Here is a 110,659-nt window from a genome sequence, read left to right on the forward strand (position 1 = left end):
ACTCCTCGATCGGATACCTCACACCGATCCAAGCCGAGAACGCGTACTACCGTGAGATCAACTCCCAGCCTCAGCCGATGCTGGGAGAACTCGCCCTCCACTGAACCCGGGGCGATTCACTCCGCTCGTCTGGTTCATCACGATCGCGGTCACGATCGCATTCTTCGTCTACGAGTTCTTCGCGCACGTGCGCAAGCCGCACGAGCCGAGCATCGCCGAATCGGCTCGCTGGTCGGCGTTCTACATCGGCCTCGCGCTGGTGTTCGGCGTCGGCGTCGGGATGGTGTCGGGCTGGGTGTACGGCGGCGAGTACTTCGCCGGCTACCTCACCGAGAAGGCGCTGTCGATCGACAACCTGTTCGTCTTCCTCATCGTGATGACGAGCTTCGCCGTGCCGAGGATCTACCAGCAGAAGGTGCTGATGATCGGCATCGTGATCGCGCTCATCATGCGCGGCATCTTCATCGCGGTCGGAGCTGCGCTCATCGAGAACTTCTCCTGGGTGTTCTACGCGTTCGGCGCGCTGCTGCTCTTCCTCGCCTACCGCCAGGCGTTCGCGCACGGCGACTCCAACCCCGCGGACGGCAGGTTCATGCGAGCCGTGCGCCGTGTGCTGCCGGTGAGTGACGACTACCACGGCGACAGGCTGTCCGTCGTGAAGGATGGGCGGCGCTTCGTCACGCCGATGCTGCTCGTGATCGTCGCGATCGGGTTCGTCGACCTCATCTTCGCGGTCGACTCGATCCCGGCGATCTACGGCCTCACGAGCGAGGCGTACATCGTCTTCACCGCGAACGCCTTCGCCCTGATGGGTCTGCGCCAGCTGTTCTTCCTCATCGGAGGGCTGCTCGAGCGCCTCGTCTACCTCGCGCAGGGACTCGCGGTCATCCTCGCCTTCATCGGCGTGAAGCTGCTCATCCACGCGCTGCACAAGAACGAGCTGCCGTTCATCAACGGCGGCGACCCGATCACGGTGATCCCGGAGATCCCGATCTGGCTGTCGCTGCTGTTCATCGCGGGCACGATCGCGGCGGCCACCGTCGCGAGCCTGCTCAAGACCCGCGGCGACCGCCGGCGAGAGCCCGACGAGCTCGGCGTCGAGGTCGCCCGCTCGCACGACCCCCGCTAACGGGACACCGTCAGCGCACGACTACCGTGGTCGCGGCGAGTCGTACGAGGACCTGCTCGCTGACGGAGCCGAGGAGGAAGCGGGCGACCCGACCACGGCCGTGCGAACCGATGACGGTGAGCCGCGCCCCCGCGGCGAGCCGGTTGATCACCGTGCCCGGTCTCTGCGCGCGCTCCACCACGCGCCGCACGTGCAGGTCGGAGTACAGCTGCGACAGGCCGGCGACGGATATCCCGAGAGCCTCCTCGGTCAGCTGCTGCAGGTTCCGCAAGTAGTCCTCCGGATAGGCCCGCATGTGACGCGGGAGCACGATGGGAGCCCAGGTGCTGACCGCCGTGAGCGGCTCGCCGAGCCGATCCGCTTCGGCGGCGGCGAATGCGATCGCGCGCTCGGAGGGCTCTGAGCCGTCGACACCGACGATCACCCCGCTCCGGCCGGTGAGGTCGAAGTCGGGAACGACGGCGACCGGGCAGTGCGCGCCGGCGATGATGCGGATCCCATGCGTGCCCCAGGCCGGTCCCGACCCCGGGCCGCGGTAGTCGCTGCCGATCACCAGCAGCACGGCGCTGCCGGAGGCTTCGCTGAGCCGCTCGACCGGCTTGCCACGGCCGACCCGTGCCTCGACGGGGACGCCGAGCGCGCGCACGCGTTCGGCTTCGCGATCCAGCATGCCCTGCGTCGTCTCCACCGCGTGGTCGCCGACGTCACCCTCGCCGAGGTCACCGCCGACGATCGCGAGCAGCTCGAGCCCGTCGCCGCGACCGGCCGCCCTGTCGGCAGCCCAGTCCACAGCTCGCCGCGACGCAGCCGCATCCGTCACGCCGACGATCACCTTCTCGTGCATCTCGTGCTCCCGTCGGGGTCGTCCGGCACAGCGCGGGGCGGTCGTGGCGATCTCCTGCATGCCCTGCACCATCCCGCGGCGGGCGCGGCTGCGGCAGGGCCGGAGGTCCCGCGGCGGGACCATCGCACCCACCGTCACGCTCTCGCTCGCCTTCGCCTACGCCTACGAGCCGATCCTCTCAGGCACACCGGGGACCGCGTCGTCTGGATCCTCCCCTTCGAGGCGATCGAGGCGATCGCGCGGCACGTGCCTAGTCGACGAGGAGCGCTGGCTCCTCGAGGATCGACGCCACGTCGGCCACGAAGCGGCTGATGACGTCGCCGTCGACCGCGCGGTGGTCGAACGAGCCGCCGACGGTCGTGACCCAACGCGGCCGCACCTCGCCGTCGACGACCCACGGCTTCTGCCGGATCGCGCCGAGCGCGATGATGCCCGACTCGCCCGGGTTGAGGATCGGCGTGCCGGTGTCCATGCCGAAGACGCCGATGTTCGTGATCGTGAAGGTGCCGTGCTGCATGTCGGCCGGGGCCGTGCGACCCTCGCGCGCCGTGAGCGTGAGCCGCTCGAGCGCGCGCGCGAGGTCGACGAGCGAGAGCTCCTGCGCGTCCTTGATGTTGGGCACGAGCAGCCCGCGCGGCGTCGCGGCGGCGATGCCGAGGTTCACGTAGCGGTGCACGACGAGCTCCTCGGGCGTGAACGTCGAGTTCACCTGCGGCGAGCGCTCGATCGCCCACAGGATCGCCTTCGCCATGATGAGCAGCGGGGAGACCTTGACGCCCGCGAAGCCTTCGGAAGCCTTGAGCCGCTTCACGAGCTCCATCGTGCGCGTCGCGTCGACCTCCGTGAACACCGACACGTGCGGCGCCGTGAACGCGGACTGCGCCATCGCCTGCGCGGTCGCCCGCCGCACGCCCTTGACGGGGATGCGCTCCTCGCGGCCGCCCGTCCACGCGGCGCGGGGGGCCGGCGCGGCAGCCGGCGTCGCCGCCTGGGCCGCGCGCTGCACGTCGTCGCGCGTCACGTCCCCGATCAGGCCGGTCGCCGTCACCTGACGCAAGTCGACGCCGAGGTCCTTCGCGAGCTTCCGCACGGGCGGCTTGGCGAGCACGGGAGCGGATGCGTCGCGGGGCGCCGCGGGTCCGTCCGGCACCGCGGCGGCGGGCGCTGGCACCGCCGCGGGACCGGCAGCCGGGGTCGCCGCCGCGGGCGCCGCGTGCGCCGGCGGATCCTGCACCGTGCGCGGCTTCCGGCGGCGAGTCTCGGCACCGCCCCGCACCCCGTAGCCGACGAGCACCGCGCCACCGGACGCATCCGGCTCGACCGACTGCTCGGTCGGCTTGCCCGAGTCGACCGCGTCGGGATCGCCGCCCGCGACGCGGATGATGGGGGTGCCGACCTCGACGGTCTGGCCCTCCTCGACGAGCAGCGCCTCGACCGTGCCCTCGAAGGGGCTCGGGAGCTCGACGAGCGACTTCGCCGTCTCGACCTCGAGCAGCACGTCGTTGACGGCGACGGTGTCGCCGGGGCGCACGCGCCACCGGACGATCTCGGCCTCGGTGAGACCCTCGCCCGGGTCGGGGAGCCTGAACTCCTGCATGGGAGGTCCTTCCGTCAGTGGGCCAGCGCGCGGTCGACGGCCGCGAGCACCCGGTCGGCGTCGGGCAGGTAGACGTCCTCGAGCTGCGCGGGCGGGAACGGGGTGTCGAAGCCCGACACCCGCTGCACGGGCGCCTCGAGCGAGTAGAACGCGCGCTCGGCGATCGTCGCGGCGATCTCGGAGCCGACCGACGCGTGGCCGGGCGCCTCCTGCGCGACGACGACGCGACCGGTGCGCTCCGCTGAGGCGACGAGCGGCGCCCAGTCGATCGGCGAGAGCGAGCGGACGTCGACGACCTCGCAGCTCGTGCCCTCGCCGGCGGCGATCTCGGCGGCCTGCAGCAGCACGTGCACCATCGCGCCGTGGCCGATGAGCGTCACGTCGGTGCCCTCTCGCGCGACGACCGCGTCGTGGAGCGCCGCGGTCGGCGCGTCGATCACCTCGCCCTTCGTCCAGTACTTCGCCTTCGGTTCGAGGAAGATCACCGGGTCGTCGCTCTCGATCGCCTGCCGCAGCATCCAGTGCGCGTCGTTCGCGGTCGAGGGGCTCACGACCCGCAGGCCCGCGGTGTGCGCGAAGTACGCCTCCGGGCTCTCCTGGTGGTGCTCGACGGCGCCGATGTGGCCGCCGTAGGGGATGCGGATGACGACCGGCATCGAGACGGCGCCGCGGTGGCGGGCGCGCATCTTCGCGAGCTGCGAGACGATCTGGTCGAAGCCGGGGTAGACGAAGCCGTCGAACTGGATCTCGATCACGGGGCGGTAGCCGCGCATCGCGAGCCCGATCGCGGTGCCGATGATGCCCGACTCGGCGAGCGGGGTGTCGAGCACGCGGCGGTCGCCGAACTCGGCGTGCAGCCCCTCGGTGACGCGGAAGACGCCGCCGAGGGGGCCGATGTCCTCCCCCATGAGCAGCACCTTGTCGTCGGCGCGCATCGCCTCGCGGAGCGCCGAGTTCAGCGCCTTCGCGATCGGCATCGTCTCACCGGCGCTCACGCGTCGCTCCCGAACGATGCCTCGAACGCCGCGAGCGCCGCCTTCTGCTCCGCGACGAGCGGATGCGGCTCGGCGTAGACGTGGTCGAAGATGTCGTCGCTCGCGGCGGCGGGCGCCTCGAGCGTGCGGCGGCGCAAGTCGGCCGCCTCGTCGGCGGCCCGCTCGTCCTGCTCGACGAGTGCCACATCGTCGACGCCGAGCGAGCGGAGATGGGCGGCGAGCCGCGCGATCGGATCGCGCCGCGCCCACGCCTCCTCCTCGTCGCGCGATCGGTAGCGGGTGGGGTCGTCGCTCGTCGTGTGGGCGCCCATGCGGTACGTGTCGGCCTCGACGTAGCCGGGGCGTCCCTGCCTGGCCTCGTCGAGCATCCGCCTCGACACCGCGAACGACGCGAGCGGATCGTTGCCGTCGACCCACGCGGACTCGAGGCCGAAGCCGCGGGCGCGCTCGTGGAGCGGGAAGCGGCTCTGCCGGGTCGAGGGCACCGAGATCGCCCACTTGTTGTTCTGCACGAAGAAGACGATCGGCGCGTCGTAGCTGGCGGCGAACACGAGCCCCTCGCTCGCATCGCCCTGGCTCGCGGCGCCGTCGCCGTAGAACGCCATCACCGCCTCGTCGGTGGCCGGGTCGCCCGTGCCGCTCGCGCCGTCGAGGCCGATGCCCATCGCGAAGCCGGTCGCGTGCAGCGCGTGCGTCGCGATCACGAGCGAGTAGATGCGCATGCCGGGCAGCTCCGTCGGGTTCCAGCCGCCGTGCGCGGCGCCGCGGAAGATGTCGATGATCTGCAGCATGTCGACGCCCCGGTGGAGCGCGATGAGGTGCTCGCGGTAGCTCGGGAAGAGCGTGTCCTGCGGCCTCGCGGCCCACGCGGCGCCGACCTGCGCGCCCTCCTGCCCGAGCGACGGCACCCAGAGGCCGAGCTTGCCCTGCCGCTGCAGGTGGCCGGCCTCGATGTCGAAGCGACGCGTGCGCAGCATCTCGCCGTGCATCGCGAGCCGGTCGTCGGTCGAGAGCTCGTCGGCGATCGCCCGCCACTGCTCGTTCTCGTCGCTGACGACCGCGTCGCCCGCCTCGTCGAGCAGGCGGATGGGCTGGATGCCGGTCACTGGAGCGCCTGGATCGCCTTCGCCGCCGCGACGACGTGCTCGTCGGCCTCGGGCTCGCCGATCGAGATGCGGGTGCCCTCGGGGAAGACCTTCGCGACGAGGAGGTGGTCGAAGAGGATGTCGTGGATGGCGTCCTCCTGGCCGGGCCGCGACGGCACCCAGAGGAAGTTGCCGTGCGGTCGCGGCACCGGCACGCCCTCGTCGACGAGGCGCTGCCACAGCGCGTCGCGATGCTCGACGACCTGCTGGATGCGGCCGAACGTCTCGTCGCGGTGCTCGAGCGCCGCGAGCGCCGCCGCGGCGCCGAGCGCCGTCTGCGAGAGCGGCACGCCCGTGAGGTCGGCGCCGCGCAGCACGGCGGGGTCGCCGACGGCGTAGCCGACGCGGAGGCCCGCGAGGCCGTACGCCTTGGAGAAGGTGCGCAGCACGACGAGGTTCTCGTGCTCGCGCTGGAGCGCGAGGCCGTCGGGGACCTGCTCGCGCACGAACTCGATGTAGGCCTCGTCGAGCATGACGAGCACGTCCTCGGGCACGCGCTCGAGCAGCGCCTCGAGCTCCGCGGGGCTCACGATCGTGCCGGTCGGGTTGTTCGGGCTGCAGACGATGACGGCGCGCGTGCGCTCGGTGATGGCATCGGCCATCGCGGCGATGTCGTGGCGGTGGTCGGCGTCGACCGGCACCTCGACGGGCGTCGCGCCGCCCGTGCGGACGAACAGCGGGTAGGCGTCGAACGAGCGCCACGCGTAGACGACCTCGTCGCCGGGGCCCGCGACCGCGTGGATGAGCTGCTGCAGGAGCGAGGCGGAGCCGTCGCCGATGAGGATGCGCTCGGCGTCGACGCCGAGCTCCTCGGCGAGCTGCTGCTGGAGCTGCGGCGAGCCGGGGCGCGGGTAGCGGTTGACCCGCTCCGCCTCGCGCTGCACCGCCTCGACGACCGCCGGCAGCGGCGGGAAGGGGTTCTCGTTGCTGGAGAGCTTGAACCCGCCCTCGGGGGCCGGTCGCCCCTGCTGGTACGGCGGGACGGCAGCAATCTCGGGTCGAAGTCGCACGGTCACCGCCTCAGGCTATTGCGAGCGTCGACGCCCCGCTGGGATATGGGTGGAAGAATCGGCCGCATGCGATTCCTGCTGCGCGTCGTCTTCACCGCGATCGCGATCTGGCTCGTCACGCTCTTCGTGCCGGGCATCGAGATCGTGCCCTTTGGCGACGAGTGGTGGCATGTGGCGCTCACGACGCTCGGCGTCGCCCTCGTCTTCGCGGTCATCAACGCGACGATCGGCAACCTCATCCGGATCGTCGCGTTCCCGCTCTACATCCTCACGCTCGGGATCGTCGCGCTGTTCGTGAACGCCTTCCTGCTCATGATCGTCCACTGGATCTCGGAGGCCGTCGGCTTCGGCATCCGGGTCGAGTCGTTCTGGTGGGGGATGCTCGCGGCGGTGTGCATCGCGTTCCTCACGTGGCTCATCACGATCGTCATGCGGCCCGTGGTGGGCAAGGAGCGTCCGCGGGAGAGGTAGGGGCGCCTACCGCGGGACGCCGAGCGCCTCGCGGAACGGCCGCGGCGCCCGGTGCCGCGGCTGCGTCGGCCGCTCGCCCCGCACGACGAGCGGCGCCGTCGGGGCGCTGATCGCCTCGCCGGGCGTGAGCTCGAGCTCGTCGCCGAAGTGCCGCACCGTCACCGGGTCGCCGTCCTCGAGCCGGTAGGTCGACTGCTCGGGCTGGATCTCGATCTTCAGCACGCGGCCGTGCACGCGGATGCCGAAGGCGATCCGGGTGATGCCGGGCGGCAGCCGGGGCGCGAAGGAGAGGCCGTCCTCCCCCTCGCGCATGCCGCCGAACCCCGCCGTGATCGCGAGCCACACGCCCGCGAGCGACGCGAGGTGCACCCCCGCCTCCGCATCGCCCTGCAGGTCGTCGAGGTCGATCGTCGCCGCCTCGGCGAGGTAGTCGGCGGCGAGCTCGAGGTGGCCGAGCTCGGCGGCGAGCACGGCTTGCGGCACGGCGGAGAGCGACGAGTCGCGCACCGTGAGCGCCTCGTAGTAGGCGAAGGCGCGCTGCTTCTCGTCGATCGTGAACGCGTCGTGCGCGAACAGCAGGGCGAGCACGAGGTCGGCTTGCTTCACGACCTGCTTGCGGTAGAGCTCGACGTAGGGGAAGTGCCGCTGCAGCGGGTACTCGTCGGCGCGCGTGCCCTCGAAGTCCCAGCGCGCCTGCTCGGTCCACCGCGCCGCCTGCGGGTGCACGCCGCGGCGCTCGTCGAAGGGCACGACCATCGCCGCGGCGGCCGCCTCCCACGCCGCGATCTCGTCGTCGGCGACGCCGAGCCGCGCGGCGACATCGGGGTGCCGGCGCGCGACGGCCGCCGCGCCCTCGAGGTTCCGCCGCGCCATGAGGTTCGTGTAGACGTTGTCGTCGACGAGCGCCGAGTACTCGTCGGGCCCCGTCACGCCGTCGAGGTGGAAGCCGCCCTCGGGATCGCGGCGGCCGAGCGAGAGCCAGAGCCGCGCGGTCTCGACGAGGATCTCGAGACCCGCCTCGCCCTCGAACCGGGTGTCGCGCGTCGAGCGGACGTAGTGCAGCACCGCGGCCGCGACGTCGGCGTTCACGTGGAACGCGGCCGTGCTCGCCGGCCAGTAGCCCGAGCTCTCGCGCCCGTCGATCGTGCGCCACGCGAAGGTCGCGCCGCCGAGCCGCAAGTGCGCCGCTCGCTCCCTCGCGTGGTCGAGCGTCGCGTGCCGCCACCGGAGCGCTTGCGCGGCCGCCTCTGGCAGGGTCGACGTCAGCACCGGCAGCACGAACGCCTCGAAGTCCCAGAAGGTGTGCCCCTCGTAGCCCTTGCCCGTGAGGCCCTTGCCGGGCACGGAGCGCAGCTCGAGCCGCACCGCCGACTGGAAGACGTGGAAGAGCGCGAAGCGCACGGCCTGCTGCAGCCGCGGGCTGCCGTCGATCTCGACGTCGACGCACGCCCAGTGCTCGTCGAGCCGAGCGCGCTGGCCTGCGGCGAGCCCCGCCCAGCCCTCGCGCAGCGCGTCGTCGACCGCCGCCTCGGCGCGGGCGCGCAGCGTCGCCGGCGCGAGACCGGCCGACCACTCGTGGCCGACGAGCTTGACGACCTCGAGCCGCTCCCCCGGCTGCAGCTCGATGCCGATGGTGGTGCGGGCGAGATCGGCGGATGCGTCGGTCGAGATCGAGGGCGAGGTTGCGCTCGTGCTCCCCACGACGTGGTCCATCGCGACGGCGATGCCGAGCCTGCTCTCGCGCGTGCGGTGCAGGAGCGTCGCGGCCGCGCCGCGGGCGTCGTGCCCGACCGGTTCGAGCGGCCGCTCGAGCGCGTCCTGCACGCGCGGATCGGGGTGCACGTCCTCGAGGCCCTCGTTCGCGAGCAGCTCGGACTGCAGCGTGATGCGAGCGGGGGCGTCGACGGCCTCGACGACGCAGCGCACCGCGGCGATCGAGCGGTGCGTGAAGGAGACGAGCCGCTCGGTGGTGAACCGCACCGCGCGGCCGGCCGGCGAGGTCCACTCGACGTCGCGGCGGAGCGTGCCGGCGCGCAGGTCGAGCCGCTGCTCGTGCCGGGAGAGCGTGCCCGAGCGGACGTCGAAGGGCTCGTCGTCGACGAGGAGCCGCACGAGCTGCCCGTCCGCCACGTTGACGACGCTCTGCCCCACCTCCGGGTAGCCGTAGCCCTCCTCCGCGTACGGCATGGGCCGCTCCTCGAACACCCCGTTCACGTAGCTGCCGGGCTCGCCGCGCGGGTCGCCCTCGTCGAGGTTGCCGCGCCAGCCGATGTGCCCGTTCGAGAGCGCGAAGAGCGACTCCCGGTGCGCGAGCCGGTCGACGTCGACGCCGTGCAGGCCGAGGCTCCACGGCGCGACGTCGAAGCCGAGCGGCCCCGTCACGCCTGCTCCGGGGGCGAGAGCGCTGCTGGGGAGAGCTCTGGGTGCCCGCCGAGTCGCTGCACCGTCGAGCCGGCCGCCCGGGACGCGATCTCGCCGATCCGGCCGGGTTCAGCGTCGAGGAGCAGGCCGGCGACGATGCCCGCCACGAACGCGTCGCCGCCGCCCGTCGGGTCGACGGCCCGTTGCTCGACGTGCGGCAGGAACCGCTCGCCGCCCTGCCAGGAGACGAGGTCGCCGTCATCGGGCACCGAGAGCGCGACCACGCGGGCGCCGCGGCCGAGCAGTCCCCCGGCGGCGCCGCGCGCATCGTCGCGGGTGGCGACCTCGACGCCCGTGAGGATCGCCGCCTCCTCCGCGTCGGCGCGCACGACGTCGGCGACCGAGAGCAGCTCGTCGCGCTCGTCGCCCTCGATCGCCCCGTCGAGCACGATGCGCGCGCCGCCCTCGAACGCGATGCGCGCCGCGCGCACGAGTGCGTCGGCGGGCTGCTGCAGCTGCAGCACGACGACGTCGGCGTCCGCGAGCGCGGCCTCGGCGGCGTCGATGTCGGCGGGCGTCAGCTGCGACTCCGGCGTGACGTGCTCGAGCAGGCGCCGCTCGCCCTCGCCCGTCACGACGTCGACGAGCAGCGCGGTGTCGCCGCGCCGCGCGACGTGCGCGACGTCGATGCCGGCGGCCACCGCCTCGCGCCGGCCGGACTCGCCGGGGGCGTCGTCGCCGAGCACCGCGACGAGCGCGACAGCGGCGCTCGGGTGCAGCTGCCGCACGCCGACGGCGATGTTGGCGCCCTTGCCGCCCAGGCGCTCGATGCGCTCCGCGACGACGGCGCTGCCGCCAGGCTCCGGGAGGGCCTCGGCGCGAAGCACGAGATCGCGAGCGGCGTGCCCGACCACCACGACGCTGGGCTGCCGGGTCTCGGCCTGCCGGGTCTCGGCCTGCTGCCGGCTCTCGGGCGATCGCTGCTCGTCCACGCGTCGACGATAGTGAGCGCGCCCCGATGTCGGCTGGGCACGGGCGCATCATCCCCGCTCAAGCGCGACGTCGTGGGCGGCGACCCCGCGACCGCCCGCGGTGGCCTCGCCCAGGTGCTGCTGCCAGTGCGCCACGACGAAGTCGTCGGTCGTCTTCAGGGTCGTGAGGTACTCGGCGCGCGAGTGGCGGGCGAGGGCGCCCGCACCGTGGCCCCCCGCGCTCTCCAGCAGGACGGTCGTCGGGCCCGCACCGTCGGTGATGCCGTCGCTCGCCGCCACGAGGTCGCCCTCGTGCGCGACGCTCAGCACCGCGACGCCGGGCGGGAGCTCGGCCGTCGCGACCGGTCCGGCGACGAGCAGCGCCGTCTCGACGCGGAAGCGACCGCTCGCCGCGACGTTCGCGACCGCACCCGCGCCCTGCGAGTAGCCGAACACGTCGACGGGGTCGTCGGGACCGATGCCGGCCGCCTCCATCGCCTCGACCACCGCTCGATCCGAGCCGAGCAGCGCGCGGGGCGAGGAGGCGGCGTTCTCGACGTTCGCGAGGTCGTCGAGCCCGACGTCCTGCGTGCCATCGACGAACACCTGGAACCGGCGCGAGCCGTCGGGCATGCGGTGCTCGTGGATCGACACCTGTCCCGGCTGGTCCCGGATGACCCGCATCGCGGCGGCGGGCGTCGAGACCGGCGCGCGGGGCGGCGTCGACGGGGTGAGGGCGGCGACCCGCACGGGTCGCACGCCGCCCCCGACCCGGGTCGCGATCACGGCGCCGCCGACGAGCCCCGCGAGCAGCTCGTCCTGCCCCACGGTCGACTCGATCGCGCGGGCCGTGCCGACCGGCACCCCGAGAAACCCCGCGAGCGCCTCGTCGCTCGACTCGACCGCGAGCGCGAGCGCCGTCACGAACGCGGGGTTCGCGAGCAGCGACTCGCCCGTGCGATCCCAGAACGCGGACGCCTGCGCGAGGAACGGGTCGACGGCTCGGCCGGCGCGCTCCGCGAGCGCGGTGACGGCGGCGGCCTGCGCGGGGTGGAGCGCCGCGAGCCTGGCGGCGAGCGGCACCGCGACGAGGCCGACGAGCAGCGCGCCGCCCATACCGGCCGCGAGCGCCGGGCCCCACAGCCCGACGGTGCCGAGCGCGGCACCGAAGGCCGCGCCGACGAGCGCTCGCGCGCCGACGCCCGCCGCGTAGGCGGCGCCGCCGGCGAGCTCCTCGACCGCGCGCAGCACGGCATCCGAGGCGAGCTCGTACGCGCGGCCGGCGAGCATGGTGTCGTCGTGGAGCCGCTCGAGGTCGACGACGAGCGCCTCCGCCGCGTCGAGCCGGAGCTCGAGCTCCGCCGCGCACGAGCGGAGGGCGGCGACGCTCACGCCCGGCGCCGCCGAGAGCCGCAGATCGGGGGCCGAGCGGAGCGCGAGCGCAGCACCCCGCACGCGCCACTCCGCCTCGCGGAGCCGTGCGCAGGCGACGCCCGTCACCGTGCTGTCCCACGCGACCGGAGCCGAGGCCTTGGTCGCGGTGCCGGCGCTCACAGCGCTCCCTCGATCGACAGCACGAGCATCGCGAGCTCGTGCTCCTCGGCCGCGAGCCGCTCGCGCAGCCGACGGCAGCGCTCGTCGAACGCCTCCCGGGCGGGACCGAGCCAATCGCCCTGCCCGCGCAGCACGACGGTGTCGCCCGCGTCGCGCAGCCGCGCCCGCGCTCGTCGCACCGCGTGCTGCGCGGCCCGTGCCTCGTCGACCGCGCGAGCGCGCATGGCCGCCGCAGCCGCATCCGTCGTCATCGTCATCGCCGCTCCCTCCGCCGTGGGCGGCACGATGGCACCCGCGACCTGCCGCTCGGGCGGCGCGAGCGCTCGCCTGTGGAGAACCGGCGGCGCCCGCGCGGCCGGTGCGCCGCATCCGCCAGAATGGGCGGGTGACGATCGAACGGGAGCTCGCTGATGCGACGCGCTTCCGCGTCTGCTTCGTCTGCACCGGCAACATCTGCCGCTCGCCGATGGCGGCGACGGTCTTCGAGCAGCTCGCGAAGCGGCACGGGCTCGCCGACCGGCTGCTCGTCGCGAGCGCCGGCATCAGCGACTACCACGTCGGCGAGACGGCCGACGCGCGCACGCTCCGCACCCTCGTCGACGCGGGCTACGACGCCCGCGCCCACCGCGCGAAGGAGTTCAGCGCCGACTGGCTCGACACCTTCGACCTCGTGATCGCCTTCGACCGCGGGCAGGAGCGGGCTCTCCGCTCGCTCGCGCGCGACGAGGAGCAGCGCTCGAAGATCCGGCTGCTGCTGTCGTTCGACCCCGACGCGACCGTGCCCGACGTGCCCGACCCCTACTACTCGGAGGATGCCTTCTTCGGCACCGTCCTCCGCCAGATCGAGATCGCGGTCGGCCGGCTGTTCCGCCAGATCCAGCCAGCCCTCCGCGCCTGAAGGAGCCCCATGACGATTCCTGCCCAGCCCCTCTCGCCGCTCGACGGCCGCTACCAGCGGCAGGTCGCGGGACTCTCGGAGCACCTCTCCGAGGCGGGCCTCAACCGCGCGCGCGTGCACGTCGAGGTCGAGTGGCTGCTGTGGGTCGCCGAGCACGGGCTCTTCGGCGCGAGCCCGGTCGACGCGAGCCAGGCGGATGCGCTGCGGCAGTGGGCGGCGGGCTTCGGCCAGGAGGAGATCGACTGGCTCGCCGAGAAGGAAGCCGTCACCCGGCACGACGTCAAGGCGGTCGAGTACCTCGTGCGCGAGCGGCTCGCGCACCTGGGGCTCGAGCGGCTCTCGGAAGCCGTGCACATCGCGTGCACGAGCGAGGACATCAACAACCTCTCCTACGCGCTCACGGTGCGCGCGGCCGTGCACGACGTGTGGCTGCCGGGGCTCCGCGCGGTGATCGATCGGCTGCGCGAGCTCGCGCTCGAGCAGCGCGACCGGCCCATGCTCTCGCTCACGCACGGGCAGCCGGCCACCCCGACGACGCTCGGCAAGGAGCTCGCGGTCGTCGCCTGGCGGCTCGAGCGGCAGGCGACGCGCATCGCGGGCTCCCCGGTGCTCGGCAAGTTCGCGGGCGCGACCGGCACCTTCTCGGCCCACGTCGTGGCCGAGCCCGACGCCGACTGGCCCGCCACGGCATCCGCCTTCGTCGCCTCGCTCGGCCTCACCTGGAACCCGCTCACGACGCAGATCGAGTCGCACGACTGGCAGGCCGAGCTCTTCGGCGCGATCTCGCACGCCGGCCGCATCCTGCACAACCTCGCGACCGACGTGTGGACGTACATCATGCTCGGCGCGTTCACGCAGATCCCCGTCGCGGGCGCGACCGGCTCGTCGACGATGCCGCACAAGATCAACCCCATCCGCTTCGAGAACGCCGAGGCGAACCTCGAGATCGCGTCGGCGCTGCTCGAGTCGCTCTCGGCGACGCTCGTGACGAGCCGGCTGCAGCGCGACCTCACCGACTCGTCGACGCAGCGCAACATCGGCGTCGCGCTCGGCCACTCGCTGCTCGCGCTCGACAACCTGCGGCGCGGGCTCGGCGAGATCGCCGTCTCCGACGCGGCGCTCGACGCCGCGCTCGAGGGCAACTGGGAGGTGCTGGCCGAGGCGATCCAGACGGTGATCCGCGCCGAGGTGCTCGCCGGCCGGTCGCAGATCGACGACCCCTACGCGCAGCTCAAGGAGCTCACGCGAGGCCAGCGCGTCGGGCAGGCGGAGCTCGTCGCGTTCGTCGACGGCCTCGACATCTCCGAGGGCGCGAAGGAGCGGCTGCGCCGCCTCACGCCGCACACCTACACGGGGCTCGCGAGCGAGCTCGTCGACCGGCTGCCGTAGCCAGGCGCACTCAGCCGCGCGTGCCAGGCTGAGGGCATGCGAGCGACGATCCTGCATGCGCCCGGCGACATCCGCGTCGAGGAGTGGGCCGACCCGACGATCGAGCGCCCGACCGACGCGATCGTGCGCGTCGTCGCGGGCTGCGTGTGCGGCTCCGACCTGTGGTCGTACCGCGGCGTCAACGACGTGCCCGAGCCGCGCACGGTCGGCCACGAGGCGATCGGCGTCGTCGAGGCGATCGGCGCCGGAGTCGAGCGCGTGCGCGAGGGCGACTTCGTCATCGTGCCCTTCAACCACTGCTGCGGCCGCTGCGTGCACTGCCGGGCGGGCCAGACCCAGGGATGCGTCGAGCTCGCGATGACGGCGAGCGGCCAGGCCGAGCTCACCCGGGTGACGAACGCCGACGCGACGTGCTTCGTGCTCGACGAGGCGCCCTCGCCCGACCGGCACGCGGCGGTGCTCGCGCTGAGCGACGTGCTGCCGACCGGCTACCACGCGGCCGTCTCGGCCGGCGTGACGCCCGGCTCGACCGCGGTCGTCGTCGGCGACGGCGCCGTGGGGCTCTGCGGCGTGCTCTCCGCCCAGCGGCTCGGCGCCGAGCGCATCATCGCGCTCTCGCGCAATCCCGAGCGGCAGCGGCTCGCGACCGCGTTCGGCGCGACCGACCTCGTCGCGGAGCGCGGCGACGCCGCTGTCGCCGCGGTGCTCGAGCTCACGGACGGCGTCGGGGCGGATGCGGTGCTCGAGTGCGTGGGGACCGAGGAGTCGATGACGACGGCGTTCGAGGCCGCCCGGCCCGGGGCCACGGTCGGCTTCGTCGGCGTCCCGCACGGCGCGGCCGTGCCGTGGCGCGTCGCCTTCCGCGGCAACGTGGGCCTCCGCGGCGGCATGGCCCCCGTGATCCGGTACCTGCCGGAGCTCGTGCCGGCCGTGCTCTCGGGCGAGCTCGACGCATCCGCCGTCTTCGACCTCGAGCTCCCGCTCGACGAGGCCGCCGAGGCCTACCGCGCGATGGACGAGCGCCGCGCGGTGAAGTCGCTGCTGCGCCCCTGAAGCGGCATGCCGACAGACCCGGACCGAACCGGAGGCGGAGCATGACGATCGCGGGCGACCTGCACACGATGGCGAGTGCGCTCGGCCAGCCCGTGACTGACGAGCGAGTGCTGCGGGCGATGACGCTCGTCGGCCTCCCCGTCGAGCGCAGCGAGTTCGACGTCGGCCCCTCGAAGCGCACGTACCTGACGGCCGAGCAGGGGCTCGGCGAGTTCCTCTTCGAGGACGGCGCGCTCGACACCGTCTTCCTCTACACGCAGCCCGCCGAGGGGCGCGGCGCGCACCCCGCCGCCGACTCGCTCATCGAGGGACTCTCGGGCACGGCGACGCGAGCGGAGGTGCTCGAGCGCTTCGGCGAGCCCGAGTGGTCGAACGCGGAGGCCGACCGGTTCGAGATCGACGGCGCGTACTTCGTGCGGTTCGGCTACGCCGACGACCGGGTCGAGGAGGTCACCGTGATGCGGGAGGCGCCGTGAGCGTCACGGGCGAGATCCGCGCCTACCTCGACGCCCTCGGCATGCACCCGAGCGACGAGCGACTCGACGAGGGGTGACGCGCGGGCGTTGCTCGGCGAGCCCATCTGGGAGTCGGAGGACGCCGACCGCTTCCGCGTCGGCGAGGACCACCTGCAGCTGCAGTACCGCGGCGACCGCGTCGAGGTCGTGGTCGCGGCGATCGGCGAGCGCGACTGAGCTCGCGCGCAGCGCGCCAGCTCCCGCCCCTGGTGGGCGGAACGCGCGAGGCCCGCGCCGGTCGGAACCGGCACGGGCCTCGAGCGTGAGCGGCTAGAAGACCGCGGGCGTGCGCACCGGCTCCGACGCGAGCGACGTGCGCGGCTCGGTGATGGGCGTCAGTCCCGCCGCGACGCGCGCGCCGAGGTCGGCGTCGACGTTCGTCCAGTACTGCAGCGCGCGCTCGCGGATCTCCGGCACGCGCGTCTTGCCGACGTGGCCGACGATGTTCGCGACGAGGCGCTCGCGCGCGGGCTCGTCGAGCACCTCGCGGTAGAGGGTGCCGGCCTGACCGAAGTCGTCGTCCTCCGGGTGGAGCGTGATGGCCGAGCGCACGAGCTCGCCGTCGTTCTCCCAGCCGCGGTCGTCGCCGGCGGCGGCGGGGTCGGCCGCCGGGCCGCCGAACGAGTTGGGCGCGTACACGGGCGCGGCGGGCGAGCCGAAGCCGTGGCGCATCGAGCCCTCCTTGTCGTAGGAGTGCACCTCGGTGCGGGCGCGGTTGACCGGCAGCTCGGCGTGGTTGACGCCGATGCGGTAGCGCTGCGCGTCGGCGTAGCTGAAGATGCGCGCCTGCAGCATCTTGTCGGGGCTCGCCGCGATGCCCGGCACGAAGTGCGCGGGGCTGAACGCCGCCTGCTCGATCTCGGCGAAGTAGTTCTCCGGGTTGCGGTTGAGCGTCATCTGCCCGACCTCGATGAGCGGGTAGTCGCCGTGCGGCCACACCTTCGTCAAGTCGAACGGGTTGAAGCGGTAGGTCTCCGCGTCCTCGTAGGGCATGACCTGCACCGAGAGGGTCCACGACGGGAAGTCGCCGTCCTCGATCGCGCCGTAGAGGTCGCGGATGTGGTGGTCGGCGTCGCTGCCCGCGAGCTGGTCGGCCTCGGCCTGCGAGAGGAACTCGTTGCCCTGGTTGGTCTTGAAGTGGTACTTCACCCAGAAGCGCTCCCCGGCGGCGTTGATCCACTGGTAGGTGTGCGAGCCGAAGCCGTCCATGTGGCGCCAGGTCTTCGGCAGTCCGCGATCGCCCATGAGCCACGTCACCTGGTGCGCCGACTCGGGGCTCAGGGTCCAGAAGTCCCACTGCATGTCGTTGTCGCGCAGGTGCGAGCCGGGCAGGCGCTTCTGCGAGCGGATGAAGTCGGGGAACTTGATGCCGTCGCGGATGAAGAAGACGGGCGTGTTGTTGCCGACGAGGTCGTAGTTGCCCTCGCTCGTGTAGAACTTGAGCGCGAAGCCGCGCGGGTCGCGCCACGTGTCGGGGCTGCCCTGCTCACCGGCGACGGTCGAGAAGCGCGCGAGCATCTCGGTCTCGACACCCGGCTGGAAGAGCGCCGCGCGCGTGTACTGCGACACGTCGTGGGTCGTGACGAAGGTGCCGTAGGCGCCGCCACCCTTGGCGTGCACCACGCGCTCCGGCACGCGCTCGCGGTTGAAGTGGGCGAGCTTCTCGACCAGGTAGTGGTCGGTGAGCGCGATCACGCCGTTCGCGCCGGCGCTCTGCGAGTGCGCGTCGCTGCCGATCGGGGTGCCGACGCTGTTGGTGGTGGGCTTCGTCATGCGGTGTTCCGTCCTTCTCGTCCTGCTGGGCCTGGTGGAGATCGTGGGGCGCGCGCGGTCGAGCCGCGCGAGCGGTGGTGGATGGGCTCCGTCGCCCGGGTGCGCGCGTGCCGTCAGGCGACGGCGCTCGAGCCGTCGGTGCCCGTGCACTCGGCGCACAGGCCGACGAACGTGACGTCGGCGGCCTGCACCGTGAACCCGGGCGGCGCGTCGGCGTGGAGGCACGGGGCCTCCCCTACGACGCAGTCGACGTCCTCCACCTTGCCGCAGCGCGAGCACACGGCGTGGTGGTGGTTGTCGTCGATGCGCCGCTCGTAGCGCGCGGGCGAGCGCTCGGGCTCGAAGCGACGCAGCACGCCCGCTCCCGTGAGGTCGCCGAGCACGTTGTGCACCGACTGCACCGAGGTGCCGTGGCCCGCGTCGGCGAGGGCGCGGTGCACGGCCTCCGCGTCGGAGTGCGGCATGCGGCCGAGCACGTCGAGCACCGCGAGCCGGCCCTGCGTCACCCGCAGGCCGCGCTCGCGCAGCAGCTCGACATCCGTCTCGTTCACATCCCCACCGTAGCAGTTATCGTGAATGATTCAAAAGAATACCGCGCGGTCAGGCGCCGGTCGTGATCGGGCGACCCGAGTCGGCACGCCCCCACTCCGCCCACGAGCCGTCGTAGACCGTCGCGTCGCGGCCGACGAGGGTCGCGGCGAGCGCGACGACGGCCGCGGTGACGCCCGAGCCGCAGCTCGCGATGACGCGCTGCTCCCCCGCCGCCTCGCGGAGCCGCGCGGCGAGCTCGGCCTCGGGCAGCAGCCGCCCGCCGGGAGCGAGCGCCGCGTAGTGCAGCGATCGGGCGCCCGGCATGTGGCCCGCGCGCACGTCCGGGCGCGGATCGGGCTCGGCGCCGCGGAAGCGCGCGGGCGATCGCGCGTCGAGCACCGCCGCGTCGCCCTCCGCGAGCGCCGAGGCCGTGGTGTCGGCGTCGACGAAGGCCGACGCATCCCATCGCACCGTCACGTCGCCCATCCGACCGGTGCTGTCGGAGACGGGGATGAGCGGATGCCCTGCCGCGACCCAGGCGGGAAGGCCCCCGTCGAGCACGGCCGCGTCGATGCCCGCGGCGCGGAGCATCCACCACGCGCGAGCGCTCGAGAACATGCCGGCCGCGTCGTAGGCGACCACGCGGTCGCCGTCGCGGATGCCGATCGCCCGGAGCTCTCGCTCGAGGTCGTCGGGCGCGAGCGCGTCGTGCACGCCGACGGGACCGAGCCCATCCGCTTCGTCGTGCCTCGAGAAGCGACCGTCGATGTCGAAGCGCACGGCGCCCGGGATGCCCTCGGTCGGCAGCGCCTCGTCGGTGCCGGGCGGCGCCATGCTCGCGTCGAGGACGATGAGGCCGGGCTCGCCCAGACGCTCGGCCAGCCAGTCGACGTCGACGAGATCGCGCATGACCCCATCGTGGCAGGCGCCGAGCGCTACGGCTGCAGCGGCGCCACCCAGCCGGAGAGCGGGAACGGCACCGAGGGCTCGACCGTGCCCTCACGACGAGCGCGATCCACGCCCAGCCGCCGCAGACCGCGGCGCTACGTCTTCTTCTTGTCCTTCTTCTCGTCGACGATGCCGCCGATGAGCCCGCCGATCGCGCCGCCGAGGGCGCCGCCCGCGGGTCCGCCGATCATGGCGCCGATGCCGGCGCCGATCCCGGCGAGGCTCGAGCCGTAGCTCTGGCGCGCGATCGCGACGGTCGTGGATCCGTCGTCGCCGGGCGAGACCTCGAACGAGCCGACCGCGGCTGAGGCGACGACGAGCGCCACGGGACTCGTCGTGCCGCTCGCGGCCATCCGGTCGTAGATGCTCCTCGACTCGAAGAACGCGCGCTGCGCATCGGCCTTGCCCTCACCGGCCTCGAAGCCGATCCGGTAGAGCTCGAGCAGCGTGCGCGCCTCGTCGCCGTCGATGAGCTCGGCGGCCTGCAGGCGGTCGAGGACCGCCTCGTGGTCGCTGATGAGATCGCCATTCGAGGCCTCCATCACCCGACGGGCCTCCGCCCGCGCCGCATGCATGAGCCCGGCGATGTCGATCATCGTGTGCGGCTGGTGCTCCGTCTTCATCGCGCGCCTCCTCCTCGAGTCGCGATCGTGGTGGCGTCAGTGAAGCACCGCGCGCACGCCGACGGTAGGGGCGAGATCCGCGGCACTCGCAGGCCGCGCGCTCAGCGCTGCTCGTCGGGGAACGCGGTGATGACCTGGCCGGAGCCGAGGCCCACGCCGACGGTCACCATCCACGAGCGGGTCGTCTCGCCGCCGTCGACGTGCTCGACGAGCACGTCGTAGTTGAGGATGTCCTCGCGGTACTCCTCGACGCGCGTCGGCTGCTCGAGGGCGCGGTCGATCGCGAACCACGCGACGTCCTCCCACTCGGCGTCGACGAGCTCGGCGAGCTCGCCGAAGTCGCCGGTGTGGCCGTCGGCGATGTGCCGCCAGCCCGCGCCGTCGGCGTTCCCGCAGCGCATGACCGCGTCGCCGGCCGACACGCCGAGCTCTGGCCATGCCGCGCGGTCGAGCACCGCGAGCGCCTCTCGGCCCCCGCGCCCCTCGCACTCGGCATCCGGGTCGACGTCGTGCGCGACCGGGTCGAAGGCGAGGCCCTCGGCGCGCAGGTGCGGGCCGTCGGCCTGGCCGTCCGCCTGGCCAGCGGCGCTCGGCGGTGCCGCGGGACCGGTCGCGCTGCAGCCCGCGAGCAGGACGACGGCGCTGGAGGTCAGGGCGACGGCGGTCAGCAGCGCCGCGCGGCTCACGCCTCGAAGCCGTCGCGCTTGTCGAGGTCGGCCGAGGCGCGGCCCTTGGGCTTCACGGCGAGCATGAGCGTCGCCGTCAGCAGCAGCGTGAGGATGAAGGCGACACCGCCGAAGATGAGGGCGAGCACGACGTCGCGCACGGTCATGAAGACGATGAGGCCGATGAAGAGGCCGGCGGCGCCCGCGAACGCGAGGTACTCGAAGGGCTTCAGCTGCTGCTTGCGGGTGGGCTGGACGGGCCCGCCGTGCTGCGGACCGGGGTTCAGGGGGTCGCTCATGCGTCGCTCCGCTCGGGTTCGGTGGTGGCGCGCGCAGGTCGTGCCGAGAGCGCCGCGAGCGCGAGGTAGACGCCGACGATCACGGCGTAGGCGCCGATGAGGCCGGTGAGGGTCACGGCGTCGCGCGTGAACGCGAAGACGACGCCGAGGACGAGGGTGAGGACCGCGACCGCGCGCCAGTCGCGCGCGAGCCGGAGCGTGCGCGCAACCGTCGCGTCGCGCATCCGCCACCAGCCGGAGAGCTCGAGCGCGCCGGCCGGGAGCGCCCAGGCCGCGACGGCGAGGCCGAAGGCGGTCTCGGTCGGCAGCGCGACCGCGAGCACCGCTGCGACGACGGCCATCACGGCCGACCAGGCGGCGACGAGGGCGGGCCAGCCGCCCGCGGCGGCGGGGACGAGTCGACGCCCGAGCCAGAGCGCGAGCGCGGTGCCGGCGAGCAGCACCGCGAGCGCGATGAGCCCCACGAGCGCCGAGTGCAGCTGCACGAACGGCAGCGGCAGCCCGACGACGAGCGCGGGGACGGCTCGCATCGCAGGGAGGTGCCAGGGGTGCAGTCCCTGCGAGGGCCCGGAAGTCTCGGTCACGGCTCTCCTCACAGCTGCTCCCATCCTACCGCCGGCCGCCTCGGCGGCACCCGGCGCGACTACGCTGACGCCATGACCCTCGAGCGCCACCGCCCGTTCATCGAAGACCTCTACCGCGAGCTGCACGCGCACCCCGAGCTCTCGAACCGCGAGCACCGCACGGCGGCTCGCATGGCCGAGCTGCTGCGCGAGCTCGGCCTCGAGGTGCACGAGGGCGTCGGCGAGTCGACCGGCGTGGTCGGGATCCTCCGCCGCGGCGAGGGGCCCACGGTGCTGCTGCGCGCCGACATGGACGGCCTGCCGGTCACCGAGGTCGAGCAGGTGCCCTACCGCTCCACCGCGACCGACGAGTGGGAGGGGCAGGTCACGGGCGTCATGCACGCGTGCGGCCACGACACCCACATGGCCTCGCTGCAGGGCGCGCTGCGCGTGCTCGCCGACCAGGACGACTGGTCGGGCACGATCGTCGCCGTCTTCCAGCCCGCCGAGGAGCTCATCAACGGCGCCCGCGGCATGCAGGAGGGCCTCCGGGCGCTGCTGCCCGGCGGCATCGACATCGCGCTCGGCCAGCACGTCATGCCCGGCGCGGCCGGCGAGGTGCGCTTGAGCGGCGGCCCGGTGATGGCCGCGAGCGACCACCTCATCGTCACGGTGCACGGTCGCGGCGGCCACGGCTCGCAGCCCGAGAAGACGATCGACCCGATCGTGCTCGCGGCCTCCATGGTCGTGCGGCTGCAGACGATCGTCGCGCGCGAGGTCGCGCCCTCCGACCGCGCGGTCGTCACGGTCGGCACGTTCCACGCCGGCACGAAGCAGAACATCATCCCCGACTCCGCGCGCTTCGAGATCAACGTGCGCACCTTCGAGGCGCCCGTGCGGCGCCGCGTGCTCGCCGCGATCGAGCGCATCGTGCAGGGCGAGTGCCAGGTCGCGGGCGCCCCGGCCGCGACGATCGAGCACGGCGACGCCGCGCCGCTGACGATCAACGACGAGGATGCGTCGGCCCGGCTCGCCGAGGCGTTCGACGCCGCGTTCGGCGAGGCCCACGCACCCGCCGAGCCGCTGCTCGGCTCCGAGGACTTCAGCGACCTGCCCGCGACGTGGGGCGCGCCGTACGTCTACTGGTTCTACGGCGGCTTCGACCCCGCCCTCGTCGCGCAGGCGCGAGAGCGCGGCACGTTCGACATCGACGTGCCCTCGAACCACTCGCCGAACTTCATCCCGGTGCTGCAGCCGACGCTCGACACGGCCACGACCGCGATGGTCGCCGCCGCGCGCGCGTTCCTCGCCTGACGCCTCGCGGTCGCTCGCCGCGCCCGCCCCGCGAGGGCCGGGAATGCGCATCCGTTCGACCGAGCTGTCTGGACCTGGTGCCCGACGCCGTGCGCCGTGACCATGCCCCGACAGCAAGGAGAGTCATGTCCGCACGCCCCCAGATCGGCATCATCGTCGGCAGCACGCGCCCGGTGCGCGTCGGCCGACCCGTCGCCGACGAGATCGCCGCGCTCATCGAGGGCGCCGGCGCCGACGCCGTCATGCTCGACCTCGCGGAGCTGCGCCTGCCGCTGCTCGACGAGGCCATGCCGCCGGCCTCCGGCGTGCGCTCGAACCCGCACACGATCGCGTGGGCGGAGCGGATCGAGGCGCTCGACGGCGTCGTGTTCGTCACTCCCGACTACAACTCCGGCTACCCCGCCGCGCTGAAGAACGCCATCGACTACCTCAAGCACGAGTGGGCCGGCAAGCCGGCCGGCATCGTCTCGTACGGCTGGGCCGGCGGAGCGGCCGCCGCGGCGCAGCTCTCGGCGGTGCTCACGTACATCGGGCTCGCGCTCGACGAGCAGGGCGTGCAGCTGGCGTTCGAGCAGGGCGACTTCGACGAGTCGATGCGGCTCGCCGACCCGACGGCCTTCGTCGCCCGCTCGATCGAGCCCCTCCGCGCGCTCGTCGAGCGCGTCGTCGCCGCCTCGAGCGCTGCGCTCGTCGACGCCTGAGCCCCAGCGCTCCACGGAGGGCGGATGCTCACCGGTGACGGTCGCGCATCCGCCCTGCTCGATCCGTGCCGGCTCATGCCTAGGCTTGGAGCATGATCGCCGTCATCGCCTCCTTCACCGACGACCCCGCCCGCCTCGAGCTGCGGCCGCGCCACCGCGAGCGGCTCGTCGAGCTGCACGAGCAGGGGCTCGTCATCGCCGCGGGGCCGTTCGGCGACCAGTCGGGCTCGCTCGTGCTGTTCGCGACCGACGACGTCGACGAGGTGCGGGCGGCGATCGACGCCGACCCCTACTACTCGGCGCCGGGCGTGACGGTCGAGACGATCCAGCCGTGGAGCATCATCGCGGGGGCGCTGGGCTGAGCCCGATCGCGGCGGGCGCTCAGCGGCGCACGCCGAGGCGCGAGAGCACGCGGTCGGCGAGCGGCTTGCCGCCCGTCTGGCATGTCGCGCAGTACTCGAAGGTGCTGTCGGCGTAGATGACCTGCCGCACGGTGTCGCCGCAGATCGGGCACGCCTCGCCCTTCCGGCCGTGCACGCGCATCCCCTGCTTCTTCTCCGCCTTGAGCGATGACGCCTCGACGCCTCGCGCGCGCTCGACGGCGTCGCCGAGCACCTGGCGGAGCGCCTCGAAGAGGCGGTGCACGTCCTCCGGCGGCATCGAGGCGGGGTGGAACGGCGACATGCGCGCCGCGTGCAGGATCTCGTCGGAGTAGGCGTTGCCGATGCCCGCGATGCGCTGCTGATCGCGCAGCACGCCCTTGATCGGCGCGCGGCCGGCCTTCGCGAGAATGCCGGCGAAGCGCTCCTCCGTGAAGGAAGGATCGAGCGGCTCGGGGCCGAGCGTCGCGATCGACAGCACTTGCTCGGGGTGCTGGACGACGTGGAGCGCGAGCCGCTTCTGCGTCGCCTGCTCGGTGATGTCGATGCCGTCGCCGTCGGGCTCGAGCTGCACGCGAGCGGCGAGCGGCCCGCGGCCGCGGCCGGCGGTCGGGCGGGGCGCGGTGTCGCGCCAGCGGATCCAGCCGGACCGCGCGAGGTGCAGCACGAGGTGCAGGTCGCGATCGACCGAGATCACGAGGTGCTTGCCGCGCCGGTGCACGTCGGTGACGGTCGCGCCGCGGAGGGCGTCGACGGATGGGTCGTAGGTCTTGAGCGCGGCGATCTCGGTCACGTCGACGCGGCGGATGACGCGCCCGACGAGGCGCTCGGCGAGGTCGGTCGCGAGCGCCTCCACCTCGGGCAGCTCCGGCATGCGACCCAGTCTGCACCCGCGCCGCGGCGTCGTGAGAGGGCTCTCATCCAGCCTTCCCCTCCCCCTCACCGGCGCTCGAGACAGTGGAGGCACAGCGACGGAGACGGGCACACCGCCTCCGCACCCACAGCACGAAGACCAGCAGGAGGACACCATGAACACCAAGTGGATCGCGATCGGCACGCTCAGCACGCTCGGCATCGGGGCCATCGCCGCGAGCGCCGCGGGCGTCGCGAACGCCGTCGAGCTGCGCAGCGCCGACGGTCAGGTCGTCGAGCAGGCAGCGGTCAAGGGCGACCTGCTCGAGCGCGGTCCCGTCGGCATCACGACGAGCGGCGACCACGCCTCGGTCATCTCCGCGCCGACCGCGCCCTCGGCGACCGACGCCCCGTCGGCCGCGTCGGCGACCCAGGCGCCCGCGCCGCAGCCTGCCGCACCGGCAGCCGTGGACTCGGCGCCGTCGCCGGCCTCGGCGCAGAGCCCCGCCTCGGCGCAGTCCCCCGCCTCCGCGCAGAGCCCCGCCTCGGCGCCGTCGCCGGCCTCCGCGCAGTCGCCGGCCTCGCCGATCTCGGTTCCCTCGGCTCCGTCGGCCGCCTCGAACGGCTGACCGGGGCCCGGAACCGCGAAGCGCCCCGCCGATCGGCGGGGCGCTTCGGCGCTCAGCTGCGGCGCAGCCGGAGGAGTCGCGCCTGCCCGTCCTCGCGCACCTCGACGAGCTCGTCGCGCGCGCCGAGGAAGTCGGAGAAGGAGCGGTGGCCGAGCGACTTCTCGTTGAACACCGGATCCATCCGCTTCATCTGCTCCTTGACCACGTTGGCGTGCAGCCACTCCTCGTCGCCCTTCTGCAGCAGGATGCGCAGGGCGCGCTCGAGCAGGCCAGTCGCGGCGTCGCCGCGCTGCTCGGCGGTCGGCTCGACGTCGTCGCGCTCCTGCGCGACCGACTCGCTCGTCGCCCGGCGGCGACGGCGAGCGGGCTTCGACTCGGCGACCTCGACGGCCTCGGCCTCGATCTGCTTCGCCTCCTCGGGCGTGGGCTCCGGCGCGTCGGGCTCGGCCTGCTCCTCGCGGCGCGAGCGCTCGACCGGCACGACGCCGGGCAGCGCGTCGTAGTCGGCGAACTCGTCGCACGCCGCGGCGAGCGACTTCGAGGTCGACCCGGCCACGCCGATCCCGACCATGAAGCGGCCGAGCCGCTTCACGCGCTGCGCGAGCGCGATGTAGTCGCTGTCGCCGGCGACGACCACGACGTGGGTGATGTCGTCGAGCCGGAAGAGGTCCTCGACGACGTCGATCGAGAGTCGGATGTCGGCGCCGTTCTTGAGCGCCCGGGTGGTGGGGAACATCTGCACGAGGTCGACGGCGCGCGCGAGCAGCTGGTCGCGGTAGGCGGCGTGCGCCGGCACCGACCAGTCGGCGTAGGCGCGGCTCAGCACGATCGAGCCGTAGCTCGACGCGTAGTCGATGATCGCGCCGAGGTCGACGGTCGCCTCGGCGAAGCGCGTGCGCGCCTTCGACTCGCGGCCGTCGATCGGCAGCGTGCGGACCTTGTCGCTGTGGAAGGCGCCGCGACCGTGCATCTGGTCGTAGCGGGAGATGAGGATGTTGTCGAAGTCGATGTAGACGGCGACACGCGCCTCGGAGTCGGTGGGCATGCCTCCAGTGTGGCAGGGCCCGTCGCGGACGACCCCCGGATGCTCGCGCGATGACACGCCCGAACCGTTCGCTGGCTTGCGAGCCGGTCGGATCCTCGGCATCGTGGCCCGCTCGCCAACGGAAGGAGCAGCCATGCTCACCTTGACCGAGAACGCCCAGACCGTCATCGGCGGCATCGTCCAGCACGCGGACGCCGCTGCGACCGGTGGCTTGCGCATCGCCCAGGAGCAGGACGGCGCCGGGCTCGGCGTCACCGTCGCGACCGCGCCAGAGGCCGACGACCAGGTGGTCGAGGCCGCCGGCGTGCGCGTCTTCCTCGACCCCTCGGCCGCGACCGCGCTCGACGACAAGGTGCTCGACGCATCCGCCTCGGCCGACGGCCGCGTCGACTTCGCGGTCGGCCAGCAGGACTGAGACCGACCTCGAGGGGCCGACCGCGCGGTCGGGCCCCTCGCCGGCTCAGCCTTCGTAGGGCGGGGGCGGTGCCCCGTAGGGCGCGCCGCCGAAGGGCGTGCCGGCCGGCGGGATCGCCGGGGCTCCCCCGTCGCCCGGACCCATGCCCGGCGCGATGTCGGCGAAGCGCGCGAGGTGTCCGTGGAAGGCGACCGGGATCGTCTTGGTCGGGCCGCCGCGGTGCTTCGCGACGATGATGTCGGCCTCGCCCGGCCGGATGTCGCGGTCGTACGCGTCCTCGCGGTGGAGCAGCATGACGATGTCGGCGTCCTGCTCGATCGAGCCCGACTCTCGCAGGTCGCTGATCGCCGGCTTCTTGTCGCCGCGCTGCTCGGGACCGCGGTTGAGCTGCGAGAGCGCGATGACCGGCACCTGCAGCTCCTTCGCGAGCAGCTTGAGCGAGCGCGAGAACTCGGAGACCTCCTGCTGGCGCGACTCGACCTTCTTGCCGCTCGTCATGAGCTGCAGGTAGTCGATGACGACCATGCGCAAGCCGGCCTGCTGCTTGAGGCGGCGGCACTTCGCGCGGATCTCGACGAGCGTGAGGTTGGGGCTGTCGTCGATGTAGAGGGGTGCGTCGTTGATGCGGCCCCGCACTTGCGCGAGCGTCGTCCAGTCGCGGCCCTCGATCGCGCCCTTGCGCAGCTTCTGAAGCAGGATGCTCGACTCGGCGGAGAGCAGCTTCATCGCGATCTCGGTGCGGCCCATCTCGAGCGAGAAGAAGACCGACGGCAGGTCGCTCTTGATCGAGCACGCGCGCACGAGGTCCATCGCGAGCGTCGACTTGCCGATGCCGGGTCGCGCCGCGATGACGATCATCTGACCCGGGTGCAGGCCGTTCGTGAGCTCGTCGAGCTCGCGGAAGCCGGTCGGCACGCCCGTCATGACGCCGTCGAGGCCCTTCGCGGCCTCGATCTCCTCGATGGCGGCCTCCACGGCCATGCTGAGCGGCACGTAGTCCTCGGCCTGCTCGTCGCCCATGACGGAGTAGATCTCGGCCTGCGCGTGGTTGACGAGGTCGGTGACCTCGCCCTCGGAGGCGTAGCCCATCTGCACGATGCGCGTGCCGGCCTCGACGAGGCGGCGCAGCACGGCCTTCTCCGCGACGATCTCGGCGTAGAAGCCGGCGTTCGCGGCGGTCGGCACCATCGAGGTGAGCGAGTGCAAGTACTGCACCCCGCCGGCGCGCGAGAGCATGCCGGTCTTCGTGAGCTCGTCGCTCACGGTGATGACGTCGGTCGGCTCGCCGCGCGAGTAGAGCGAGAGGATCGCCTCGTAGACGATCTCGTGCTTCGGCTGGTAGAAGTCGCCGCCCCGCACGGTCTCGAGGCAATCGGCGACCGCGTCCTTCGAGAGCAGCATGCCGCCGATGGCGGACTGCTCGGCGAGCAGGTCGTGCGGCGGGGTGCGCTCGCTGTACCGGCTCTCGTCGAGCCCGATCTCTGCCAGGTCGGTCACGCTGCTCCTTCCGGCTCGATCGTCTCGTGGGCTGCCCACACGGACCAGCCAGCGGGAGCCTGCATCAGGCTAGGAGGCCCTCGTCGCCTCAGCGAATCGTGTTGTGGACAACTCTGTGGACGACTGGGGACAACGCCGGGGTTTGACTAGCGCGACACACCGCTTGCCTGTGCACAGTCCTGTGGGATTCCGCGCCGGAAAGCACGCAAACACGACGCTGACCGGGCATTTCTCTTTGCACAGGACGTGGGGAGAAGTGGGGTTGAAGTACACGTTGAGACTTCCAGCGCTTCTTCAGGTTCGCTTGAGAGCCACGTCCCGCATCCGCCCCGTCCGCAGACGACGAGGGCCCGCATCCATGACGGATGCGGGCCCTCGAGCGAAGTGGCGGCCCTACTTGGCTGCGACCACCTTGAGCGAGATCGTCGCGACGATCTCGTCGCGCAGGCGCGCGGTCGCCTGGTGGTCGCCCACCGAGCGGATCGGCGTCGGGATCTCGATGACGCGCTTGTCGATCGAGCCGTGACCGGCTGCCTCGACCGCCTCGGCGATGTCCTTCGTCTGGATGGAGCCGAAGAGGCGGCCCTCGGAGCCGGCCTTCGCCTTCAGCGTGACGACGTTCGCCTCGAGGCGGGCGCGCAGGTCCTGCGCCTCCTCGATCGTGGCGTGCTCGCGAGCGACGCGGGCGGCCTTGATCTGCTCGACCTGCTTCTCGCCGCCGCGCGACCACGCGACAGCCAGGCCCTGGGGCACGAGGTAGTTGCGGGCGAACCCGTTCTTGACCTCGACGACGTCACCAGCGGAGCCGAGGCCGGAGACCTCGTTGGTGAGAATGAGCTTTGCCATGTGTCAGTCCCCTCAGCGTCCGGCGCCCGAGTAGGGCAGGAGCGCCATCTCGCGAGCGTTCTTGATCGCCTTGGCGATCAGGCGCTGCTCCTGCACCGACACGCCGGTGATGCGACGGGCGCGGATCTTGCCGCGCTCCGAGATGAACTTCTTGAGCGTCGCGACGTCCTTCCAGTCGATGACGCCGACCTTGATCGCCTTGGCGGGAGCGAGCGGCTTCCCGCCCTTGCCGCCGCGCGGCTTCCTGTTGTTCTGCGGCTTGCCAGCCATGTGTCCTTCTTTCGTGCTCGGGACTGCCGTCCCGGTGATGCTTGGAGAGAGCCCTTAGAAGGGGGTCTCGTCGTTGTAGGAGGTGCCGGGGGCTCCCCAGACGTCGCCGGTCGACTGCGGCTGCGCGGCCGGCTGGCCCCACGGCTCGTCGGCGACCTGCTGGGGCTGGCCGAAGCCGCCGCCCTGGCCGAACTGCTGCTGCCCGCCGGAGCTGCGGCCAGCGCCGCCGCCCGTCGTGCGCGTCACCTGCGCGGTCGCGTAGCGGAGCGAGGGGCCGATCTCGTCGACCTCGAGCTCGATGACCGTGCGCTTCTCGCCCTGCTGCGTCTCGAACGAGCGCTGCTTCAGCCGGCCCTGCGCGATGACGCGCGAGCCCTTCTGCAGGCTCTGCGAGACGTGCTCGGCGAACTCGCGCCACACCGAGGCGCGGAGGAACAGCGCCTCGCCGTCCTTCCACTCGTTCGCCTGGCGGTCGAACGTGCGGGGGGTCGACGCGATCGTGAAGTTCGCGACCGCGAGGCCGTTCTGCGTGTAGCGCAGCTCCGGGTCGGCAGTCAGGTTGCCGACGACCGTGATGATCGTCTCGCCGGCCATGGCTACTCGGCCTCGACCTCTGCGGGCGCCTCGGCCTTGGCCTCGCGCTTCACGGGCTCCTTGCCGGCGCGGGCCACGGCGACGTCGGCGCGGAGCACCTTCGTGCGCATGACGGCCTCCGACAGCTTCAGCTGGCGGTCGAGCTCGTCGCTCGTCGCCGGCTCGGCCGTGAAGTTCACGACGGCGTAGATGCCCTCGGTGCGCTTGTCGATCTCGTATGCGAGGCGACGACGGCCCCAGATGTCGACGTTGTCGATCGTGCCGCCGTCGTTGCGGACGACACCGAGGAACTTCTCCAGGGACGGGGCGACAGTGCGCTCGTCCACCTCCGGGTCGAGAATCACCATCAGCTCGTACTGCTGCATGCTTCACCCACCTCCTTCGGACTAGAACGGCTGCAGGCGGTCTGCAGCAGGAGGGTATGCATGGTGCGCGGGGCCTCGTGCTCCAGGAAGAGCAGCGCCCGCACAACCTGTCAACTGTACCGCAGGGCTCGCGCCCGCATCAATGGCGGATCGGCAAGACCTGGACGTCGATCAGGCGCCGCGCGCCGCCCACCAGTCGCGGAGCACCTGCTCGGCGCGCTCCTCGCCGAGCGGGCCGTGCTCGAGGCGCTGCTCGAGCAGCATCCGGTACGCCTCGCCCACCTCACGGCCGGGCGGGATGCCGAGCACCTCCTGGATGCGGTTGCCGTCGAGATCCGGGCGGACGGCCTCGAGCTCCTCCTGCTCGGCGAGCTCGGCGATGCGCCGCTCGAGGTCGTCGTAGGCGAAGTCGAGCCGCTCGGCCTTCCGCCGGTTGCGGGTCGTGACGTCGGAGCGGGTGAGGATGTGGAGCCGCTCGAGCAGCGGGCCCGCATCGCGCACGTAGCGACGCACCGCCGAGTCGCTCCACGCCTGGTCGCCGTAGCCGTAGAAGCGCAAGTGCAGCTCGACGAGCCGCGCGACCGCCTTCACCGTGTCGTTGTCGAACCGCAGCGCCTTGAGCCGCTGCTTCGCCAGCCGCGCGCCGACGAGGTCGTGCTGGTGGAACGTCACGGTGCGGCCCTCGATGCGCCGGGTCGCGGGCTTGCCGATGTCGTGGAGCAGGCCCGCGAGACGCGAGACGAGGTCGGGCGCGGCATCCGGGTTCCGCGTCGCCTCGAGGTCGATGCCCTGCTGCAGCACCGTGAGCGAGTGCTCGTACACGTCCTTGTGGTGCGCGTGCTCGTCGGCCTCGAGCCGCAGCGCGGGCACCTCGGGCAGCACGCGGTCGAGGATGCCCGTGTCGGTGAGCAGGCGGATGCCCGGCACCGGCCGGCTCGTCAAGAGCAGCTTCGAGAGCTCGTCGCGCACGCGCTCGGCGGAGATGCCCTGGATGCGGTCGGCGAGCTCCGCCATCGCGGCCCGCACGCGCGGCGCGACCTCGAAGCCGAGCTGGGCCGAGAACCGCGCCGCCCGCATCATGCGCAGCGGGTCGTCGTCGAAGGAGCGCTCCGGCGCTTGCGGGGTGTCGATGACGCGCGCGAGCAGGTGCTCGAGCCCGCCGCCGACGTCGACGAGCTGGGGCACCGCATCCGCCCCACCCGTCTCGCCCCGCGCGGGCGTGACGCGCAGCGCCATCGCGTTGACGGTGAAGTCGCGCCGCACGAGGTCGTCCTCGAGCGACTCGCCGAAGCGCACCGCCGGCTTCCGCGAGACGCCGTCGTACTGGTCGGCGCGGTACGTCGTGATCTCGACATCGGCGCCGCGGATGCGCGCGGCGATCGTGCCGAACTCGCGGCCGACGTCCCACGTCGCGTCGGCGAGCGGCGCGACGAGCCGCAGGATCTCATCGGGGCCCGCGCTCGTCGTGTAGTCGAGGTCGGTGACCGGGCGGTCGAGGAAGGCGTCGCGCACCGGTCCGCCGACGAGGGCGAGCTCGTGGCCGGCGGCGGCGAAGGCCGTCGCGAGGTCGCTCGTCGGCGTCGATCCCACGAGCGCGTGCAGTCGCGCGGTCGCCTCCCCCATGTCGGTCACGAGCGCCCATTCTGCCGCAGTCGGGGTCCATGAGTGCGTTGCCTACACTTGGGCGCATGCTGTCGGCAGGTCGCCTGACGCGGCGGAGCGCGTCAGCGTGCGCCGTCGCGGCTGTCGCGACGGCGCTCCTCGCGGCTCCCCTCGCCGGGGCGCCGGAGGCCGTCGCCGCACTGCCCGCCACGACGCCGGCCGCGGAGGCGCCGACGCTCGAGCTCGCGCCCGTCGACCCGCTGCTGAGCGCCGGCGAGGGGCTCGAGCTCGAGGTCGCGCTCGACAACCGCTCGAGCGCGATCGCGCCGGCGACGAGCGTCGACGTGCTGCTCACCGCCTCGCCGATCGCGACGCGCTACTCCCTCTCGCGGTGGTTCGCGGGCGAGGCGATCGCGGCGAACCGCGTCGTCGCGACGGTCGAGCTGCCCGCCGTCGCCGCGCTCGACGAGCACTCCGTCACCGTCTCGATCGACGCGGATGCGCTGGGTCTCGAGGGCGCGCCGTGGGGCGCGTACGGGCTCGCCGCGACCGCGCCGAGCGTCACGGGCGCGACGAGCGTCGTCGTGCTCGACGAGCCGGGCGAGGCGAGCCCGACGCGGCTCGCGCTCGCCGCGCCGATCGACGCGCCGACGGGTGCGGAGGGGCTGCTCGACGCCGAGCAGCTCGAGGCGGCGACGGGCGTGGACGGCGACGCCCGCGCGGCGCTCGACACGGCGCTCGACGCCGGCGCGACGATCGGCGTCGACCCGGCGATCGGCGCCTCCGCCGCCGCGCTCGGCGACGAGGCACCCGAGGCCGCGATCGACTGGCTCGACCGTGCCGGCGCGCCGGGTGCCTATCCCCTCCTCTACTCGAACGCCGATCCGATCGCGCTCGTGCGGGCCGGCCACTACCCCATCGAGCCGCTCGGCATCCCGCGCGAGGACGGTCCCCCGCTGCCCGCCTCCGCCGGCGAGGTCGGCGCGCGCGAGCCCGTGATCGACGCGACGGCGGTCGTGATCGACGAAGAGGAGCTCGCGGCCCTCGCCGCGATCGGCACGGTCGTCGTGACGACCTCGAGCCTCGACGAGGAGATCGGCGGCCGCACGCCCTCCGCCCACGCCACGGTCGACGAGGTCGACGTGCTCGCCGCCGACGGCGAGCTGCAGCGGCTCGTCACCACGGCGGCCTCGGTCGACCCGCTCGAGGCCGCGCACGCTCGCGCCGAGGTGATGGCGCTGCTCGCGACGATCACGCGCGAACGGCCGAGCGACCCGCGCACGCTCGCGGCGGCCCTGCCGGCGACGACGCAGGGATCGACCGTCGAGCTGCTCGGCGACCTCGCCGAGGCGGGGTTCGTCGAGACGGTCGGCGTCGACGCGGCGCTCGCGCTCGAGCCGAGGGACGCGCGGCTCGCCGAACCGGAGGCCCCGGCCAGCACGGAGGGCGCCGAGCTCGTGCAGGCGGCGCTCGCGCAGGAGGCGGACGCCGCGCGCATCGCCGGCATCGTCAGCGACCCCTCGACCCTGCTCGCATCGCTGCGGCTGTCGCTCCTCACCGCTCTGCCCGACGCAGGCCTGCCCATCACCGACGAGGACCGCGAGGCGATCGAGGGGCTGGGGGGCGAGCTCGCCGACCTGCGCACCGCGGTCGAGATCGTCGGCGGGAGCGAGATCCACGCGGTCGGCGAGAGCGTGCCGATGCCGGTCACGATCGTCAACCGGCTCGAGGTGCCGGCCGAGGTCGTGCTCTCGCTCCGCGCCTCGAACGCGCTCGTGAACGTCTCGCAGCCGTCGACGACGGTCACGCTCGCGCCGGGCAGCCAGCAGCGCGTGCAGGTGCCCGTCGAGATCGTCGGCACCGGCACCGTGCTCGTCATCGCCCAGCTCCACACGCCCGACGGCGTCGCGCTCGGGCAGGTGCAGACGCTGCGTGTCACCGCGCAGCCCACGATCGAGACCGCCGTAGCCTGGGTGCTCGGCAGCGCCATCGCGCTGCTGCTGGTGTTCGGCATCTGGCGGTCGGTGCGCAAGCGGCGCAGGGGCCAGGCGCGCGGCGACCTCGACGCCCCAGGATCCAGCGTCGCGGCGGAGGAGACCGGGTGAGCACAGGCAAGGCCAGCGCGATCATCGCAGCGGGCACGATGGTCTCCCGGGTGCTGGGCTTCGTGAAGATGGTGCTCCTCGCCGTCGCGATCGGGCAGTCGACCTCGAAGGCCGCCGAGGCGTTCGGCATGGCCAACCAGCTGCCGAACAACGTCTACGCGCTCGTCGCGGGCGGCGTCATGAGCGCCGTGCTCGTGCCGCAGATCGTCAAGGCGTCGAAGGGCGCCGACAACGGCGAGTCCTACGTCTCGAAGATCCTCACGCTCGGCGGCACCGTCTTCCTCGTGCTCACGATCGTCGCGACGATCGCCGCTCCCCTGCTCGTCGACATCTACGCCATCTCGGCCGGCGACGACGGTCGCGGCTTCTCCGAGGAGCAGATGGCGCTCGCGGTCGCGCTCGCCTACTGGTGCATGCCGCAGATCCTCTTCTACGCGATCTACACGCTGCTCGGCGAGATCTACAACGCGCGCAGCCAGTTCGGCCCCTACACGTGGGCGCCGGTCGTCAACAACATCGTGTCGATCGCGGGCCTCGGCGCGTTCATCCTGCTGTTCGGCACCGACCGGGTGAACAAGTTCGTCGACGTGTGGGACGCCGACCGCATCACGATGCTCGGGCTCGTGACGACCGGCGGCGTCGCGGTGCAGGCGCTCGTGCTCGTGCTCTTCTTCCGCAAGACAGGGCTCAGGTTCCGGCTCGACTTCGGCTGGCGCGGCGTCGGCCTCGGCGCGACGGGCAAGGCCGCGCTGTGGCTGTTCGGCATCGTCATCATCGGCCAGGTCAAGGGCATCGTGCAGTCGCGCGTCGCCTCGCTCGGCGAGGGCGCGAACATCGCGACGATGCAGAACTCCTGGTACGTCTTCTCACTCCCGCACTCGATCATCGCGGTCTCGATCGCGATCGCCTTCTTCACCCGCATGTCGCACCACGCCGCGCGCGACGATCTCTCCGGCATCCGCCTCGACGTCTCGAGCGCGCTCCGCTCGGTCGGCATGCTCACCACCATCTCGGCGTTCGTGCTCGCCGTCATCGCCGTGCCGTTCTCGCGGATGCTCGAGGGCGGGTTCGATCCGACCCTCGCGATGGCGTTCACCATCTGGGCGTTCCTCGTCTGCCTCGTCGCGTTCAGCGCGGAGTTCGTGCTGCAGCGCGTGTTCTTCGCGCTCGGCGACACCCGGACCGCCTTCCTCTACTCGTGCGTCGGCATGTTCATCACCTTCGCGCTGCTGTGGTGGGCATCGACGCTGCCTGCGGAGTGGGTCATCGCCGGCACCGCCCTGTCCGTCTCGATCGCGAACCTCATCTCGTGCGCCGTCTGGCTCGTGCTCGTGCGGCGCCGCATCGGCCAGTTCGGCTTCAAGCTCATCGGCCTGCGCCACGTGCAGTACCTCGCGTACTCGCTCGTCGCCGCGGCGGCGGGCGTCGCCGTCACGTTCGCGCTCGGCGGCTACCGCGCCGACGGCTTCGGCACCGCGACGGTCGCGAGCGCGGCGATCACGTGCGTCATCGCCGGCGCGGTGATGGGCGCCGTCTACTTCGCCCTGCTGTACCTCACGCGCAACCCCGACTTCCGCATGACCGTCGACCTCGTGCTCGCGCGGTTCCGCCGCGGCCGCGGCCAGTCCGACACCGCCGAGGCCTGATCCGCGGCTCGGGCCGCCCGGCCCCGGGCAAGACGGTGTCGGCCAACCCAGTGCCCGCGCAGATGCGCGCCCTCTAGCATCGGCTCGAACGGCGGTGCGCGCGCACCGCGCGGAAGGGGACGCCATGGCTCGATCGCTCATCCGCCTGGCCGCGCCCATCGTCGCGGGCGCGCTCGCGGCCGCTGGCGCGATCGTCGGGGCATCGCTCACCCGCGAGCGCAAGCAGCAGCGCGAGCTCGAGCCGCCGTCGATGCCGCTCGCGGTCGAGGGATGGTGGTCGTCGGATGCCTCCTCGTCGCTCGCGCACGCGCATCCGGCCGTGCTCATCATCGACGCCGACTCCGGTCGGCTCGTCGACTCGTGGGACCGCCGCTCTCGCTCTCGCGTCGCGAGCCCCGTCGTGCGTCGCACGCCCGAGTGGCCGACCGCGGGCCTCATCGTCGTCGATGCCGCGACCGGCGACCTGCTGACGGTCGTGGGCGAGCCCGATCGCCCGGGAATGCCCGCCACCTAGAATCGGTTGTTCCCCACGCATCCCCCATCGACCTCAGGAGACGCAGTGCACGACGTCATCATCATCGGCTCCGGCCCGGCAGGGTTCACCGCCGCGATCTACGCGGCGCGGGCCAACCTGCGGCCGATCGTGCTCGCGTCGAGCGTCGAGCTGGGCGGCGACCTCATGACGACGACCGAGGTCGAGAACTTCCCCGGTTTCCCGAACGGCGTGCAGGGCCCCGAGCTCATGTTCGCGATGCAGCAGCAGGCCGAGCGCTTCGGCGCCGACGTGCGCATGCAGGACGCGACGGAGCTCGAGCTCGACGGCGAGGTGAAGCGCGTGCACGTGGGCGATGAGGTGCTCGAGGCGCGCACGGTCATCTACGCGACGGGCTCCGCCTACCGCAAGCTCGGCATCGCCGGCGAGGAGCGCCTCTCGGGCCACGGCGTCTCGTGGTGCGCGACGTGCGACGGCTTCTTCTTCAAGCAGAAGCAGCTCATCGTCGTCGGCGGCGGCGACTCGGCGATGGAGGAGGCGACCTTCCTGACGAAGTTCGCCGACAAGGTCACGATCGTGCACCGCTCCGAGAGCTTCCGCGCGAGCCAGGTCATGCTCGACCGCGCCCGCGCCGACGAGAAGATCGAGTTCCTCACGAACGCCACGATCGACGAGATCACCGGCACCGAGTCGAACGGCACCGAGCAGGTCAGCGGCGTGACCCTCCGCGACACGGTCTCTGGCCGCACGTGGAGCATGCCCATCGACGGCGTCTTCGTCGCGATCGGCTCCGACCCCCGCACGCACCTCGTGCACGGCAAGCTCGACCTCACCGATGAGGGCACGATCGCCGTCGAGGGCCGCTCGTCGCGCACGTCGGTGCCGGGCGTCTTCGCCGCGGGCGATGTCACCGACCCGACCTACCGACAGGCGGTCACGGCCGCCGCGTCGGGCACCGTCGCCGCGCTCGACGCGCAGCACTACCTGGCCGCGCACGCCGTGCCGGCATTCGCCACGAGCCCTGAGGAGGCCGCACTGTGAAGGAAGTCACCACCGCATCGTTCGAGCAGGACGTGCTCAACGCCGACAAGCCCGTGCTCGTCGACTTCTGGGCCGCCTGGTGCGGTCCGTGCCGCGCGGTCAGCCCCATCCTGGAGCAGATCGACGGCGAGACCGACAAGCTCGACGTCGTGAAGGTGAACGTCGACCAGGAGCCCGACCTGGCCATGCGCTACAACATCACGTCGATCCCCGCGATGAAGCTCTTCCAGGGCGGCGAGGTCGTCAAGGAGCTCATCGGCGCCCGGCCGAAGCCGGCGATCGAGCAGGAGCTCGCAGCGTTCCTCTGATCGATGCGATGACGAAGCCCCGTGGATGCGTTCCACGGGGCTTCGTCGTCCGTCGCGTCACGCGGTCGGCGCGGCTCCGTCGAAGCCCTGCTCCCCCAGCTCCGCGAGGATGCGGCCCAGGTCGGCGACCGTCGCGAAGTCGATCGTCAGCTGCCCCTTCGAGCGCCCCAGCGCGATCCGAACGCGGGTGTCGAGGCGATCCTCGAGGCGACGGGCGATCTCGTCGAGGCCGTGCTGCACGGCGCCCTTCGTCGGGGTGCGACGCGGGCTGCGGGTCTGCACGAGGCCGGCGGCGGCTTCCGCGGCACGAACTGAGAGATCCTCATTGATTATCTTGGCCGCGAGCTGATCCATCGCCTCCGGCGTCGGGAGCGACAGGATCGCGCGGGCGTGCCCGGCGGAGAGCACCCCGCTCGCGACCCGGCTCTGGATCGACTGCGGCAGCTTCAGCAGGCGGATGGTGTTCGAGATCTGCGGCCGGCTGCGGCCGATGCGCTTCGAGAGCTCCTCCTGCGTGATGGCGAAGTCCTCCATCAGCTGCTGGTAGGCAGAGGCCTCCTCGAGCGGGTTGAGCTGCGCGCGGTGCAGGTTCTCGAGCAGCGCGTCGCGCAGCATCGCGTCGTCCGGCGTCTCCTTGACGACCGCCGGGATCACCTCGAGCCCCGCTCGCTGGCTCGCGCGCCAGCGGCGCTCGCCCATGATGAGCTCGTAGTGGGTGCCGTCCTCCCCCGGCGTGACGGGACGCACGACGATCGGCTGGAGCACGCCGAACTCGCGGATGGAGTGCTCGAGCTCGGCGAGGTCGTCCTCGTCGAAGACGGTCCGCGGCTGGTTCGCGTTAGGCCGGATGTCGGTCGGCGCGATGGCGGCGAGGCTCGCGCCCGGGATCTGCCGCAGCTCGACGTCGTCGTCCTCCTCACCCGAGAAGAACACGTCGACCGGCCGGCTGCCCGGCTTCGCGGGGCGGCGGGTGCGACGCTGCGCGGGCGCGGTGCGGATCGGTGACGCCTCGGCCTCCTCCGCTGTCGCCCGCTCCGCGGGTGCGGGGCCCGTGGGGATGAGCGCGCCGATGCCTCGCCCGAGTCCTGCCTTCTTGCTCATGCGGCTCCTCTGCGTGCGATCTCGGTCGCGGCCTCGCGATACGAGAGCGCGCCCGGAGAGTTGGGGTCGTAGGCGATGACGGTCTGACCGTAGCCCGGTGCCTCCGAGACGCGCACCGAGCGCGGGATGACGGCCTCGAGCGTCTGCTCCGCGAAGTGCGCGCGCACCTCGTCGACGACCTGGCGCGACAGCAGCGTGCGGCCGTCGAACATCGTGAGGAGCACGGTCGAGAGCTCGAGCTTCGGGTTGAGGTGCGCCTGGATGCGGCCGATCGTGTCGAGCAGCTGCGAGACGCCCTCGAGTGCGTAGTACTCGCACTGGATGGGCAGCAGCACCTCGGTCGCGGCGGTGAAGGCATTGATCGTCAGCAGCCCGAGCGATGGCGGGCAGTCGATGAACACGTAGTGCGGCGGCTGCCCGGCGTCGGTCAGGTAGGCGTCGAGCGCCTCGCGCAGACGGTGCTCACGTCGCTCCATGCCGGCGAGCTCCAGATCGGCTCCGGCGAGGTGGATCGTCGACGGCACGACGAGCAGCCGCTCGCTCTGCGGGCTCGTCGCGACGGCGGTCTCGAGCGGCTCGCCGTCGATGAGCACGTCGTACGTGCTCGTGACATCGGCGTGGTGGTCGATGCCGAGCGCTGTGGATGCGTTGCCCTGGGGATCGAGGTCGATCACGAGCACACGAGCCCCGGCGATCGCGAGTGCGGCAGCGAGGTTGACAGCCGTCGTGGTCTTGCCGACGCCGCCCTTCTGGTTGACCACGGTGAAGATGCGCGTGCGAGCCGGCAGCGGCAGTTCGACCGAGGAGAGTGCCTGACGCCTGCGGGCCATCGCCGCCAGCTCGCGTGCGATCGGCGTCGTGTCGAACTTTCCCGTGGTCACGCGTGCCTCTCCTGTCGATGTTTCACGTGGAACATCACCGCTTGCGGGATCCGCGCGCTGTGGTGCAAGCCTCCAGTCTGGCCCGGATGGCACCGGATCGCAAAGTCAGGACCCATTCGGCTCGTGCAAGGTTGCATGGCCCGTTATCCACAGTAATCCACAGTGTGCGTCCGCAACCGGGTCTGTGGCCGCGTCGACGCTGACCGCGGAATCCGTGCGGAGGAGTCGCTGACTTCCCAGTCATAGCGCGGAATGCTGGCCGTCAAGCAGGTTCGCTGCACAGAAACCGAACGGGGTTCATCTCTCATTGTCCACAGTTCTCCACAACCACCACTGTAAGACGCGGGAGTGGTTCCTGGTCGACGCGCCGGCACCAGTCGGCTCGGAGTTTGGCGAATGTTGCACGTGAAACATTCGACGCGCTGTAGGGGCACGCTGCGAGCGGCCTTCAGTCGCCGCAGCGCGTTTCACGTGAAACAGGTCGGTTCGATGATGCTCAGCACGTCCACTCGACCATGCTTCATCGTCGCGTTCCTACCTTCGGGCACAGTGCCGGCCGTACGACTCGGTCGGGAGAGCTTCGTGGCATGAGCGCAGAGCAGGCGCCAGGCGAGGTGGCACTTGCCTAGCGTCATGCATGACCGAGACACGGTCACTTGTGACGCGTTACTGGGCAGCCAGCCCGTGATCCGCCGACTGGAGAGTGTCGGACGAGCGTTGCGTTTCACGTGAAACGCAGCACATAACCGGGGTGCCCGGGACCGGCATGCGAGTGGAGCGTCAATGACCCGCACCTGCGCGCCGCAGGAGGGCAAGCCGTCGCTCCAACTCGCTGCTCGTCGCTGCAGCGCAGAGGCATCGGCGGTGGGCAGCGTCGCGACGTTGCGCGCAGGGGCGAACGGCTGCCGTCTCTTGGCCGCAACCTCCCTCGGCCTGCCGCGTTGCGCTCATCGCGGGTGCCAGCGGCGGATGGATGCACTCATCCCGAGCGAGCGGCTACGAGCTGGCGGTGCGCCAGACCGCCTTGCACGCCATCCGGCACGTGCGACGTCGCGTTTCACGTGAAGCATGGCTCGCAGCGACGCGGGAGCGGGTTCCGGCGGCCCTCAATCCCATGCAATGGAACCCGTTCGGTGCGACGGGTTCGACCCCCGTCGAACCGCACTCGCCAGCGCGCTCAGGCAGCTGCGCAGGGGAGGACGCCCTCACGCCTGCGCTAGGGCGTGCCACGTCGCACGCTCCACAGCGCAGCCGATCGGCCGCCGCGCGTCAGGGGTCGACGACCGCCCGCAGCACGCGGGTCGTCTCGAGTCCGTGATCAGCACCGAGCTCGAGCACAGCGATGTCCTGCAGGAGATGCTTGCGGACCACCTTCTGCGCAGCGGCGAGCTCGTCCGTCACTCGAGCCCCCTTCAGCAGCAGCAGCTCGCCGCCGCTGCGGACGAGCGGTGCGGTGAGGGGGATCAGCGTGCGCAATGCGGACACGGCGCGAGCGGTCACTTGGTCGAGCGGCTTCAGCTCGCCGCTGCCCGGGACGTCTTCAGCGCGCGCACGGAGCACGCGCACGTTCTCTAGGCCCATCCGCTCGACCTCGGAGCGCAGCCAATCGGTCCGTCGCTCCATCGGCTCGATGAGCGTCATCTCCACGTCGGGGCGAGCGATCGCCAGCACGAGCCCGGGCAGTCCGGCTCCCGATCCGACATCACCGACGCGACCGCGGAGCAGGGGAGCGACAAGCGCAGAGTTGAGGATGTGTCGACTCCATAGCTGCGGCAGCTCCCGGGGTCCGATGAGACCCAGCTCTTCGCCCCGTGCTGCGAGCGATGCGACATAGGAGCGCGCCAGCTCGAGCCGGTCGCCGAACAGCGCGGCGGCGGCCGCCGGCTCGGCCTCGAGCACCGGGGGAGGGGAGTCGGTCACGGCGTCAAGCGGGGACGATGACGATGTGCCGCTCGGCGCCCTCGCCCTCTGACTCGCTCTCGAGCCCGTGCTCGCGCACGAGGTCGTGCACGAGCTTGCGCTCGTACGACGACATGGGCTCCAGCGCGACGCGAGGCGCGCCACCCACGATGGCGGCGGCGGCCTCGTCGACGACCGCCTGCAAGGCCTGGGCCCGAGCGTCGCGCGAGCCCGCGACGTCGAGCACGAGCCGCGAGAACCCGCCCGACTGCTGCTGCACCGCGAGGCGCGTGAGGTCCTGGAGCGCCGCCACGACGGTGGGCTCCGCGAGGCCGCCGAGGTCGTCGCCCGCCTCACCCACCTTGATCGTGGTGCGCGCATCTGTCTGCTCGATCTCGATGTCGCCGTCGAAATCGGCGATGTCGAGCAGACCCTCGATGTAGTCGGCGGCGATCTCGCCCTCGTCGATGGTGTCGTCGGCGCCGGTGGTCGGCTGCTCCTCGGTCATCAGCTGCCCTCTCGCTTGGACTTCGGCTTCTTGCCGCGCGGCTGCTGCCGCTGCGTGCGGAGGTCGATCTCGGCGGCCGTCTCGGCCTCCTCCTGGTCGACGGGAGGCAGCCCCATGCGCTGGCGCTTCCGCGCCATGCGCGCCTCGCGGGCGAGCGCGGCCTCGGAGCCCGGCGTCGGCAGCTTGCTGATGATGATGAGCTGCTGCACGAGCGTGTAGATGTTGGAGACGAGCCAGTAGAACATCGTGCCGAGCGGGAACAGCCAGGCCGAGATCAGCAGGAACACCGGGATGATGTAGAGCAGGATGCGCTGCTGCTTGTACATCGGCGACTCCTTCATCGCCGGTGTCTGGTTCTTCGTCATGATCTGCAGCTGCGTGTAGAACTGCGTCGCGCACATGATGAGCGTGAGCAGGATCGCGGTGACGATCACGGGCACGCTGCCGGTCTCGAAGCCGGCCGCCATCGTCATGTGCAGCGGCACGACGCCGAACAGCGTCGACTCGCTGAAGAGGATCGCGAGGTCCTGCGTGAGCAAGCCGACGCCGGGACGCTGGTTGTTCGCGTCGGTGAGCACCTGCACGAGGCCGAGGAAGATCGGCATCTGGATCAGCAGCGGGAGGCACGAGGCGAAGGGGTTCGTGCCGGCCTTGCGGTACGCCTCCATCGTCTCGCGCTGCATCGCCTCGCGCGAGAACTGATCCTTCTTGCCGCGGTACTTCTTCTGGATCCGCTGGATCTCTGGCTGGATCTCGAGCGACTTCCGAGAGGAGACGATCTGCCGCACCGTGAGCGGGATCATCGCGCTGCGGATGACGAGCACGAGGCCGACGATCGACAGCACCCAGGTGAGCCCGGAGCCCGGATCGCCGCCGAGCGCGGTGACGACGGTGTGGAATCCGACGAGGATCGCCTCGATGACCCACTTGATGGGCCACATCAGCAGGGCGAAGATGTCCAAGCTGTCACTGCTCCTTGTGAGCGAGGACGAACCCCGCTCTGTTCGTTGCGAGCCGCTCGCGCGGCTCTGGGATGTCGTCGACCCCACCAGCCGCCCACGGGTGGCAGCGGAGGATGCGCCTCGCGCCCAACCAGATGCCGCGCACGACCCCGTGCTGCTGGATGGCCTGCAGAGTGTAGGCCGAGCAGCTGGGGTAGTAGCGGCACACGTCGCCATAGAGCGGTGAGATCACCGCGCGGTAGGCGACGAGGATCGCGACGCAGATGTTGCGGGGGAGCAGTCCCAGCCTCTTGAGGCTCTGACTCATGACCGTCGCTCCAGCAGCGGCGCGATGCCGGCCCTCAGTGTAGCGAAGTCGACCCTGCCGGCCGCGGGCAGAGCGCGGATGACGATGTCGGCCGGCTCGATCGCGTCGAGCTCGGCACGCACGATCTCGCTCAGGCGCCGCTTCACCCGATTGCGCACTACCGCGTTGCCGACCTGCTTCGACACGATGAACCCGAAGCGGGCGACAGCCGCTTCGGGTCTCGCGCGGTGCACCACCGCGACAGGTCCGCCCGCACGGCGACCGGTGCGAACGATGCGACGGAAGTCGTCGCCGCGCACGATCCGGTTCGCCTTCGCGAGCACCTCGGGCGGTCTACGCCGAGAGCTCGGTGCGGCCCTTGCGACGACGCGCGGCCAGGATGGCGCGGCCCGCGCGAGTGCGCATGCGGAGGCGGAAGCCGTGCTTCTTGGCGCGGCGGCGGTTGTTCGGCTGGAACGTGCGCTTGCTCATGGTGAATCTCCCGTGGTCCGGCGCGATCGCGCCGCAAGTTCGAGGTGGCCGAGCTGCCAGGCTCGACGACGCGCCGCACGACGGATGCGGCAACCTGACAACCATACGCGAGAGACCGCCAGCGGTCAACGAGCACCGCTCCGCCTCGACGCCACGCCGCAGCCAAGACGGCGGGACTTGCACGAGGTGCGCTATGCGTGCAGACTCTTGGAATCCGCGCCGCGGCAGGTGCCCGGGGAGCACCGCAGCGAGCGGACCCTTCATGCACAGCACCTGTGGATAATGGTGTGGAGACGCATCCCCCACCACCCCGCACCGCAGAGGAACCGCATACCGATGGCCCCGGACGCTCGAACCGGACAGCTCTGGTCCGCGGTCCTGGCGACCCTCGCGGGCGACCCTCGGATTCCCCCGTCGTTGCGCGGATTCCTGGACCTCGTCGAGCCGCAGGGCGTGCTCGGGGGCGTGCTCTACCTCGAGGTGCCGAACGACCTCACGCGCGACATGCTCGAGCAGCGGCTGCGCGTGCCGATCGTCGAGGGCCTTGTGGACAACGCTGTGGACATCGCGTCGTTCAAGATCGTCGTGAACCCGCAGCTCGACGACGAGGAGCCGCTCCCGGACGTCGTCGACGACCCGGCCGCAGAGCCGGTCGTCACCCCCGTCCAGAGCTATGAGCGGGATCCCGCCGACGTCCCGTCGCGGCGAGTCGACTCGCGGCTCAACCCGAAGTACACCTTCGACAACTTCGTCATCGGCGGCTCGAACCGCTTCGCGCACGCGGCCGCCCTCGCGGTCGCCGAGACGCCGGCCAAGGCGTACAACCCGCTCTTCATCTACGGCGACTCGGGCCTCGGCAAGACGCACCTGCTGCATGCGATCGGCCACTACGCCGAGGGCATGTACCCGGGGATCCGGGTACGGTACGTCTCGAGCGAGGAGTTCACGAACGACTTCATCAACTCGATCGCGAACAACCTGAACCAGTCGTTCCAGCAGCGCTACCGCGATGTCGACGTGCTGCTCATCGATGACATCCAGTTCCTGAAGGGCAAGGAGTCGACGCAAGAGGCGTTCTTCCACACCTTCAACACGCTGCACGACCACAACAAGCAGGTCGTGATCACCTCCGACGTCGCCCCGAAGCACCTCCAGGGCTTCGAGGAGCGGATGGTGAGCCGCTTCGAGTGGGGCCTCATCACCGACGTGACCGTGCCCGACGTCGAGACGCGCATCGCGATCCTCCGCAAGAAGGCCGAGGCCGAGCGCATCCAGATCCCGCCAGAGGTGCTCTCGGTCATCGCCGACAAGGTGCAGTCGAACATCCGCGAGCTCGAGGGCACGCTCATCCGCGTCACCGCGTTCGCGAGCCTCAACCGGCTGCCGGTCACGATGGAGCTCGCGCAGACGGTGCTCAAGGACCTGTTCAGCTTCGACGAGGAGGCGGTGGTGTCGCCGAGCGACATCATCAGCCACACCGCCGCGTACTTCCGGCTCACGGTCGAGGACCTGCACGGCTCGTCGCGCTCGCAGACCATCGCGCTCGCGCGGCAGATCGCCATGTACCTGTGCCGGGAGATGACCAGCATGTCGCTGCCGAAGATCGGGCAGCTGTTCGGCAACCGCGATCACACCACCGTGATGTACGCGAACAAGAAGATCGAGAAGCTCATGCAGGAGCGCCGCTCGGTCTACACGCAGGTGACCGAGCTCACCTCGCGCATCAGACAGCGCGCGGGCGCGTAGAGCCGAGGCCATTACTGGCCTCGGCGCGCCTGCGCGCCGACGGCCGTCCCGGCCGTCGGTAGCGGCTGAGTCTCGAAGTACCGCCCTGCACGCAACCTCAGCCGCCCCGAGCATCCGCAGAGTGCCGGAACTCTGCCCTCCGGTCGCCGGTTGTGCGCACCCGTAGCACGAGCAAGTCTCAACGCGCACTTCATGTGACTCGGATGTGGACGGACCGGGCGTGCCTGTGGACAACGGCTCGGGGAGCTGTGGACGCGGCCCAGGGAGGCATCCGCCGCTCTCCACGACCGGTGGATGGACGTCAACAGCGGCTCAACATCTTGCACTGCTGTAGTTCCCATGCGGGGAGCGCGAACCACACGATCTGTCCCCAGCTTGCACAGCGGTTATGAATGACAGAGATTCCTGGAGAGAAGATGCAGCTCGTCGCCAACCATGACCGGTCGCCGGCCCAGGGACGCCACGGCTCGGTCGCGTCGCGGCTGTGCCAGAATCGACAGCGCTGTGCACCAGCACGGGCGGCTGACGCCGTGCCCCAGCGCCGCAGCTCGCCCAAGAAGGAGGACGCCCGGTGAAGTTCGTCATCAATCGCGATGTCTTCAGTGATGCCGTCTCGTTCGCCGTGAAGCTGCTGCCGCAGCGGCCGACGATGCCGATCCTGAGCGGCGTGCGCATCGAGTCGACCGCGGATGGCGTGATCTTCTCCTCATTCGACTTCGAGTCGTCGGCGCGCACCGCCGTCAAGGCCGACGTCGAGGGCGAGGGCGTCGTGCTCGTCTCGGGCCGGCTGCTGAGCGACATCGCGGCGAAGCTGCCGCAGCGCGAGGTGCGGGTCGAGGACGACGGCACGAAGGTGCTCGTGCGCTGCGGCAACGCGCAGTTCTCGCTCGCGAAGATGCCGCTCGAGGAGTACCCGACGGTGCCGACTGTGGAGGGACGCACCGGCGTCGTCGAGGGGAAGGCGTTCTCGGAGGCCATCGGCCAGGTCGCGATCTCCGCGTCGCGCGAGGACGTCACGCCCGTCATCACCGGCGTGCAGCTCGAGGCGAGCGACCACACCCTGACCCTCATCGCGACCGACCGCTACCGCGTCTCGGTGCGCAGCATCCCGTGGGACGCCGGCGACGTGACCGAGGCGCTCACCTCGCTCGTGCCTGCGCGCACGCTCGTGGAGGTGGGTCGCACGTTCGGCGGCGCCGATCGCATCGAGATCACCATGAGCGAGGCGGGGGAGCGGCAGCAGATCGCCTTCTCGACCGCCGACCGCACCGTCACGAGCCTGCTCATCAAGGGCAACTACCCGCCCGTGCGTCGGCTGTTCCCCGAGCAGGTCGACCACCACGCGGTCGTGAACACCGCGGAGCTCGTCGACGCGACGCGTCGGGTGCAGCTCGTGCTCGATGCCGAGGCGGCCATCCGCTACACCTTCAGCGAGGGCCAGGTGCAGCTCGAGGCGATCGGCTCCGAGCAGGCGCAGGCCTCCGAGACCATCGACGCCGTGCTCGAGGGCGACGACATCGTGCTGTCGATCAAGCCGCAGCTGCTGATCGACGGCATCCAGGCCACGCACTCGGAGTTCGTGCGCGTCTCGTTCACGCACTCGGAGAACACGAACAAGCCCGGCCCCATGCTCATCCGCGGCCAGACGTCGCGCGACGACACCGAGGCGAGCGACTTCAAGTACCTGCTGCAGCCCAACCTGCTGCTGCGTTGATCAGACCCCGACCCCGAGACGAGGAGCCATCATGACCCACATCGGACTCATCGGGCTCGGACGGATGGGCGGCAACATGCGCACGCGCCTCCGCGCGTCGGGCGTGGAGGTCACCGGCTACGACCACAACCCCGAGGTGACCGACGTCGCGAGCGTCGACGCGCTCATCGAGGCGCTCCCGACGCCGCGCGTCGTGTGGGTGATGGTGCCGGCCGGCGCGATCACGGATGCGGTGATCACCGAGCTCGCGGCGAAGCTCTCCGAGGGCGACCTCGTCATCGACGGCGGCAACACGCGCTTCACCGAGGACGACCGGCACGCGGCGATGCTCGCCGAGCGCGGCATCCGCTTCGTCGACGTCGGCGTCTCCGGCGGGATCTGGGGGCTCGAGAACGGCTACGGCCTCATGGTCGGCGGCGAGCGAGCGGACGTCGAGGAGCTCATGCCGGTGTTCGACGCGCTGCGGCCCGAGGGTCCGCGCGAGGAGGGCTTCGTGCACGCGGGCCCGATCGGCGCCGGCCACTACGTGAAGATGGTGCACAACGGCATCGAGTACGGCCTGATGCAGGCCTACGCCGAGGGCTTCGAGCTGCTCGAGCGCGCCGAGCGCGTGCACGACGTCGCCGGCAGCTTCCGAGCGTGGCAGCGCGGCACCGTCGTGCGCTCGTGGTTGCTCGACCTCATGGTGCGCGCGCTCGACGAGGACGCCGATCTCTCGGAGATCGAGGGCTACGTCGACGACTCGGGCGAGGGCCGCTGGACGGTCGAGGAGGCGATCGCGAACGCGGTGCCGATGCCGGCGATCTCGGCGTCGCTCTTCGCCCGCTTCGAGTCGCGCCAGGACGACAGCCCCGCGATGAAGGCCGTCGCCGCGCTCCGCAACCAGTTCGGCGGCCACTCCATCAAGAAGGCCTAGGTGCGGGTCAGCCGACTCGCCCTCATCGACTTCCGCAACTACCGCGCCGCGGACGTCGAGCTCGTCGACGGCGCGAACCTGCTCGTCGGCCGCAACGGCCAGGGCAAGACCAACATGGTCGAGTCGCTCGTCTGGATCGCGACCGGCTCGAGCCACCGGGTGCCGAACGACTTCGCGCTCATCCGCGCGGGGGAGGAGCGGGCGATCGTGCGCTGCACGGTCACGAACGACGCGCGCAGCTTCCAGCTCGACGTCGAGCTCAACGCGCGCGGCGCCAACCGCGCGCAGGCCAACGGCCAGCCCGTGCGCATCCGCGACCTGCCGCGCTACCTGCAGGCGGTGCTGTTCAGCCCCGAGGACCTGCAGCTCGTGCGCGCCGACCCCGGCGGCCGGCGCCGGTTCCTCGACGAGCTCTCGGTCATGCGCGCGCCTCGCCTCGCGGGCGTGCACAGCGATCTCGACCGCGTGCTCAAGCAGCGCAACTCGCTGCTCAAGAGCGCTCGCGCCGCGCGCTTGCGACCCGACGACCTCACGACGCTCGAGGTGTGGGACGGCCGGCTCGTCGAGCTCGGGCTCGAGGTCATGCGCACGAGGCGCGCCCTCGTCGCCGACCTCGCGCCGCATGTCGACGCCGCCTACCGGCTCGTCGCGGGCGACGAGCACGATGCCCACATCGAGCTGACGACGAACGTGCCCGACTCGGCCGAGGCGTTCCACGCGATCCTCGCCGAGCGACGCCGGGACGAGCTCGATCGCGGCGTGAGCCTCGTCGGGCCCCACCGCGACGACCTCGAGCTGCAGCTCAACGACCTGCTCGCGCGGCACTACGCGAGCCACGGCGAGTCGTGGTCCTTCGCGCTCGCGCTCCGGCTCGGCTCCGCCGAGCTGTTGCGCGACGGCTCGGGCGGCGACCCCGTCATGATCCTCGACGACGTGTTCGCCGAGCTCGATGCCGGTCGTCGGCAGCGGCTCGCCGAGGCCGCGGGCCGGTTCGAGCAAGTGCTCATCACGGCCGCGGTCGAGGAGGACGTGCCCGATGCGCTCCGCCACCACCGCATCCGCATCGATCGCGGGGAGGTGCTGGATGCGTGAGCTCGCCGCGACCGAGTCCGAACGGGTGTGGCTGCGACTCAAGGCCAAGTTCGGCGACCCGGAGAAGGTCACGCGCGACGGACGCCGACGCTCCCGTCGCGACCCCGACGCATCCGTGCCGTTCGGGAAGGGCCGCGATCCGCGCGCCCTCGGCGATGTGCTCGGCGGCTTCGCCGAGGACCGCGGCTGGACGACGACGCTCGCGCGCGCCGACGTCATGGCGCACTGGCCGGAGCTCGTCGGCGCCGAGAACGCCGATCGCACCGAGCCCATCGCGTTCGAGGACGGGGTGCTGACGGTGCGGTGCGCGTCGACCGCGTGGACGCAGCAGATGCGCATCCTGCGCGCGGAGACCACGACGCGCATCATCGCCCGCTTCCCCGAGTGCGGGCTCGAGTCGGTGCGCTTCATCGGCCCCGACCTGCCGAGCTTCAACCGCGGGCGCCGCTCGGTGCCGGGACGCGGGCCGCGCGACACCTGGGGCTGACCGACGGGGTTGGACGAGGGGCGCCGGAAGCGCGGCTAGGGTGTCAGATACCCAGGTCTCGAGGAGGAGCCATGCCCAGGCCATCGCGCACGCACGACGCGGTCGAGCGGCTGCTCGACGCCATCATCGAAGGCCGAGTGACCGCCGGCGAGCAGCTGCCGCCCGAGGGGCAGCTCGCCGTCGAGTTCGGCATCTCGCGCCTGACGATGCGCGAGGCGGTGCGCTTGCTCCAGGCGCAGGGCGTCATCGTGCAGGTGCCCGGCAGCCGGCACCTCATCGCACCGGTGTCGGAGTGGACGGGCATGGATGCCGTGGTGCGGCACGCTCGGAGCGCGGGCCAGCGCAGGCAGTCGTCGCTCGAGCTGCTCGAGGTGCGCATGATGATCGAGACCGGCGCGGCCGAGCTCGCGGCCGAGCGGCGCTCCGACGAGCACCTCTCGGCGCTCGAGGACTCGCTGGCTCGCATGCGGCACCACCACGACGCGACGGACGTCGACGCGTTCGTGCAGGCCGACCTCGAGTTCCACGACGTCGTCATCCGCGCGGCCGACAACCGCATCCTGGTCGCGGCGCTGCGGCCGCTCACGTCGATGCTCGCCGAGACGCGGGGCGAGACGAGCGCGGTCGCCGAGATCCGAGCCCACGCCATCGAGCAGCACCAGGCGGTGCTCGACGCGATCCGCTCGGGCGTGCCGATCGCCGCGCGCGACGCGATGGCGAGCCACATGCGGCAGACGCGCGACGATCTCGTGGCGCTCGTGCGCGACTGATCCCGCGAGATGGGCTTGACAGCCTGACGTGCGTGATCGATGATATCTGACATCAGATTCGTGCGTCGCCTGCGCGGATCCCGCGGACAAGGGAGTTCTCGTGCACCTCGACGGCCTGCTGGCAGCCTTGCCCGCCCCGCTCGACATCTCGGCGGCCGAGGTCGCCGCCGCTCGCATCCGCGATCTCGTCCTCATCGTGCTCGACGACGACCCGACCGGCACGCAGTCCGTCGCCGACCTCCCGGTGCTCACGCGCTGGGAGGCAGAGGACCTCGACTGGGCGCTCTCCCAGGACGCCGCCGCCGTCTACGTGCTCACGAATTCGCGCTCGCTCGACGAGCAGCAGGCCGCCGCTCGCAACCTCGCGGTCGTCGAGGTCGCCCTCGCCGCCGCCGCGCGCGCCGGAAAGCGCGTCTCGTTCGTGAGCCGCGGCGACTCGACGCTGCGCGGCCACTTCCCGCTCGAGACCGATGTGCTGCGCGACGCGATCGCAGCGCGCGGCCAGGCCCCGCGGCTGACGATGCTCATCCCCGCCTTCCCCGACGCGGGCCGGATCACGGTCGACTCGGTGCACTACTGGGTCGTCGACGGCGAGGCGACGCCCGTCGGCGAGACGGCGTTCGCGCGGGACGCGACCTTCGGCTTCCGGTCCTCCGACCTGCGCGACTGGGTCGCGGAGAAGACCGATGGCCGCATCGCGCGCGACGAGGTCGCCGCCCTCACGATCGACGTGATCCGCGCCGGCACGGATGCGGTCACCTCGTTCCTGCGCGAGCTCGCCCCCGGCACGGTCGTCGCCGTCGACGTGGTCGACGAGCACGACATGCGCCAGCTCGCGCTCGCGCTCCACGCGCTCGACCGCGAGGGCATCGACGCGCTCCTGCGCATCGGGCCGCCCTACGTGCGAGCCCACATCGGGCAGGAGATCGCCGTGCCGGTCACCCCCGACGAGATCGCGGTCCGGCACGAGCGCGGCGGCCTCGTCGTCGTCGGCAGCCACGTGCCGCTCACGACCGCGCAGCTCGATTCCCTCCGCGCCGACCGCCCCGACACCGCGACCGTCGAGCTCGACGTGCGCGCGCTCATCGACGACCGGCGCGAGGCGCATCTGACGGAGCAAGCGGATGCGATGGCTCGCGCGATCGCGTCGGGCACCGTCATCGTCCACACGAGCCGCGAGCTCGTCACCGGCCGAGGCGGGGCGGAGAGCCTCGAGATCGCGCGGCGCGTCTCCGCCGGGCTCGTCGAGCTCGTCGCGCGCGTGCTCGAGCTCGCCCCGCCTCGCTTCGTGATCGCGAAGGGCGGCATCACCTCGAGCGACGTCGCGACCGAGGCGCTGCGCATCCGCCGCGCGCTCGTCGTCGGCCCGATGCTCCCGGGCATCGTCTCGCTCTGGCAGCCGCAGTCCGGGCCCGCCGAGGGCATCCCCTTCGTCGTCTTCGCCGGCAACGTCGGCGACACCGACTCCCTCGCGCGCGTCGTCCGCACGCTCGCCGATTGACCCGAGGCTGCGCCGGCGCGAGCCGGCCGGCATCACGCATCCACCCGCACAGATAGGAACAGCCATGACCAGCACCGTCGCCGTCATCGGCCTCGGCGCCATGGGACTCCCCATGGCGACGCGGCTCGCCGCGCGCTTCGACGTCCGCGGATTCGACATCGCGGCCGAGCGCCTGCACCTCGCCGAGCAGCAGGGCGTCGTGCCCGCCGCCTCGGCCGCCGCCGCCGTCGCGGGTGCCGACGCCGTCCTCGTCGCCGTGCGCACCGGCGAGCAGCTGCGCGAGCTGCTCTTCGGTGAGACGGGGCTCGCCGAGCACCTCGCCGACGGCGCCGTCGTCATCCTCACGAGCACGGTCGGCACCGACGGCATCGCCGACATCGCCGATCGGCTCGCCGCCTCCGGCGCCCACCTCGTCGACGCGCCGCTCTCGGGTGGCCCCGTGCGGGCGGGCGAGGGCGACCTCCTCATCGTCGTCGGCGCCGAGCCCGCCGCGCTCGAGACCGCGCGGCCCGTGCTCGAGCAGCTCGCCTCGACCCTCTCGATCGTCGGCGACAAGCCCGGCGACGGGCAGGCGCTCAAGACGGTCAACCAGCTGCTGTGCGGCGTGCACATCGCCGCCGCCGCCGAGGCGCTCGCCCTCGCCGACGCGCTCGGGCTCGACCGCGAGCGCACCCTCGAGGCGCTCTCCGCCGGCGCCGCGAGCTCCTTCATGCTCGGCAACCGCGGCCCGCGCGCGCTGCAGGCCTACGACGAGGACGGCGCCGAGGTGCTCAGCCGGCTCGACATCTTCGTGAAGGACCTCGGCATCGTCGGCGCCGCAGCGCGAGCGCACCACCTCGCGGCCCCCGTCGCCGCCGCCGCCGAGCAGCTCTTCCTGCTCGGCGAGGCGCAGGGCCTCGGCCACCTCGACGACTCCGCGGTCATCCGCGTCGTCGCCCCGACGCTGCGCGGGGAGGCGAGCTGATGGAGTACCCCCTCGGCGTGCTGATCGCCATCGGCCTCGGCGGCATCGGGCTCCTGCTGCTGCTCATCATCCGCTTCAAGGTGCAGGCGTTCTACGCGTTGCTGCTCACCTCGATCGTCGTGGGCATCGTCGCGGGGCTGCCGCTCACGACGATCCCCGCGACCGACGACGCACCCGAGCGGCTCGGCGTCATCCAGGCGATCATCGCCGGCGTCGGCGGCACGCTCGGCTCGGTCGCCGTGCTCGTCGCGCTCGGCTCGATGCTCGGCAAGATCATCGAGATCTCCGGCGGCGCCGAGTCGCTCGCCGGGAAGTTCACGGGCTGGCTCGGCCCCAAGCGAGTGGCCGTGGCGCTCACCGCGGCGGCGGGCGTCCTCGCGATCCCCGTCTTCTTCGACGCGGGCTTCATCATCCTCATCCCGATCATCTACGCCTTCTCGAAGGCGGCGGGGCTCAGCCCGATGAAGTTCGGCCTCCCGATCGCGGGCATCATGCTCGCCGTGCACGTCGCGGTGCCCCCGCACCCCGGCATCGTCGGCGGCGCCACGATCCTCGGCGCCGACATCGGCTGGGTGACGATCCTCTCGCTCGGCATCTCCATCCCGCTCGCCTTCGCCTCCTACGTCGTCGCGAAGCGCATGAACCGGCGCGAGTTCGCGATGCTCCCGGCGACGAAGGCGATGTTCGACTCCTTCGGCACCGAGGCCGACACCGTCGGCGGCGGCAGCTCGCTCGCCGAGGGGGAGAAGGCGCCGAGCGCCTGGACGATCCTCGCGATCATCATCCTGCCGCTCGCGCTCATCATGGTGGGCACGACGATCGCGCCCACGATGGAGGTCGGCAGCTTCTGGCACGGCTTCCTCTCGATGATCGGCCAGCCGATCTTCGCCCTCATGGTCGCGATCGGCGTCGCGATGATCGCGCTCGGCGTGCGCCGCGGCTGGTCGGCGAGCCACCTCGGCGAGGTCATGGAGTCCGCGCTCCCGGCGGCCGCGGTCATCATCCTCGTCACCGGTGCGGGCGGCGCCTTCGGCCGCATCCTCACCGAGACCGGCATCGGCGGCGCGGTCGCCGATGTCATGGCGGCCTCCGGCATGCCGGTGCTCCTGCTCGGCTTCCTCATCTCGCTCATCATGCGCGCCGCGCAGGGCTCGGCGACGGTCGCGATCACGACCGCCTCGGGACTCCTCATCCCTGCCGTCGCGGGGCTCGGGCTCGGCCCGATCCACCTCGCGCTCTTCGCGGTCGCGATCGGCTACGGCGCGCTCGGGCTCAGCCACGTGAACGACTCGGGCTTCTGGATCGTCACGCGCTACCTCGGCCTCTCGGTGAAGGACGGGCTGCGCACGTGGACCGTGCTGACGACCGTCCTCGGCGTGCTCGGCTTCCTCCTCACCGCGGCGCTCTGGATCCTCATCCCCATGGGCTGAGGCTCCACGGCGGATGCCCTTCGGCGGCCCGAGACCGACAGGTCCTGGGCCGCTCCCCCTTTCCAGGCGGGTGTCCACCCCCGTTCGCGACCGGCCCTGCAAGCCCGCTCCGAGCGTCCAGGGCCGCAGAACCCGCTTTCAGGGGACTGTTCTCTCGCGGCGCACCGCGATCGTCCACCAGAGGCGCGCGTTGACGAGCCTTCCTCGCGCATCCGGGGTAGAATCGGAGGGTTGCGCCGCCGCATGGCGGTCGCGCGAGACGGACCGGGAGAAGCATGGCGAACGAGCACGAGACGCAGCCCGACGACCAGACGGCGAAGCCGTCGCAGCCTCCCACCCAGGGCGACTACGGCGCCGATCAGATCCAGATCCTCGAGGGCCTCGAGGCGGTGCGCAAGCGCCCGGGCATGTACATCGGCTCGACGGGCCCGCGCGGCCTCCACCACCTCGTCTACGAGATCGTCGACAACGCGGTCGACGAGGCGCTCGCCGGCCACTGCGACAGCATCGACGTCGTGATCCTGCCCGACGGCGGCGTGCGCGTCACCGACAACGGCCGCGGCATCCCCGTCGATCCCCACTCCTCCGACCCCTCGAAGTCGACCGTCGAGGTCGTGCTCACCGTGCTCCACGCGGGCGGCAAGTTCGGCGGCGGGGGCTACGCGGTCTCGGGCGGCCTGCACGGCGTCGGCTCCTCGGTCGTGAACGCGCTCTCGACGCGCCTCGAGGTCGAGATCAAGCGCCAGGGTCGAGTGCACCGGCAGTCGTTCCGCGTCGGCGAGCCCGAGGGGCCGCTCGTCTCGGGTGAGGCGACCGACGAGACCGGCACGACGCTGACCTTCTGGCCGAGCCCCGACATCTTCGAGACGGTGGAGTTCGACTACGAGACGCTCGCGAAGCGCTTCCAGCAGATGGCGTTCCTCAACAAGGGGCTGCGCATCGCGATCGAGGACCGCCGCCCCGAGGCGCTCATCGAGCCCGACGCCGACGAGGAGGGCACCGAGCCGCGGCAGCGCTCCGACGAGTACCTCTACGAGCAGGGCCTCAAGGACTACGTCGCCTACCTCAACGAGTCGAAGAAGGCCGAGGCGGTGCACCCCGAGATCATCGACTTCGAGTCGGAGGACACCGAGCGGCGCATCTCGGTCGAGATCGCGATGCAGTGGACGACCTCCTACCAGGAGGGCGTCTACACCTACGCGAACACGATCAACACGCACGAGGGCGGCACGCACGAGGAGGGCTTCCGCGCGGCGCTCACCACACTCGTGAACAAGTACGCGCGCCAGTCGAACCTGCTCAAGGAGAAGGACGAGAACCTCTCCGGCGACGACGTGCGCGAGGGGCTCACGGCCATCGTCTCCGTCAAGCTCGGCGAGCCGCAGTTCGAGGGCCAGACGAAGACGAAGCTCGGCAACACCGAGGCGAAGTCGTTCGTGCAGCGCGTCACCGGCGAGGAGCTCGGCCACTGGTTCGAGTCGAACCCGGCGATGGCGAAGGAGATCGTGCGCAAGGCGATCGGCGCCGCGACCGCCCGCATCGCCGCGCGGAAGGCGCGCGAGCAGACCCGCCGCAAGGGGCTCCTCGAGTCGGGCGGCATGCCCGGCAAGCTCAAGGACTGCCAGTCGAAGGACCCGGCGATCTCGGAGATCTTCCTCGTCGAGGGCAACTCAGCAGGCGGCTCGGCCGTGCAGGGCCGCAACCCCTACACGCAAGCGATCCTGCCGCTGCGCGGCAAGGTGCTCAACGTCGAGAAGGCTCGCCTCGACCGCGCGCTCGGCAACGCCGAGATCCAGTCGATGATCACCGCCTTCGGCGCGGGCCTCGGCGAGGACTTCGACCCGGCAAGGGCGAGGTACCACAAGATCGTGCTCATGGCGGATGCCGACGTCGACGGGCAGCACATCACGACGCTGCTGCTCACGCTGCTGTTCCGCTACATGCGGCCGCTCATCGACATGGGCTACGTCTACCTCGCCGCCCCGCCGCTCTACAAGATCAAGTGGACGAACGCCGACCACGAGTACGCGTACAGCGACCGCGAGCGCGACGCGATGATCGCCGACGGGCAGGCGAGCGGCAAGCGCATGCCGAAGGACAACGGCGTGCAGCGCTACAAGGGCCTCGGCGAGATGAACTACAGCGAGCTGTGGGAGACGACGATGGATCCCGAGACGCGCACGCTCAAGCAGGTGACGCTCGACGACGCCGCCGTGGCCGACGCGATCTTCTCGACCCTCATGGGCGAGGACGTCGAGGCCCGCCGATCCTTCATCCAGAAGAACGCGCGCGACGTGCGCTTCCTGGACATTTGAGTCCGAAGCGCTCAATGCGACGCAGTCGTGTTGAGCGCGAAGGACTCAAGGTCGAGTCGCCGGCGAAGCCGGCGTACCGAGACCCGGACCGAGAGAGACGATGACTGACGAGACCACCCCCGCGGAGCCCTTCGACCGCGACGCCCCGAACCACGGCACGATCGAGCAGGTCGACCTCCAGCTCGAGATGCAGCGCTCCTACCTCGACTACGCGATGAGCGTCATCGTCGGGCGAGCCCTCCCGGAGGTGCGCGACGGCCTCAAGCCCGTGCACCGCCGCGTCATCTACGCGATGTACGACGGCGGCTACCGGCCCGACAAGGCGTTCTCGAAGTGCTCGCGCGTCGTCGGCGACGTCATGGGGCAGTACCACCCGCACGGCGACACGGCGATCTACGACACCCTCGTGCGCCTCGTGCAGCCGTGGAGCCTGCGCTACCCGCTCGCGCTCGGCCAGGGCAACTTCGGCTCCGCCGGCGACGACGAGGCGGCCGCCCCGCGGTACACCGAGACGAAGATGTCGCAGCTCGCCATGGAGATGGTGCGCGACATCGACGAGGACACCGTCGACTTCCAGGACAACTACGACGGCCGGACGCAGGAGCCGTCGGTGCTGCCGGCGCGCTTCCCCAACCTGCTCGTCAACGGCTCGGTCGGCATCGCGGTCGGCATGGCCACGAACATCCCGCCGCACAACCTCCGCGAGGTCGCCGACGGCGCGATCTGGCACCTCGAGCACCCGGAGGCGTCGAAGGAGGAGCTGCTCGCGGCCCTCATGGAGCGCATCAAGGGCCCCGACTTCCCGACCGGCGCGCAGATCCTCGGCACGAAGGGCATCGAGGAGGCGTACCGCACCGGTCGCGGGTCGATCACGATGCGGGCGGTCGTCACGGTCGAGGAGATCCAGGGCCGCACGGCCCTCGTCATCACCGAGCTGCCGTACCAGGTGAACCCCGACCGGCTCGCGGTGCGCATCGCCGACCTCGTGAAGGACGGCAAGCTGCAGGGCATCGCGAACATCGAGGACCAGACCTCGGGTCGCACGGGTCAGCGCCTCGTGATCACGCTCAAGCGCGACGCGGTCGCGAAGGTCGTGCTCAACAACCTCTACAAGCAGACGCAGCTGCAGGAGAACTTCGGCGCGAACATGCTCGCGATCGTCGACGGCGTGCCGCGCACGCTCTCGCTCGACGGCTTCATCGGGCACTGGGCCGACCACCAGGTCGAGGTCATCGTCCGCCGCACCCAGTTCCGCCTCGCGCGCGAAGAGGACCGGATGCACATCCTCGAGGGCTACCTCAAGGCCCTCGACGCCCTCGACGAGGTCATCGCGCTCATCCGCCGCTCGCCGACGCCCGACGATGCTCGCACGGGGCTCATGGAGCTGCTCTCGGTCGACGAGAAGCAGGCGAACGCGATCCTCGAGCTCCAGCTGCGCCGGCTCGCGGCGCTCGAGCGGCAGAAGATCCAGGACCAGGCCGAGGAGCTCCGCCGACTCATCGCCGACTACAAGGACATCCTCGCGAAGCCCGACCGCCAGCGGCAGATCATCGTCGACGAGCTGCGCGAGATCGTGGCGCGGCACGGCGACGACCGCCGCACCGAGATCATGCACGGCTACGGCGGCGACGTCTCGATGGAGGACCTCATCCCCGAGGAGCAGGTCGTGATGAGCCTCACGACCGGCGGCTACATCAAGCGCACGCGCATCGACCAGTACCGCGCGCAGCATCGCGGCGGCAAGGGCGTGCGCGGCGCGCAGCTGCGCAGCGACGACATCGTCGAGCACTTCGGCGTCACCTCGACGCACGACTGGCTGCTGTTCTTCACGAACTTCGGCCGCGTCTACCGCATGAAGGCGTACGAGATCGCCGAGGCCGGCCGCGACGCGAAGGGTCAGCACGTCGCGAACCTGCTCGCCTTCCAGCCCGACGAGCGCGTGCAGACCGTGCTGCAGCTGCGCCGCTACGACCAGGCCGACTACCTCGTGCTCGCCACGCAGCAGGGCCAGGTCAAGAAGACGCGGCTCGAGCTGTTCGACACCAACCGCTCCGGCGGCATCATCGCGATCAACCTCGCGCCCGACGACCGGGTCATCTCGGCGATGCTCGCGAACTCCGACGATGAGATCCTCGTGATCAGCAAGCGGGGCCGTGCGGCGCGCTTCGCGGCGACCGATGAGGCGCTGCGCCCCATGGGCCGCGCGACCGGCGGCGTGCGCGGCATCCGCCTCAAGCACGGCGACGAGGCGCTCGCGGCGATGGTCATCGGCGATGACGGCTACGTCTTCGTCGTGACGGAGCAGGGCTTCGGCAAGAAGACGCCGGTCTCCGACTACCCGTCGAAGGGCCGCGGCACGCAGGGCGTGCTCACGTTCTCGTCGGGCGACCACGACCGCGGGGCGCTCGTCGGTGCGACGATCGTGCACGACGGCGACGAGCTGCTGCTCATCCGCAGCTCCGGCAAGGTCATCCGCTCGAGCGTCGACGAGGTCCGCGCGACCGGCCGCACCACGATGGGGGTGCAGTTCGCCGAGAAGTCGACGACCGACCTCGTGATCTCGATCGCGCGCAACGTGGAGGACGCGGTCGAGGAAGCCGTCGAGGAGGCCGCCGCCGAGCCGGCCACGTCACCCGCGCAGGATGCGCAGACCGGCGTCGCCCAGGTCGCGATCGCGGAGGCGGAGGACGCTATCGTTGACGCCACGGACTCGGCCGATGCCGATTCGACCGACGACGAGCCCACCGAGGAGACCGACGCATGAGCATCGCCGAGAAGCTCCAGAGCAAGACGCCTCGGCGCAGCGGCTCGAGCAAGCAGGTGAGGCTGCGCCTCGTGCACATCGACTTCTGGTCCGCCATGAAGGTCTCGGCGGTGCTCGGGCTCGTGCTCGGCATCGTCCAGGTCGTCGTGGTGTTCGTGATGTGGAGCCTGCTGCAGGTCGTCGGGCTGTTCGGCAAGGTCGACGAGGTGATGCGCGACATCCTCGCCGACCCGGAGTTCGCCATCACGTCGCTGCTGTCGCTGCCGCAGGTGATGATGTTCACGCTGCTCGTCGCGGTGCTGAACTTCGTCGTCATCACCGTCCTCGGCGCGGTCATCGCCGTGCTGTACAACCTCTCGGTGCGACTGACGGGCGGCCTGCAGGTCGGCTTCGCCAACCAGTAGGCCGATCCGGCGCCGTGGTCGAGAGCACGCCGGCGCAGGTGGTAGCATCGATGATTGTGCTCGGGGCTATAGCTCAGGCGGTTAGAGCGCTTCGCTGATAACGAAGAGGTCCCTGGTTCGAGTCCAGGTAGCCCCACCACGCACAACTCCCACGGCCGGCCCGCCGGCCACGGGGCCTTAGCTCAGTTGGTAGAGCGCCTGCTTTGCAAGCAGGATGTCGGGAGTTCGATTCTCCCAGGCTCCACCACTGGTCCCCGAGACCGCGCGCGATGAGCGCGCTCGCCACGGACTCCGCGCGCACCGCGACCGACTCCGGCATCGGCCGCGCGACGGCCGTCGCCCTCGCCGAACTCGAACGTCGAGACCGACGCCTGGCGCGGGGGCTGAGCAGCCCCCGGCATCCCTGCCGGCCTCCCGGCGGATGGGAGGATGAGAGGGATGGACGGACGGCAGGACTGGCGGCAGCGCATCGCGCGCGCGATCCGCACCGACCCCGCCTCACGCGCGATGACGGAGGCGCTCCTCACGATCGACGAGGTGCACGCGCGGAAGGTCATCGACCTCGCGATGCGCATCGCCGAGGCGCTCCTGACGGTCGGCGCCTCGGCGAACGACGTGACGCTCGCGACGACGCGCGTCGCCGCCGCGCTCGGCATCCGCCCCGTGCACGTCGACGTGACGTACAACTCGATCGGCGTCTCGTACCACCGGGGCCACGACGACCTGCCCATCACCCTCATCCGGGTCGTGCGGGCGCCCGTGCCGGACCACGCGAAGCTCCAGCGGCTGCAGGCGCTCGTCGTCGAGATCGAGGGCGGGCTCGACCTCGAGCACGCGCGCGCCCGCTTCGACGCCATCCGCCGCACGCCCTTCCTCTACCGGCCGACGTTCGTCGTGCTCGCGCAGGGGATGCTCGCGGTCGGCGTCACCGTGCTCTTCGGCGCTTCGTGGATCATCGGTCTCATCGCCTTCCTCGCGTCGTGCGCGGCGGCGGTCGCGCAGCGCGGCATGGCGAGGCTGCGCCTGCCGTTCTTCTTCTCGCAGATCGTCGGCGCGCTCGTCGTCACGGCGGCCGCGACCGCGACGAGCGCGCTCGCGAGGCTCGAGGTGCCGCTGCTCGCCGACGTGCGGCCCTCGATCATCATCGCCGCCGGCATCGTGCTCATGCTCGCGGGGCTCTCGGTCGTCGGCGCCGCCCAGGACGCGATCGACGGCTTCTCGCTCACCGCTGGTGGACGCATCCTCGACCTCGTGCTCTCGACCCTCGGGGTCGTGATCGGCATCCTCGGCGGGCTCTCGCTCGCCCGCACGCTCGGGCTGGGCTTCGCCGTCACGAGCGAGGTGCCAGCGCTCGGCTCGCTGCCGCTGCAGATGACCGGCGCGGTCATCATCGCGATCTCGGTCGCGATCATGAACGGCGCCCGTCTCCGCACGACGCTCGTGAGCGCCGTGCTCGGCGGGCTCGCCTGGATCGGATTCACGATCGGCTCTGGCGCCGGAGCGGGCACGCCGGTGGCGAGCGGGATCGGCGCGCTCGTCGCGAGCCTCATCGGCATCATCATCGGGCACCGCCTGCACGTCCCGTCCATCGCGGTGACGACCGCCGCGATCGTGCCGCTCGTGCCGGGCTACGCGGTCTTCCGCGGGCTGCTGCAGCTCGTCGAGTCCGACGGCTCGGCCGCGAGCCTCGTGCTCGGGGTCGCGACGCTCATCGGCGCCGGCGCGGTCGGCCTCGCGCTCGCATCGGGCGCCTCGCTCGGGCTCTTCCTCGGTGCCCCGCTGCGCGATTCGGTCGAGAGCAGGATGCGCGGGCGCGCTCGCCCTCGCTGACGCGCGGCCCTCACGTCGCACCCAGCGGGCGGGACTAGCGTTGCGGCGTCACGGACGCGCGTCCCGCGCGTCGACCTGCAGCAGTGGAGGACGCATGGGCGAGCCCGAGACGGTCGGCGCAGGCTCCGGGAGGCGCCCCTGGCAGCCCCGCCGGAAGCCGCTGCATCCCGCGCTCGACGTGCCGCCGCAAGCCGGCGGCGGCCCCGAGCGCCGTCCGATCGACCGCGTCGTGTTCGGCGTCGTCGCGGCGGTCGCCCTCGCGTTCGTGATCTGGGGCGCCGTCGGCACCGAGTCGCTCGCGACGGCGTCCTCCGCCGGCCTCGACTGGGTGGTCGGGAGCACCGGCTGGCTCTTCGCGCTCGCCGCCTCCGGATTCGTCATCTTCGTGATCTGGATCGCCGCGAGCCGCTTCGGGCGCATCCCGCTCGGGGATGACGGCGAGGAGCCGGAGTTCAGCACCGTCTCCTGGATCGCGATGATGTTCTCCGCCGGGATGGGCATCGGGCTGGTCTTCTTCGGCGTCACCGAGCCGGTGAGCCACCTCGTGGCGCCCCCGCCCGGCACCGGCGGCGGCGATGAGGCCCAAGCCGTGCGCACCGCCATGGCCACGACGATGTTCCACTGGTCGCTGCACCCGTGGGCCATCTACTCCGTCGTCGGGCTCGCGCTCGCCTACAGCGTCTTCCGGAAGCGCCGCGCGCTCACGGTCTCCGCGGCCTTCACGAGCCTCCTCGGCTCCCGCACCGTCGAGGGTCCCATCGGTCGCGCGATCGACATCTTCGCGATCTTCGCGACGCTCTTCGGCTCGGCGACGTCGCTCGGCCTCGGCGCGCTCCAGATCGGCTCGGGGATCGAGATCGTCGCGGGACTCGGCGAAGTGGGCAACGGGCTGCTCGTCGCCGTGATCGCGGTGCTGACGCTCGCCTTCGTCCTCTCCGCCGTCTCGGGCATCTCCCGCGGCATCAAGTGGCTCTCGAACACCAACATGGTGCTCGCGGGGATCCTCGCGCTCTTCGTCTTCGTCGTCGGACCCACCGTCTTCATCCTCAACCTGCTGCCGACCACGATCGGCGGCTACGCCGAGCAGCTCGCGGTCATGTCGGCGCGCACCGAGGCGGCCGGCGGCGCGGAGGTCGCGGCCTGGCTCTCGGGCTGGACGATCTTCTACTGGGCATGGTGGGTCAGCTGGACGCCGTTCGTCGGCATGTTCATCGCGCGCATCTCGCGCGGCCGCACGATCCGCCAGTTCGTCACCGGCGTGCTCGTCGCGCCCACGCTCGTCTCGCTCGTCTGGTTCGCGATCTTCGGCGGGCTCGGCATCGACCTCGAGCTCGACGGCACCGACCTCGGCAGCAGCGGCACGCCGGAGTCGACGCTGTTCCAGGCGCTCGCGGAGCTGCCGCTCGCGCAGATCTCGTCGATCGTCGTCATGGTGCTCGTGGCGATCTTCTTCATCTCCGGCGCCGATGCCGCCTCGGTCGTGATGGGCACGCTCTCGCACCGCGGCTCGCTGCAGCCCTCGCGCGCGACCGTCATCTTCTGGGGGATCGCGACGGGCGCCGTCGCGGCGATCATGCTGCTGCTGGGCGGCGAGGACGCCCTCACGGGCCTCCAGCAGGTCACGGTCATCGCCGCCCTCCCGTTCGTCGTCGTGATGATCGGGCTCGCGGCGGCGCTCGCGAAGGACCTCGCGCTCGATCCCATGGTCGTGCGGCGCCGGTATGCCGTCGCGGCGGTCGAGCAGGCGATCGTCGCGGGCGTCACGGAGCACGGCGACGACTTCCAGCTCACCGTCGAGCAGACCGCGCCGGGGGAGGGCGTCGGCGAGCTCGTCCCGACGCAGTCCGTCGACCCGACGCTCGCTCCCGCCGACGAGCACCGGCCCGACGAGCACTGGCGCCAGCTCCCGGCGAGCGACGGCGACGGCGAGGAGCGGCCGCCGGCGCGCTGAGGATCCGCCGGGAGAGGCACCGTAGGATGGCCGGATGCGCATGCGAGTGGCCGCCTACGCCCTGATCACGAGGGGCGACGGTGACGAGCGCGAGATCCTGCTGCCGCACTGGAACGAGGGCGACATGGCCGGGTGGACGCTGCCGGGAGGCGGTGTGGAGCCCGGCGAGCATCCCGCGGACGGCGCCGTCCGCGAGGTGCGCGAGGAGACCGGCTACGAGGTGCGGCTCACGAGCCTGCTCGGCGTCGACTCCGCCGTCCTCCCCACGACCGCGCGCGGCGACGAGATGCAGGCCTTGCGCATCCTCTACCGCGCCGAGATTACCGGCGGCGAGCTCGCGATCGAGGTCGACGGCACGACCGACGACGTCGCGTGGCACCGGCTCGCCGACGTGCCGGCGCTGCGCCACGTGCACGCGGTCGACTGGGCGATCCGGCACATCGACGACCACGGCTCGCCGCTCCGCTGACCCATGCATCCCCTCATCGTCCTCGGCATCGGCCTCATGGTCGTCTCGTGCGTCATCAGCGGCATCGACTCCGTGCGCACCATGCGCCAGGGTCGCGAGCCCGAGCGACGCATCCGCTCGTTCATGCTCGCGGCCGGCATGCTCGTGCTCGGTGGCATCCTCGTCGCGATCGGTGCCGCGCTGTCCTGACCGGCATGACCGAGGCCTGCTCCGCGCACGACGAAGGGCCCCCGCGGACGGGGGCCCTTCGCTCGGGGCTCAGACGGCTCAGGCCTGGGGGGCGCCGGCCTCGGGGCCGTCGGCGATCCCGCCGGACGGCTGGTCGAACGGACGCGCGGGCGCGTCGACCGCGGTGTCCTCGGCGTCGGGGATCCACAGGTCGTCGTCGGCACGCAGGGTCTGCCACGCGGCGTACGCGGCGCTCACGACGGCGACCGAGCCGACGCCGATGAGGATCCACTGCCAGGCGTTCGGGCCCGACTTCGCGGGCTGCGGGGCGAGGTCGGGCACGGTCGCGTAGCGGCGGACGTTCTCGATCGCGCTCTGCACGCGCTCGTCCTTGCCGACGGATGCGAGGGCGGCGACGGAGCCGAGCCCGGTCGCGAGGGCGGGCACGACGCTCGCGTTCCAGCCGCGGGCGGCCTTCGAGAGCCGGTCGAGGCCGGCCTCCTTGCCGCGGTGCACGACGCGCTCGGCGGCGGGGCGGAGCGTCTCGGCGCCGTAGGCGCGAGCCTGCTCGCGAGCCTCGCGGGCGAGCGCTGCCGCGTGGTAGTTCACCGCGCGCTGCTCGGCCATGAGCTTGTCGGCCTGCTTGCGGAGCTTCTTGACCTGCTTCGCGCGCTTGCGCGTCAGTTCGAGCGACATGTCTGTCCTTCCGTCGTGGAGCCTGCGCGTCATCCTTGCAGGTTTTCCTGGACGCGTCACCCACGCTGCGACGGTTTCGCTGTCGCCGAAATCGAGGCCGGCCGAGCGCTCCCGCCAAGCCCGCTGTGGGAGGATCGGGCCATGGCTCATCACACCGCTGTCGCGACCATCCGCACGAATCTCGGCGAGATCAAGGTCAACCTCCTCGGCGACCACGCCCCCAAGACCGTGCAGAACTTCGTCGAGCTCGCCACCGGCGAGCGCGAGTGGACGCACCCCGCCACCGGCAAGACCTCGACCGACCCGCTCTACGACGGCGTCGTCTTCCACCGCATCATCCCCGACTTCATGATCCAGGGCGGCGACCCGCTCGGCCAGGGCGTCGGCGGCCCCGGCTACCAGTTCGACGACGAGATCCACCCCGACCTCGACTTCAACGCGCCCTACGTGCTCGCGATGGCGAACGCCGGCAAGATCGCGGGCCGCGGCACGAACGGCTCGCAGTTCTTCATCACGACCGTCGCGACCCCGTGGCTGCAGGGCAAGCACACGATCTTCGGGCTCGTCGAGGACGAGGCGTCGCGCGGCGTCGTCGACGCGATCCAGGCGGTCGCGACCGACGGCCGCGATCGCCCGCTCGAGGACGTCGTGATCGAGACGATCGAGATCGCGGAGGCCTGACCCGAGGTGTCATCCTCAGCGACGGCCGACCGCTGCTACCGGCACCCGGACCGCGTCAGCTGGGTGCTGTGCCAGCGGTGCGGGCGCACGGTCTGCGGCGAGTGCCAGCAGCCGTCGCCCGTCGGCGTGCGCTGCCCCGAGTGCGTGCGCGAGCTCGCGGCTGAGCAGCGCTCGCTGCAGCGGCAGGTGCGAGCGGCGAGCGGCGCGCCCCGCAGCGCTGCCGGCCGCCGCGTGCGCAGCTGGTTCGCCCAGCCCGCGCCCGTGACGATGTCGATCATCGCCGTCACCGCGATCGTCGGCGCGCTGCAGCTGCTGCCCGGGGACATCGCCGCGTCGCTGCTGTTCTTCCTGCCCTACTCGCTCATCGAGCCGTGGCGCTTCGTCACCTACGCGCTCGTGCACGCGGGCGTGCTGCACTTCGGCTTCAACATGCTCATCCTGTGGCTCGTGGGCCCGTCGATCGAGCAGCGCATCGGTAGGCTGCCCTTCCTGGCCGCCTACGTCGTGAGCGCGGCGGGCGCCGCGGTCGCGATCTCCTGGCTCACGCCGCTCTCGGCGGTCGTCGGGGCATCAGGCGCGATCTACGCGCTCTTCGGCATGGTCATCGGCATGCAGCGCATGGTCGGCCGCGTGCAGCCGAGCATCCTCGTCATCGTCGCCATCAACCTCGTGCTGACGTTCGTGATCAGCAACGTGTCGTGGGCGGCGCACGTCGGCGGCCTCGTCATCGGGCTCGCGCTCGGCTTCGGCATCGGGGCGGTGCACAAGCGGCTGCGCGGCGATCAGGCGGCGAAGGCCGCGTGGCTCGTCATCGGCGCGGTCGCGGTCGTGCTCGCCGCGCTCTTCGGGCTGCGGCTCGCGTCGATCCTCTAGGAGTTCTCCACAGATCTCTCCACAGCTGGGGAGAACTACACCGGTGTGATTCGCTACTTCCAGCGCGTCGTCATGATGAAGCCGATGAACATCACGCCGAAGCCGATGACGATGTTCCACGAGCCGAGCTGCGCGATCGGCAGGGTCGTGCCCGAGACGTAGTAGACGATCACCCAGAGGAAGCCGACGATCATGAAGCCGAACATCACCGGCTTGAACCACGCCGGGTTGTGCTGCTCGTCGTGCGGCGAGCGCTCCTTCGCCGACCGGCTCCGGTCGGCCTTGGCCTTCTCGACGGACTTCTCGCTGCTCATGACACCCCATGCTAGTGCAGTCCCCGCCTAGGATTGAGCGGTGGCAGCCCTCGACGATCGCGCCCGCCGCTCGGCGCGCCCCCGGCGTCGGGCGACCGCCTCGAGCGTGCTCGGCGAGCTGCTGCTCACCGCGGGCGTGCTCGCGCTCAGCTACGCCGGTTGGCAGGTGTGGCTCTCCGACGCGGTGCTCGGCGAGCGGCAGCAGCAGGCAGCGCGCGTCTTCGCCGCCGATCTCGTGCCCGGAGCACCCGCGGTCGCCGACGCATCCGCCGCCCTTCGCACCGACGAGCCGCCCGCTGAGGCGGCCGTCGCCGACCGCGAGTCGTTCGCCGTCGTGCACATCCCGCGGCTCGGCGAGTTCGAGCGCGTCGTGGGGGAGGGCACGAGCCGGGCGGTGCTCGACAGCCTCGAGCAGGGGCTCGCGCACTACAGCGAGTCGGCGATGCCGGGCGGGTTCGGCAACTTCGCGGTCGCCGGGCACCGCAACGGCCAGGGCGGCCCCTTCACGCAGCTCGACGAGATGCGCATCGGCGACCGCATCTACGTGCAGACGGCGAGCGCGTGGCACGTCTACGAGTTCCGCAACCACGAGTACGTGCCGCCCACGGCCGTCGGCGTCGTCGCTCCCGTGCCGCAGCTGCCGCACGTGCCGGCGGACGGGCGCTACCTCACGCTCACGACGTGCAACCCCGAGTGGTCGGCGGCCGGCAGGCTCATCGCCTACGCCACCTGGGTAGGCTGGCAGGGTGCCGCCGACGGCATGCCGCTCGAGCTCGCCGAGACCCTCGGGAGGGCGTGATGTACGCGGCCCTCTGGCGGGCGCTGCCCGGCCCCTGGCCGCTGCGGCTCGTGATCGTGCTCGTGCTCCTGGCCGCCGCGGCCTACCTCCTCGTCTTCCACGTCTACCCGTGGGTGATGCAGACCTTCTTCCCGACCCCCGATCCGACCTTCGCCGGATCCGACCGCAGATCGAGTGCCCTCGCATGACCCGCATCCTCGTCGTCGACAACTTCGACAGCTTCGTCTACACGCTCGCCGGCTACCTCCAGGAGCTCGGCGCCGACGTCTCGGTCGTGCGCAACGACCGGGTGGATGCGCGCGGCATCGCCGAGTGGGACGCCGTGCTGCTCTCGCCCGGGCCGGGCACCCCGGCCGACGCGGGCGTCTCGATCCCCTTGGTGCACGCCGCGATCGACGCCGGCACGCCGCTGCTCGGCGTGTGCCTCGGGCACCAGGCGATCGCCGAGGCGCTCGGCGCCGTCGTCACCCACGCGCCAGAGCTCATGCACGGCAAGACGAGCCTCGTCGAGCACGACGGCTCGACCGTCTTCGAGGGGCTCCCGAGCCCGCTGACCGCGACGCGCTACCACTCGCTCGCCGTCGTCGACGGGACGGTGCCGGATGCGCTGCGCGTGACCGCGCGGACCGTGCCGGACGCCGATGGCGACCGGGCGGCCGGCGGCGTCATCATGGCGCTCGAGCACCGCGACGCGCCCGTGTGGGGCGTGCAGTTCCACCCCGAGTCGGTGCTGACCGAGGGCGGCTACCGCATGCTCGGCAACTGGCTCGAGTCGGCCGGGCTCGACGGCGCCGCCGAGCTCGCCGCGGGCCGCGCGCCGCTCGTCACGCTCGCCCCGCCGCCGCAGCGCTGAGGGCTCGCGAGCGACGGATCAGCCGCCGCCCTCGTCGTCGTCGCCGCCCTCGCCGTCGCCATCACCCGGACCGGGGTCGGCCGGGGGCTGCGGCGGAGTGCTCTGCCGCGGCGGCGCGGGCGGCGCCGCGCGGCGCACGCAGTAGGTGACCGTGACGCTGCTGCCCTGCGCGACGTCGCTCTCGGCCGCGACCGACTGCGCGGTCACGAGGTTCGGGGCGGTGCAGGACGTGGTGGTCGCGCGGCGCACCGACAGCCCGAGCGCCTCGAGCTGCGACTGCGCGCTCGAGAGCGACTGGCCGACGACGTCGGGCACCGTGACGCGTCCGTTCGAGAGCTGGATGTCGATCGACTGCCCGCGCGTCACGCTGGTGCCGGCGGTCGGGTCGGTGGCGATGACCCGGTCGATCGCGACGGTCGGCGAGCTCGCGCGCGTGACGTCGCCGACGACGTAGCCCGCGGCCTCGAGCGCCTGTCGCGCCTGCTGCTCGGTGAGGTTCGCGACGCTGATGAGCGGCGTCGGCGGCGGCCCGTTCGAGACGACGATCGTCACGGGGGATCCGGGGGAGAGGCGCACGCCCGACTCCGGCTCCGAGCGCAGCACCGTGCCGACATCCGCGTCATCGATCATGCGGCGCACCTCGGCCTCGAGGTCGGCGGCCTCGACGGCCGCGACCGCCTCGTCCTCGGTGAGGCCGGCGACCTCGGGAACGTTCGTGGAGAGCCCCGCGATCGGGAGGTTGAGCAAGTTCGTGGCCCATGCGACGGCGACGACGACGAGCACGGCGATGAGCGCTGCCGCACCCCACAGCCACGCGACGGGCGGTCGCCGGTCGCGCTGCACCGCAGCGGGCTCCGCCTCCGCATCGAGCTCCGGCTCGTCGACGGCGAGCGCGGCGAACATCGTCGTCGCGGCCCCGATCTCGAGCGGTGCGGTCTCGGTCTTCTCGAAGGGCACGAGCACGCCCGCGAGGGCGTCGTCGAGCGCCTGCTTGAACTCGGTCGCCGACTGGAAGCGGTCGTCGCGCGGCTTCTCGAGCGACTTCGCGACGATCGAGTCCATCTCGGGCGTGATGCCCGGGGTGATCGACGACGTGGTCGGCGGCTCCTCGGCGACGTGCTGGTATGCCACGCCGACGGGCGTGTCCGACTCGAACGGGGCGCGGCCGGTCAGCAGCTCGAAGAGGATGACGCCCGTCGAGTACAGGTCGGTGCGGGCGTCGACCGCCTCGCCCCTCGCCTGCTCGGGGGAGAAGTACTGCGCCGTGCCGAGGATCATGCCGGTCTGGGCGACGTTCGCGCTCGTCTCGGAGACGGCGCGGGCGATGCCGAAGTCCATCACCTTGATCTGCCCGCCGGGGGTCACCATGACGTTGCCGGGCTTGATGTCGCGGTGCACGATGCCGGCGCGGTGCGAGTACTCGAGGGCGGTCAGGATGCCCTTCGTGATCCGCACGGCCTCCGACTCGGGGAGCGGTCCCTCGGCGATGATGTCCTTCACCATCCGGCCGTCGACGTACTCCATGACGATGTACGGCACGGCCGCCGGCTGCCCGCTCGCGTCGACCGCGGGCTCCTCGCCCGCGTCGAAGACGCGCACGACCGTCGGGTGCGACATGCGCGCCGCCGACTGCGCCTCCTGGCGGAAGCGCGTGCGGAACTCCGGGTCCCTCGAGAGCTCGGGCTTCAGCAGCTTCACCGCGACCTGGCGGTCGAGCCGGGTGTCGCGCGCGAGGTGCACCTCGGCCATGCCGCCCTGCCCGATGAGCTCGCCGATCTCGTAGCGGTCGCCGAGGGTCCGCAGCGACGCGATGATGCTGTCGGTCATCGCGGCTCCTCTCCTCGTGCGTGGCCCGCGGCCGAGCCCCGGGATGGGGGATCGGTCGATTCTACGTCAGCGCCGCTCGACGACCCCGGCGGGGCGCCTCACGGCTCGGTCGTGGGCTCCGGTGTGGGCGTCGGCGTCGGCGTGGGCGTCGGGGTCGGCTCGGGCTCCGGCGTCTCCTCCGGCACCGCCGTGATCGTCAGCGCGGGAGAGGCACCGCTCGTGAGCGTCTGCCCGCCCTCGACCTCGCAGCTGAAGGTGTAGGTGACGGTCGTGCTGCCGGCGCCGAGCCCCGGCGCGAGGATGTCGAAGCCCTCGACGGGCGTGACCTGGTCCTGCACCCGGCCGTCGGGCCACGTGATCGTCGCGACGTAGTCGCCGCGCGTGTAGCCCGAGGGGCACGTCGCGGCATCCCACACGATCGACGGCGTCGCGCCGACCTGCTGAGCGGTCGGGTCGGAGCCGTCGCCCAGCCGCGGCGCGGTCGTCGGATCCTCGACCTGGGCGACCGCGCTGTGGATCGTGCCCGTGATCGTCGACCCCTCCGGCACCGGGCCGGTCGGCGCCACCGCGTAGATCGTGCCGACCAGGGCGGGGTCGGTCGCCGGCTGGCCGGTCTCGACCGCCGGCACGAGGTTCAGCGCCTCGACCGCGTCGCGGAACTCCTGTTCGTCCATCCCTTGGAACTGCTCGAGCGAGATGTCGACGAGCGCAGCGGACTGGCTCTCCGCGCCGGGCGTCGTCGCGGCCGGATCCGGCCGCTGCTGGTTGAAGAGCATGAGGGCGATCGCGACGCCCGCGGCGACGAGCAGGATCGCGAGGATCACGACCGGCCAGATCCACGGGTTCGTGCGGCGCTTCCGCTCCTCGACCGCGGTCGCCGTGCTCGTCACGGGAAGCGCGGCCGTCGCGGGCGACGACTGCGTCGTGATGACGCGCGTCGCGGCCTGGGTCGGCGAGTCGATCGTCGCGAACGAGTCGGTCGACGCGATGCCCGGCACGATCGCTGCGGCACCGGCGATGTCGCCGCGGCGCAGCATCGTGGCCGCGCGCGAGAGGTGCGCGGCCGAGGTCGGCCGATCGGCCGGCGTCTTGGCGATGCACGAGAGCACGAGGTTGCGCACGGGCTCCGGGACGGTGCCAGGCAGGTCGGGCGGCGCGTCGTTGATGTGGGCCATCGCGATCGCGACCTGCGACTCGCCCGTGAACGGCCGCCGACCGGCGAGCGCCTCGTAGGCGACGATGCCGAGCGAGTAGATGTCGGTCGACGGAGCCGCCTGCTGCCCGGAGGCCTGCTCGGGCGAGAGGTACTGCACCGTGCCCATCACCTGGCCGGTCGCGGTGAGCGGCACCTGGTCGGCGATGCGCGCGATGCCGAAGTCGGTGATCTTCACGCGCCCCTCGGGCGTGATGAGCAGGTTGCCGGGCTTGACGTCGCGGTGCACGAGCCCCGCCTGGTGGGCGGCGTGCAGCGCCGCGGAGGTCTGCGCGACGATGTCCAGCACCTTGTCGGCGGAGAGCGTGCGGTCGCGGTCGAGGATCGCGCTGAGCGGCTCGCCCGGGACGAGCTCCATCACGAGGAAGGCGCTGCCGTCCTCCTCGCCGTAGTCGAAGACGTTCGCGATGCCCTCGTGGTTGACGAGCGCCGCGTGCCGGGCCTCGGCGCGGAAGCGCTCGAGGAACCCGGGATCGCCCATGTACTCGTCCTTGAGGATCTTCAGCGCGACGGTCCGCCCGATCACCTGATCGGTCGCCTGCCAGACCTCGCCCATGCCGCCGATGGCGATCCGGCTGGTCAGCTGGTATCGCCCACCGAAGGTGAGTCCGCTGGATGGTCTCATGAGTTCAGCACCGCCTCGATCACTGCTCTCCCGATAGGTGCGGCGATCACGTTTGAAGTATCACCGACGATGTTCTCACTAGGCACGACCACGACGGCGACTGCCACGCTCCGGTCGCCGAGCTCTCCGTACCCCGTGAACCACAGGTTGAACGGCTCACCGCGCTCGCCCGTCTCGGCGGTGCCCGTCTTCCCGCCCACGGTCGCGCCCGGCACGGCCGCGTTCGAGGCGAGCCCCTCGGTCACGCCGCGCTCCATCGCCCCGCGCAGCGCCGTCGCCGTCGCCGCCGAGATCGGGTTGCCGAGGATCTCGGCCTCCGGGTCGTCGACGACGTCGAGGTTGGGCGCGAGCACGCGATCGATCATCTGCGGGCGCAGCATGGTGCCGTCGTTGTTGATGGCGGCGGAGACCATCGCCATCTGCAGCGGGGTGACGCGCACGTCGTACTGCCCGAAGCCCGTGAGCATGAGGTTCGGCTCGTTGAGCTCGGCCGGGTACTGGCTCGGCGTGACTCGGAGCGGGATCTCGAGCTGCTGGCCGAAGCCGAACGCCGCGGCCTGCTGGCGCAGCGCGTCGTCCCCGAGCTCCTGCGCGAGCAGGGCGAACTGGATGTTGCACGAGAGCACGATCGCGGTCTCGAGCGTGACCGTCTCATCGGGTCCGCACGGCCCGCGGGTCGCGTTGCGCACGACCGCCGTCGATTGCGGCAGCTGCAGCTCGACGGGGTTCTCGAACTCCGACTGCAGCGTGTAGCGGCCCGACTCGAGCGCCGCGGCCGCCGTGATGAGCTTGAAGACCGAGCCGGGGTAGTAGAGATCGCCGGCGATCGTGCGGTTGATGAGCGGGTCGCCCGGGTCGTTCAGCAGCCGGTCGTAGACCTCGCGCACGGCGGCGAGGTCGTGCGAGGCGAACGCGTTGGGGTCGAAGGTCGGGCTCGAGTGCATCGCGAGCACGTCGCCGGTCTCGGGGTCGATCGCGATGACGGCGCCCTCGCGGTCGCCGAGCCCCTCGGCAGCCGCTTGCTGCGCGGCGCTGTCGATCGTGAGCTCGACCGAGGCGCCCGACGGGTCCTGGCCCGTGAGCGTCGCGAGCACCTGCTCGAGGAACTGGCTGTTCGCCGTGCCCGTGAGCTCGGCGTTCATCGCGTCCTCGATGCCGCTGTTGCCCTGCCCGAGGGTGTTGTACCCGGTGACGGATGCGTAGAGCGGCCCGAGCGGGTACTGCCGCTGCCACTCGAACTCGTCGTCCGACGGCACCGAGAGCGCGACCGGCACGCCGTCGACGACGATCGACCCGCGCTCGACCGCGAACGAGTCGAGCAGCGTGCGCGTGTTGCGCGCATCCGTGTGCAGCGCATCCGCCTGCACCGCCTGGATCATCGTCGACGAGCCGAACAGCGCGACGAACATCACCATGAGGAGCATGCTCACGCGGCGGATCGGCCGGCGCATGCTCTGCTCTCGCTCTGCGCTCGTCATGCGATCCCCCTTCCGCGCACGGAGTCGCTCAGCCGCAGCAGCAGCGCGACGATGAGCCAGTTGGCCAGCAGCGACGAGCCTCCCGCCGCGAGGAACGGCGTCGTGAGGCCCGTGAGCGGGATGAGCCGCGTGACGCCGCCGACGACGATGAAGACCTGCAGGCCGATCGTGAAGGCGAGCCCGACCGCGAGCAGCTTCGTGAAGTCGTCGGGGCCCTGGAAGCCGATCCGGATGCCGCGCGAGACGAGGATGAGGTAGAGCCCGAGGATCGCGAAGATGCCGACGAGCCCGAGCTCCTCCCCGAGCGAGGGGATGATGTAGTCGCTGTTGGCGTAGGGCGTGATGTCGGGCCTGCCGAGCCCGAGGCCCGTGCCGAGCAGGCCGCCGTGCGCCATCCCGAAGACGCCCTGCACGATCTGGAAGGAGCCGCCCTGCGCGTCGTAGACGCTCTGGTCGAAGGCGTGGATCCACGCGCCGATGCGGCGCTGCACGTAGCCGAGCGCGAAGTAGGCGGCGACGCCGCCGAGCGCGACGAGCCCGACGCCGATGACCATCCACGAGCGGCGCCCGGTCGCGACGTAGATCATCACGAGGAAGAGCCCGAAGTAGAGCAGCGAGGTGCCGAGGTCGCGCTGGAAGACGAGCACGAGGAGGCACATCGCCCAGACGATGAGGATGGGGCCGAGGTCGCGCACGCGCGGGAAGCGGATGCCGAGCACCTTGCGGCCGACGACCGAGAGCGAGTCGCGCGCGGTCATCAGGTAGCCGGCGAAGAAGATCGCGAGCGCGATCTTCGCGAGCTCGCCCGGCTGCAGCGAGAGCACGCTGCCGACGCCGATCCAGACGGTCGCACCGTTGATCGTTCGGCCGAGGCCGGGCACGAGCGGCAGCACGAGCAGGATGATCGCGGCCGCCATCGCGAGGAAGCGGTAGCGGGCGAGCACCCGGTGGTTGCGGATGACGACGATCGTCGCGATCGCGATGAGCAGCGCGATGCCCGTCCAGGCGATCTGCCGCGTCGAGGCGGCGCCCCAGCCCGCCGCGCCCTCGGCGATGTCGATGCGGTAGATCATCGCGATGCCGAGGCCGTTGAGCACGGTCACGACCGGGAGGATGATCGCGTCCGCCTCGCGGGCGACGACGCGGAGCGCGATGTGCAGCGCGAGCGTGAGCAGGCCGAGGAGGCCCGCGAGCTGCAGCGGCATCATGTCGACCCGCTGGAGCGCGCCGAGCTGCACGAGCACCATCGCGCCGCCCGCGAGCACCCACGCGATGACGAGCAGGAAGAGCTCGAGGTTGCGCAGCTTCGCGGGGTTGCGGATGCGCACCTTGATCGCCTCGGTGACGTCGCGCAGCTGCACGATGCCGGTCTGGAGCGCGGTGGGAGCGGTGCGGTCGGTCATGGCGATCGCTCCAGCCGCTCGACGATGGCCTGCGCGTCGGCGAGCGACTCGGCCGAGATTGTCTGCTCGATGCTGCGCTGGTTGAAGGGCGTGAGCTCATCGAGCTCGATGTCGGTGCGCTCGATCTCGGTCGCGAGCACGAACGGGCCGATCTGCTGCTGGATGCCCTGGTAGATCGCCACCTGCCCGGCGTCGTTGACGCCGACGAAGAAGCGGTCCTGGGTCCAGCTGTAGAACATGACGCTGAGCGTCACGGCGAGCGCGATCGCGAGCACCGCGCCGATGCTCCAGCTGATGCGCCGGTTGCGGCGCATGCGGCGCTGCTCGGCGAGCAGCTCCTGCAGGAACTCCTCGCTCTCGGGCTCGAAGTGCTCGAACGCCGGCTGCATGCGCGCTTGCCGCGGGTGCAGCAGCAGCTGCGACAGGCTCAGCGACGTGCGCTCGGGCTCGACGGCCTCGTAGCTGATGGGCGCGGCGGCGGAGCCGACGGTCGTGGGCTCGACCGACGAGGGCAGGCGCTCGTCGATGTCGACCACGACGACCGTGACGTTGTCGGGCGCGCCGCGCGAGAGCGACTCGTTCACGAGCCGCTGCACGGTCGACGGGGTGTCGAGCCGCTGCTCGAGGATCGTGCGGATGCGGTCCTCGTCGACGTAGGACGAGAGGCCGTCCGAGCACACGAGGTAGCGGTCGCCCGGCAGCGCGTCCTCGACCCACGTGTCGATCTCGGGATCGGTCTCGATGTTGCCGAGCACGCGCATCACGACGTTGCGGCGCGGGTGGTGCTCCGCCTCCTCGCGCGTGATGCGGCCGGCATCGACGAGGCGCTGCACGAACGTGTGGTCGGTCGAGAGCTGCTCGAGCGCGCCCACCCGGTAGCGGTAGATGCGGCTGTCGCCGATGTGGGCGAGGCCGAGCCGGTCGCCGACGCGGATGATCCCCGACGCGGTCGTGCCCATGCCCGAGAGCTCGGGGTGCTCGAGCATCGCCTGCTGCAGCGCCTCGTTGCCGGCCCGCAGCGCGTCGGCGAGGGCCTGCGCCGCCTGCTCCGCGCTCTCGTACTCGACGTCGGCCTCGCGCACCTTGCGGGTGACGATCGCGCTCGCGACGTCGCCGCCCGCGTGCCCGCCCATGCCGTCCGCGACGAAGCTCAAGTGGGCGCCGGTGTAGCCCGAGTCCTGGTTCTCGGTGCGGATGCGGCCGACATGGCTGATGGCGGCCGCGAGCGGTGCGCTCAAGCTCAGCGCCTCAGCTCGAACGTCGTCGTGCCGATGCGCACCGAGCTGCCGACCCGCACGGGCGTCGACTGGGTGATCCGCTTGCCCTCGACGAATGTGCCGTTCGTCGAGTCGAGGTCCTGCACGACCCACTCGTCGCGCCAGCGCACGATCTTCGCGTGCGAGTTCGAGGTGTAGTCGTCCTTGATCTGCAGGCCGGCGCTGCTCGAGCGGCCGATCGTGAGGCCCGTCTCGGGCAGCTCGATCTCGGTGCCCGTGCGCGGTCCCGACGTGATGACGATGCGGCGGGCGAGCCCGGTTGCGGTCCCGGCGCTCGCGCGCTCGGTCACGGTCGTCGGGGCGTCGCCGCCGGCGGCTGCCGGGGCCGCTTGCGCGGCCGCCTCCGCGCGGGAGCGCTGGCTCTGCACCGCGACGCGCTGCAGCGGCGTGAGCTTCGGGCCGAACAGGTCGCTGCGCAGCGAGTAGAGCACGATGAAGACGAACAGCCACAGGAGGGCGAGGAAGCCGATCCGGATGATGATGAGGGTCAGCTCGCTCATGCTCGGCGCTCCTTCGACTGCGCGAGCACGCGGTAGACGATGCGCGTCGCGCCGATGTCGATGATCGAGTCGGGCTCGAGCAGCGCCGTCCCCAGCGCGCGGCCGTTGAGCGTCGTGCCGTTCGTCGAGCCGAGGTCGCTCACCTGGGCGCGCGTGCCGTCCCAGACGATCTCGGCGTGCTTGCGGGAGGCGCCGGCGTCGTCGACCGTGATGTCGGCGTCCGAGCCGCGGCCGATGACCGTGCGGCCCTTCCGCAGCTGGTGGCGCTTGCCCTTGATGTCGACGACCGCGGTCCAGACGACCTCGCCCGCCTCCGTGTCCGACTGGATCTCGAGCATCCCGGTCGACATCGCCTCGTCGGGCTCGAAGCCGAGGTCGACGGGGCCGGGGAAGGAGTAGCCCGACTGGCGGGCGTGGCTCTGCAGGGTCGAGGTCAGCTCGTCGAGCAGCGGCTCGCCCAAGCGGCGCAGCCGCTGGAAGTCGGCCGGCGCGAGGCGCACGGTGAGCCGGTTGGGCACGAGGATGCGGTCGCGGGAGACGACGGACGCGCTCGTGTCGAGCTCGCGCTTGAGCGCGCTCGCGATCTCGACCGGCTCCACGCCGGAGCGGAAGGTCTTCGCGAAGGCGCCGTTGACTGCCCGCTCGAGACCGCGCTCGATCGCGTCAAGGAATCCCACTGCCGTCATCACCGCCCTTCGTCGCCGCCGACAGCGTACCCGCCGTCGCTCCGAACCTGATATTCTCGTGTGGTTGCCCGGGCTGCCCCGGGCGTCGCGCGAGTGGCGGAATTGGCAGACGCGCTGGCTTCAGGTGCCAGTGTCCGTACGGACGTGGGGGTTCAAGTCCCCCCTCGCGCACGAAGAGGCCCCGGGCTCCACCCCGGGGCCTCTCTCATCTCGCGGCACCCGCTGGTCGAGCAGCGCCCGCACCACCACCGCTGGTCGAGTAGCGCCCGGACCACCGTCGCTGGTCGAGCAGCGCCCGGACCACCGTCGCTGGTCGAGCAGCGCCCGGACCACCACCGTTGGTCGAGGAGCGCCCGGACCACCACCGTTGGTCGAGTAGCGCCCGGACCACCACCGTTGGTCGAGCAGCGCCCGGACCACGACCGTTGGTCGAGTAGCGCCCGGAGGGCGCGTATCGAGACCGTCGCTCGGAGCAGGGGTCTCGATACGGCGGCCTGGCGGCCGCCTACTCGACCTTGCAGCCTCCGCGCTCAACGCGGCGGAGCCGCATTGAGCGCTACGGCTGCAACACGACCTTGATGCAGTCGTCCTCCTTCTTCTGGAAGATCTCGTAGTACTCCGGCGCCTGCTCGAGCGGCACGAGGTGCGTCGTGAGGTCGCCCGTGCCGAGCGGGTCGCTCGGGTCCTCGACGAGCGGCATGAGCTCGTCGCGCCACGACTGCACGTTGCACTGGCCCATCCGCAGCGTGATCTGCTTGTCGAACAGCGTCATCATCGGCATCGGGTCGGCCGAGCCGACGTACACGCCGCTGAGCGAGACCGTGCCGCCGCGGCGCACCGCGTCGAACGCCGTGTGCAGGGCCGAGAGCCGGTCGAGGCCCGCGTGCCGCATCATCGGCTTCGCGAGCAGGTCGGGGAGCGCGCCGACGAGCTGCTGCGCTGTCGCGGCGCCGGGCGCGCCGTGCGCCTCCATGCCGACGGCGTCGACGATCGCGTCGGGGCCGCGGCCGTCGGTGAGGTCCTTGAGCGCATCCGTCGCATCCGCCATGTCGAGCGTCTCGACGCCGTAGCGCTCGGCCATCGCGCGGCGCTCGGCGACCGGCTCGACCGCGATCACGCGGTGACCGAGGTGCCGGCCGATGCGCGCGACGAACTGGCCGACGGGACCGAGCCCCATGACGCCGAGCGTCTGGCCGGGCTCGAGGCCGGCGTAGGCGACGCCTTGCCACGCGGTGGGCAGGATGTCGCTCAGGAAGAGGTAGCGGTCGTCGGCGAGCTCGCCGCCGACCTTGGTCGCGTTGAAGTCGGCGTAGGGCACGCGCAGCCGCTCGGCCTGGCCGCCGGGCACCGAGCCGTAGAGCGACGTGTAGCCGTAGAGCGACGCGCCCGTGCCGGAGTGGCGGTTCTGCGTCGTCTCGCACTGCGTCGTGAGGCCCTTCTGGCACATGAAGCAGCGACCGCACGCGACGACGAAGGGGATCACGACGCGGTCGCCGACCTGCAGGTTCGACACCGCCGAGCCGACCTCCTCGACGATGCCCATCGGCTCGTGGCCCAGGATGTCGCCCTTCTTGAGGAACGGCGCGAAGAGCTCGTAGAGGTGGAGGTCGGAGCCGCAGATCGCGGTCGACGTGATGCGGATGACCGCGTCGGTCGGCTCCTGGATGACGGGGTCGGGGACCTCCTCGACCGAGACCTTGCGCTTGCCTTGCCAAGTGAGTGCTCGCATGCCCTCGACCGTATGCACCGGCGCCCCCGAGGAGGCTGGATTCGGAGCGAACGGTCAGCAGATCCCGAGCGGTTCAGCGGGTGCCGAGCTCGCCCGAGAGGCGGGCGTCGTCCAGCTGGTGACGACCCTCGTCGCGACGCGGATGCGCTCGGTCGCCTCGAGCAGCCGCTCGGCGATGCCGAGATCGGCGGCGGGGAGCCGCCACAGCCCGATGCTCACGAGATGCCGCCGCCCCCGGTGCGCGGCGGCAGCTTGCCGTCGACGAGCTCGTGCTCGGGGTCGTGCACCTTGCCGATGAGGTCCTCGCCGATCGCGATGCGGTCGATGTCGTCGTCGCCCGGCACGATGTCGCCGCGCAGGCTGCGGCCGGCCGTCTCGTTGAACGTGAGGATCGCGAGCAGGCCGATGATGCCCGCGGCCGTCATGTAGAAGCCGGGCACGAGCGTCGAGCCCGTCTCGCCGATGAGCCACTCGTTGATGAGGCCCGCCGGTCCGCCGAGCAGCGACGTCGCGACGTTGTAGCCGAGCGCGAAGCCCGCGTAGCGCACCGTGGTCGGGAAGAGCGCCGGCAGCGTCGCCGAGATGTTGCACAGCAGCATCACGAGGAAGAGCCCGAAGATCGCGAGCCCGAGCACCTGCAGCACGACGTTGCCCGTCTGCAGCAGCATGATCGCCGGGATCGAGAAGAGCGTGAAGCCGACCGCCGCGATGAGCAGCACCGGTCGCCGCCCGATCCGGTCGGTGAGCGCGCCCATCGGGATGATCACCGCCATCATCACGAGCTGCACCGCGACGAGCATGAGGCCGGCTTGCGTCGCCCCCATGTCGAGCGACGTCGTGAGGAACGTCGGCATGTAGGTGAGCACGAGGTAGAACGCCGTGTTGATGAGGATCGTGATGCCCATGATCTTCAGCAGCTGCTTCGGCTGCTTCGTGACGACGTCGCGCAGCGTCTCCCACGCGCTCGAGCGGGTGTCCTGCTCCTTCGCCTCGATGAACGTCTCCGAGTCGTGCAGGCGCGAGCGCATGAGGAGCGCGACGATGCCGAGCGGCAGCGTGAGCAGGAACGGCAGTCGCCACCAGCCCTCCGCCATGCCCTCGGGGCCGACGATGAGCTCGAGCCCCGTGACGAGGATCGCGGCCATCGAGAAGCCGAGCAGCGTGCCGAACTCGAGGAACGAGCCCCAGAAGCCGCGGCGGTCGTCGGGCGCGTGCTCGGCCATGTAGACGGCGGCGCCGGCGTACTCGCCGCCCGCGGAGAAGCCCTGGATGATGCGCAGCGTGAACAGCAGCACGGGGGCGAGCCAGCCGACCATGTCGAAGGTGGGCAGCACGCCGATCGCCGCGGTCGCGATCGAGATCATCAGGATGGTGAAGACGAGCACCTTCTGGCGCCCGATGCGGTCGCCGAGCGGCCCGAGCACGGCGCCGCCGATCGGCCGGATGAGGAACGAGACGGCGAAGCCGAAGAGCGTCCAGAGGATCGCCTCCTCAGAGCCGCCGAAGATCTGCTGCGACAGGTGCACGGCGAGGTAGCCGTAGATGCCGTAGTCGAACCACTCGATGGCGTTGCCCGCCATGGCGCCCAAGACCGACTTCCTGACGGTCTTGCGCTGCACGGGGGAGAGGTCGAGCTCCCGCGTGATGGGTGCGGGCTCGCGCGGGTGCCGCCGCGGTGCTGTCTGCTCGGTCATGGCCGTGTCCCTTCGGTCGGTGCAGGGGTGTCCTGGTGGTGCAGTGTCCTGGTCGTGCTCGGGGGTCGTGCTGGCTGTGCGTTCGGGGCGGATGCGTTCAGGGGTCGAGGGCGAGGAGCAGGCGGGCGTAGGCGCCCGCGGCTGCGGAGAGGTCGGCGATGCGCACGCGCTCGTCGGGCTGGTGGGCCTGGCCGGTGATGTCGCCCGGGCCGAGGATGATCGTGGGGCAGCCGTGGTGGCGCGCGATGTAGCCGCCCTCGCACGCGGCCGTCCACGCCTCGATGCGCGGCTCGCGGCCCTCTGCCGAGATCGCGTCCACGGCGGCGGTGACGAGCGGATGCGCGGGCTCGGTCTCGAAGCCCGGCATCTCCATCAGGAGCGTCGCGCTCGCCTCGCAGCCCTCGTGGCCGAGCACGCGGGCGATCCCCGCCTCGAGCTCGCCGAGCGCCTGCTCGCCCGTCTCGCCCGGCATGAGCCGCCGGTCGACGAGCAGCGTGCACCGATCGGGCACGATCGAGGTGCCGTGGCCCCCTTCGATGCGGCCGACGCTCCAGGTCGCCGAGCCCAGCAGGCCCGTCGCGCCCCGACGCATCCGCTCGTGGTCGTCGGCGATCCAGCCTGCGATGCGCGCGGCGGTCGTGATGGCGTTCGCGCCGTCCTCGGGCCGGCCCGCGTGGGCGGCGCGGCCGCGCACCTCGACCTCGAGGTTCGCGGCGCCGCGGCACGCGACGACGACCGCGAGGTCGGTCGGCTCGGCGACGATGCACGCGCGGTAGGGCGCGGGCGGGTCGTCGAGGTGCGCCAGGATGCCGGTCGCGAGGTCCTCCTCGTCGACGGTCACCAGCAGCTCGAGCGGCAGCTCGGGGCGCACGCGGTGCACGGCGGCCATCGCCTGCAGCGCGGCGGCGAGCCCGCCCTTCATGTCGGCGGCGCCGCGGCCGGTGAGCCAGCCGTCCTGCACGCGCGGGCTGAAGGGGTCGGCGCTCCAGCCCTCGCCTGCCGGCACGACGTCGGAGTGGCCGAGCAGCAGGATGCCGGGCCGCGCCTCGGCGGGGTCGGGGCCGAAGCGGACGGAGATGTTGGGCCTGCCGGGCGCGACGGTCGAGCGCCGGCTGCGGCCGCCGAGCCGGGAGGCGATCGTCTCGAGCACGCGCACGGCGTCGAGCTCGGTGCCGCCCGGGTTCTCGCTCGCGGCGAGGATGAGCGACGAGGTGTCGGCGACGATCGTCGCCTCGTCGACGAGCGCGATGGCCCGGTCGACGTCGGTGCGCTCGCCGTCGGCGTGCGGGGCCGTCACGCCGCCTCCACCACGATGAGCTCGCGCGGCGCGTCGGTGAGGAGCTCGGCGCCGCCCTCCCCGATCGCGACCGATTCGCTCAGCTCGCAGCCGTAGCCGTCCATCCACATGCCGGCGATGATGTGCAGGCACATGCCGGGCTCGATGACGGTGAGGTCGTCCTCGCGGATCGAGACGGTGCGCTCGCCCCAGTCGGGCGGGTAGCCGATGCCGATCGAGTAGCCGAGCCGGGAGGGCTTCTCGATCGCGTGCCGCGCGAGGTGCTCGCGCCAGATGCCGTGCACGTCGGCGACGACGCGGCCGGGCTGCAGGCCCCCGAGCACCGCCTCGAGCCCCTCGGCCGCGATGTCGGCGAGGCCCGCGAGGCGCGCGTCGGGCCGGCCGACCGCGACGGTGCGGGCGAGCGGCGCGTGGTAGCGGCGGTGGGCGCCCGCGAGCTCGATCGAGACGGCCTCACCGGCCTCGACCCGCCGCGCGCTGAAGGTGAGGTGCGGGGTGTCGGCCGACTCGCCGGTGGGCAGCATCGGCACGATCGCGGGGTAGTCGCCCTCGGCGCCGTCGACGCCGGTCGCCTGCGCGAACTGGATCGCGGCGGCGACGTCGTTGAGCCGCACGCCCGCGCCGAGCGCGTCGATGCCCGCGCGCATCGCGGCCGAGGCGATGCGGCCCGCGCTGCGCATGAGCTCGAGCTCGAAGGGGCTCTTCACGAGCCGCACCCAGTTCACGAGGTCGTGCGCGTCGACGAGCTGCCACTCCGGCAGCGCCCGCTCGAGCGCGTGGAACGAGCGCACGGTGAAGAAGTGCGCCTCGGCCTCGTAGCCGATGCGGCCGCGCTCGGCGAAGCCGTGCTCCCGCAGCCGCTCGGCGACCCAGTCGAAGGGGTGCGCGCCGCGCTGGTGCACGAGCGACTCGGGGTAGCCGAGGATCCGCTCGGGCGGCGTGCTCGCCGTGCGGTGCGCGCCGTCGGCGTCCATCTGCCGCATGATGAGCAGCGGCTCGCCCGTGAGCGGCACGAACAGCAGCTGGGGCATGTAGAACGACCAGGCGTCGTAGCCGGTCAGGTAGTGCAGGTTCGCGGGATCGGCGACCACGAGGCCGTCGAGGCCGGCGCGCTGCATGCGCGCGCGGGTGCGGGCGAGCCGCTCTGCGAGCTCCTCGGGTCTCGGCTGCATGCCAGCCACCCTAGTCAGGCTCTGCCTCGAGCTCGCCTCGCCTCGGCGTCACCCGATGAGCGGCACGAACGCGTATCGCCCGCCGTCCGTCCGCACGCGCGCCTGGCCGCCGACCGCATCCACGACCGTCATGACGCCGGCGACGGGCGCGACCATGCGGCCGCCCTCGGCGAGCTGCGCGACGAGCGCATCGGGCATGCGCCCGAAGTCGGCGGAGACGAGGATGCGGTCCCACGGTCCTTCATCGGGCAGACCCAGGATGCGCGGCGTCGCCTGCCGCACGCGCGCCGGGCTGCCGTGCGCGGCGAGGTTGGCGTTCGCGAGCTCGACGAGCGCGGGCACGAGCTCGACGCCGACCGTCTCGGCGCCGAGCTCGGCGAGGATCGCCGTCGTCCAGCCGGAGCCGGCGCCGACGTCGAGCACGCGCTGGCCGGGTCCCGCGTCGAGCAGCTCGAGCATGCGGGCGACGGTCGAGGGCTGCGAGTTCGTCGCCTCCCAGCCGATCCCGATGGGGCGGTCGACGGGCGCGAGGTGGCGGACGCTCGCGGGGAGGAACGCGGCCCGGTCGGCCGCGAGCATGGCCGCTCGCACCCGCTCGCGCACCGCATCCGTCACCGGGATCTCGCGCATGGCCCGAACGCTACTCCGCGATCGGCGCGAGCGACACGGGCCCTCGAGCATGAGGAAGCGGTGCGGACTGGCGCTCGGCGCTTGCTCTACTCGCGAGTACTGGTGAAGGCGCCTGGTCTGTCCGCACCGCTTGCTTGCCGAGACTGTACGCCGAGGCCGCAGCGGGCGCAACGGTGCGGCGCGAGCCTGGGGAGAGCGGTCAGTCGCCGGGGCGTGGGAGCGGCTTGCGGATGCCCGGGTGCGACTTCGGGATCGAGGCGAAGAGCACCCACCCCGAGATCGCGATGCAAGCGATGATGAGCGGGTAGGTGAGAGCCGCGCGCATGATCGCGAGCCACGTGGTCTCGTCGAGCCACCACAGCACGCTGAAGACGACGACGCGGATGACGTACTGCAGCACCCAGATCCACGACGCTCGGCGGTAGGCGCGCAGCAGCACCGGGTCGTGCCGCCAGCGGGTCTTCGTGCCGATGAGGGCGCCGACGATGAGGCCGAGGAACGGCCAGCCGATGACGATCGAGACGATCCACGCGAGGGCGCTCGCGGCGTTCGAGAGCAGCTGGATGAGGAAGAAGTTGCGCGCCTCGCCCGTGTAGTACGCGATCATCGCCGCGATCACGGTCATGAGCATGCCGATGGCGACTGCCTTGGGCCGCCGGCGCTGCACGAGCGCGGGGGCGAGCGTGACGGCGCTCGCGATGAGCGACCAGACGACGGCCGTGAGCAGCTCGCCGCCGCTCGCGAGCCAAGCGATGAGGAAGGCGATGGGCGGCACGCTGCCCTCGATCGCCGCCTGGCTGCCGCCGAGCACGCGCGCGAGCGATTCTTCGCGCGTCGGGTCGCCGTCGGCGTCGAAGCGGTCGTCGAGCGCGGGCGGCGGCACGAGCTCGGCCGCGGCGTCCTCGTCCGGGGTCGGCACGGCGCCGGTGCGGGGCGCGTCCACGGTCACGCCGCGAGCGCGAGGCGCGCGGAGGAGGCGGTGGAGCGAGGCATGCCTCCAGGGTATTGCCGCTGCGGCCGACTCCTCCAGGGCGGGCGCGACCGGGTCAGTTCCGCCCGAGCGGGGCAGGCGCGCCAGCCCCGCTCGGGCGGCACTGCCCCTCTCGAGGGACGCGCACGCGTTCAGCGTGCGCCCGTTTGGCGTCTTCAGTAACGGCTCGTCGCCCAGCCGCGAGGACCTCGGGAGCCGGCCTCGTACTCCTCGAGGGGCACCGCATCCGCCCGCCACGCCTCGAGCACGGGCTCGACGATGCGCCAGCACTCCTCCGCGGCGTCGCCGCGCACCGCGAGCCGCGGGTCGGCGTCGAGGATGGCGCCGAGCACCTCGCCGTAGGGCAGGAGCTGCCCGCCGCCGAGCTCGCCGCGCAGCACGGTCTGCTCGAGCGTGAACGGCTCGCCCTTGCCGTTCGTCGTGAGGTGGAGCTCGAAGCCGTCGGGCTTGAAGTCGATGACGAAGCGGTCGGCGGTGTCGTGCCCGCGGAAGCCGTCCGGCACGTGGGCGGGCGGCCGCCAGTGCACGATCGCGCGCTTGCGCACGCCGCCGAGCGACTTGCCCGAGCGCAGCACGAACGGCACGCCCGCCCACCGAGCGTTGGCGATCTCGACCTGGATCTCGGCGAGCGTCTCGGTGCCGCGCGCCGGATCGACGCCGGGCTCGCGGGTGTAGTCGGGCACCGGTCGGCCCTCGACGCTGCCCGCCGTGTAGCGCGCGCGGCGCGAGTGGCCGACCGGGTCGACGACGCGCGCGGCGCGCAGCACGGTCGAGACGGCGTCGCGCAGGTCGCGCTCGCCGACGGTCGCGACCGGCTCCATCGCGATGAGCGCCATGATCTGCAGCAGGTGCGACTGGATCATGTCGCGCAGCGCCCCGTTGCGGTCGTAGTAGCCGGCGCGGTCCTCGAGCGTGACCGTCTCGTCGTAGAGGACCTCGACGCGCTCGATGCTGCCGCGATCCCACGACGCCTGCAGCAGCCGGTTCGTGAAGCGCAGGCCGAGGAGGTTGAGCACCGTGTGCAGGCCGAGGAAGTGGTCGATGCGGAAGACCCGCTGCTCGGGGACGATGCGCGTGACGAGCTCGTTGAGCTCCCGCGCGCTGCCCAGGCTGTCGCCGAAGGGCTTCTCGATCGCGAGGATCGTGCCGCTCGGCACGCCGACGCGCTCGAGCGTCTCGCAGACGAGCCTCGTCACCTGCGGGGGCAGCGCGAAGTAGATGACGAGCCGTTCGCAGTCGAGCGACGCGATGAGGGCTCGGAGGGCATCGCCGTCAGTCGCGTCGGCGGCGACGTAGCGAGAGTGCTCGAGCACCGCGGCAGCCGCTGCGGGGCTCACCTCGGCGGCGTCGAGTGCCGTCTGCACGCGCCCGCGCCAATCCGCCGCGTCGAGCTCGCGGACGTCGGCGCCGACGACGCGCAGCCGCCGATCGGGCTCAGCTCGCAGCAGCGTGGCGATGCCCGGCAGCAGCAGCCTCGCCGTGAGGTCGCCGGAGGCGCCGAGGATGAGCAGGGTCGTGGTCGGCTGCGGGGCCATGCCCCGATCCTGGCACCCGCGGGCGAGCGGAGGCTGGACGGCGTCGGCAGGACGGGCGCGGCGTACCGTGGAGACATGCTCGCCCGCGCTGCCCGACTTGTGCTCCCCGCCGTCTGGCTGGGCCTCATCGTCGGCATCTCACTCATCGAGGCCCCGCTCAAGTTTCAGGCGCCGGGCATCACGGTGCCGCTCGGTCTCGGCATCGGCCGACTCGTCTTCGCGGCGATGAACGTCGCGGAGGCGGCGCTCGCGGTGCTGCTCGTGATCGCGGCCTTCGCGTCGCGCGCGCCGCGAGCCGAGCGCATCCTCTCGCTCGTCCTCACCGCCGTGCTCGCGGTGAAGGCGCTCGCGATCCGGCCGATGATGCACGCGACGACCGACGCCGTGATCGCGGAGGAGAGCGAGGGCGGATCGGGGCTGCACTACCTCTACATCGCCGCTGACGGGCTGCTCATCGTGGGCCTCGTCGCGCTGCTGTGGCTCGCTGTGCGCAGCCTGCTCGGCCGCGCTGTCGCCGCGGGTGCGGGGTCTGAGCGCTCGCGCGGCAGCTGATCGCCGCGCGAAGCGGCGTCACCAGATGACGCCGCCGCCGATCGAGATGCCGCCGTAGGTCAGGAGCACGAAGACGATCGCCACGACCGCCGGCGCGATGCCGCGGCCGCCCGCGTGCCGCGACTTGAACAGGCCGATGACCGCGAGGATCGCCGCGATCGCCGCGAGGCCGCCGCCGAGGATGAGCCCGACGAAGAGCGGGATGGGCATGAGGACGAGGCCGAGCAGGCCGATCCACAGTGCCCACCAGGACCACGGGTTGCTGCGCTTCATGCCTCCATCCTCCCAGTCGGGGATGCGAGCGCCCTGAGCCGGGCCACGAGGGGAACGTCCAACCTGAAGATGCGATCAAGTAATGGAAACACTGTTGCGAAACGGCGTCGCGACGGCTTTGCTGTCCTCAGGCGCACGAATCGCTCCCCGAGCAGGGCGGGCGCCGGCGATCACCGCGTCCCCGCCTGTCGTGACCAGGCGGGGGCGCGGCTCGTCGTTGCAGGGCAAGCATCGCACCTGGTTGCCATGCCAGGCTGGAGCCATGACCCGCGACCTCCACATCACCGGCGACGAAGCGGCCGACCGCCTCCTGTCGGATGACGACTTCGCGCTCCTCGTGGGCATGCTGCTCGACCAGCAGGTGCCGATGGAGACGGCGTTCGCCGGGCCGGCGAAGCTGCGCGATCGCCTCGGCGTGCTCGACGCGGCGTCGATCGCGCGCATGGACCCCGAGGAGTTCCAGGCGGCCTTCGCCGAGAAGCCCGCGGTGCACCGGTTCCCCGGCTCGATGGCGAAGCGCGTGCAGCAGCTGGCCGCCGTCGTCGCCGACGAGTGGGGCGGCGACGCGGGCGCGATCTGGCGGCGGGGCGAGCCCGACGGCCCCGAGGTGCTGCGGCGGCTGCAGTCGCTGCCGGGCTTCGGCGACCAGAAGGCGCGCATCTTCCTCGCGCTGCTCGGCAAGCGCGCCGGCTTCGACGGCCCCGGGTGGGTGGATGCGTCGGCCCCCTACGGCGAGGAGGACGCGAAGCGCTCGGTGGCCGACATCGTCGATGCGGCGTCGCTCGCCGAGGTGCGGGCGACGAAGCAGGCGGCGAAGCGCGCCGCGAAGGCCTAGCGCCTCCGATCGACCTGGCGGCGGTGCCCGGCAGCGGGTGCATGCCGCCCTCGCCGCGGCTAGCGTGAGCGCATGAGCGCCGTCTCGCGAGCCATGGCCGCCGTCACCCCGCGGCCGACGCCGCGCGAGCCAGCCGAGCGCGATGTGCTGCAGCGCGAGCGGGCGCGGAGCGCGCACGGCTGGCTCGCGGCCGCCGTCGTCGGCGCCCACTACGCCGCGATGAGCGCTGCAGGAGTGCTCGCGGCGAGCTGGAGCGGGAGCGCGCTGTCATGGGCGGCAGCCGCGTCGGCGCTCGTGCTCTGCGTCGTCGCGGGCATGCTCGTGATCGGCGTCGGCCAGCTCGTGCTGCTCGTGCGCGCGGCGCCGCGGCGCTGGGCTGCCGCATCGACGCCGGTCGTGCTCGTCGCGCTCGGTCTGCTGACCGCTCCGCTCGCGCCCTTCCTCGCCGTCGTCGGTGCACCGCTCCACCTCGTGCTGCCGCTCGTGGTCGCGGCGCACGGCATCGGGCTGCTGCTGCTCGACCCGAGCATGCGCGCCGGTGCCCCTCGGCCCGTGCAGGGCGTCGTGCTCGGGCTCGGTGCGGCGGTCAGCGTGCTCGTGGTTGGCCTCCTCGACGCGCTCGTCCTGCTGCCCATGACCCTCGCTCCCGGTGTGCCCCTCGACGCGCTGTGGTCGGGCATGGCAGCGGTCGGTGAGGCGGGCGGATGGGTCGTCCCGGTGCTGTGGGCAGGCGCGTGGGCGGTCGCCCTCCTCGTGCTCGGGCTGGGGCTGCTGCGCGCGCGTCGCGGCGACCGGGGCTCGCTCGGGCTGCTGCTGGGCGCGGCGGCGCTCGCGGTCGGCGGGCTGCCGGTCGCGGAGTTCTCCATCGGGATGGGCGTCGCCGACACGTTCGGCACGCGCGGAGGCATGTCGCTGGCCTCCCCGGCCATCGCGCTCGTCGCGACGGCGCTCGTCGCCGCGTCTGCCGCGCTGCTCATCGGCGCGCGGCGCTCCGAGTGAGGCTCGCGCGGCACAGCGCGAGCGGAGACCTTGCTCCGGTCCACGCGCGGGTCTACCCTCGCCCCGTGCCGGAGGTCGACATCCGTCCAGCGACGCCCGATCGCTTCCCTCACGCCCAACGGGTGCTGAGCGGCGGGGGCGATGGGCGATCGTGCCAGTGCCAGTGGTGGACGATCACGAACGCCGAGTTCCAGCGCTCGAGCACGGAGGAGCGCCGAGAGCAGGACGAAGCGGCTCGCGTCGACGACCGAGGAGCCGTGGGACGACGGCTCGGTGTGGGCGGTGTCGTGCTTCGTGGTGCGCACCGAGCACCGCGGAGAGGGGCTCGCCGGGCGCCTGATCGCGGCCGCGATCGACTTCGCCGCCTCGCACGGCGCTCGAGTGCTCGAGGGGTACCCGGTCGATCCGAGTGAGGGGAGGAAGAAGGCCTCCAACGAGCTCTACCGCGGCGTCGTCTCGACGTTCGAGCGCGCCGGCTTCCAGGAGGTGGCGCGGCCCGCGCCTGACCGCGCGGTCGTCGCGCTCGAGCTCAGCGCCTGACCCGGGGTCAGGTTCAGCCGCGCCGCTTCGCGCGCCCGCGGGGCAGCAGCTCGACCGACGGCAGCCGCGGGCTCGGCAGCGGCGGCGATGCGTCGTCGACGACCGAGCCGAAGCGCGGCCGGGCGTCCGCGCTCGACTCGCGCTCGCGCATCCACTGCTCCCTCGCCGCCGCGACCTCGTCGTGGTCGGTGCCGATGAAGTTCCAGAACATCACCACCTCCTCCTCGAACGGCTCGCCGCCGAGGAGGATCGCGATCGCGTCGCGCTCGGCCGAGACGATGAGCGCCTCGCGCCCGGTTGCCGCGTAGGCCATCGCGCCGCGGGGGATCGGCACGTCGTCGACGCTCACGCCGTCGGTGAGGGCGAGCACGCCGTGCTCGAAGCCCTCGCGCAGCTCGAGCGCCGCCTCGGTGCCGGCGAGCAGCCGCAGCTCGACGCCCAGCAGCGGCGAGTACGCGCCGACGCCGCTCGAGGCGCCCGCGAGCTCGCCGACGAAGACGCTCGCCGTCACGCCGCCGTCGAGCTCGACCGTCGGCACGGCGTCGAGCCCGTCGAACCACGGCTCGCGCCCTCGCTCGTGGTGCGGCAGCACCGTCCACAGCTGCACGCCGTGCAGCACGTCGGTGTCGGCGCTCGAGTACTCGCTGTGCGAGATGCCGCGGCCCGCGGTCATGATGTTGAGCCCGCCGGGGTGCACGGTGTGGGCGAAGCCGGCCGAGTCGCGGTGCTCGATCGCGCCATCGACGAGCCAGCTCCAGGTCTGGAGGCCCGTGTGCGGATGCGGTGGCACGTCCATGCCCGGACCCCCGCGCAGCGACGTCGGCCCGAAGGCGTCGGCGAAGCACCACGCGCCGACGAAGTGCCGGTGCTTGTTGGGCAGCACGCGCTGCACCGGCATCGCGCGCGGACCGCCGAGCGGCACCTCGCGAGGCAGCAGCAGCTCGAGCCCGGCCGCGCGCGCCTCCTCGACGCACGCGTCGGCGTTCTCGAGCAGCAGTGCCTCGTCGTTGCTCATGCGACCACGCTACGCGGCGCGCGTCAGATGCCGAAGAGCTGCTTGCCGAACACGATCACGACGATGCCCGCGGCGGCGAGCAGCACGCACACGCCCAGGAGCGAGCGGCCGAGCGCGGTCGATCCGGGTCGCCGGCTCTCGAGCGAGCGGATGCCGACCGCGTAGATGAGCGGGATGCCCGCGCCGAGCAGCAGCCCGACACCGAGCACGGAGGCGATCGCGATCGCGAGCGCACCGAAGTCGATGCCCATCAGGCTGCCCCTCCGTTGCCGCGATCCTTGCGCTTCTTCCGCTTGCGCGGCCGGGAGATCGGCGCGACGTGCGAGGCGACGGCGCTCAGCTCGCGGTCGATCTCGCGCTTGCGCTCCTTCTTGGGCTGCTCCCACTCCTCGGTGACGTTGTGCGAGCCGACGTGGCTCATCCGCGAGCGCAGCCACATCGCGGCGCACGCGGCGATGAGCAGCGCCGTCACGACGATGGAGCCCCACAGGTGGCCGAAGAGGCCGGAGATGACGAAGCACAGCGCGCCGATCGCGCCCGACGCGGGCAGCGTGATGAGCCACGCGATGAGCATCCGGCGGGCGACCGACCATCGCACCTTCGCGTCGGTGCGCGCGAGGCCCGAGCCGATCACGGAGCCGGAGGCGACGTGGGTCGTCGAGAGCGGCAGGCCGAGGTGGCTCGAGGTGAGGATGATGGATGCGCTCGAGAAGTCGGCGGACATGCCCTGCCTCGGCGAGATGTCGACGATGCCCTTGCCGAGCGTGCGGATGACGCGCCAGCCGCCCATGTAGGTGCCCGCCGCGATCGCGACGGCGCAGACCACCCGCACCCACAGCGGCATGTCGGCGTCGGGGTCGAGGGAGCCGTGCGCGACGAGCGCGAGGAAGATGACGCCCATCGTCTTCTGCGCGTCGTTCGTGCCGTGCGCGAGCGACATGAGCGACGCCGCGCCGATCTGGCCCAGGCGGAAGCCGCGCTGCTCGCCGCGCTCGCTCAAGTTGGCGGTCACCCGCTGCACGAGCCACGTGCCGCAGAAGGCGACGAGGCCCGCGATGACGGGCGCGAGCAGCGCGGGGATGAGGATCTTCTGCGCGACGCCGCCCCACAGCACGCCGGTCACGCCGAGCGCCGCGATCGTCGCGCCGATGAGACCGCCGAAGAGCGCGTGGCTCGACGAGGAAGGCAGCCCGAAGAGCCACGTCAGCACGTTCCAGACGATCGCGCCGGTGAGCCCGCACAGCACGATGAGCATGAGGCTCTCGCCGTCCACCCCGGTCAGGTCGACGATCCCCGATCCGACGGTCTTGGCCACCTCGATCGAGAGGAAGGCGCCCACGAGGTTGAGCGACGCCGAGAGCGCGACGGCCGGCTTCGGCTTGAGCGCACCGGTCGCCACCGACGGCGCCATGGCGTTGGCGGTGTCGTGGAATCCGTTGGTGAAGTCGAACGCGAGGGCGACGATGACGACGATCGCGAGGATCGCGAGTTCCTGCATCGTGACAGTGTCCACTACCCGCACCGTGCGCTCCAAGGGGAGCGGGCGCGGCGCTTCCTCGGCCTCACGTGGCTCACCCGCTGGGAGCGCGACTTCCCCGACCTGCCGCAGGATGTTCTCAAGCGCCGCGGCGACGCAGCGATGAACCGCTGACGCTGCGCGCCCGACGGGTGCGCGCCGCGACTCCACGGCGTACCGTGGGGCCATGGCGCTGACGATCCCCGAGGCGGTGCTGCTGCTCGCCATCGACGACGACGAGGGCTCGCCCCTCATCGAGGACTCGTCGCTCGGGATCGCGATCGCCGGCGCCGCGCTCGCGCAGCTCGTCGTCGACGGGCGGATGCGCGTGGTCGCGCACGGCGAGCCCGGTGGCGAGCCCGGGGTGCTCGTCGCGGCGAGCGGCACGACGAACCCGCACCTCGAGCCGCTCGTCGAGCGGATCGACGGCGCGGCCCCGTCGCAAGCGCTCAGCGTCGTCGCCGGCTGGGGCGGTCGCAGCGCGCCGACGAGCCGAGTGCGCAGGGAGCTGCTCGAGGACTTCGCCGCGGCCGGCGTGCTCGCGCGCGAGGAGGACCGCTTCCTCGGCATCCGCTGGCGCGAGCGGTGGGAGCGCGGCGAGCGCCGCGACGTCGAGGACGCCCTGCAGGCGCGCGCGATCGAGGTGCTCGACGGCGCTGACGACCCGACGGTCGGCGCGGCGCTCGCGATCCTGCACGGGGCCGAGGCGCTGCCGCCCATCTTCCCCGACCGGCCGCGCGAGCCGCTGCTCGCGCGCGGCGCCCAGCTCGCCGAGCGCTCGTGGGCGAGCCGAGAGGTGCACCGCTCGATCGAGGCCGTGCAGGCCGCGATGGTCAGCCTGATGATGTCGTCGACGTGAGCGCTTCGCCGACGTCGCCGCCGGGCTCGGCCCCCGCGGCCGCCGCGGCGACCATCGCCGGCGTCGCCGGGCGCGCGCTCGGCGCGGCGTTCGCGACGCTCGCGGCGGTGCGACGACCGCATCCCGTGCATCCGCACGGCGTCGTGCTGCACGGCGAGATCCGCCTCGCCGGCAGCCCGATCCGCACCGGCGTCGTCTGGCTCGACGAGGCGGCGCCGGAACCGCTGCCCGTCATCGCCCGCGCCTCCCGTTCAGTGGGCGTGCCCGCGCCGCTCCCCGACGTCATCGGCCTCGCGGTGCGCTTCGACGGCCCGGCGGGACCGGCCGACATCGAGCTCGCCTCGACCGGCGTCGGGTGGCCCTGGCGATTCCTGCTCCGCGCGCACCGCTCGCCCTCCCGCGCGCACCTGCACACGATCCTCCCGTACCGTGCGCCGACCGGGCCGGTGCTGCTCGCCGCTCGCACGATCGCTCCCAGGGATCTGCCGCCGCATCCCGACGCGCTCGCCGGTCGGCTCGCCGACGAGCCGTGGCGGCTCGAGCTGCTCGTCGCCCGCTCGCGCGGTGCGTGGCGGCGGTTCGGCCAGCTCGAGCTGCGGCGGAGCCCGGGCCCGCTCGACCCGCTGCTGCGCTTCGACGCGGGCCGACGGCTGCTGCCCGGAGCACGCGAGTACGAATGGGCGCACCGGCTGCGGCAGCCGGCCTACGACCGGGTGCAGGCGGAGTAGCGCGGGGCGCGTCAGCTCGGCGGCGCGGTCGAGGAGCGCACGACGAGCACCGGGGAGTACGCCGTGTGGCTGCGGTCCGGCTCGTCGTCGGGGTCGTCGAGCGCCGCCATGATCCACGAGACGACGTCCTCCCCGTGCTGCGCCGGGTCCTGCCGGATGGTCGTGAGGCCGAAGGCGGCGGCGGCCGGCACGTCGTCGACGCCGATGACCGAGAGCTCCTCGGGCACGCGGATGCCGAGCTGGTGCGCGGCGAGCAGCACCGCCATCGCGACCTCGTCGGTGCCGGCGACGATGCCCGAGGGGCGGTCGGCGCGATCGATGATCTCGCGCACGACGGCGTGTGCGCCCTCGAGCGTGGTCGGCACCGTCCGGACCGGTCGCATCCGCAGCCCGTGCCGCGCCGAGACGCGCTCGAACGCCCGCTTTCGCCGATCGGAGGAGGAGGCTCCGAACGGCTGCACCTCGGGCGCGGCGGCGAGGTGCAGGAGGTCGGTGTGGCCGAGCCGCACGAGGTGCTCGGCGGCCTGCTCGCCGGCGGCGCCGTCGTCGAGCGCGAACGACCGCGTGTGCTCCGTAGGCTCCCCGACGGTCGCGACGGGGATGCCGAGGTCGGCGAGCCGCGTGAGGTCGCCGCCGACCAGGCTCCACGTGATCGTCACGAGGCCGTCGACCTCGCCGCGCGTCATGAAGCGCTCGAACTTCTCGTGCCCGCCCTTCCCGAACGCCCCGAGGTCGTAGAGCAGCACGTCGTGATCGTGCGCATCGGCGGCGTGCGCGATGCCGTGCAGCACGCTGCCGAAGTACCAGCGGTTGACGGACGGTGTGAGCACGCCGATCGTGCGGGTCATGCCCGTGGCGAGCCGTCGCGCGGCACCGGAGACCCGGAACCCGAGCTCATCCGCGATGCGCTGCACCCGCTCGCGCGTGCCCACAGCGACCCCGGATGCGCCCGAGAGCGCGCGCGACGCGGTCGCCTTCGAGACGCCCGCAGCGCGGGCGACGTCGTCGAGCCTCGGCACGGTCGCCTCCTCGCGCCCCGGGCGGGTGACCGCCTCGATCATCGGAACCGGTTCCGACCATAGCCGCGCGGCCGCGTTCCGCCAACGATTGGCCGTGCGGATCGTTGCCGAATCGAAACATCGTTCCTGAGTGCATCCTGTGGCGGGGTGCGCTACGGTCGCTCGAAGTGGAACCGGTTCCGGTTTCGAGCACGCCGCCGTGCGCGTCGGTTCGCGGCACGTGCTCATCCGCTGAGTTTGAGCGAAGGAGTTCACGTGAAGCACGCACGCAGGATCGCGGTGCCGCTCGGCATCGCGGGCGTCGCGGCACTCGCCCTCACCGGGTGTGTCGGCGACGCAGAGCCCGGCGCGTCGGAGGCGCCCGGCAGCACCGGCGCTGCCGCCGAGGGCTGCGAGGCCTACGCCGACTACGGCACCTTCGACGGCGCCGAGGTCAACGTCTACGGCACGATCCTCGACGAGGAGGCCAACCGTCTCAACGAGTCGTGGGCCGAGTTCGAAGAGTGCACCGGCATCGACGTCGTCTACGAGGGCTCGGCGGAGTTCGAGGCGCAGATCAACGTGCGCGTCCAGGGCGGCAACCCGCCCGACCTCGCCATCTTCCCGCAGCCGGGCCTGCTCGCGTCGATCGCGGGCACCGGCAGCCTGCTGCCCGCGCCCGAGAGCGTCGCGGCGAACGCCGAGGAGTTCTGGACCGAGGACTGGCGCAACTACGGCACGGTCGACGGCACGTTCTACGCCGCACCGCTCATGGCGTCGGTCAAGGGCTACGTCTGGTACCAGCCCTCCCTCTGGGAGGAGAACGGCTGGGAGGTGCCGACGACGCTCGACGAGCTCGATGAGCTGACCGCGACGATCGCCGAGTCGGGCACGACGCCGTGGTGCGTGGGCTTCGGTTCCGGCGAGGCGACGGGCTGGCCCGGCACCGACTGGATCGAGGACTACGTCCTGCGCCTGCACGGCCCGGACGTCTACGACCAGTGGATCTCGCACGAGATCCCGTTCGACGACCCGCAGATCGCTGAGGCGGTGGATCGCGTCGGCGACCTGATCAGGAACCCGGAGTACGTCAACGGCGGCATCGGCGACGTGTCGACGATCGCGACGACCGACTTCGGCGAGGCCGGCCTGCCGGTGATCGACGGCGAGTGCGGCATGCACCACCAGGCCTCGTTCTACGAGGGCTTCTGGCCCGAGGGGACCACCGTCGCCGAGGACGGCGACGTCTGGGCCTTCGTCCTGCCGGGTACCGAGGCCGACGCGGCCGCAGTCACGGGCGGCGGCGAGTTCGTCGGCGCGTTCAGCGACGACGAGGAGGTCGTGGCGGTGCAGACGTTCCTCTCGAGCGACACGTGGGCCAACAGCCGCGTCTCCCTCGGCGGCGTCATCTCCGCGAACTCGGGTCTCGACCCCGCCAACGCGAGCAGCCCGCTGCTGCAGTCCGCGGTCGAGACGCTGCAGGACCCGGAGACGACGTTCCGGTTCGACGGCTCCGACCTGATGCCGGGCGCGGTCGGCGCCGGCACGTTCTGGAGCGGCATGGTCGACTGGGTCTCGGGTGCCGACACGGCGACCGTGCTCAGCCAGATCGAGTCGAGCTGGCCGTAGTCGAGAGCGGATGCGGATGCGGGGGTCGCGACGCGGCCCCCGCACCCGCATCCCGCCGGGAGCCATGAACGGATGGGATGACGCATGACCACGATGGATCTCGTCGGCAAGGTGCTGCAGGTGCTCGTCGGCCTCGCCGCCTTCGGCGCCGTGGTGGCGCTGCTGCTCGCCTTCCTCGACAGGCCGGAGGACAAGCCGCGGGGGGCGGGCTGGCGCACGGGGCTGCGACCACGCATCATCCTCGTCGCGGCCTTCGCCCTCCTCGCGCTCCTCGCGCGCCTGCTGTACGGCACGGCGCCGTGGATGACGCAGGCGCTCACGAACGCGGCGATCGCCGTCGGCGTCGCCGGCGTCGCGATCGTCGTGCTGCAGTGGCTGCTCGACCGCCTGCTGCAGCGGGCGAGCCCCGCCGTGCGCAGCGGCGTGTTGCGAGGCATCGGTGCGGCGATCGTCGTCGCGCTCGTGCTCGTCGCCCGGTCGGCCGAGCAGATCCCGACGCTGGACTGGATCACCCCCGCGCTCGTGCTCGCCGCGACGATCGTGGGCTGGCCGCTCGCCGGCGCGCTCCTCGCGACCGCCGCGATCGCGTTCCTGCCCGCCCGCGTGCGCCGCAGCGCCCGACTCATCGCGTGGCTGCTCGCCGCCGCAGCGGTCGTGGTCGTCGCACTCGTGCTGGACGCGGGCCAGGAGCAGTCCGCGGGCGTGTGGCCGTGGGCGGCTGCGTCGGCGCTGAGCATCGTCGGCGTCCTCGGCTACCTCGCCGACCGGGACGACGACTCGAAGCCGATGCTCGTCTTCCTCCTGCCCGCCGCGCTCCTGCTGACCGTCGGGCTCGTCTACCCGGCGATCCGCACGACGCTGCTCGCGTTCACCGACAAGACCGGCTCGTTCAACGGCCTCGACAACTTCGTCTGGATGTTCACGCAGCCCGAAGCGCTCGTCACGCTCGCCAACACCGTGGTCTGGGTCATCCTCGTGCCCCTGCTGTCGACCGCGATCGGCCTCGCCTACGCGGTCTTCATCGACAAGAGTCGCGGGGAGCGCGTCTACAAGATGCTCGTCTTCATGCCGATGGCCATCTCGATGGTCGGCGCGAGCATCATCTGGCGCTTCATGTACGCCTATCGCGGCCCCGAGCAGGAGCAGATCGGCCTCGTCAACCAGATCATCGTGTGGTTGGGCGGCGAGCCGCAGCAGATCCTGCAGAACAGCCCGTGGAACACCCTCGCGCTCATCGTCGTCATGATCTGGATCCAGACGGGCTTCGCGATGGTCGTGCTCTCTGCCGCGATCAAGGGCGTCCCGACCGAGCAGCTCGAGGCAGCCCAGATCGACGGCGCGAACCCGTGGCAGCGGTTCGCGAACGTCACGGTGCCCGGCATCCGCACGTCGATCGTCGTGGTCGTCACGACCATCTCGATCGCGACGCTCAAGGTCTTCGACATCGTGCGGACCATGACCGCGGGCAACTTCAGCACCTCCGTCGTCGCGAACGAGATGTACACGCAGGCGTTCCGCTCCGGCGAGCCCGGTCGGGGCGCAGCGCTCGCGCTCATCCTGTTCGTCATGGTGATGCCGATCGTCATCTACAACATCCGCGTCCTCAACCAGCAGAAGGCGATCCGATGAGCTCCGTCGCATTCACCCCCGACCCCGAGGTCACACCCGACGAGGTCGCGCCTGCGGTGCAGACGCGCGCTGATCGCGTCAAGAAGCGCTTGACGAGCCCATGGGCGACGATCGCGGCGCTCGTGATCGCCGTCGTCTGGACGATCCCGACGTTCGGCCTGCTGCTGTCGTCGTTCCGGCCGGCGGGCCAGATCCAGACGACCGGCTGGTGGACGTTCTTCTCCGACCCGCAGCTGACGCTCGCGAACTACAGCGAGGTGCTCTTCTCGGAGTCGGCATCCTCGCCGCAGCTCGGCGAGTACTTCGTGAACTCGCTCGCGATCGCGATCCCGGGCACGATCATCCCGCTCGTGCTCGCGTGCCTCGCGGCGTACGCGTTCGCGTGGGTGAAGTTCAAGGGCTCGTCGACGCTGTTCGTGATCGTCTTCGCGCTGCAGATCGTGCCGCTGCAGATGGCGCTCATCCCGCTGCTGCAGCTGTTCGTCACGTTCCTGCAGCCGTTCCAGACAGCGCTGCACGAGGCGGTGCCGTTCATCAGCGAGCGGCAGTTCCTGCCGGTGTGGATCGCGCACGCGATCTTCGGCCTGCCGCTCGCGATCTTCCTGCTGCACAACTTCATCTCGGCGATCCCCGCGGATGTGATCGAGGCGGCGCGCGTCGACGGCGCGGGCCACGGGCAGATCTTCTTCCGCATCATCCTGCCGCTCGCGATGCCGGCGATCGCGTCGTTCGCGATCTTCCAGTTCCTCTGGGTCTGGAACGATCTGCTCGTAGCGCTCGTGTTCTCGACCGGCACACCGGATACCGCGCCATTGACCCAGCGATTGGCCGAGCTCGCGGGATCGCGAGGCGAGAACTGGGAGCGGCTCACGGCAGGCGCCTTCGTCTCGCTCATCATCCCGCTCATCGTGTTCTTCAGCCTCCAGCGCTACTTCGTGAGAGGCCTGCTGGCCGGTTCCGCGAAGGGTTGAGCGCCCAGGATCGAGCAATCGAGAGGGGCGGCCACAGGCCGCCCCTCTCGACGGCTCGAGATCCTCGGATCGGCCGAGCGCGAGCCTAGATCGAGGGCGGCCGACCGCCGTCGATGAGTCGCACGTGCGCGCGGCGCGGCGAGGTGTCGCCGCTCGTGAACCGCGTGCCGCCGGAGGCCGCCTGCGCCGGCACGGCGATCGTCGGGAGCGGCTCGACGGCGTGCAGGTGACGCTCGCGGCGCGTTGCGTGCTCGGCCCTCCGGTCACCGAGCGCCTGCCAGACGGGTGCGACCGCCGCAGCGCTCCGGGCGTTGGGCGCACCGGCGCCCGGCAGCGGCACGGGAGCGCTCGCGTCGGCGACCCCGTACCCCGCGTACCGCTCCGGCATCGAGCCGTGGAACGCATCCGCCGCCCGCTCGAGCTGCTCCGCGAGCCGGCGCGCCACGTCGTCGAACCCGGTCCGCAGCAGGCCCTCGATCGCCACCGCGGTGTCGTGCGGCCGGATCGCGCCGCCGTTCCACGCGAGCGGCCAGTAGCCGGGCGCGTCGACCGCGATCGAGCGGAGACCGAATCCCGACGAGAGGCGCTCGTCGAGCAGCAGCCCGGCGACGGTCCGCTCCTCGTCGCGCGACAGCAGGGTCGAGCCGATGAGGTGCGCGAGATCGGCCGAGAGCCAGTCGAGCCGCGCGCCGGTTCCGTCGATCGCCATCACGGGATGGCGATCCTGCCCGCGAACCACCCAGAACGCGGTACGGAACCGGCGGCGGAGTCCCTCGGCCCATTCCACCCACGGTGCGCCGTCGTCGCCGAGCGCCTCGAGGAGCGCGCTGCCGCCCACTGCCGCGCGGCAGGCGAGCGCCTGCAGCCGCGCGGTCGCGACAGGCCCCTCGGCCGGCACGCCCTCGGCATCGCGCGGCAGCTCGGGCCCGTCGCCGACGGCGGCGTCGCCGCCCGGCAGGGCGAGGAAGCCGTCGCCGACCTGCTGGCGCAGCCAGCCGAGCGCCGCGTGCAGGCTGGGGCGCAGCTCGCGCACCGTCTCGAGCGGCAGGCCCGCGCGCCACGCGTCGTGCAGCAGCACGATCCACAGCGGCGTCGCGTCGATCGAGTCGGTGAACGAGGGAGGGAGCTCGACCCCCTCGCGCGCGCCCTCGGGGCGGTGCGGCGAGAGCTCGTGCATCATGCGGCCCGGTTCCTCGCCCGTGCGGCCGTCGTGCTGCACGCCCTGGCGCGCGGCGAGCGTGCGGAGCGTGGCCTCGGCGAGCGCGGTGTCGAGCGGCAGCAGCATCCGCGCGGCGCTCAGCGCGTCGCGCGCGACCATCGTCAGCCGCCACGGCGCGCCGGCGGCGAGCACGGGGCCGCTGCCGACGTCGAGCAGGAGGTCCTCGAGGTCGGCCACCGCTCGCTCTCCCCAGCGGTCGAGCGCGGGACGGCCGGTCGGCGCGAGGCCGGGGCTCGGCTCGTCGACGATCGCGCCCCGCACGGCGAGCGAGGCGTCGTCGAGCAGCAGCTCGACCGAGAGCCCGGCCCAGTCGTGCGGCTGCACGATCGCTCGGTGATCCACGACGACGCGGCCGTCGGCGATCGCGACCGTACCCGCGCGGCTGCGCACGCGGAGGGTGCGGATGCCGTCGGTCACGACCGCATCGTCGCCCTCGATCGAGAGGTGCACCGGGACGGCGCCGTCGCGCCCCTCGCGCACGGCGTCGATCGGGCAGAAGGCGACGTCGATCGCGAGCTCGATGCGCACGCCGATCGGCAGGTCGCGGCCGTTCACGACCGTCGCGCGCTCGAGCACCGCGCCCGGGCTGACCTCGCGCATCCGCTCGACCGCGATCCGCGCATCGCCCGGCTCGTCGTCGCGGGCGGGTGCGATGCCGCGGATGAGCGCCCAGTCGCCAGCGCTCGAGGTGGCGAGGTGCTCGATCGGTGCGCCGTCGAGGCGCAGCTCGACGGCCCGCGCGAAGCGCCAGTCGCCGTGGAACAGCCCGTGGATCGGGTGGCCGCCCATGGTGCCGTCGCGGCGCGACCATGCCTGGGTCGGCGCCGAGACCGACGCGAGCTCGTCGTGCAGCAGGGGCGGCGGCTCGACCTGCTGAGCCTGCTCGTGACGCATGGGACCCCCACTTCGTGAATGCCCTTCGCGGTCACGGTAACGCCGACTGCGTCGGTCGGGACGCAGGGCCGCCTGAGCCTTCTCGCATCCCTGGCTCAGCGCCAGGATGTCGTGCTCGGCGGTGGCGGCGCCGATCCGCTACGGCGTGGGGTGGCGCGCGTCGTAGGCCAGGAACGAGCGCTGCGAGCGCGTCACGACGGCGATGAGCGCGACGATGAGCAGCCCGCCGAACAGCGGCGGCGCCCACAGCGCGACGAGGCTCGCGACGGCGCCGGCGTAGAGGTCGCCGAGGCGCGGCCCGCCCGCGACGACGACCTGGAAGAGCCCCTGCGTGCGGCCGCGCATGTCGTCGGGCGTCGCGGTGAGCATCATCGTCGAGCGGAAGATCGCGCTGATCTCGTCGCTCGCGCCCATGCCCGCCATGCCGATCGCGGCGACGATGAGCGCGGGCCACGCGACCTGCGTCCAGTCGGGGCCGACCTCGCCGCCCAGGCCGAGCGTCATCGCGAGGATGACGGCGCCCACGAGCCCGACGAAGCATCCGTAGACGGTGATCGCGCGCGCGATGGCGACGCCGTGCCGGTGCACGTGCGCGACGGGCCCGGAGAACAGGCTCGCGAGCAGGGTGCCGATCGCGGCGGCCGCGGTGAGCACGCCGACCGTGACGGGGCCGCCGCCGATCGCGAGGGCGCCGACGGCGGGCAGCAGCGCGAAGGGGCGGCCGAACGTCATCGCGATGATGTCGACGAGGAACGACATGCGGATGTTCGGAGCGTGCTTGAGGAAGCGCCAGCCCTCGCGCAGCGACTCGAGGCCGGGCTTCGACACCGCGCCGAGCGGCGGCAGCTTCGGCAGGCCGATGATGCCGAGGAAGCCGGCGGTGAAGAGCACCGCGTCGATCGCGAACGTGATCGGCAGCCCGACCGTCGCGACGAGCACGCCCGCCGCGGCGGGACCGACGGTGAGCATCGTGCCGAACGAGATGCCGTTGAGCGCGGCGGCGCGGGAGATGAGGTGGGCGGGCAGGATGCGCGGGGTGACGGCCGAGCGCGTCGCTCCCGAGATCGTGGCCGCGACGGTGCTGATCGTCGTGAGCACGTAGAACGGCCACACGTGCGCGCGCTCGCCCGCCGCGATGAGCGACGCGTCCCACGCGGAGAGCGCGACGAGCCCGAGCACCGCGGCCCAGCCGGTGAGGCTCGAGGCGATGAGGAGCGCGCGGCGGTCGAAGGCGTCGGCGAGCATGCCGCCCCAGAGCCCCGCGACGATCATGGGCGCGAGCGCGATGCCGCCCACGAGCGCGACCATCATGGTGCTGCCGGTCATGTCGAAGATCTGCAGGCCGACGGCGACGATCGTCATCTGCGCGCCGATGCCGCTGATCGCGGTGCCGATCCACAGGCGGGCGAACGCCTTGCTCGCCTTGAGCGGCGCGATGTCGACGAGTCGGCGGCGCCGCTCGGGCGCCTCGCCCCCGGTCTCGCGCGGATCGGTCTCGACGCCGGCGGGCGGCAGGATGCCGTGGGAGCCGGTCGTCGGCTCGTCGCCCGACTCGAGCCGGGTCACGCGGCGGAGTCGTCGCCGAGCAGCGCGTCGATCGCCGAGAGGAGCTCGTCGTGGCGGCCCTCGGCCGCGAGCCGGCGGGCGCGCACGGTCGGCTTGTGCAGCACGACGCCCGCGAAGTGGCGCAGCGCCTGCTCGGCGAGCTTGCGCTCCGCCTCGGTGCCGCGCTTGCCGATGCGCGCGAGCTCTGCCTCGAGCGCGTCCTCGACGTGCTCGCGGAGCGTCGCGATCGCCGAGCCCACCTGGTGCTCGGCGGTGCCGCGCTCGAAGCGGCGCGCGGCCTTGCGCACGAGATCGCGCGCGTCCTCGGTCGCGGTGAGGTGCTCGAGCGGCGCGTGGATGCGGATCGTCTCGAGGTCGAGCACCTCGACGCCCGGCACGGTCGCGACGTCGGGGTCGACGTTGCGCGGCATGCCCATGTCGACGACGAGCTGCGCGGCGCGGCCGTGCTCGACGGGGCACGCCTCCGCGTCCTCGGTGCTCGAGTGCACGGGGCAGCTCGCCGGCGATTCGTGGCCGATCGGGCAGACGGATGCGTCGTGCACGTCGGCGCTCGCGCCCGGGAAGGCGTGGGTCGCGGCGAGCCGCTCGCGGCCCGCGCGCAGCAGGGCGGCGTCGACGACGTGCTGGTCGGAGCTCGTGCAGGTGACGATGACGTCCGCGCTCGCGGCGGCGAGCGCGGCGTCGCGCGGGTCGACGTAGCCGATCGCGTGGCTGCGGGCGAAGCCCTCGCCGCGGTTCGACGGGCTCCACACCTCGATGTGCTCCGCGCCGCGGCGGCGCAGCTCGGCGAGCGAGACGCCGGCGAAGCGCCCGGTGCCGACGAGCAGCACGCGCGCACCGGTCAGGTCGACGCGAGCGCTCGCGAGGTCGAGCGCGAGGCGCACGATCGAGCGGCCCGCCTCGCCGAGGCCGGTGCGGTTCTTGATGCTGCGCTGCGTCTCGGAGGCACGCTGGAAGAGCCGCTCGAGGTGCGCGGAGGTCGTGCCCGCCTCCTGCGCCGAGGCGAGCGCGCGCCGCACCTGGCCGGCGATCTCGCCCTCGCCGATGACGACCGACTCGAGGCCCGCGGCGACCGAGAAGAGGTGCTCCGCGGCGCGGGTGTCGACGAGCGGCTGGAGCGTCTCGGGGCGGTGGAACCCGAGCGCGTCGGCGGCGGCGCCCTGCGCGATGCCGGCGGCCTCCTCGTGCTCGTCGGCGTCGACGTCGAGGTAGACCTCGAAGCGGTTGCACGTCGAGATGACGACGGCGCCGTCGACCGCGGGGTGGGCGGCGAAGGAGCTGGGGAGGGCGGAGGCGTCGGCGGACGACAGCGCCTCGAGGGCGTCGAAGTCGGCGTTCTTGTGACTCGCCGTCAGGCAGATGAGCACCAGAGCATCCTACCGCGCCGCTGTACCCCGCTCCGAGTCCGCTGTCCGCCGTCAGCGATCGCACAGCGCACCGCGAGGCGGGGCCGTCACGCTGGCGGCATGCGCGAGCTCGACCTCATCCTCTACGGCGCGACCGGCTTCGTCGGTCGACTCGTGGCCGAGCACCTCGCGGCCGCCGCGCCCGCAGACCTGCGCGTCGGCCTCGCGGGCCGCTCGATCGAGCGGCTCGAGCGCGTGCGAGCCGGGCTCGGGCCGTCGGCTGCGGGCTGGCTGCTCGCGCTCGCCGACAGCGGCGACCCCGCGAGCCTGCGCTCGCTCGCCGATCGCTCGCGCGTGGTCGTGAGCACCGTCGGCCCCTACCTCCGGCACGGGCTGCCGCTCGCCGAGGCGTGCGCCGACGCCGGCACCGACTACCTCGACCTCACCGGCGAGGTGCTCTTCGTGCGGGAGCTCATCGACCGCTGCCACGAGCGCGCGGAGGCGAGCGGCGCGCGGCTCGTCGTCTCGAGCGGCTTCGACTCGGTGCCCTCCGACCTCTCGGTGCACGAGCTCGCCGCACTCGCGGCCGAGCTCGGCGCGGGCGGTCTCACCGACACGACCCTGCGCGTGCGCGAGCTCTCGGGCGGCATCAGCGGCGGCACGATCGACTCGCTCCGCGCGCAGCTCGAGCGCGCCCAGCGCGACTCGCGGCTGCGGGCGATCCTCGCCGACCCCGCCGCGCTCACGGGCGGCGTGCCGGTGCGGGAGGCGGCGGATGCGTCGCGGCACTTCCGCGACGCCGAGACCGGGGAGTGGGCAGCCCCGTTCGTGATGGCCTCGTACAACACCCGCCTCGTGCTGCGCTCGCACGCGCTGCGGGACCGCGGCTACGGCGAGGGGTTCCGCTACCGCGAGATCGTGCCGACCGGCCGCGGCGCGCGCGGCAAGCTGCGCGCCGCGGCGCTCGCGGCCGGCGTCACGGCGCTCGCCGCGGCGATGGCGACGCCGGGGGTCCGGCGCCTCGCCGACGCGGCGCTGCCCGCGCCCGGCGAGGGACCGTCGGCGGAGGTGCGCGAGCGCGGGCACTTCCGGATGGTCACCTCGGCGCGCACCGAGCGCGGCGACCGCCTCGAGGCGGTCTTCGCGGCGCAGGGCGACCCCGGCTACGCGGCGACCTCGGTGATGCTCGGCGAGGCGGCGCTCGCGCTCGTGGTCGACGGCGAGCGCTGCAGCCGGCGCGGCGGCGTGCTCACGCCCGCGACCGCGATGGGCGACGTGCTCGTCGAGCGCCTCCGGGCACAGGGCTTCGAGATCGACGCGCGCGCGCTCGGCGAGTAGTCGCGACCTCATCGGCGGCGCCCGCACCCTCATGGCTGGCGCACAGCCAGGGCCAGGTCGGCGAGGCGCCCACGTGGGATGATGGAGGGGTGACCGCCCTGCCCGAGAACCACCCGCTCAACACGCGCACCGGCGCCTCGCCGCTCGTCCGCGCGTACCGCGGCGATCGCCCAGAGACGACCCCGGTGTGGTTCATGCGGCAAGCGGGCCGCTCGCTCCCGGAGTACCGCGAGCTGCGAGCGCGCACCGACGGCCCCGACCGCGACATGCTCGACACGTGCCTCGTGCCCGAGCTCGCGAGCGAGATCACGCTCCAGCCCGTCCGCCGCCACGGCGTCGACGCGGCGATCTTCTTCAGCGACATCATGGTGCCGCTCAAGCTCGCGGGCGTCGACGTGAGGATCGCGCCGGGCGTCGGCCCCGTCGTCGCCGACCCCATCCGCACCCCCGACGACGTCGCCCGGCTCGTCGCCAACGACCCGGTGGCGCTCGAGACGGCGCTCGAGCCCGTCCGCGAGGGCGTGCGGCAGACGATCGCCGGCCTCGCCGAGATCGGTGACGGCTCGACCCCGCTCATCGGCTTCGCCGGCGCCCCGTTCACGCTCGCCGCCTACCTCGTCGCCGGCCGCCCCTCGAAGGACCACCTCGAGGCCCGCACCCTCATGCGCGCCCACCCCGAGGCGTGGGACGCCCTCAGCCGCTGGGCCGCCGACGTCACCGGCCGATTCCTCCGCGCCCAGGTCGAGGAGGGCGCGAGCGCCGCGCAGCTGTTCGACTCGTGGGCCGGCTCGCTGCCGCTCGAGCAGTACCGCGAGCACGTCGCCCCCGCGTCGCGCCTCGCGCTCGACCGCGTGCGCGACCTGGCCGACGCATCCGGCACCCGCGTGCCGCTCGTGCACTTCGGCGTCGGAGCCGGTGAGCTCTACGGCGCGATGGACCTCGACGTCGACGCGATCGGCGTCGACTGGCGCGTGCCGCTCGACGTCGCGCTCGAGCGCATCGGCGCCGACGTGACGGTGCAGGGCAACCTCGACCCGGCCGTGCTCGGCGCACCGTGGGAGATCATCGTCGCCGCGATCGATCACGTGATGCTCGCGGGCTCCGTCGCCCGCGCGCACGTGTTCAACCTCGGCCACGGCGTGCCGCCGACGACCGACCCCGAGGTGCTCACGCGCATCGTGCAGGCGGTGCACGCGCGGTGACCGACGACCGCGCGCACGTGCAGGCGGCGGATGCGTCCGCCCACGCCGGTGCGCCGACCCACGACACGATCGTGGTCGGCGCGGGCGTCGCGGGCCTGACGGTCGCGCACGACCTCGCGGGCCGCGGCTACCGCGTGCTCGTGCTCGAGGCCTCCGAGCGGCTCGGCGGCGTCGCGAGCGGCATCGAGGTCGACGGCCTCGCCCTCGACGCGGGCGCGGAGTCGTTCGCGACCCGCGGCGGCGCGGTCGCCGAGCTCGCGGCGGAGCTCGGGCTCGCTGACGACATCGTGAGCCCGAACCCCGCGGGCGCGTGGCTGCAGCTGCCGGGGCGCGCGGTGCCGCTGCCGAAGCAGACGCTGCTCGGGATCCCCGCCGTGCCGCTCGCGCGCGACGTCATCGACGCCCTCGGCTGGGGCGGAGCGGTGCGCGCCTACGCCGATCGGCTCATGCCCGTGCTCAAGATCGGCAAGGACGAGGCGCTCGGCCCGCTCGTGCGCCGCCGCATGGGGCGGAAGGCGCTCGACCGGCTCGTCGCGCCGCTCGCGGGCGGCGTCTACTCCGCCGATCCCGACCTGCTCGACATCGCGGTCGTCGCCCCCGGGCTCAACAACGCCATCACGCGCGCGGGCTCGCTCTCCGGCGCCGTCGCGCTCGTGCTCGAGGAGCGCGCCGGCTCCGCGAAGCAGGCCGGCAAGCCCGGCTCGGCCGTGCAGGGCATCCGCGGCGGCATCCACCGCCTCACCGCGGCGCTCGCCGAGCGCGCGCGAGCGCACCACGCCGAGCTCCGCACGGGCGTGCGCGTGCTCTCCGCCGCGAAGACCGCGATCGGCTGGAGCGTGCAGACGGATGCGGGCAGCTTCGCCGCGTCGTCGCTCGTCGTCGCGCTCCCCGAGCGCGAGGCGCGCCGCGTGCTCGGCTCCATCCGCTCGTCGAGCAGCGACTCCTCCCGCTCGTCGAGCAGCGACTCGTCCCGCTCGTCGAGCAGCGACTCCTCCCGCTCGTCGAGCAGCGACTCGTCCCGCTCGTCGAGTAGCGACTCGTCCCGCTCGTCGAGTAGCGACCGAAGGTCGCGTATCGAGACGGATCTCGATGCGCCCGACTCCGTCGGGCCACTCGATCAACGGGAGGCCGGCGTCACCGTCGAGCTCGTCACGCTGGTCTTCCCTTCCGGCGCGATCGAAGGCGACCCGCGCGGGACGGGCGTGCTCGTCGCCGCCGACGCGGCTGGCGTGCGCGCGAAGGCGATGACCCACTCGAGCGCGAAGTGGCCGTGGCTGCGCGAGGCGGCCGCGGGGCGCGAGGTCGTGCGCCTCTCGTACGGCTCGGGCGTCGCGGCGCCCGCGACCGAGGGGCTCGACGACGCCGCCGCGGCGGCGCTCGCGCTCGAGGACGCGAAGGCGATCCTGGGCATCGACCTCCCGCAGCCGCTCGCGAGCACCCGCGTGCGCTGGGAGCAGGGCCAGCCCTCCTCCATCGTCGGCGCCAAGCGGCGCCAGCAGGCCCTCCGCGACGCCGCCGCCGAGCACGAGAACCTCGAGGTCGTCGGCGCCGCCGTCGCCGGCACGGGGCTCGCGCAAGTCGTGCCCGACGCGCGCGAAGCGGCCCTGCGCATCCGCCGCGAGCGCTTCGCGATCGCCGGCACCCCCTGGACCGAGGACCTCGACGACGAGGCCGCCGTGACCGAGCCGGATGACGCATCCGGCATTGCAGAGACCGACGGACGAGGAGAGACATGAGCGAGCAGCAGGCATCGCCGCAGGCAGGACAGCTGGGCGACGGGTTCACCATCTGGAGCGTGCACCGCCGCGGCGGCGCGACCACCGGCGGAGCGCCGCTCGCCGACGAGCTCGCGGCGCTCGAGGCCGAGGGCATCACGACGCGCGGCATCTACGACGTCTCGGGCATGCGCGCCGACGCCGACGTGCTCGTGTGGATGCACGGCACGCCCGGCGCCGGGACGGGCGCCGAGGCGCTGCAGTCGGCCGTGCGCCGCGTGCGCCGCTCGCGCGAGCTCGCCGGCACGACGCAGACGTGGGGCGCGATGGGCGTGCACCGCGACGCGGAGTTCAACAAGTCGCACGTGCCCGGGTTCCTCCGCGGCATCGAGCCGAAGCAGTGGGTGACGGTCTACCCGTTCAACCGCTCGTACGAGTGGTACCTGCTCGCGCCCGAGGAGCGCAGCCGCATGCTCGCCGAGCACGGCCGCGCGGGCGCCGCCTACCGCGGCGTCGTCGCGAACACCGTCGCGGCGTTCGCGCTCGGCGACTACGAGTGGATCCTGCCGCTCGAATCCGACGAGCTCGTCGAGCTCGTCGACATGATGCGCGAGCTGCGGGCCGTGGATGCGCGCCTGCACGTGCGCGAGGAGATCCCGTTCTTCACGGGCCGACGGATCACGATCGACGAGATCGAGGAGGTGCTCGCATGAGCGAGTCGACACAGGCAGGATCGAGCCAGGCGCAGGGCGGCTGCTGCGGCGGCGGGTGCTGCGGAGGCGCGGCCGTGCAGGCCCAGCCGGAGCAGCAGCAGGCGGAGCAGCAGGGCCGCCGCGAGACCAAGGCGCCCGCCGCGACCGGCGTGCACCTCGAGCCCGGCGCCGCGGTGCCGAGCGCGACCGAGGCCGCGCAAGCCGGGCCCGAGCACGTCGAGGAGCCCGTCGCCTACGACGGCATCCTGCTGTCGGGCTTCGGCGGGCCGGAGGGGCAGGACGACGTGCTGCCGTTCCTCCGCAACGTCACGCGCGGCCGCGGCATCCCGGACGAGCGGCTCGAGGAGGTCGCGACCCACTACCGCCACTTCGGCGGCGTGAGCCCGATCAACGACCAGAACCGCGAGCTCAAGGCCGCCCTCGAGGCGGCGCTCGCCGAGGCGGGCCTCGACCTGCCCGTCTACTGGGGCAACCGCAACTGGGCGCCCTACCTCGACGAGGCGCTGCAGCAGGCGGCCGACGCGGGCGCCTCGAAGCTCCTCGCCATCCCGACCTCCGCCTACTCGTCGTACTCCTCGTGCCGCCAGTACCGCGAGGACTGGGCCGACGCGCTCGAGGCGACGGGCCTGGCGTCGTCGATGCAGATCGACAAGGTGCGGCAGTTCTTCAACCACCCGGGCTTCCTCGCGCCGTTCGTCGACGGCGTGCGCGCGAGCGTCGCCGAGGCGCGCGAGGCGGGCTTCGCCGACAGCGACGTCGAGGTGCTCTTCGCGACCCACAGCATCCCCACCGCCGACGCGGAGCGCTCGGGCGCACCCGACCTGCACGAGTGGGGGCCGGGCGGCGGCTACGAGGCGCAGCACCTCGCCGCTGCCGAGCACGTGATGGCCGAGGCGGCGCCGGGCGTCGCGTGGCAGCTCGTCTACCAGTCGCGCTCGGGGCCCGCCTCGCAGCCGTGGCTCGAGCCCGACATCAACGACGCGATCGAGGCCCTGGAGGGCCGGAAGGCGGTCGTCATCGTGCCGCTCGGCTTCGTGAGCGACCACATGGAGGTCATGTGGGACCTCGACGAGGAGGCGATCGAGACGGCGACCGAGGCGGGGCTGTGGGTGCGCCGCGCCCCGACGCCCGGCGTCGACCCCCAGTACGTCGGCGCGCTCGTCGACCTCGTGCAGGAGCGGCTCGAGGGCCGGCCGGTCGCCGAGCGGAAGGCCGTCACGTCGATCCACCCCTGGTACGACGTGTGCCGCCCCGGCTGCTGCGAGAACCCGCGGCTCGGGTTCCGGCCGGCGATCGCGGGGCTGCAGCCGTGAGCGCGGCGCTGCGGGGGCGGCCGATCCGCTCCGCGGACCCCGCTTCGGTACGCGGACCCGAGATCTGGGGTCCGGCTGCCGAACGTGGGTCCGTTTCGATCGGCGGTCAGCTGTGAGCGCGCTCAAGGTCGGCACGCGCGGCTCCGAGCTCGCGATGGCCCAGTGCGGCGCGCTCGCCGAGCGCTTCGACGCCGAGGTCGAGCTCGTGCCGATCACGACGAAGGGCGACACCGACCGCTCGTCGCTGCAGCAGATCGGCGGCACGGGCGTGTTCGTCTCGGCGCTGCGGGATGCGCTGCTCGAGGGCCGCGTCGACGTCGCGGTGCACTCGATGAAGGACCTCCCGACGGCTCCCGCCGAGGGCATCGAGCTCGCCGCGGTGTCGAAGCGGGAGGACGCCCGCGACGCGCTGTGTGCGCGCGACGGCCTCACCTTCGCCGAGCTGCCCG

109 protein-coding genes, 3 tRNA genes and 1 pseudogene (1 of these 113 cut by a window edge) are annotated in these 110,659 nt (G+C 72.3%); 56 read left to right on the plus strand and 57 right to left on the minus strand.

Annotation, left to right across the window (positions count from 1 at the left end; genetic code table 11):
- Positions 1 to 100: 100 nt before the first annotated feature.
- Positions 101 to 1,129, plus strand: a complete 1,029-nt coding sequence (locus ACP7BI_RS08235; protein ID WP_425845551.1) for a TerC family protein — start codon at positions 101 to 103, stop codon at positions 1,127 to 1,129.
- Positions 1,130 to 1,139: 10 nt separating this feature from the next.
- Here the strand turns inward: ACP7BI_RS08235 and ACP7BI_RS08240 are convergent, their stop codons facing one another.
- The 5 genes from ACP7BI_RS08240 to ACP7BI_RS08260 all read right to left on the minus strand — a co-directional run bounded on the left by ACP7BI_RS08240 (position 1,140) and on the right by ACP7BI_RS08260 (position 6,726).
- Complete coding sequence (locus ACP7BI_RS08240) at positions 1,140 to 2,033, minus strand: universal stress protein (protein ID WP_425845007.1); 894 nt, start codon at positions 2,031 to 2,033, stop codon at positions 1,140 to 1,142.
- A 190-nt stretch (positions 2,034 to 2,223) separates the two neighbouring features.
- Entirely contained in the window at positions 2,224 to 3,570 is a 1,347-nt protein-coding gene (locus tag ACP7BI_RS08245; RefSeq protein ID WP_425845009.1) for a dihydrolipoamide acetyltransferase family protein, read from the minus strand.
- Positions 3,571 to 3,584: 14 nt separating this feature from the next.
- Positions 3,585 to 4,547 (minus strand): alpha-ketoacid dehydrogenase subunit beta, encoded by a 963-nt coding sequence (locus ACP7BI_RS08250; RefSeq protein WP_425845554.1) that lies wholly within the window; start codon positions 4,545 to 4,547, stop codon positions 3,585 to 3,587.
- 14 nt (positions 4,548 to 4,561) lie between these two features.
- Positions 4,562 to 5,671: a thiamine pyrophosphate-dependent enzyme gene (locus tag ACP7BI_RS08255; protein ID WP_425845011.1), complete on the minus strand. Its 1,110-nt coding sequence runs from the start codon at positions 5,669 to 5,671 to the stop codon at positions 4,562 to 4,564.
- The gene (locus ACP7BI_RS08260) at positions 5,668 to 6,726 is read right to left on the minus strand and encodes a histidinol-phosphate transaminase (RefSeq protein ID WP_425845012.1); all 1,059 of its coding nucleotides are present in this window, start codon (positions 6,724 to 6,726) and stop codon (positions 5,668 to 5,670) included. Before ACP7BI_RS08260 ends, ACP7BI_RS08255 begins: the two co-directional genes overlap by 4 nt.
- A 60-nt stretch (positions 6,727 to 6,786) precedes the next feature.
- On the opposite strand from ACP7BI_RS08260, the gene ACP7BI_RS08265 reads away from it, so the two are divergent.
- Positions 6,787 to 7,191, plus strand: coding sequence for a phage holin family protein (locus ACP7BI_RS08265; RefSeq protein WP_425845015.1), 405 nt, complete (start codon positions 6,787 to 6,789; stop codon positions 7,189 to 7,191).
- A gap of 6 nt (positions 7,192 to 7,197) precedes the next feature.
- Here ACP7BI_RS08265 and ACP7BI_RS08270 read toward each other — a convergent pair whose 3' ends face one another.
- From ACP7BI_RS08270 to ACP7BI_RS08285, 4 genes are read right to left on the minus strand one after another with little or no spacing between them, the layout of a single operon-like run.
- Positions 7,198 to 9,573 carry a glycoside hydrolase family 65 protein gene (locus ACP7BI_RS08270; RefSeq protein WP_425845017.1) on the minus strand — a complete coding sequence of 792 codons (2,376 nt, stop codon included), beginning with the start codon at positions 9,571 to 9,573 and terminating at the stop codon, positions 7,198 to 7,200.
- A complete protein-coding gene (locus ACP7BI_RS08275; protein ID WP_425845019.1) occupies positions 9,570 to 10,544 on the minus strand; it encodes a PfkB family carbohydrate kinase in 975 nt (324 codons plus the stop codon). Before ACP7BI_RS08275 ends, ACP7BI_RS08270 begins: the two co-directional genes overlap by 4 nt.
- A gap of 48 nt (positions 10,545 to 10,592) precedes the next feature.
- Positions 10,593 to 12,077 carry a hypothetical protein gene (locus tag ACP7BI_RS08280; protein WP_425845021.1) on the minus strand — a complete coding sequence of 495 codons (1,485 nt, stop codon included), beginning with the start codon at positions 12,075 to 12,077 and terminating at the stop codon, positions 10,593 to 10,595.
- Positions 12,074 to 12,334: a hypothetical protein gene (locus tag ACP7BI_RS08285; protein WP_425845023.1), complete on the minus strand. Its 261-nt coding sequence runs from the start codon at positions 12,332 to 12,334 to the stop codon at positions 12,074 to 12,076. Before ACP7BI_RS08285 ends, ACP7BI_RS08280 begins: the two co-directional genes overlap by 4 nt.
- Before the next feature lie 128 nt (positions 12,335 to 12,462).
- On the opposite strand from ACP7BI_RS08285, the gene ACP7BI_RS08290 reads away from it, so the two are divergent.
- The 5 genes from ACP7BI_RS08290 to ACP7BI_RS08310 all read left to right on the plus strand — a co-directional run bounded on the left by ACP7BI_RS08290 (position 12,463) and on the right by ACP7BI_RS08310 (position 16,109).
- A complete protein-coding gene (locus ACP7BI_RS08290; protein ID WP_249295584.1) occupies positions 12,463 to 12,975 on the plus strand; it encodes a low molecular weight protein-tyrosine-phosphatase in 513 nt (170 codons plus the stop codon).
- A gap of 9 nt (positions 12,976 to 12,984) precedes the next feature.
- Entirely contained in the window at positions 12,985 to 14,364 is a 1,380-nt protein-coding gene (purB, locus tag ACP7BI_RS08295) for an adenylosuccinate lyase (RefSeq protein WP_425845026.1), read from the plus strand.
- Between the two features lie 36 nt (positions 14,365 to 14,400).
- Positions 14,401 to 15,417: a zinc-binding dehydrogenase gene (locus tag ACP7BI_RS08300; RefSeq protein WP_425845028.1), complete on the plus strand. Its 1,017-nt coding sequence runs from the start codon at positions 14,401 to 14,403 to the stop codon at positions 15,415 to 15,417.
- A 41-nt stretch (positions 15,418 to 15,458) separates the two neighbouring features.
- Positions 15,459 to 15,893: a hypothetical protein gene (locus ACP7BI_RS08305; RefSeq protein WP_425845030.1), complete on the plus strand. Its 435-nt coding sequence runs from the start codon at positions 15,459 to 15,461 to the stop codon at positions 15,891 to 15,893.
- A gap of 87 nt (positions 15,894 to 15,980) precedes the next feature.
- Positions 15,981 to 16,109: a hypothetical protein gene (locus ACP7BI_RS08310; RefSeq protein ID WP_425845032.1), complete on the plus strand. Its 129-nt coding sequence runs from the start codon at positions 15,981 to 15,983 to the stop codon at positions 16,107 to 16,109.
- A gap of 93 nt (positions 16,110 to 16,202) precedes the next feature.
- Here ACP7BI_RS08310 and ACP7BI_RS08315 read toward each other — a convergent pair whose 3' ends face one another.
- The 7 genes from ACP7BI_RS08315 to ACP7BI_RS08345 form a co-directional block, all read right to left on the minus strand.
- On the minus strand, positions 16,203 to 17,705 hold the full coding sequence (locus tag ACP7BI_RS08315; protein ID WP_425845034.1) for a catalase: 1,503 nt from the start codon (positions 17,703 to 17,705) through the stop codon (positions 16,203 to 16,205).
- Positions 17,706 to 17,818: 113 nt separating this feature from the next.
- Positions 17,819 to 18,256: a Fur family transcriptional regulator gene (locus ACP7BI_RS08320; RefSeq protein WP_425845035.1), complete on the minus strand. Its 438-nt coding sequence runs from the start codon at positions 18,254 to 18,256 to the stop codon at positions 17,819 to 17,821.
- A 49-nt stretch (positions 18,257 to 18,305) separates the two neighbouring features.
- Positions 18,306 to 19,145 (minus strand): sulfurtransferase, encoded by an 840-nt coding sequence (locus tag ACP7BI_RS08325; protein WP_425845038.1) that lies wholly within the window; start codon positions 19,143 to 19,145, stop codon positions 18,306 to 18,308.
- A 134-nt stretch (positions 19,146 to 19,279) separates the two neighbouring features.
- The gene (locus tag ACP7BI_RS08330; protein ID WP_425845041.1) at positions 19,280 to 19,807 is read right to left on the minus strand and encodes a hypothetical protein; all 528 of its coding nucleotides are present in this window, start codon (positions 19,805 to 19,807) and stop codon (positions 19,280 to 19,282) included.
- Positions 19,808 to 19,908: 101 nt separating this feature from the next.
- The gene (locus tag ACP7BI_RS08335; protein ID WP_425845043.1) at positions 19,909 to 20,493 is read right to left on the minus strand and encodes a hypothetical protein; all 585 of its coding nucleotides are present in this window, start codon (positions 20,491 to 20,493) and stop codon (positions 19,909 to 19,911) included.
- Positions 20,490 to 20,771 (minus strand): ABC transporter ATP-binding protein, encoded by a 282-nt coding sequence (locus ACP7BI_RS08340; RefSeq protein ID WP_425845045.1) that lies wholly within the window; start codon positions 20,769 to 20,771, stop codon positions 20,490 to 20,492. Before ACP7BI_RS08340 ends, ACP7BI_RS08335 begins: the two co-directional genes overlap by 4 nt.
- The gene (locus tag ACP7BI_RS08345; protein ID WP_425845047.1) at positions 20,768 to 21,355 is read right to left on the minus strand and encodes a hypothetical protein; all 588 of its coding nucleotides are present in this window, start codon (positions 21,353 to 21,355) and stop codon (positions 20,768 to 20,770) included. Before ACP7BI_RS08345 ends, ACP7BI_RS08340 begins: the two co-directional genes overlap by 4 nt.
- Positions 21,356 to 21,427: 72 nt before the next feature.
- Between ACP7BI_RS08345 and ACP7BI_RS08350 the strand changes: the two genes are divergently transcribed.
- From ACP7BI_RS08350 to ACP7BI_RS08360, 3 genes are all read left to right on the plus strand, one after another.
- Positions 21,428 to 22,648, plus strand: a complete 1,221-nt coding sequence (locus ACP7BI_RS08350) for an amidohydrolase (protein WP_425845050.1) — start codon at positions 21,428 to 21,430, stop codon at positions 22,646 to 22,648.
- A 125-nt stretch (positions 22,649 to 22,773) separates the two neighbouring features.
- Complete coding sequence (locus tag ACP7BI_RS08355) at positions 22,774 to 23,349, plus strand: NADPH-dependent FMN reductase (RefSeq protein WP_425845052.1); 576 nt, start codon at positions 22,774 to 22,776, stop codon at positions 23,347 to 23,349.
- 92 nt (positions 23,350 to 23,441) lie between these two features.
- Positions 23,442 to 23,711 carry a YciI family protein gene (locus ACP7BI_RS08360; RefSeq protein WP_425845053.1) on the plus strand — a complete coding sequence of 90 codons (270 nt, stop codon included), beginning with the start codon at positions 23,442 to 23,444 and terminating at the stop codon, positions 23,709 to 23,711.
- Positions 23,712 to 23,730: 19 nt separating this feature from the next.
- Here ACP7BI_RS08360 and ACP7BI_RS08365 read toward each other — a convergent pair whose 3' ends face one another.
- Positions 23,731 to 24,603: an Fpg/Nei family DNA glycosylase gene (locus ACP7BI_RS08365; RefSeq protein WP_425845055.1), complete on the minus strand. Its 873-nt coding sequence runs from the start codon at positions 24,601 to 24,603 to the stop codon at positions 23,731 to 23,733.
- A gap of 154 nt (positions 24,604 to 24,757) precedes the next feature.
- On the opposite strand from ACP7BI_RS08365, the gene ACP7BI_RS08370 reads away from it, so the two are divergent.
- Positions 24,758 to 25,210: a hypothetical protein gene (locus ACP7BI_RS08370; RefSeq protein ID WP_425845058.1), complete on the plus strand. Its 453-nt coding sequence runs from the start codon at positions 24,758 to 24,760 to the stop codon at positions 25,208 to 25,210.
- A gap of 52 nt (positions 25,211 to 25,262) precedes the next feature.
- On the opposite strand, the gene ACP7BI_RS08375 is transcribed toward ACP7BI_RS08370, so the two are convergent.
- On the minus strand, positions 25,263 to 26,255 hold the full coding sequence (locus ACP7BI_RS08375; protein ID WP_425845059.1) for an NYN domain-containing protein: 993 nt from the start codon (positions 26,253 to 26,255) through the stop codon (positions 25,263 to 25,265).
- 133 nt (positions 26,256 to 26,388) lie between these two features.
- On the opposite strand from ACP7BI_RS08375, the gene ACP7BI_RS08380 reads away from it, so the two are divergent.
- On the plus strand, positions 26,389 to 26,670 hold the full coding sequence (locus tag ACP7BI_RS08380; protein ID WP_425845061.1) for a hypothetical protein: 282 nt from the start codon (positions 26,389 to 26,391) through the stop codon (positions 26,668 to 26,670).
- 147 nt (positions 26,671 to 26,817) lie between these two features.
- Here the strand turns inward: ACP7BI_RS08380 and dnaB are convergent.
- The 6 genes and pseudogenes from dnaB to ACP7BI_RS08410 all read right to left on the minus strand — a co-directional run.
- A pseudogene (dnaB, locus tag ACP7BI_RS08385) lies at positions 26,818 to 28,158 on the minus strand (replicative DNA helicase); the annotation flags it as partial.
- 402 nt (positions 28,159 to 28,560) lie between these two features.
- Positions 28,561 to 29,013 (minus strand): 50S ribosomal protein L9, encoded by a 453-nt coding sequence (gene rplI / locus ACP7BI_RS08390; protein WP_211447083.1) that lies wholly within the window; start codon positions 29,011 to 29,013, stop codon positions 28,561 to 28,563.
- Between the two features lie 12 nt (positions 29,014 to 29,025).
- Entirely contained in the window at positions 29,026 to 29,283 is a 258-nt protein-coding gene (rpsR, locus tag ACP7BI_RS08395; protein ID WP_021010585.1) for a 30S ribosomal protein S18, read from the minus strand.
- A gap of 54 nt (positions 29,284 to 29,337) precedes the next feature.
- Complete coding sequence (locus ACP7BI_RS08400; RefSeq protein ID WP_211447084.1) at positions 29,338 to 29,877, minus strand: single-stranded DNA-binding protein; 540 nt, start codon at positions 29,875 to 29,877, stop codon at positions 29,338 to 29,340.
- A gap of 2 nt (positions 29,878 to 29,879) precedes the next feature.
- A complete protein-coding gene (gene rpsF, locus ACP7BI_RS08405) occupies positions 29,880 to 30,242 on the minus strand; it encodes a 30S ribosomal protein S6 (RefSeq protein WP_211447085.1) in 363 nt (120 codons plus the stop codon).
- 171 nt (positions 30,243 to 30,413) lie between these two features.
- Positions 30,414 to 31,874 carry a CCA tRNA nucleotidyltransferase gene (locus ACP7BI_RS08410; RefSeq protein WP_425845065.1) on the minus strand — a complete coding sequence of 487 codons (1,461 nt, stop codon included), beginning with the start codon at positions 31,872 to 31,874 and terminating at the stop codon, positions 30,414 to 30,416.
- A 56-nt stretch (positions 31,875 to 31,930) separates the two neighbouring features.
- Here ACP7BI_RS08410 and ACP7BI_RS08415 point away from each other — a divergent pair, with 56 nt between their 5' ends.
- The 5 genes from ACP7BI_RS08415 (at position 31,931) to trxA (ending at position 37,437) form a co-directional block, all read left to right on the plus strand.
- Entirely contained in the window at positions 31,931 to 33,949 is a 2,019-nt protein-coding gene (locus ACP7BI_RS08415) for a DUF6049 family protein (RefSeq protein WP_425845066.1), read from the plus strand.
- The gene (gene murJ, locus ACP7BI_RS08420) at positions 33,946 to 35,595 is read left to right on the plus strand and encodes a murein biosynthesis integral membrane protein MurJ (RefSeq protein WP_425845068.1); all 1,650 of its coding nucleotides are present in this window, start codon (positions 33,946 to 33,948) and stop codon (positions 35,593 to 35,595) included. Before ACP7BI_RS08415 ends, murJ begins: the two co-directional genes overlap by 4 nt.
- A 124-nt stretch (positions 35,596 to 35,719) precedes the next feature.
- A complete protein-coding gene (locus ACP7BI_RS08425) occupies positions 35,720 to 36,109 on the plus strand; it encodes a hypothetical protein (protein WP_425845070.1) in 390 nt (129 codons plus the stop codon).
- Positions 36,110 to 36,154: 45 nt separating this feature from the next.
- Positions 36,155 to 37,129, plus strand: a complete 975-nt coding sequence (gene trxB, locus ACP7BI_RS08430; protein WP_425845073.1) for a thioredoxin-disulfide reductase — start codon at positions 36,155 to 36,157, stop codon at positions 37,127 to 37,129.
- Positions 37,126 to 37,437, plus strand: a complete 312-nt coding sequence (gene trxA, locus ACP7BI_RS08435; RefSeq protein WP_021010593.1) for a thioredoxin — start codon at positions 37,126 to 37,128, stop codon at positions 37,435 to 37,437. Before trxB ends, trxA begins: the two co-directional genes overlap by 4 nt.
- A 57-nt stretch (positions 37,438 to 37,494) precedes the next feature.
- Here the strand turns inward: trxA and ACP7BI_RS08440 are convergent, their stop codons facing one another.
- The 8 genes from ACP7BI_RS08440 to rpmH form a co-directional block, all read right to left on the minus strand.
- Positions 37,495 to 38,538: a ParB/RepB/Spo0J family partition protein gene (locus tag ACP7BI_RS08440; protein WP_425845076.1), complete on the minus strand. Its 1,044-nt coding sequence runs from the start codon at positions 38,536 to 38,538 to the stop codon at positions 37,495 to 37,497.
- Positions 38,535 to 39,368, minus strand: a complete 834-nt coding sequence (locus ACP7BI_RS08445) for a ParA family protein (RefSeq protein ID WP_425845557.1) — start codon at positions 39,366 to 39,368, stop codon at positions 38,535 to 38,537. Before ACP7BI_RS08445 ends, ACP7BI_RS08440 begins: the two co-directional genes overlap by 4 nt.
- A 1,320-nt stretch (positions 39,369 to 40,688) precedes the next feature.
- Complete coding sequence (gene rsmG / locus ACP7BI_RS08450; protein WP_425845079.1) at positions 40,689 to 41,318, minus strand: 16S rRNA (guanine(527)-N(7))-methyltransferase RsmG; 630 nt, start codon at positions 41,316 to 41,318, stop codon at positions 40,689 to 40,691.
- Positions 41,319 to 41,343: 25 nt separating this feature from the next.
- Positions 41,344 to 41,826 (minus strand): protein jag, encoded by a 483-nt coding sequence (locus ACP7BI_RS08455; protein WP_425845082.1) that lies wholly within the window; start codon positions 41,824 to 41,826, stop codon positions 41,344 to 41,346.
- Complete coding sequence (gene yidC / locus ACP7BI_RS08460; protein WP_425845084.1) at positions 41,826 to 42,788, minus strand: membrane protein insertase YidC; 963 nt, start codon at positions 42,786 to 42,788, stop codon at positions 41,826 to 41,828. Before yidC ends, ACP7BI_RS08455 begins: the two co-directional genes overlap by 1 nt.
- A gap of 4 nt (positions 42,789 to 42,792) precedes the next feature.
- The gene (gene yidD / locus ACP7BI_RS08465) at positions 42,793 to 43,095 is read right to left on the minus strand and encodes a membrane protein insertion efficiency factor YidD (RefSeq protein ID WP_211447097.1); all 303 of its coding nucleotides are present in this window, start codon (positions 43,093 to 43,095) and stop codon (positions 42,793 to 42,795) included.
- Positions 43,092 to 43,394 (minus strand): ribonuclease P protein component, encoded by a 303-nt coding sequence (rnpA, locus tag ACP7BI_RS08470; protein ID WP_425845086.1) that lies wholly within the window; start codon positions 43,392 to 43,394, stop codon positions 43,092 to 43,094. The genes yidD and rnpA overlap by 4 nt, the downstream gene beginning before the upstream one ends.
- Positions 43,395 to 43,428: 34 nt before the next feature.
- Positions 43,429 to 43,566 carry a 50S ribosomal protein L34 gene (rpmH, locus tag ACP7BI_RS08475; protein WP_021010601.1) on the minus strand — a complete coding sequence of 46 codons (138 nt, stop codon included), beginning with the start codon at positions 43,564 to 43,566 and terminating at the stop codon, positions 43,429 to 43,431.
- A 336-nt stretch (positions 43,567 to 43,902) separates the two neighbouring features.
- Between rpmH and dnaA the strand changes: the two genes are divergently transcribed.
- The 18 genes from dnaA (at position 43,903) to ACP7BI_RS08565 (ending at position 64,108) form a co-directional block, all read left to right on the plus strand.
- Entirely contained in the window at positions 43,903 to 45,312 is a 1,410-nt protein-coding gene (gene dnaA / locus ACP7BI_RS08480; protein ID WP_211447100.1) for a chromosomal replication initiator protein DnaA, read from the plus strand.
- A 571-nt stretch (positions 45,313 to 45,883) separates the two neighbouring features.
- Entirely contained in the window at positions 45,884 to 47,026 is a 1,143-nt protein-coding gene (dnaN, locus tag ACP7BI_RS08485) for a DNA polymerase III subunit beta (protein ID WP_425845091.1), read from the plus strand.
- 31 nt (positions 47,027 to 47,057) lie between these two features.
- A complete protein-coding gene (gene gnd / locus ACP7BI_RS08490; RefSeq protein WP_425845094.1) occupies positions 47,058 to 47,942 on the plus strand; it encodes a phosphogluconate dehydrogenase (NAD(+)-dependent, decarboxylating) in 885 nt (294 codons plus the stop codon).
- On the plus strand, positions 47,943 to 49,034 hold the full coding sequence (recF, locus tag ACP7BI_RS08495) for a DNA replication/repair protein RecF (RefSeq protein ID WP_425845097.1): 1,092 nt from the start codon (positions 47,943 to 47,945) through the stop codon (positions 49,032 to 49,034).
- Positions 49,027 to 49,521, plus strand: coding sequence for a DUF721 domain-containing protein (locus ACP7BI_RS08500; protein WP_425845099.1), 495 nt, complete (start codon positions 49,027 to 49,029; stop codon positions 49,519 to 49,521). Before recF ends, ACP7BI_RS08500 begins: the two co-directional genes overlap by 8 nt.
- Before the next feature lie 71 nt (positions 49,522 to 49,592).
- Positions 49,593 to 50,291: a FadR/GntR family transcriptional regulator gene (locus ACP7BI_RS08505; RefSeq protein WP_425845101.1), complete on the plus strand. Its 699-nt coding sequence runs from the start codon at positions 49,593 to 49,595 to the stop codon at positions 50,289 to 50,291.
- A 100-nt stretch (positions 50,292 to 50,391) separates the two neighbouring features.
- Complete coding sequence (locus tag ACP7BI_RS08510; RefSeq protein ID WP_425845102.1) at positions 50,392 to 51,792, plus strand: four-carbon acid sugar kinase family protein; 1,401 nt, start codon at positions 50,392 to 50,394, stop codon at positions 51,790 to 51,792.
- Positions 51,793 to 51,856: 64 nt separating this feature from the next.
- Positions 51,857 to 52,756 (plus strand): NAD(P)-dependent oxidoreductase, encoded by a 900-nt coding sequence (locus ACP7BI_RS08515; protein ID WP_211447108.1) that lies wholly within the window; start codon positions 51,857 to 51,859, stop codon positions 52,754 to 52,756.
- Positions 52,756 to 54,186 carry a GntP family transporter gene (locus ACP7BI_RS08520; RefSeq protein WP_425845104.1) on the plus strand — a complete coding sequence of 477 codons (1,431 nt, stop codon included), beginning with the start codon at positions 52,756 to 52,758 and terminating at the stop codon, positions 54,184 to 54,186. The genes ACP7BI_RS08515 and ACP7BI_RS08520 overlap by 1 nt, the downstream gene beginning before the upstream one ends.
- A gap of 275 nt (positions 54,187 to 54,461) precedes the next feature.
- Positions 54,462 to 56,501, plus strand: coding sequence for a DNA topoisomerase (ATP-hydrolyzing) subunit B (gyrB, locus tag ACP7BI_RS08525; RefSeq protein WP_425845106.1), 2,040 nt, complete (start codon positions 54,462 to 54,464; stop codon positions 56,499 to 56,501).
- A 100-nt stretch (positions 56,502 to 56,601) separates the two neighbouring features.
- On the plus strand, positions 56,602 to 59,265 hold the full coding sequence (gyrA, locus tag ACP7BI_RS08530) for a DNA gyrase subunit A (protein ID WP_425845107.1): 2,664 nt from the start codon (positions 56,602 to 56,604) through the stop codon (positions 59,263 to 59,265).
- Positions 59,262 to 59,669: a DUF3566 domain-containing protein gene (locus tag ACP7BI_RS08535; RefSeq protein ID WP_021010613.1), complete on the plus strand. Its 408-nt coding sequence runs from the start codon at positions 59,262 to 59,264 to the stop codon at positions 59,667 to 59,669. Before gyrA ends, ACP7BI_RS08535 begins: the two co-directional genes overlap by 4 nt.
- A 62-nt stretch (positions 59,670 to 59,731) precedes the next feature.
- Positions 59,732 to 59,808 (plus strand) — tRNA-Ile (locus ACP7BI_RS08540).
- Between the two features lie 32 nt (positions 59,809 to 59,840).
- Positions 59,841 to 59,916 (plus strand) — tRNA-Ala (locus tag ACP7BI_RS08545).
- A 191-nt stretch (positions 59,917 to 60,107) separates the two neighbouring features.
- Positions 60,108 to 61,499 carry a threonine/serine ThrE exporter family protein gene (locus tag ACP7BI_RS08550; RefSeq protein ID WP_425845109.1) on the plus strand — a complete coding sequence of 464 codons (1,392 nt, stop codon included), beginning with the start codon at positions 60,108 to 60,110 and terminating at the stop codon, positions 61,497 to 61,499.
- A 94-nt stretch (positions 61,500 to 61,593) separates the two neighbouring features.
- On the plus strand, positions 61,594 to 63,450 hold the full coding sequence (locus ACP7BI_RS08555) for a BCCT family transporter (RefSeq protein WP_425845110.1): 1,857 nt from the start codon (positions 61,594 to 61,596) through the stop codon (positions 63,448 to 63,450).
- Positions 63,451 to 63,484: 34 nt separating this feature from the next.
- Positions 63,485 to 63,919, plus strand: a complete 435-nt coding sequence (locus ACP7BI_RS08560; RefSeq protein ID WP_425845112.1) for an NUDIX hydrolase — start codon at positions 63,485 to 63,487, stop codon at positions 63,917 to 63,919.
- Between the two features lie 3 nt (positions 63,920 to 63,922).
- Entirely contained in the window at positions 63,923 to 64,108 is a 186-nt protein-coding gene (locus ACP7BI_RS08565; protein WP_021010618.1) for a hypothetical protein, read from the plus strand.
- 78 nt (positions 64,109 to 64,186) lie between these two features.
- On the opposite strand, the gene ACP7BI_RS08570 is transcribed toward ACP7BI_RS08565, so the two are convergent.
- On the minus strand, positions 64,187 to 64,783 hold the full coding sequence (locus tag ACP7BI_RS08570; protein ID WP_425845114.1) for a hypothetical protein: 597 nt from the start codon (positions 64,781 to 64,783) through the stop codon (positions 64,187 to 64,189).
- Positions 64,784 to 64,924: 141 nt separating this feature from the next.
- Between ACP7BI_RS08570 and ACP7BI_RS08575 the strand changes: the two genes are divergently transcribed.
- Together ACP7BI_RS08575 and ACP7BI_RS08580 are read left to right on the plus strand one after the other, a co-directional pair.
- Positions 64,925 to 65,464, plus strand: a complete 540-nt coding sequence (locus ACP7BI_RS08575; RefSeq protein WP_425845115.1) for a peptidylprolyl isomerase — start codon at positions 64,925 to 64,927, stop codon at positions 65,462 to 65,464.
- A 6-nt stretch (positions 65,465 to 65,470) separates the two neighbouring features.
- Positions 65,471 to 66,337, plus strand: coding sequence for a rhomboid family intramembrane serine protease (locus tag ACP7BI_RS08580; protein WP_425845117.1), 867 nt, complete (start codon positions 65,471 to 65,473; stop codon positions 66,335 to 66,337).
- Between the two features lie 53 nt (positions 66,338 to 66,390).
- On the opposite strand, the gene ACP7BI_RS08585 is transcribed toward ACP7BI_RS08580, so the two are convergent.
- The gene (locus ACP7BI_RS08585; protein WP_211447117.1) at positions 66,391 to 66,651 is read right to left on the minus strand and encodes a cell division protein CrgA; all 261 of its coding nucleotides are present in this window, start codon (positions 66,649 to 66,651) and stop codon (positions 66,391 to 66,393) included.
- A 40-nt stretch (positions 66,652 to 66,691) separates the two neighbouring features.
- Here ACP7BI_RS08585 and ACP7BI_RS08590 point away from each other — a divergent pair, with 40 nt between their 5' ends.
- Genes ACP7BI_RS08590 through ACP7BI_RS08600 form a run of 3 tightly spaced genes read left to right on the plus strand, consistent with a single transcriptional unit; the run spans position 66,692 to position 68,303 of the window.
- Positions 66,692 to 67,450, plus strand: coding sequence for a class E sortase (locus ACP7BI_RS08590; RefSeq protein ID WP_425845119.1), 759 nt, complete (start codon positions 66,692 to 66,694; stop codon positions 67,448 to 67,450).
- Positions 67,450 to 67,638, plus strand: coding sequence for a hypothetical protein (locus tag ACP7BI_RS08595; protein ID WP_425845558.1), 189 nt, complete (start codon positions 67,450 to 67,452; stop codon positions 67,636 to 67,638). Before ACP7BI_RS08590 ends, ACP7BI_RS08595 begins: the two co-directional genes overlap by 1 nt.
- On the plus strand, positions 67,635 to 68,303 hold the full coding sequence (locus ACP7BI_RS08600; protein WP_425845121.1) for an anthranilate synthase component II: 669 nt from the start codon (positions 67,635 to 67,637) through the stop codon (positions 68,301 to 68,303). Before ACP7BI_RS08595 ends, ACP7BI_RS08600 begins: the two co-directional genes overlap by 4 nt.
- Before the next feature lie 18 nt (positions 68,304 to 68,321).
- Here ACP7BI_RS08600 and pknB read toward each other — a convergent pair whose 3' ends face one another.
- The 7 genes from pknB to ACP7BI_RS08635 all read right to left on the minus strand — a co-directional run bounded on the left by pknB (position 68,322) and on the right by ACP7BI_RS08635 (position 77,303).
- Positions 68,322 to 70,130 (minus strand): Stk1 family PASTA domain-containing Ser/Thr kinase, encoded by a 1,809-nt coding sequence (gene pknB, locus ACP7BI_RS08605; RefSeq protein WP_425845123.1) that lies wholly within the window; start codon positions 70,128 to 70,130, stop codon positions 68,322 to 68,324.
- 98 nt (positions 70,131 to 70,228) lie between these two features.
- Positions 70,229 to 71,968: a protein kinase domain-containing protein gene (locus tag ACP7BI_RS08610; protein WP_425845124.1), complete on the minus strand. Its 1,740-nt coding sequence runs from the start codon at positions 71,966 to 71,968 to the stop codon at positions 70,229 to 70,231.
- Positions 71,965 to 73,446: a peptidoglycan D,D-transpeptidase FtsI family protein gene (locus ACP7BI_RS08615; protein WP_425845126.1), complete on the minus strand. Its 1,482-nt coding sequence runs from the start codon at positions 73,444 to 73,446 to the stop codon at positions 71,965 to 71,967. The genes ACP7BI_RS08610 and ACP7BI_RS08615 overlap by 4 nt, the downstream gene beginning before the upstream one ends.
- Positions 73,443 to 74,849 carry an FtsW/RodA/SpoVE family cell cycle protein gene (locus tag ACP7BI_RS08620; protein WP_425845129.1) on the minus strand — a complete coding sequence of 469 codons (1,407 nt, stop codon included), beginning with the start codon at positions 74,847 to 74,849 and terminating at the stop codon, positions 73,443 to 73,445. The genes ACP7BI_RS08615 and ACP7BI_RS08620 overlap by 4 nt, the downstream gene beginning before the upstream one ends.
- Positions 74,846 to 76,087 (minus strand): PP2C family protein-serine/threonine phosphatase, encoded by a 1,242-nt coding sequence (locus ACP7BI_RS08625; RefSeq protein WP_425845130.1) that lies wholly within the window; start codon positions 76,085 to 76,087, stop codon positions 74,846 to 74,848. The genes ACP7BI_RS08620 and ACP7BI_RS08625 overlap by 4 nt, the downstream gene beginning before the upstream one ends.
- A 2-nt stretch (positions 76,088 to 76,089) precedes the next feature.
- Positions 76,090 to 76,626 carry an FHA domain-containing protein FhaB/FipA gene (locus tag ACP7BI_RS08630; protein WP_425845132.1) on the minus strand — a complete coding sequence of 179 codons (537 nt, stop codon included), beginning with the start codon at positions 76,624 to 76,626 and terminating at the stop codon, positions 76,090 to 76,092.
- Entirely contained in the window at positions 76,623 to 77,303 is a 681-nt protein-coding gene (locus ACP7BI_RS08635; RefSeq protein WP_425845561.1) for an FhaA domain-containing protein, read from the minus strand. The genes ACP7BI_RS08630 and ACP7BI_RS08635 overlap by 4 nt, the downstream gene beginning before the upstream one ends.
- 96 nt (positions 77,304 to 77,399) lie before the next feature.
- Between ACP7BI_RS08635 and ACP7BI_RS08640 the strand changes: the two genes are divergently transcribed.
- Positions 77,400 to 77,483 (plus strand) — tRNA-Leu (locus ACP7BI_RS08640).
- A gap of 385 nt (positions 77,484 to 77,868) precedes the next feature.
- Here ACP7BI_RS08640 and ACP7BI_RS08645 read toward each other — a convergent pair.
- The 8 genes from ACP7BI_RS08645 to ACP7BI_RS08680 form a co-directional block, all read right to left on the minus strand.
- Positions 77,869 to 79,041, minus strand: a complete 1,173-nt coding sequence (locus ACP7BI_RS08645; RefSeq protein ID WP_425845133.1) for a zinc-dependent alcohol dehydrogenase — start codon at positions 79,039 to 79,041, stop codon at positions 77,869 to 77,871.
- A 54-nt stretch (positions 79,042 to 79,095) separates the two neighbouring features.
- Positions 79,096 to 79,260 (minus strand): hypothetical protein, encoded by a 165-nt coding sequence (locus ACP7BI_RS08650; protein WP_425845135.1) that lies wholly within the window; start codon positions 79,258 to 79,260, stop codon positions 79,096 to 79,098.
- Complete coding sequence (locus ACP7BI_RS08655) at positions 79,257 to 80,735, minus strand: MFS transporter (RefSeq protein ID WP_425845136.1); 1,479 nt, start codon at positions 80,733 to 80,735, stop codon at positions 79,257 to 79,259. Before ACP7BI_RS08655 ends, ACP7BI_RS08650 begins: the two co-directional genes overlap by 4 nt.
- A 97-nt stretch (positions 80,736 to 80,832) precedes the next feature.
- A complete protein-coding gene (locus tag ACP7BI_RS08660) occupies positions 80,833 to 82,032 on the minus strand; it encodes a M20 family metallopeptidase (RefSeq protein WP_425845138.1) in 1,200 nt (399 codons plus the stop codon).
- Entirely contained in the window at positions 82,029 to 83,204 is a 1,176-nt protein-coding gene (locus ACP7BI_RS08665; protein ID WP_425845140.1) for a M24 family metallopeptidase, read from the minus strand. Before ACP7BI_RS08665 ends, ACP7BI_RS08660 begins: the two co-directional genes overlap by 4 nt.
- 48 nt (positions 83,205 to 83,252) lie before the next feature.
- Positions 83,253 to 83,834 carry a protein-L-isoaspartate O-methyltransferase family protein gene (locus ACP7BI_RS08670; RefSeq protein WP_425845143.1) on the minus strand — a complete coding sequence of 194 codons (582 nt, stop codon included), beginning with the start codon at positions 83,832 to 83,834 and terminating at the stop codon, positions 83,253 to 83,255.
- Positions 83,835 to 84,033: 199 nt separating this feature from the next.
- Positions 84,034 to 84,783, minus strand: coding sequence for a DUF3159 domain-containing protein (locus ACP7BI_RS08675; protein WP_425845146.1), 750 nt, complete (start codon positions 84,781 to 84,783; stop codon positions 84,034 to 84,036).
- 197 nt (positions 84,784 to 84,980) lie between these two features.
- Complete coding sequence (locus tag ACP7BI_RS08680; RefSeq protein ID WP_425845149.1) at positions 84,981 to 86,360, minus strand: glucose-6-phosphate dehydrogenase; 1,380 nt, start codon at positions 86,358 to 86,360, stop codon at positions 84,981 to 84,983.
- Positions 86,361 to 86,435: 75 nt separating this feature from the next.
- Between ACP7BI_RS08680 and ACP7BI_RS08685 the strand changes: the two genes are divergently transcribed.
- The gene (locus ACP7BI_RS08685) at positions 86,436 to 86,912 is read left to right on the plus strand and encodes a hypothetical protein (protein WP_425845150.1); all 477 of its coding nucleotides are present in this window, start codon (positions 86,436 to 86,438) and stop codon (positions 86,910 to 86,912) included.
- An 18-nt stretch (positions 86,913 to 86,930) separates the two neighbouring features.
- Here the strand turns inward: ACP7BI_RS08685 and ACP7BI_RS08690 are convergent, their stop codons facing one another.
- A complete protein-coding gene (locus ACP7BI_RS08690) occupies positions 86,931 to 87,185 on the minus strand; it encodes a hypothetical protein (protein ID WP_425845152.1) in 255 nt (84 codons plus the stop codon).
- A gap of 262 nt (positions 87,186 to 87,447) precedes the next feature.
- On the opposite strand from ACP7BI_RS08690, the gene ACP7BI_RS08695 reads away from it, so the two are divergent.
- The 3 genes from ACP7BI_RS08695 (at position 87,448) to ACP7BI_RS08705 (ending at position 89,559) form a co-directional block, all read left to right on the plus strand.
- Positions 87,448 to 88,020 carry an HhH-GPD-type base excision DNA repair protein gene (locus ACP7BI_RS08695; RefSeq protein ID WP_425845154.1) on the plus strand — a complete coding sequence of 191 codons (573 nt, stop codon included), beginning with the start codon at positions 87,448 to 87,450 and terminating at the stop codon, positions 88,018 to 88,020.
- A 72-nt stretch (positions 88,021 to 88,092) separates the two neighbouring features.
- Complete coding sequence (locus ACP7BI_RS08700) at positions 88,093 to 89,019, plus strand: hypothetical protein (protein ID WP_425845156.1); 927 nt, start codon at positions 88,093 to 88,095, stop codon at positions 89,017 to 89,019.
- A gap of 297 nt (positions 89,020 to 89,316) precedes the next feature.
- Positions 89,317 to 89,559 (plus strand): hypothetical protein, encoded by a 243-nt coding sequence (locus ACP7BI_RS08705; RefSeq protein ID WP_425845159.1) that lies wholly within the window; start codon positions 89,317 to 89,319, stop codon positions 89,557 to 89,559.
- Positions 89,560 to 89,572: 13 nt separating this feature from the next.
- On the opposite strand, the gene ACP7BI_RS08710 is transcribed toward ACP7BI_RS08705, so the two are convergent.
- Genes ACP7BI_RS08710 through ACP7BI_RS08720 form a run of 3 tightly spaced genes read right to left on the minus strand, consistent with a single transcriptional unit; the run spans position 89,573 to position 92,072 of the window.
- A complete protein-coding gene (locus tag ACP7BI_RS08710; RefSeq protein WP_425845162.1) occupies positions 89,573 to 90,574 on the minus strand; it encodes a pirin family protein in 1,002 nt (333 codons plus the stop codon).
- Between the two features lie 23 nt (positions 90,575 to 90,597).
- The gene (locus ACP7BI_RS08715; protein ID WP_425845164.1) at positions 90,598 to 90,825 is read right to left on the minus strand and encodes a hypothetical protein; all 228 of its coding nucleotides are present in this window, start codon (positions 90,823 to 90,825) and stop codon (positions 90,598 to 90,600) included.
- Positions 90,825 to 92,072 carry an anion permease gene (locus tag ACP7BI_RS08720; RefSeq protein ID WP_425845166.1) on the minus strand — a complete coding sequence of 416 codons (1,248 nt, stop codon included), beginning with the start codon at positions 92,070 to 92,072 and terminating at the stop codon, positions 90,825 to 90,827. Before ACP7BI_RS08720 ends, ACP7BI_RS08715 begins: the two co-directional genes overlap by 1 nt.
- A gap of 205 nt (positions 92,073 to 92,277) precedes the next feature.
- On the opposite strand from ACP7BI_RS08720, the gene ACP7BI_RS08725 reads away from it, so the two are divergent.
- Entirely contained in the window at positions 92,278 to 92,949 is a 672-nt protein-coding gene (locus tag ACP7BI_RS08725; RefSeq protein WP_425845168.1) for a GPP34 family phosphoprotein, read from the plus strand.
- The gene (locus tag ACP7BI_RS08730) at positions 92,946 to 93,677 is read left to right on the plus strand and encodes a hypothetical protein (RefSeq protein WP_425845169.1); all 732 of its coding nucleotides are present in this window, start codon (positions 92,946 to 92,948) and stop codon (positions 93,675 to 93,677) included. The genes ACP7BI_RS08725 and ACP7BI_RS08730 overlap by 4 nt, the downstream gene beginning before the upstream one ends.
- Positions 93,678 to 93,688: 11 nt before the next feature.
- Here ACP7BI_RS08730 and ACP7BI_RS08735 read toward each other — a convergent pair whose 3' ends face one another.
- Positions 93,689 to 94,738 (minus strand): LacI family DNA-binding transcriptional regulator, encoded by a 1,050-nt coding sequence (locus ACP7BI_RS08735; RefSeq protein WP_425845171.1) that lies wholly within the window; start codon positions 94,736 to 94,738, stop codon positions 93,689 to 93,691.
- 213 nt (positions 94,739 to 94,951) lie between these two features.
- Between ACP7BI_RS08735 and ACP7BI_RS08740 the strand changes: the two genes are divergently transcribed.
- The 3 genes from ACP7BI_RS08740 to ACP7BI_RS08750 all read left to right on the plus strand — a co-directional run bounded on the left by ACP7BI_RS08740 (position 94,952) and on the right by ACP7BI_RS08750 (position 98,904).
- Entirely contained in the window at positions 94,952 to 96,304 is a 1,353-nt protein-coding gene (locus tag ACP7BI_RS08740) for an ABC transporter substrate-binding protein (protein ID WP_425845173.1), read from the plus strand.
- A 735-nt stretch (positions 96,305 to 97,039) separates the two neighbouring features.
- Positions 97,040 to 97,933: a carbohydrate ABC transporter permease gene (locus ACP7BI_RS08745; RefSeq protein WP_425845563.1), complete on the plus strand. Its 894-nt coding sequence runs from the start codon at positions 97,040 to 97,042 to the stop codon at positions 97,931 to 97,933.
- Positions 97,930 to 98,904, plus strand: a complete 975-nt coding sequence (locus ACP7BI_RS08750) for a carbohydrate ABC transporter permease (protein WP_425845176.1) — start codon at positions 97,930 to 97,932, stop codon at positions 98,902 to 98,904. Before ACP7BI_RS08745 ends, ACP7BI_RS08750 begins: the two co-directional genes overlap by 4 nt.
- A gap of 85 nt (positions 98,905 to 98,989) precedes the next feature.
- On the opposite strand, the gene ACP7BI_RS08755 is transcribed toward ACP7BI_RS08750, so the two are convergent.
- The 3 genes from ACP7BI_RS08755 to ACP7BI_RS08765 all read right to left on the minus strand — a co-directional run bounded on the left by ACP7BI_RS08755 (position 98,990) and on the right by ACP7BI_RS08765 (position 103,950).
- Positions 98,990 to 101,017, minus strand: coding sequence for a glycogen debranching N-terminal domain-containing protein (locus tag ACP7BI_RS08755; RefSeq protein ID WP_425845179.1), 2,028 nt, complete (start codon positions 101,015 to 101,017; stop codon positions 98,990 to 98,992).
- Positions 101,018 to 101,155: 138 nt separating this feature from the next.
- The gene (locus tag ACP7BI_RS08760; RefSeq protein ID WP_425845180.1) at positions 101,156 to 102,583 is read right to left on the minus strand and encodes an MFS transporter; all 1,428 of its coding nucleotides are present in this window, start codon (positions 102,581 to 102,583) and stop codon (positions 101,156 to 101,158) included.
- A complete protein-coding gene (locus ACP7BI_RS08765) occupies positions 102,580 to 103,950 on the minus strand; it encodes a glutamyl-tRNA reductase (RefSeq protein ID WP_425845182.1) in 1,371 nt (456 codons plus the stop codon). Before ACP7BI_RS08765 ends, ACP7BI_RS08760 begins: the two co-directional genes overlap by 4 nt.
- Before the next feature lie 99 nt (positions 103,951 to 104,049).
- Between ACP7BI_RS08765 and ACP7BI_RS08770 the strand changes: the two genes are divergently transcribed.
- The 6 genes from ACP7BI_RS08770 to hemC form a co-directional block, all read left to right on the plus strand.
- On the plus strand, positions 104,050 to 105,267 hold the full coding sequence (locus ACP7BI_RS08770) for a saccharopine dehydrogenase family protein (protein ID WP_425845184.1): 1,218 nt from the start codon (positions 104,050 to 104,052) through the stop codon (positions 105,265 to 105,267).
- Positions 105,268 to 105,356: 89 nt separating this feature from the next.
- Complete coding sequence (gene hemE, locus ACP7BI_RS08775) at positions 105,357 to 106,469, plus strand: uroporphyrinogen decarboxylase (protein WP_425845186.1); 1,113 nt, start codon at positions 105,357 to 105,359, stop codon at positions 106,467 to 106,469.
- A complete protein-coding gene (gene hemG / locus ACP7BI_RS08780; protein WP_425845188.1) occupies positions 106,466 to 108,205 on the plus strand; it encodes a protoporphyrinogen oxidase in 1,740 nt (579 codons plus the stop codon). Before hemE ends, hemG begins: the two co-directional genes overlap by 4 nt.
- A complete protein-coding gene (gene hemQ, locus ACP7BI_RS08785; RefSeq protein WP_425845190.1) occupies positions 108,202 to 108,897 on the plus strand; it encodes a hydrogen peroxide-dependent heme synthase in 696 nt (231 codons plus the stop codon). The genes hemG and hemQ overlap by 4 nt, the downstream gene beginning before the upstream one ends.
- The gene (locus ACP7BI_RS08790; RefSeq protein ID WP_425845192.1) at positions 108,894 to 110,210 is read left to right on the plus strand and encodes a ferrochelatase; all 1,317 of its coding nucleotides are present in this window, start codon (positions 108,894 to 108,896) and stop codon (positions 110,208 to 110,210) included. The genes hemQ and ACP7BI_RS08790 overlap by 4 nt, the downstream gene beginning before the upstream one ends.
- A 112-nt stretch (positions 110,211 to 110,322) precedes the next feature.
- Positions 110,323 to 110,659, plus strand: partial view of a hydroxymethylbilane synthase gene (gene hemC / locus ACP7BI_RS08795; RefSeq protein ID WP_425845194.1) — the beginning only. The gene runs 605 nt beyond the window's last position; only the first 337 of its 942 coding nucleotides appear in the window; the start codon lies at positions 110,323 to 110,325; its stop codon lies off the right edge, out of view.

This window comes from Agrococcus sp. TSP3-2-1, assembly GCF_049897585.1.
Classification (GTDB): domain Bacteria; phylum Actinomycetota; class Actinomycetes; order Actinomycetales; family Microbacteriaceae; genus Agrococcus.

Excerpts from the sequence above, each read along its gene's own strand:
- ACP7BI_RS08245 (WP_425845009.1), bottom strand. The coding sequence starts at position 3,570 with ATGCAGGAGTTCAGGCTCCCCGACCCGGGCGAGGGTCTCACCGAGGCC.
- ACP7BI_RS08700 (WP_425845156.1), top strand. The coding sequence starts at position 88,093 with ATGAGCGCCGTCTCGCGAGCCATGGCCGCCGTCACCCCGCGGCCGACG.
- ACP7BI_RS08325 (WP_425845038.1), bottom strand. The coding sequence starts at position 19,145 with ATGCGCGATCTCGTCGACGTCGACTGGCTGGCCGAGCGTCTGGGCGAG.
- ACP7BI_RS08560 (WP_425845112.1), top strand. The coding sequence starts at position 63,485 with ATGCGCATGCGAGTGGCCGCCTACGCCCTGATCACGAGGGGCGACGGT.
- ACP7BI_RS08355 (WP_425845052.1), top strand. The coding sequence starts at position 22,774 with ATGTCCGCACGCCCCCAGATCGGCATCATCGTCGGCAGCACGCGCCCG.
- ACP7BI_RS08455 (WP_425845082.1), bottom strand. The coding sequence starts at position 41,826 with ATGACCGAGGAGCAGCCGACCACCGGCGCCGACGACACCATCGACGAG.
- ACP7BI_RS08370 (WP_425845058.1), top strand. The coding sequence starts at position 24,758 with ATGAACACCAAGTGGATCGCGATCGGCACGCTCAGCACGCTCGGCATC.
- rpsR (WP_021010585.1), bottom strand. The coding sequence starts at position 29,283 with ATGGCTGGCAAGCCGCAGAACAACAGGAAGCCGCGCGGCGGCAAGGGC.
- rpmH (WP_021010601.1), bottom strand. The coding sequence starts at position 43,566 with ATGAGCAAGCGCACGTTCCAGCCGAACAACCGCCGCCGCGCCAAGAAG.
- hemQ (WP_425845190.1), top strand. The coding sequence starts at position 108,202 with ATGAGCGAGCAGCAGGCATCGCCGCAGGCAGGACAGCTGGGCGACGGG.
- ACP7BI_RS08340 (WP_425845045.1), bottom strand. The coding sequence starts at position 20,771 with ATGAGCGACCCCCTGAACCCCGGTCCGCAGCACGGCGGGCCCGTCCAG.
- gyrA (WP_425845107.1), top strand. The coding sequence starts at position 56,602 with ATGACTGACGAGACCACCCCCGCGGAGCCCTTCGACCGCGACGCCCCG.
- ACP7BI_RS08575 (WP_425845115.1), top strand. The coding sequence starts at position 64,925 with ATGGCTCATCACACCGCTGTCGCGACCATCCGCACGAATCTCGGCGAG.
- ACP7BI_RS08400 (WP_211447084.1), bottom strand. The coding sequence starts at position 29,877 with ATGGCCGGCGAGACGATCATCACGGTCGTCGGCAACCTGACTGCCGAC.
- ACP7BI_RS08305 (WP_425845030.1), top strand. The coding sequence starts at position 15,459 with ATGACGATCGCGGGCGACCTGCACACGATGGCGAGTGCGCTCGGCCAG.
- ACP7BI_RS08720 (WP_425845166.1), bottom strand. The coding sequence starts at position 92,072 with ATGCAGGAACTCGCGATCCTCGCGATCGTCGTCATCGTCGCCCTCGCG.
- ACP7BI_RS08425 (WP_425845070.1), top strand. The coding sequence starts at position 35,720 with ATGGCTCGATCGCTCATCCGCCTGGCCGCGCCCATCGTCGCGGGCGCG.
- yidD (WP_211447097.1), bottom strand. The coding sequence starts at position 43,095 with ATGAGTCAGAGCCTCAAGAGGCTGGGACTGCTCCCCCGCAACATCTGC.
- ACP7BI_RS08680 (WP_425845149.1), bottom strand. The coding sequence starts at position 86,360 with ATGGCCCCGCAGCCGACCACGACCCTGCTCATCCTCGGCGCCTCCGGC.
- ACP7BI_RS08690 (WP_425845152.1), bottom strand. The coding sequence starts at position 87,185 with ATGAAGCGCAGCAACCCGTGGTCCTGGTGGGCACTGTGGATCGGCCTG.
- ACP7BI_RS08585 (WP_211447117.1), bottom strand. The coding sequence starts at position 66,651 with ATGAGCAGCGAGAAGTCCGTCGAGAAGGCCAAGGCCGACCGGAGCCGG.
- ACP7BI_RS08250 (WP_425845554.1), bottom strand. The coding sequence starts at position 4,547 with ATGCCGATCGCGAAGGCGCTGAACTCGGCGCTCCGCGAGGCGATGCGC.
- ACP7BI_RS08520 (WP_425845104.1), top strand. The coding sequence starts at position 52,756 with ATGGAGTACCCCCTCGGCGTGCTGATCGCCATCGGCCTCGGCGGCATC.
- ACP7BI_RS08710 (WP_425845162.1), bottom strand. The coding sequence starts at position 90,574 with ATGAGCAACGACGAGGCACTGCTGCTCGAGAACGCCGACGCGTGCGTC.
- ACP7BI_RS08350 (WP_425845050.1), top strand. The coding sequence starts at position 21,428 with ATGACCCTCGAGCGCCACCGCCCGTTCATCGAAGACCTCTACCGCGAG.
- gyrB (WP_425845106.1), top strand. The coding sequence starts at position 54,462 with ATGGCGAACGAGCACGAGACGCAGCCCGACGACCAGACGGCGAAGCCG.
- ACP7BI_RS08300 (WP_425845028.1), top strand. The coding sequence starts at position 14,401 with ATGCGAGCGACGATCCTGCATGCGCCCGGCGACATCCGCGTCGAGGAG.
- ACP7BI_RS08330 (WP_425845041.1), bottom strand. The coding sequence starts at position 19,807 with ATGAAGACGGAGCACCAGCCGCACACGATGATCGACATCGCCGGGCTC.
- ACP7BI_RS08240 (WP_425845007.1), bottom strand. The coding sequence starts at position 2,033 with ATGCAGGAGATCGCCACGACCGCCCCGCGCTGTGCCGGACGACCCCGA.
- ACP7BI_RS08265 (WP_425845015.1), top strand. The coding sequence starts at position 6,787 with ATGCGATTCCTGCTGCGCGTCGTCTTCACCGCGATCGCGATCTGGCTC.
- ACP7BI_RS08620 (WP_425845129.1), bottom strand. The coding sequence starts at position 74,849 with ATGACCGACCGCACCGCTCCCACCGCGCTCCAGACCGGCATCGTGCAG.
- ACP7BI_RS08500 (WP_425845099.1), top strand. The coding sequence starts at position 49,027 with ATGCGTGAGCTCGCCGCGACCGAGTCCGAACGGGTGTGGCTGCGACTC.
- ACP7BI_RS08315 (WP_425845034.1), bottom strand. The coding sequence starts at position 17,705 with ATGACGAAGCCCACCACCAACAGCGTCGGCACCCCGATCGGCAGCGAC.
- ACP7BI_RS08550 (WP_425845109.1), top strand. The coding sequence starts at position 60,108 with ATGGACGGACGGCAGGACTGGCGGCAGCGCATCGCGCGCGCGATCCGC.
- ACP7BI_RS08790 (WP_425845192.1), top strand. The coding sequence starts at position 108,894 with ATGAGCGAGTCGACACAGGCAGGATCGAGCCAGGCGCAGGGCGGCTGC.
- ACP7BI_RS08595 (WP_425845558.1), top strand. The coding sequence starts at position 67,450 with ATGTACGCGGCCCTCTGGCGGGCGCTGCCCGGCCCCTGGCCGCTGCGG.
- ACP7BI_RS08360 (WP_425845053.1), top strand. The coding sequence starts at position 23,442 with ATGATCGCCGTCATCGCCTCCTTCACCGACGACCCCGCCCGCCTCGAG.
- ACP7BI_RS08735 (WP_425845171.1), bottom strand. The coding sequence starts at position 94,738 with ATGATCGAGGCGGTCACCCGCCCGGGGCGCGAGGAGGCGACCGTGCCG.
- ACP7BI_RS08515 (WP_211447108.1), top strand. The coding sequence starts at position 51,857 with ATGACCAGCACCGTCGCCGTCATCGGCCTCGGCGCCATGGGACTCCCC.
- ACP7BI_RS08630 (WP_425845132.1), bottom strand. The coding sequence starts at position 76,626 with ATGAGCGAGCTGACCCTCATCATCATCCGGATCGGCTTCCTCGCCCTC.
- ACP7BI_RS08615 (WP_425845126.1), bottom strand. The coding sequence starts at position 73,446 with ATGACGAGCGCAGAGCGAGAGCAGAGCATGCGCCGGCCGATCCGCCGC.
- ACP7BI_RS08285 (WP_425845023.1), bottom strand. The coding sequence starts at position 12,334 with ATGACGATGACGACGGATGCGGCTGCGGCGGCCATGCGCGCTCGCGCG.
- ACP7BI_RS08695 (WP_425845154.1), top strand. The coding sequence starts at position 87,448 with ATGACCCGCGACCTCCACATCACCGGCGACGAAGCGGCCGACCGCCTC.
- ACP7BI_RS08645 (WP_425845133.1), bottom strand. The coding sequence starts at position 79,041 with ATGCGAGCACTCACTTGGCAAGGCAAGCGCAAGGTCTCGGTCGAGGAG.
- rpsF (WP_211447085.1), bottom strand. The coding sequence starts at position 30,242 with ATGCAGCAGTACGAGCTGATGGTGATTCTCGACCCGGAGGTGGACGAG.
- ACP7BI_RS08610 (WP_425845124.1), bottom strand. The coding sequence starts at position 71,968 with ATGAGACCATCCAGCGGACTCACCTTCGGTGGGCGATACCAGCTGACC.
- ACP7BI_RS08755 (WP_425845179.1), bottom strand. The coding sequence starts at position 101,017 with ATGCGTCACGAGCAGGCTCAGCAGGTCGAGCCGCCGCCCCTGCTGCAC.
- pknB (WP_425845123.1), bottom strand. The coding sequence starts at position 70,130 with ATGACCGACAGCATCATCGCGTCGCTGCGGACCCTCGGCGACCGCTAC.
- ACP7BI_RS08570 (WP_425845114.1), bottom strand. The coding sequence starts at position 64,783 with ATGTCGCTCGAACTGACGCGCAAGCGCGCGAAGCAGGTCAAGAAGCTC.
- ACP7BI_RS08565 (WP_021010618.1), top strand. The coding sequence starts at position 63,923 with ATGCATCCCCTCATCGTCCTCGGCATCGGCCTCATGGTCGTCTCGTGC.
- ACP7BI_RS08750 (WP_425845176.1), top strand. The coding sequence starts at position 97,930 with ATGAGCTCCGTCGCATTCACCCCCGACCCCGAGGTCACACCCGACGAG.
- ACP7BI_RS08505 (WP_425845101.1), top strand. The coding sequence starts at position 49,593 with ATGCCCAGGCCATCGCGCACGCACGACGCGGTCGAGCGGCTGCTCGAC.
- rplI (WP_211447083.1), bottom strand. The coding sequence starts at position 29,013 with ATGGCAAAGCTCATTCTCACCAACGAGGTCTCCGGCCTCGGCTCCGCT.
- dnaA (WP_211447100.1), top strand. The coding sequence starts at position 43,903 with ATGGCCCCGGACGCTCGAACCGGACAGCTCTGGTCCGCGGTCCTGGCG.
- ACP7BI_RS08670 (WP_425845143.1), bottom strand. The coding sequence starts at position 83,834 with ATGCGCGAGATCCCGGTGACGGATGCGGTGCGCGAGCGGGTGCGAGCG.
- ACP7BI_RS08555 (WP_425845110.1), top strand. The coding sequence starts at position 61,594 with ATGGGCGAGCCCGAGACGGTCGGCGCAGGCTCCGGGAGGCGCCCCTGG.
- ACP7BI_RS08375 (WP_425845059.1), bottom strand. The coding sequence starts at position 26,255 with ATGCCCACCGACTCCGAGGCGCGTGTCGCCGTCTACATCGACTTCGAC.
- ACP7BI_RS08665 (WP_425845140.1), bottom strand. The coding sequence starts at position 83,204 with ATGCAGCCGAGACCCGAGGAGCTCGCAGAGCGGCTCGCCCGCACCCGC.
- ACP7BI_RS08725 (WP_425845168.1), top strand. The coding sequence starts at position 92,278 with ATGGCGCTGACGATCCCCGAGGCGGTGCTGCTGCTCGCCATCGACGAC.
- ACP7BI_RS08365 (WP_425845055.1), bottom strand. The coding sequence starts at position 24,603 with ATGCCGGAGCTGCCCGAGGTGGAGGCGCTCGCGACCGACCTCGCCGAG.
- ACP7BI_RS08770 (WP_425845184.1), top strand. The coding sequence starts at position 104,050 with ATGCGCGAGCTCGACCTCATCCTCTACGGCGCGACCGGCTTCGTCGGT.
- ACP7BI_RS08715 (WP_425845164.1), bottom strand. The coding sequence starts at position 90,825 with ATGGGCATCGACTTCGGTGCGCTCGCGATCGCGATCGCCTCCGTGCTC.
- ACP7BI_RS08535 (WP_021010613.1), top strand. The coding sequence starts at position 59,262 with ATGAGCATCGCCGAGAAGCTCCAGAGCAAGACGCCTCGGCGCAGCGGC.
- ACP7BI_RS08440 (WP_425845076.1), bottom strand. The coding sequence starts at position 38,538 with ATGAGCAAGAAGGCAGGACTCGGGCGAGGCATCGGCGCGCTCATCCCC.
- ACP7BI_RS08415 (WP_425845066.1), top strand. The coding sequence starts at position 31,931 with ATGCTGTCGGCAGGTCGCCTGACGCGGCGGAGCGCGTCAGCGTGCGCC.
- ACP7BI_RS08445 (WP_425845557.1), bottom strand. The coding sequence starts at position 39,368 with ATGGCCCGCAGGCGTCAGGCACTCTCCTCGGTCGAACTGCCGCTGCCG.
- ACP7BI_RS08685 (WP_425845150.1), top strand. The coding sequence starts at position 86,436 with ATGCTCGCCCGCGCTGCCCGACTTGTGCTCCCCGCCGTCTGGCTGGGC.
- gnd (WP_425845094.1), top strand. The coding sequence starts at position 47,058 with ATGACCCACATCGGACTCATCGGGCTCGGACGGATGGGCGGCAACATG.
- purB (WP_425845026.1), top strand. The coding sequence starts at position 12,985 with ATGACGATTCCTGCCCAGCCCCTCTCGCCGCTCGACGGCCGCTACCAG.
- ACP7BI_RS08380 (WP_425845061.1), top strand. The coding sequence starts at position 26,389 with ATGCTCACCTTGACCGAGAACGCCCAGACCGTCATCGGCGGCATCGTC.
- ACP7BI_RS08655 (WP_425845136.1), bottom strand. The coding sequence starts at position 80,735 with ATGACCGAGCAGACAGCACCGCGGCGGCACCCGCGCGAGCCCGCACCC.
- ACP7BI_RS08600 (WP_425845121.1), top strand. The coding sequence starts at position 67,635 with ATGACCCGCATCCTCGTCGTCGACAACTTCGACAGCTTCGTCTACACG.